The sequence below is a fragment of the Nonomuraea sp. C10 genome (assembly GCF_008017515.1).
GTDB classification, from domain to species: domain Bacteria; phylum Actinomycetota; class Actinomycetes; order Streptosporangiales; family Streptosporangiaceae; genus Nonomuraea; species Nonomuraea ferruginea.
In genome coordinates this window covers 110,823-222,921 of record NZ_VPFF01000001.1, presented here as the reverse complement: position 1 = coordinate 222,921, position 112,099 = coordinate 110,823, and the positions used below count along the sequence as shown (strand labels likewise).

General features: G+C 71.5%; 109 protein-coding genes and 2 tRNA genes (2 of these 111 only partly in view). 44 read left to right on the top strand and 67 right to left on the bottom strand.

Features of this window, described 5'->3' with window-relative positions; translation table 11 throughout:
* Positions 1-1,055 carry the 3' portion of a hypothetical protein gene (locus tag FR742_RS01070; protein ID WP_187280935.1) on the top strand. 97 nt of this gene lie to the left of the window's left edge, so 1,055 of the gene's 1,152 nt are visible here — the last part of the coding sequence; the start codon falls outside the window, past its left edge; the stop codon is at positions 1,053-1,055.
* Here FR742_RS01070 and FR742_RS01065 read toward each other — a convergent pair.
* Genes FR742_RS01065 through mca form a run of 3 tightly spaced genes read right to left on the bottom strand, consistent with a single transcriptional unit; the run spans position 1,041 to position 2,444 of the window.
* A complete protein-coding gene (locus tag FR742_RS01065; RefSeq protein ID WP_148029164.1) occupies positions 1,041-1,334 on the bottom strand; it encodes a GNAT family N-acetyltransferase in 294 nt (97 codons plus the stop codon). The genes FR742_RS01070 and FR742_RS01065 overlap by 15 nt on opposite strands.
* Positions 1,335-1,517: a hypothetical protein gene (locus FR742_RS01060; RefSeq protein ID WP_261808297.1), complete on the bottom strand. Its 183-nt coding sequence runs from the start codon at positions 1,515-1,517 to the stop codon at positions 1,335-1,337.
* Between the two features lie 42 nt (positions 1,518-1,559).
* The gene (mca, locus tag FR742_RS01055) at positions 1,560-2,444 is read right to left on the bottom strand and encodes a mycothiol conjugate amidase Mca (protein ID WP_148029163.1); all 885 of its coding nucleotides are present in this window, start codon (positions 2,442-2,444) and stop codon (positions 1,560-1,562) included.
* A 138-nt stretch (positions 2,445-2,582) separates the two neighbouring features.
* On the opposite strand from mca, the gene FR742_RS01050 reads away from it, so the two are divergent.
* From FR742_RS01050 to FR742_RS01035, 4 genes are all read left to right on the top strand, one after another.
* Positions 2,583-3,002, top strand: a complete 420-nt coding sequence (locus FR742_RS01050; RefSeq protein ID WP_148029162.1) for a DUF4307 domain-containing protein — start codon at positions 2,583-2,585, stop codon at positions 3,000-3,002.
* A 108-nt stretch (positions 3,003-3,110) separates the two neighbouring features.
* On the top strand, positions 3,111-3,611 hold the full coding sequence (gene greA, locus FR742_RS01045) for a transcription elongation factor GreA (RefSeq protein ID WP_148029161.1): 501 nt from the start codon (positions 3,111-3,113) through the stop codon (positions 3,609-3,611).
* Complete coding sequence (locus FR742_RS01040; protein WP_148029160.1) at positions 3,611-4,870, top strand: C40 family peptidase; 1,260 nt, start codon at positions 3,611-3,613, stop codon at positions 4,868-4,870. Before greA ends, FR742_RS01040 begins: the two co-directional genes overlap by 1 nt.
* Positions 4,871-4,905: 35 nt before the next feature.
* On the top strand, positions 4,906-6,858 hold the full coding sequence (locus FR742_RS01035; RefSeq protein WP_148029159.1) for a thioredoxin domain-containing protein: 1,953 nt from the start codon (positions 4,906-4,908) through the stop codon (positions 6,856-6,858).
* Between the two features lie 12 nt (positions 6,859-6,870).
* Here the strand turns inward: FR742_RS01035 and FR742_RS01030 are convergent, their stop codons facing one another.
* On the bottom strand, positions 6,871-8,988 hold the full coding sequence (locus tag FR742_RS01030; RefSeq protein WP_148029158.1) for a transglycosylase domain-containing protein: 2,118 nt from the start codon (positions 8,986-8,988) through the stop codon (positions 6,871-6,873).
* A gap of 101 nt (positions 8,989-9,089) precedes the next feature.
* Complete coding sequence (locus tag FR742_RS01025; protein WP_148029157.1) at positions 9,090-9,575, bottom strand: Lrp/AsnC family transcriptional regulator; 486 nt, start codon at positions 9,573-9,575, stop codon at positions 9,090-9,092.
* Between the two features lie 103 nt (positions 9,576-9,678).
* Between FR742_RS01025 and hppD the strand changes: the two genes are divergently transcribed.
* Together hppD and FR742_RS01015 are read left to right on the top strand one after the other, a co-directional pair.
* Positions 9,679-10,788: a 4-hydroxyphenylpyruvate dioxygenase gene (gene hppD / locus FR742_RS01020; RefSeq protein ID WP_148029156.1), complete on the top strand. Its 1,110-nt coding sequence runs from the start codon at positions 9,679-9,681 to the stop codon at positions 10,786-10,788.
* 93 nt (positions 10,789-10,881) lie between these two features.
* A complete protein-coding gene (locus FR742_RS01015; RefSeq protein ID WP_261808296.1) occupies positions 10,882-12,312 on the top strand; it encodes a M1 family metallopeptidase in 1,431 nt (476 codons plus the stop codon).
* A gap of 160 nt (positions 12,313-12,472) precedes the next feature.
* Here FR742_RS01015 and FR742_RS01010 read toward each other — a convergent pair whose 3' ends face one another.
* The 3 genes from FR742_RS01010 to FR742_RS01000 form a co-directional block, all read right to left on the bottom strand.
* Positions 12,473-12,991 (bottom strand): adenylyl-sulfate kinase, encoded by a 519-nt coding sequence (locus FR742_RS01010; RefSeq protein ID WP_187280934.1) that lies wholly within the window; start codon positions 12,989-12,991, stop codon positions 12,473-12,475.
* Positions 12,992-13,080: 89 nt separating this feature from the next.
* Positions 13,081-14,019: an ROK family protein gene (locus tag FR742_RS01005; protein ID WP_148029154.1), complete on the bottom strand. Its 939-nt coding sequence runs from the start codon at positions 14,017-14,019 to the stop codon at positions 13,081-13,083.
* Positions 14,016-15,188, bottom strand: a complete 1,173-nt coding sequence (locus FR742_RS01000) for an FIST N-terminal domain-containing protein (RefSeq protein WP_148034262.1) — start codon at positions 15,186-15,188, stop codon at positions 14,016-14,018. Before FR742_RS01000 ends, FR742_RS01005 begins: the two co-directional genes overlap by 4 nt.
* Before the next feature lie 172 nt (positions 15,189-15,360).
* Here FR742_RS01000 and FR742_RS00995 point away from each other — a divergent pair, with 172 nt between their 5' ends.
* Entirely contained in the window at positions 15,361-16,752 is a 1,392-nt protein-coding gene (locus FR742_RS00995) for a sigma 54-interacting transcriptional regulator (RefSeq protein ID WP_219544060.1), read from the top strand.
* A 34-nt stretch (positions 16,753-16,786) separates the two neighbouring features.
* On the top strand, positions 16,787-18,754 hold the full coding sequence (locus tag FR742_RS00990; protein WP_148034260.1) for a VWA domain-containing protein: 1,968 nt from the start codon (positions 16,787-16,789) through the stop codon (positions 18,752-18,754).
* On the opposite strand, the gene FR742_RS00985 is transcribed toward FR742_RS00990, so the two are convergent.
* The gene (locus tag FR742_RS00985; protein WP_261808295.1) at positions 18,714-19,160 is read right to left on the bottom strand and encodes a DUF6292 family protein; all 447 of its coding nucleotides are present in this window, start codon (positions 19,158-19,160) and stop codon (positions 18,714-18,716) included. The two genes, FR742_RS00990 and FR742_RS00985, sit on opposite strands and share 41 nt — an antisense overlap.
* Before the next feature lie 140 nt (positions 19,161-19,300).
* Here FR742_RS00985 and FR742_RS45530 point away from each other — a divergent pair, with 140 nt between their 5' ends.
* A complete protein-coding gene (locus FR742_RS45530; RefSeq protein ID WP_261808294.1) occupies positions 19,301-19,426 on the top strand; it encodes a hypothetical protein in 126 nt (41 codons plus the stop codon).
* Between the two features lie 10 nt (positions 19,427-19,436).
* Complete coding sequence (locus FR742_RS00980; protein WP_148029152.1) at positions 19,437-19,868, top strand: hypothetical protein; 432 nt, start codon at positions 19,437-19,439, stop codon at positions 19,866-19,868.
* Here the strand turns inward: FR742_RS00980 and FR742_RS00975 are convergent, their stop codons facing one another.
* Both FR742_RS00975 and FR742_RS00970 read right to left on the bottom strand, forming a co-directional pair.
* Positions 19,869-21,008: a cystathionine gamma-synthase gene (locus FR742_RS00975; RefSeq protein ID WP_148029151.1), complete on the bottom strand. Its 1,140-nt coding sequence runs from the start codon at positions 21,006-21,008 to the stop codon at positions 19,869-19,871.
* Positions 21,009-21,131: 123 nt separating this feature from the next.
* Positions 21,132-21,329, bottom strand: a complete 198-nt coding sequence (locus FR742_RS00970; protein ID WP_148029150.1) for a hypothetical protein — start codon at positions 21,327-21,329, stop codon at positions 21,132-21,134.
* Between the two features lie 139 nt (positions 21,330-21,468).
* Between FR742_RS00970 and FR742_RS00965 the strand changes: the two genes are divergently transcribed.
* Complete coding sequence (locus tag FR742_RS00965) at positions 21,469-22,626, top strand: sensor histidine kinase (protein ID WP_148029149.1); 1,158 nt, start codon at positions 21,469-21,471, stop codon at positions 22,624-22,626.
* Here the strand turns inward: FR742_RS00965 and FR742_RS00960 are convergent.
* Positions 22,615-25,644 carry a BTAD domain-containing putative transcriptional regulator gene (locus tag FR742_RS00960; protein WP_148029148.1) on the bottom strand — a complete coding sequence of 1,010 codons (3,030 nt, stop codon included), beginning with the start codon at positions 25,642-25,644 and terminating at the stop codon, positions 22,615-22,617. The genes FR742_RS00965 and FR742_RS00960 overlap by 12 nt on opposite strands.
* Before the next feature lie 65 nt (positions 25,645-25,709).
* On the opposite strand from FR742_RS00960, the gene FR742_RS00955 reads away from it, so the two are divergent.
* A complete protein-coding gene (locus FR742_RS00955) occupies positions 25,710-26,570 on the top strand; it encodes an NAD(P)-dependent oxidoreductase (protein ID WP_148029147.1) in 861 nt (286 codons plus the stop codon).
* Between the two features lie 39 nt (positions 26,571-26,609).
* Here the strand turns inward: FR742_RS00955 and FR742_RS00950 are convergent, their stop codons facing one another.
* Positions 26,610-27,980 (bottom strand): cystathionine beta-synthase, encoded by a 1,371-nt coding sequence (locus FR742_RS00950; protein ID WP_148029146.1) that lies wholly within the window; start codon positions 27,978-27,980, stop codon positions 26,610-26,612.
* Positions 27,981-28,108: 128 nt separating this feature from the next.
* Between FR742_RS00950 and FR742_RS00945 the strand changes: the two genes are divergently transcribed.
* The 3 genes from FR742_RS00945 to FR742_RS00935 all read left to right on the top strand — a co-directional run bounded on the left by FR742_RS00945 (position 28,109) and on the right by FR742_RS00935 (position 31,803).
* Entirely contained in the window at positions 28,109-29,095 is a 987-nt protein-coding gene (locus FR742_RS00945; protein WP_148029145.1) for an SGNH/GDSL hydrolase family protein, read from the top strand.
* A gap of 58 nt (positions 29,096-29,153) precedes the next feature.
* Positions 29,154-30,488 (top strand): PQQ-like beta-propeller repeat protein, encoded by a 1,335-nt coding sequence (locus tag FR742_RS00940; protein WP_261808293.1) that lies wholly within the window; start codon positions 29,154-29,156, stop codon positions 30,486-30,488.
* A gap of 97 nt (positions 30,489-30,585) precedes the next feature.
* Positions 30,586-31,803 carry an acetyl-CoA C-acetyltransferase gene (locus FR742_RS00935; protein ID WP_148029143.1) on the top strand — a complete coding sequence of 406 codons (1,218 nt, stop codon included), beginning with the start codon at positions 30,586-30,588 and terminating at the stop codon, positions 31,801-31,803.
* Between the two features lie 22 nt (positions 31,804-31,825).
* Here FR742_RS00935 and FR742_RS00930 read toward each other — a convergent pair whose 3' ends face one another.
* The 19 genes from FR742_RS00930 to FR742_RS00845 form a co-directional block, all read right to left on the bottom strand.
* Positions 31,826-32,236: a PPOX class F420-dependent oxidoreductase gene (locus tag FR742_RS00930; RefSeq protein WP_148029142.1), complete on the bottom strand. Its 411-nt coding sequence runs from the start codon at positions 32,234-32,236 to the stop codon at positions 31,826-31,828.
* A gap of 126 nt (positions 32,237-32,362) precedes the next feature.
* The gene (locus FR742_RS00925) at positions 32,363-32,596 is read right to left on the bottom strand and encodes a DUF4287 domain-containing protein (RefSeq protein WP_148029141.1); all 234 of its coding nucleotides are present in this window, start codon (positions 32,594-32,596) and stop codon (positions 32,363-32,365) included.
* A gap of 158 nt (positions 32,597-32,754) precedes the next feature.
* Positions 32,755-33,543, bottom strand: coding sequence for a Bax inhibitor-1/YccA family protein (locus tag FR742_RS00920; RefSeq protein ID WP_148029140.1), 789 nt, complete (start codon positions 33,541-33,543; stop codon positions 32,755-32,757).
* A gap of 167 nt (positions 33,544-33,710) precedes the next feature.
* Positions 33,711-33,783, bottom strand: a tRNA-Leu gene (locus FR742_RS00915).
* A gap of 49 nt (positions 33,784-33,832) precedes the next feature.
* Positions 33,833-34,345, bottom strand: a complete 513-nt coding sequence (locus tag FR742_RS00910) for a peptide deformylase (protein WP_148029139.1) — start codon at positions 34,343-34,345, stop codon at positions 33,833-33,835.
* 35 nt (positions 34,346-34,380) lie between these two features.
* Entirely contained in the window at positions 34,381-34,893 is a 513-nt protein-coding gene (locus FR742_RS00905) for a glycine cleavage system protein R (RefSeq protein WP_148029138.1), read from the bottom strand.
* A 75-nt stretch (positions 34,894-34,968) separates the two neighbouring features.
* On the bottom strand, positions 34,969-36,285 hold the full coding sequence (locus tag FR742_RS00900) for an NAD(P)/FAD-dependent oxidoreductase (protein WP_148029137.1): 1,317 nt from the start codon (positions 36,283-36,285) through the stop codon (positions 34,969-34,971).
* Between the two features lie 94 nt (positions 36,286-36,379).
* Complete coding sequence (locus FR742_RS00895) at positions 36,380-37,174, bottom strand: uracil-DNA glycosylase (RefSeq protein ID WP_148029136.1); 795 nt, start codon at positions 37,172-37,174, stop codon at positions 36,380-36,382.
* 100 nt (positions 37,175-37,274) lie between these two features.
* Positions 37,275-38,708: a hypothetical protein gene (locus FR742_RS00890; RefSeq protein WP_148029135.1), complete on the bottom strand. Its 1,434-nt coding sequence runs from the start codon at positions 38,706-38,708 to the stop codon at positions 37,275-37,277.
* Positions 38,709-38,882: 174 nt separating this feature from the next.
* The gene (locus FR742_RS00885; protein ID WP_148029134.1) at positions 38,883-39,830 is read right to left on the bottom strand and encodes a Ppx/GppA phosphatase family protein; all 948 of its coding nucleotides are present in this window, start codon (positions 39,828-39,830) and stop codon (positions 38,883-38,885) included.
* Entirely contained in the window at positions 39,821-40,309 is a 489-nt protein-coding gene (locus tag FR742_RS00880) for a DUF501 domain-containing protein (protein ID WP_148029133.1), read from the bottom strand. The genes FR742_RS00885 and FR742_RS00880 overlap by 10 nt, the downstream gene beginning before the upstream one ends.
* Complete coding sequence (locus FR742_RS00875; RefSeq protein ID WP_148029132.1) at positions 40,299-40,811, bottom strand: PT domain-containing protein; 513 nt, start codon at positions 40,809-40,811, stop codon at positions 40,299-40,301. Before FR742_RS00875 ends, FR742_RS00880 begins: the two co-directional genes overlap by 11 nt.
* A gap of 69 nt (positions 40,812-40,880) precedes the next feature.
* Positions 40,881-42,158 (bottom strand): phosphopyruvate hydratase, encoded by a 1,278-nt coding sequence (gene eno, locus FR742_RS00870; RefSeq protein WP_148029131.1) that lies wholly within the window; start codon positions 42,156-42,158, stop codon positions 40,881-40,883.
* Between the two features lie 57 nt (positions 42,159-42,215).
* Positions 42,216-43,151, bottom strand: a complete 936-nt coding sequence (locus tag FR742_RS00865) for a MazG family protein (protein WP_148029130.1) — start codon at positions 43,149-43,151, stop codon at positions 42,216-42,218.
* A gap of 1 nt (position 43,152) precedes the next feature.
* Positions 43,153-43,749, bottom strand: coding sequence for a SurA N-terminal domain-containing protein (locus tag FR742_RS00860; protein ID WP_148029129.1), 597 nt, complete (start codon positions 43,747-43,749; stop codon positions 43,153-43,155).
* Between the two features lie 28 nt (positions 43,750-43,777).
* Positions 43,778-47,266, bottom strand: coding sequence for a transcription-repair coupling factor (gene mfd / locus FR742_RS00855; RefSeq protein WP_148029128.1), 3,489 nt, complete (start codon positions 47,264-47,266; stop codon positions 43,778-43,780).
* A 228-nt stretch (positions 47,267-47,494) separates the two neighbouring features.
* Entirely contained in the window at positions 47,495-47,890 is a 396-nt protein-coding gene (locus FR742_RS00850) for a signal peptidase I (RefSeq protein WP_261808292.1), read from the bottom strand.
* Between the two features lie 37 nt (positions 47,891-47,927).
* Complete coding sequence (locus FR742_RS45525) at positions 47,928-48,053, bottom strand: hypothetical protein (RefSeq protein WP_261808291.1); 126 nt, start codon at positions 48,051-48,053, stop codon at positions 47,928-47,930.
* A 313-nt stretch (positions 48,054-48,366) separates the two neighbouring features.
* Positions 48,367-49,194: a helix-turn-helix domain-containing protein gene (locus FR742_RS00845; RefSeq protein WP_222708810.1), complete on the bottom strand. Its 828-nt coding sequence runs from the start codon at positions 49,192-49,194 to the stop codon at positions 48,367-48,369.
* Here FR742_RS00845 and FR742_RS00840 point away from each other — a divergent pair.
* On the top strand, positions 49,193-49,735 hold the full coding sequence (locus tag FR742_RS00840; protein WP_219544081.1) for a TIGR03086 family metal-binding protein: 543 nt from the start codon (positions 49,193-49,195) through the stop codon (positions 49,733-49,735). The two genes, FR742_RS00845 and FR742_RS00840, sit on opposite strands and share 2 nt — an antisense overlap.
* An 88-nt stretch (positions 49,736-49,823) precedes the next feature.
* Here the strand turns inward: FR742_RS00840 and FR742_RS00835 are convergent, their stop codons facing one another.
* Complete coding sequence (locus FR742_RS00835) at positions 49,824-50,966, bottom strand: RNA-guided endonuclease TnpB family protein (RefSeq protein WP_148029127.1); 1,143 nt, start codon at positions 50,964-50,966, stop codon at positions 49,824-49,826.
* Between the two features lie 24 nt (positions 50,967-50,990).
* Between FR742_RS00835 and tnpA the strand changes: the two genes are divergently transcribed.
* The 4 genes from tnpA (at position 50,991) to FR742_RS00815 (ending at position 54,442) form a co-directional block, all read left to right on the top strand.
* The gene (gene tnpA / locus FR742_RS00830; protein ID WP_148029126.1) at positions 50,991-51,419 is read left to right on the top strand and encodes an IS200/IS605 family transposase; all 429 of its coding nucleotides are present in this window, start codon (positions 50,991-50,993) and stop codon (positions 51,417-51,419) included.
* Between the two features lie 153 nt (positions 51,420-51,572).
* Entirely contained in the window at positions 51,573-52,289 is a 717-nt protein-coding gene (locus FR742_RS00825; protein WP_148029125.1) for a bifunctional 2-polyprenyl-6-hydroxyphenol methylase/3-demethylubiquinol 3-O-methyltransferase UbiG, read from the top strand.
* A 66-nt stretch (positions 52,290-52,355) separates the two neighbouring features.
* Positions 52,356-53,564 carry an adenylyl-sulfate kinase gene (gene cysC, locus FR742_RS00820; RefSeq protein ID WP_148029124.1) on the top strand — a complete coding sequence of 403 codons (1,209 nt, stop codon included), beginning with the start codon at positions 52,356-52,358 and terminating at the stop codon, positions 53,562-53,564.
* Positions 53,561-54,442 carry a sulfite exporter TauE/SafE family protein gene (locus FR742_RS00815; RefSeq protein ID WP_148029123.1) on the top strand — a complete coding sequence of 294 codons (882 nt, stop codon included), beginning with the start codon at positions 53,561-53,563 and terminating at the stop codon, positions 54,440-54,442. Before cysC ends, FR742_RS00815 begins: the two co-directional genes overlap by 4 nt.
* Here FR742_RS00815 and FR742_RS00810 read toward each other — a convergent pair.
* Positions 54,387-55,421 (bottom strand): glycoside hydrolase family 26 protein, encoded by a 1,035-nt coding sequence (locus FR742_RS00810; RefSeq protein WP_261808290.1) that lies wholly within the window; start codon positions 55,419-55,421, stop codon positions 54,387-54,389. The genes FR742_RS00815 and FR742_RS00810 overlap by 56 nt on opposite strands.
* A 343-nt stretch (positions 55,422-55,764) precedes the next feature.
* Between FR742_RS00810 and FR742_RS00805 the strand changes: the two genes are divergently transcribed.
* Genes FR742_RS00805 through FR742_RS00780 form a run of 6 tightly spaced genes read left to right on the top strand, consistent with a single transcriptional unit; the run spans position 55,765 to position 62,251 of the window.
* Entirely contained in the window at positions 55,765-57,078 is a 1,314-nt protein-coding gene (locus FR742_RS00805) for a Wzz/FepE/Etk N-terminal domain-containing protein (RefSeq protein ID WP_148029121.1), read from the top strand.
* Positions 57,075-58,343, top strand: a complete 1,269-nt coding sequence (locus FR742_RS00800) for a hypothetical protein (RefSeq protein ID WP_148029120.1) — start codon at positions 57,075-57,077, stop codon at positions 58,341-58,343. Before FR742_RS00805 ends, FR742_RS00800 begins: the two co-directional genes overlap by 4 nt.
* Positions 58,340-59,239, top strand: coding sequence for a hypothetical protein (locus FR742_RS00795; RefSeq protein ID WP_148029119.1), 900 nt, complete (start codon positions 58,340-58,342; stop codon positions 59,237-59,239). Before FR742_RS00800 ends, FR742_RS00795 begins: the two co-directional genes overlap by 4 nt.
* The gene (locus tag FR742_RS00790; protein WP_261808289.1) at positions 59,236-60,090 is read left to right on the top strand and encodes a sulfotransferase; all 855 of its coding nucleotides are present in this window, start codon (positions 59,236-59,238) and stop codon (positions 60,088-60,090) included. Before FR742_RS00795 ends, FR742_RS00790 begins: the two co-directional genes overlap by 4 nt.
* Positions 60,078-61,337 carry a lipopolysaccharide biosynthesis protein gene (locus FR742_RS00785; protein ID WP_148029118.1) on the top strand — a complete coding sequence of 420 codons (1,260 nt, stop codon included), beginning with the start codon at positions 60,078-60,080 and terminating at the stop codon, positions 61,335-61,337. The genes FR742_RS00790 and FR742_RS00785 overlap by 13 nt, the downstream gene beginning before the upstream one ends.
* Positions 61,334-62,251, top strand: coding sequence for a sulfotransferase (locus FR742_RS00780; protein ID WP_148029117.1), 918 nt, complete (start codon positions 61,334-61,336; stop codon positions 62,249-62,251). Before FR742_RS00785 ends, FR742_RS00780 begins: the two co-directional genes overlap by 4 nt.
* A gap of 13 nt (positions 62,252-62,264) precedes the next feature.
* Here FR742_RS00780 and FR742_RS00775 read toward each other — a convergent pair whose 3' ends face one another.
* The 12 genes from FR742_RS00775 to FR742_RS00720 form a co-directional block, all read right to left on the bottom strand.
* On the bottom strand, positions 62,265-63,110 hold the full coding sequence (locus FR742_RS00775) for a WecB/TagA/CpsF family glycosyltransferase (protein ID WP_148029116.1): 846 nt from the start codon (positions 63,108-63,110) through the stop codon (positions 62,265-62,267).
* Positions 63,107-64,030, bottom strand: a complete 924-nt coding sequence (locus FR742_RS00770) for a glycosyltransferase (protein ID WP_148029115.1) — start codon at positions 64,028-64,030, stop codon at positions 63,107-63,109. The genes FR742_RS00775 and FR742_RS00770 overlap by 4 nt, the downstream gene beginning before the upstream one ends.
* Positions 64,027-64,917 (bottom strand): sulfotransferase, encoded by an 891-nt coding sequence (locus FR742_RS00765; RefSeq protein ID WP_148029114.1) that lies wholly within the window; start codon positions 64,915-64,917, stop codon positions 64,027-64,029. The genes FR742_RS00770 and FR742_RS00765 overlap by 4 nt, the downstream gene beginning before the upstream one ends.
* A gap of 154 nt (positions 64,918-65,071) precedes the next feature.
* On the bottom strand, positions 65,072-66,334 hold the full coding sequence (gene cysN, locus FR742_RS00760) for a sulfate adenylyltransferase subunit CysN (RefSeq protein ID WP_148029113.1): 1,263 nt from the start codon (positions 66,332-66,334) through the stop codon (positions 65,072-65,074).
* Positions 66,334-67,248, bottom strand: a complete 915-nt coding sequence (gene cysD / locus FR742_RS00755; protein WP_148029112.1) for a sulfate adenylyltransferase subunit CysD — start codon at positions 67,246-67,248, stop codon at positions 66,334-66,336. The genes cysN and cysD overlap by 1 nt, the downstream gene beginning before the upstream one ends.
* A gap of 20 nt (positions 67,249-67,268) precedes the next feature.
* Positions 67,269-68,033, bottom strand: coding sequence for a 3'(2'),5'-bisphosphate nucleotidase CysQ (locus FR742_RS00750; RefSeq protein WP_187280932.1), 765 nt, complete (start codon positions 68,031-68,033; stop codon positions 67,269-67,271).
* Positions 68,033-69,385, bottom strand: a complete 1,353-nt coding sequence (locus FR742_RS00745; RefSeq protein ID WP_148034255.1) for a sugar transferase — start codon at positions 69,383-69,385, stop codon at positions 68,033-68,035. The genes FR742_RS00750 and FR742_RS00745 overlap by 1 nt, the downstream gene beginning before the upstream one ends.
* A gap of 204 nt (positions 69,386-69,589) precedes the next feature.
* Positions 69,590-70,174, bottom strand: a complete 585-nt coding sequence (gene pth / locus FR742_RS00740; protein WP_148029110.1) for an aminoacyl-tRNA hydrolase — start codon at positions 70,172-70,174, stop codon at positions 69,590-69,592.
* Between the two features lie 61 nt (positions 70,175-70,235).
* A complete protein-coding gene (locus tag FR742_RS00735; protein WP_148029109.1) occupies positions 70,236-70,844 on the bottom strand; it encodes a 50S ribosomal protein L25/general stress protein Ctc in 609 nt (202 codons plus the stop codon).
* Positions 70,845-70,988: 144 nt separating this feature from the next.
* Entirely contained in the window at positions 70,989-71,966 is a 978-nt protein-coding gene (locus tag FR742_RS00730; RefSeq protein WP_148029108.1) for a ribose-phosphate diphosphokinase, read from the bottom strand.
* Positions 71,963-73,414, bottom strand: a complete 1,452-nt coding sequence (gene glmU / locus FR742_RS00725; protein WP_148029107.1) for a bifunctional UDP-N-acetylglucosamine diphosphorylase/glucosamine-1-phosphate N-acetyltransferase GlmU — start codon at positions 73,412-73,414, stop codon at positions 71,963-71,965. The genes FR742_RS00730 and glmU overlap by 4 nt, the downstream gene beginning before the upstream one ends.
* Before the next feature lie 125 nt (positions 73,415-73,539).
* Positions 73,540-73,611, bottom strand: a tRNA-Gln gene (locus FR742_RS00720).
* Between the two features lie 183 nt (positions 73,612-73,794).
* Between FR742_RS00720 and FR742_RS00715 the strand changes: the two genes are divergently transcribed.
* From FR742_RS00715 to FR742_RS00700, 4 genes are read left to right on the top strand one after another with little or no spacing between them, the layout of a single operon-like run.
* Complete coding sequence (locus FR742_RS00715; protein ID WP_148029106.1) at positions 73,795-74,733, top strand: fatty acid desaturase; 939 nt, start codon at positions 73,795-73,797, stop codon at positions 74,731-74,733.
* A gap of 43 nt (positions 74,734-74,776) precedes the next feature.
* Positions 74,777-75,709 carry a TetR/AcrR family transcriptional regulator gene (locus FR742_RS00710; RefSeq protein WP_148029105.1) on the top strand — a complete coding sequence of 311 codons (933 nt, stop codon included), beginning with the start codon at positions 74,777-74,779 and terminating at the stop codon, positions 75,707-75,709.
* 53 nt (positions 75,710-75,762) lie between these two features.
* Positions 75,763-77,823, top strand: a complete 2,061-nt coding sequence (locus FR742_RS00705) for an RNA degradosome polyphosphate kinase (protein WP_148029104.1) — start codon at positions 75,763-75,765, stop codon at positions 77,821-77,823.
* Positions 77,813-78,646, top strand: coding sequence for an NUDIX hydrolase (locus FR742_RS00700; RefSeq protein ID WP_148029103.1), 834 nt, complete (start codon positions 77,813-77,815; stop codon positions 78,644-78,646). Before FR742_RS00705 ends, FR742_RS00700 begins: the two co-directional genes overlap by 11 nt.
* Here the strand turns inward: FR742_RS00700 and FR742_RS00695 are convergent.
* From FR742_RS00695 to FR742_RS00685, 3 genes are read right to left on the bottom strand one after another with little or no spacing between them, the layout of a single operon-like run.
* The gene (locus tag FR742_RS00695; protein ID WP_148029102.1) at positions 78,641-80,119 is read right to left on the bottom strand and encodes a CYTH and CHAD domain-containing protein; all 1,479 of its coding nucleotides are present in this window, start codon (positions 80,117-80,119) and stop codon (positions 78,641-78,643) included. The genes FR742_RS00700 and FR742_RS00695 overlap by 6 nt on opposite strands.
* A 55-nt stretch (positions 80,120-80,174) precedes the next feature.
* The gene (locus tag FR742_RS00690; protein ID WP_148029101.1) at positions 80,175-80,522 is read right to left on the bottom strand and encodes a glyoxalase; all 348 of its coding nucleotides are present in this window, start codon (positions 80,520-80,522) and stop codon (positions 80,175-80,177) included.
* Entirely contained in the window at positions 80,519-81,277 is a 759-nt protein-coding gene (locus FR742_RS00685) for a trans-aconitate 2-methyltransferase (RefSeq protein WP_148029100.1), read from the bottom strand. Before FR742_RS00685 ends, FR742_RS00690 begins: the two co-directional genes overlap by 4 nt.
* Before the next feature lie 68 nt (positions 81,278-81,345).
* Here FR742_RS00685 and FR742_RS00680 point away from each other — a divergent pair, with 68 nt between their 5' ends.
* A complete protein-coding gene (locus FR742_RS00680; protein ID WP_148029099.1) occupies positions 81,346-81,843 on the top strand; it encodes a MarR family winged helix-turn-helix transcriptional regulator in 498 nt (165 codons plus the stop codon).
* 8 nt (positions 81,844-81,851) lie between these two features.
* Here the strand turns inward: FR742_RS00680 and atpB are convergent, their stop codons facing one another.
* A complete protein-coding gene (gene atpB / locus FR742_RS00675; protein WP_148029098.1) occupies positions 81,852-82,625 on the bottom strand; it encodes a F0F1 ATP synthase subunit A in 774 nt (257 codons plus the stop codon).
* A 67-nt stretch (positions 82,626-82,692) separates the two neighbouring features.
* Between atpB and FR742_RS00670 the strand changes: the two genes are divergently transcribed.
* A complete protein-coding gene (locus tag FR742_RS00670; protein ID WP_148029097.1) occupies positions 82,693-83,400 on the top strand; it encodes a TetR/AcrR family transcriptional regulator in 708 nt (235 codons plus the stop codon).
* Here the strand turns inward: FR742_RS00670 and FR742_RS00665 are convergent.
* From FR742_RS00665 to FR742_RS00645, 5 genes are all read right to left on the bottom strand, one after another.
* Positions 83,397-85,193: an ABC-F family ATP-binding cassette domain-containing protein gene (locus FR742_RS00665; RefSeq protein ID WP_148029096.1), complete on the bottom strand. Its 1,797-nt coding sequence runs from the start codon at positions 85,191-85,193 to the stop codon at positions 83,397-83,399. The two genes, FR742_RS00670 and FR742_RS00665, sit on opposite strands and share 4 nt — an antisense overlap.
* Before the next feature lie 78 nt (positions 85,194-85,271).
* On the bottom strand, positions 85,272-86,168 hold the full coding sequence (locus tag FR742_RS00660) for a 4-(cytidine 5'-diphospho)-2-C-methyl-D-erythritol kinase (RefSeq protein ID WP_148029095.1): 897 nt from the start codon (positions 86,166-86,168) through the stop codon (positions 85,272-85,274).
* A gap of 107 nt (positions 86,169-86,275) precedes the next feature.
* Entirely contained in the window at positions 86,276-86,671 is a 396-nt protein-coding gene (locus tag FR742_RS00655) for a RidA family protein (RefSeq protein ID WP_148029094.1), read from the bottom strand.
* Positions 86,668-87,855: an MFS transporter gene (locus FR742_RS00650; protein WP_148029093.1), complete on the bottom strand. Its 1,188-nt coding sequence runs from the start codon at positions 87,853-87,855 to the stop codon at positions 86,668-86,670. Before FR742_RS00650 ends, FR742_RS00655 begins: the two co-directional genes overlap by 4 nt.
* 66 nt (positions 87,856-87,921) lie before the next feature.
* The gene (locus FR742_RS00645) at positions 87,922-88,407 is read right to left on the bottom strand and encodes an Rrf2 family transcriptional regulator (protein WP_148029092.1); all 486 of its coding nucleotides are present in this window, start codon (positions 88,405-88,407) and stop codon (positions 87,922-87,924) included.
* A gap of 139 nt (positions 88,408-88,546) precedes the next feature.
* Here FR742_RS00645 and FR742_RS00640 point away from each other — a divergent pair, with 139 nt between their 5' ends.
* Entirely contained in the window at positions 88,547-89,542 is a 996-nt protein-coding gene (locus FR742_RS00640; RefSeq protein WP_148029091.1) for an arginase family protein, read from the top strand.
* Here FR742_RS00640 and FR742_RS00635 read toward each other — a convergent pair.
* Together FR742_RS00635 and FR742_RS45015 are read right to left on the bottom strand one after the other, a co-directional pair.
* Positions 89,515-90,165: an NlpC/P60 family protein gene (locus tag FR742_RS00635; protein WP_148029090.1), complete on the bottom strand. Its 651-nt coding sequence runs from the start codon at positions 90,163-90,165 to the stop codon at positions 89,515-89,517. The two genes, FR742_RS00640 and FR742_RS00635, sit on opposite strands and share 28 nt — an antisense overlap.
* A gap of 89 nt (positions 90,166-90,254) precedes the next feature.
* Positions 90,255-90,560 carry an ATP-binding protein gene (locus tag FR742_RS45015; RefSeq protein ID WP_148029089.1) on the bottom strand — a complete coding sequence of 102 codons (306 nt, stop codon included), beginning with the start codon at positions 90,558-90,560 and terminating at the stop codon, positions 90,255-90,257.
* A 333-nt stretch (positions 90,561-90,893) separates the two neighbouring features.
* Here FR742_RS45015 and FR742_RS00625 point away from each other — a divergent pair, with 333 nt between their 5' ends.
* Both FR742_RS00625 and FR742_RS00620 read left to right on the top strand, forming a co-directional pair.
* A complete protein-coding gene (locus FR742_RS00625; RefSeq protein WP_148029088.1) occupies positions 90,894-91,703 on the top strand; it encodes a helix-turn-helix transcriptional regulator in 810 nt (269 codons plus the stop codon).
* On the top strand, positions 91,696-91,914 hold the full coding sequence (locus FR742_RS00620) for a DUF397 domain-containing protein (RefSeq protein WP_148029087.1): 219 nt from the start codon (positions 91,696-91,698) through the stop codon (positions 91,912-91,914). The genes FR742_RS00625 and FR742_RS00620 overlap by 8 nt, the downstream gene beginning before the upstream one ends.
* A 5-nt stretch (positions 91,915-91,919) precedes the next feature.
* On the opposite strand, the gene rsmA is transcribed toward FR742_RS00620, so the two are convergent.
* Positions 91,920-92,759 carry a 16S rRNA (adenine(1518)-N(6)/adenine(1519)-N(6))-dimethyltransferase RsmA gene (gene rsmA / locus FR742_RS00615; protein ID WP_148034254.1) on the bottom strand — a complete coding sequence of 280 codons (840 nt, stop codon included), beginning with the start codon at positions 92,757-92,759 and terminating at the stop codon, positions 91,920-91,922.
* A gap of 34 nt (positions 92,760-92,793) precedes the next feature.
* Here rsmA and FR742_RS00610 point away from each other — a divergent pair, with 34 nt between their 5' ends.
* Positions 92,794-94,809 carry a protein kinase domain-containing protein gene (locus tag FR742_RS00610; RefSeq protein WP_396990145.1) on the top strand — a complete coding sequence of 672 codons (2,016 nt, stop codon included), beginning with the start codon at positions 92,794-92,796 and terminating at the stop codon, positions 94,807-94,809.
* Positions 94,806-95,996 carry an FG-GAP repeat protein gene (locus FR742_RS00605; RefSeq protein ID WP_187280930.1) on the top strand — a complete coding sequence of 397 codons (1,191 nt, stop codon included), beginning with the start codon at positions 94,806-94,808 and terminating at the stop codon, positions 95,994-95,996. Before FR742_RS00610 ends, FR742_RS00605 begins: the two co-directional genes overlap by 4 nt.
* On the opposite strand, the gene FR742_RS00600 is transcribed toward FR742_RS00605, so the two are convergent.
* From FR742_RS00600 to FR742_RS00585, 4 genes are all read right to left on the bottom strand, one after another.
* A complete protein-coding gene (locus FR742_RS00600) occupies positions 95,993-96,901 on the bottom strand; it encodes a resuscitation-promoting factor (protein WP_148029084.1) in 909 nt (302 codons plus the stop codon). The genes FR742_RS00605 and FR742_RS00600 overlap by 4 nt on opposite strands.
* Before the next feature lie 82 nt (positions 96,902-96,983).
* Positions 96,984-97,838: a TatD family hydrolase gene (locus FR742_RS00595; RefSeq protein WP_148029083.1), complete on the bottom strand. Its 855-nt coding sequence runs from the start codon at positions 97,836-97,838 to the stop codon at positions 96,984-96,986.
* A 4-nt stretch (positions 97,839-97,842) separates the two neighbouring features.
* Positions 97,843-99,624: a methionine--tRNA ligase gene (gene metG, locus FR742_RS00590; RefSeq protein ID WP_148029082.1), complete on the bottom strand. Its 1,782-nt coding sequence runs from the start codon at positions 99,622-99,624 to the stop codon at positions 97,843-97,845.
* A 44-nt stretch (positions 99,625-99,668) separates the two neighbouring features.
* Positions 99,669-100,904, bottom strand: a complete 1,236-nt coding sequence (locus FR742_RS00585) for a glycosyltransferase family 2 protein (protein WP_222708809.1) — start codon at positions 100,902-100,904, stop codon at positions 99,669-99,671.
* A 187-nt stretch (positions 100,905-101,091) separates the two neighbouring features.
* Here FR742_RS00585 and FR742_RS00580 point away from each other — a divergent pair, with 187 nt between their 5' ends.
* A complete protein-coding gene (locus FR742_RS00580; protein WP_261808288.1) occupies positions 101,092-102,588 on the top strand; it encodes a hypothetical protein in 1,497 nt (498 codons plus the stop codon).
* Here the strand turns inward: FR742_RS00580 and FR742_RS00575 are convergent.
* Positions 102,482-104,026, bottom strand: a complete 1,545-nt coding sequence (locus tag FR742_RS00575) for a dolichyl-phosphate-mannose--protein mannosyltransferase (RefSeq protein ID WP_148029081.1) — start codon at positions 104,024-104,026, stop codon at positions 102,482-102,484. The genes FR742_RS00580 and FR742_RS00575 overlap by 107 nt on opposite strands.
* Before the next feature lie 52 nt (positions 104,027-104,078).
* Positions 104,079-104,927, bottom strand: coding sequence for a 16S rRNA (cytidine(1402)-2'-O)-methyltransferase (gene rsmI, locus FR742_RS00570; protein ID WP_148029080.1), 849 nt, complete (start codon positions 104,925-104,927; stop codon positions 104,079-104,081).
* A gap of 85 nt (positions 104,928-105,012) precedes the next feature.
* Here rsmI and FR742_RS00565 point away from each other — a divergent pair, with 85 nt between their 5' ends.
* From FR742_RS00565 to FR742_RS00555, 3 genes are all read left to right on the top strand, one after another.
* Complete coding sequence (locus tag FR742_RS00565; RefSeq protein WP_148029079.1) at positions 105,013-106,647, top strand: dolichyl-phosphate-mannose--protein mannosyltransferase; 1,635 nt, start codon at positions 105,013-105,015, stop codon at positions 106,645-106,647.
* A gap of 113 nt (positions 106,648-106,760) precedes the next feature.
* A complete protein-coding gene (locus FR742_RS00560; RefSeq protein ID WP_187280929.1) occupies positions 106,761-107,942 on the top strand; it encodes a hypothetical protein in 1,182 nt (393 codons plus the stop codon).
* 241 nt (positions 107,943-108,183) lie between these two features.
* Positions 108,184-108,990, top strand: coding sequence for an NAD(P)H-binding protein (locus tag FR742_RS00555; RefSeq protein ID WP_148029078.1), 807 nt, complete (start codon positions 108,184-108,186; stop codon positions 108,988-108,990).
* A gap of 28 nt (positions 108,991-109,018) precedes the next feature.
* Here FR742_RS00555 and FR742_RS00550 read toward each other — a convergent pair whose 3' ends face one another.
* Positions 109,019-109,468: a MerR family transcriptional regulator gene (locus tag FR742_RS00550; RefSeq protein ID WP_148029077.1), complete on the bottom strand. Its 450-nt coding sequence runs from the start codon at positions 109,466-109,468 to the stop codon at positions 109,019-109,021.
* 46 nt (positions 109,469-109,514) lie between these two features.
* Here FR742_RS00550 and FR742_RS00545 point away from each other — a divergent pair, with 46 nt between their 5' ends.
* The gene (locus FR742_RS00545) at positions 109,515-110,117 is read left to right on the top strand and encodes a class I SAM-dependent methyltransferase (RefSeq protein WP_148029076.1); all 603 of its coding nucleotides are present in this window, start codon (positions 109,515-109,517) and stop codon (positions 110,115-110,117) included.
* Positions 110,118-110,274: 157 nt separating this feature from the next.
* Here the strand turns inward: FR742_RS00545 and FR742_RS00540 are convergent, their stop codons facing one another.
* Entirely contained in the window at positions 110,275-111,288 is a 1,014-nt protein-coding gene (locus FR742_RS00540) for a hypothetical protein (RefSeq protein WP_148029075.1), read from the bottom strand.
* Positions 111,289-111,335: 47 nt separating this feature from the next.
* Entirely contained in the window at positions 111,336-111,815 is a 480-nt protein-coding gene (locus FR742_RS00535) for a hypothetical protein (RefSeq protein ID WP_148029074.1), read from the bottom strand.
* A gap of 79 nt (positions 111,816-111,894) precedes the next feature.
* Between FR742_RS00535 and FR742_RS00530 the strand changes: the two genes are divergently transcribed.
* A protein-coding gene (locus FR742_RS00530; protein WP_222708808.1) for an NUDIX domain-containing protein crosses the window boundary here: on the top strand, positions 111,895-112,099 show its 5' portion. 245 nt of this gene lie beyond the right edge of the window; only the first 205 of its 450 coding nucleotides appear in the window; it begins with the start codon at positions 111,895-111,897; its stop codon lies beyond the right edge, outside the window.

Sequence of the window (112,099 nt, the reverse complement as noted above, 5' to 3'; positions counted from 1 at the left end):
TGGCGCTGGTGGCGCTGCCCGACCTGCGCAGGGCCATGATGGCCGCGGGCAACCCGCTGTCCCGCCCGTTCTGGGAGTCGGCCAGGACCACGCTCGCCGCCATCGAGTCCGGCGCGGCCACGGTGGGTGACGTGCAGCGCTGGGTCGAGTCGACGGGCACCGAACCCATCCTGATGACGCCGAGCTACTTCGTCTGGCCGGAGGAGAACGAACGCGGGCCGGTGGCCCACGAGATGCACGACCGGCTCGTGGCCCACCTGGAGGAGCGGGTGCGCGCGGGCGAGATCGACCCGGACGCGCTCGCGTCCGGCGATCTTCAAGCCCGCAGGGCGTACGAGGAGCTGCAGGAGAGCTGGCTGGCCACGCCGCTGCCCGACGGGCGGGTGCCGGGGTTCTCCGTGAGCGACGAGCAGGACGAGGAGCTGTTCGCGGCCTGGGACGAGGAGGAGGAGTTCGCGCTGTCGGAGCTGCGGCGCATCCTGGGCGAGCTGGTCAAGCAGCCCGAGCTGCCGATCGCCGAGCTCGACCGCGCCGTCACCCGCCTGCGCGAGCTGCTCGCGGTCGCGGGCTATCCGGGCAACGTGCTGCGGGCCTGCGCGGGCTTCGAGGGCGAGCCGATGCCTGACGACGACGTGGAGCTGTGGCTGACCGTGGCCGCCGGCGTCGCCGGGCCGGTCTCGGACCTGCCGGAGGAGGGCGACCTGCTGGAGGAGTTCGCCGACCTGAACGGCGAGGTCAGCCTGGAGGACGAGATGATGGCCCACATCTGCGCCATCCAGCACGCCGACTGGCTCGCCGCCGTGACGGCGCTGGCCCGGATGGGGCCCGGCGCGCTCGCCTCGCCGGAACGCATCGCCCGCCTGATCGCCGAGTCGGAGGACATCGACGCCGACGAGCAGGACTCCGACGACCTGGCCTCGACCGAGAGCCTCTTCAGGCCGGTGGTCGCGCTCTGGGCCCAGCTGGGCATCGTCGACGAGGACGACGTGCTCACGCCGCTCGGCTGGTGGGGCCTGCCCAAGGCGCTGGAGCGCGCCTGGTCAGCCGGTGACTGAGGGATCGAGCAGGTCCTTGTAGGCGGGGTTGCGCTCGATGTAGCCGGCGACGTACTCGCACCGGGGCACGACCTTCAGGCCGGTGTCGCGGGTGAGGTCGAGCGCGTGCGCGACCAGCCGGCCCGCGAGCCCCTGCCCGCCGTACTCGGGCAGCACCTCGGTGTGGGTGAAGACGACCTTGGTGGGCAGCAGCAGGTAGTCGGCGAACCCGGCGACCTTCCCGTCCACGCGGATCTCGAAGCGGCTCTTCCCCGGGTTGTCGACGACCTCTTCAGACATCTACTCGGCCTTCTTCTCGAGCTCGCGCTCCTCGTCCTCGAGGTCGCGCTCGTGGGGCACCTCGATCTTGCCCATCTGCTTGTTCATGGACTTGACCAGGAAGTAGAGAGCGAACCCGAGAAGGGCCACCACGACGAAGCCGAGCAGGCCCGGGCTGACTTCACCTGCTGCTAGAACCATCACCCTTCCAGTCTGCCACCCGGGGGTCGTGCCCGGACCTCCGGATCAGTGGCAGGCCGGAGAGGTCTCCTCGGCGTGGATGCCGGAGAACAGGTCGTCCTCGGGCAGACCGGTGTCGACGAGCGAGCGGGCCAGGTGGTAGTCCTCCGTCGGCCAGATCTCCTGCTGCAGCTCGCGCGGGCAGACGAACCACCAGCCGTCGGGGTCGACCTGGGTGGCGTGCGCCATGAGCGCCTCGTCGCGGATCTGGAAGTAGTCGCCGCAGGGCACCCGGGTCGTGACCTCCCACTTGGCGGGGCGGTCCTCCCAGCGGGCGATCCAGTCGCCGTACGGGGAGCCCATGTCGCGCTCCTGCATGGCCTCGTGCAGCGCCTCGAACCGGGCCCGGTGGAAGCCCATGTGGTAGTAGAGCTTGAGCGGCTGCCACGGGTCGCCGGTGCCGGGGTAGCGGTCGGGGTCGCCGGCCGCCTCGAACGCCTCCACCGACACCCTGTTGGTCATGATGTGGTCGGGGTGCGGGTAGCCGCCGTCGTCGTCGTAGGTGAGGATCACGTGCGGCCTGAACTCCCGCACGGCCGCCACCAGCGGGGCCGCCGCGACTTCGAGCTTCTGCAGCCCGAAGCAGCCCTCGGGCAGCTCCTCCTCCTCGCTCTCCGGCAGCCCCGAGTCCACGAAGCCCATGAACCGCTGCCGCACGCCGAGGATCTCGCGCGCCCGGTCCATCTCGGCCTTGCGCACCCGGGCGATGTCGGCCACGATCTCGGGCCGGTCCATCTTGGGGTTGAGCACGGAGCCGCGTTCACCACCCGTGAGGGTGCAAACCAAGACGTCAACGCCTTCGCGGACATAGCGCGCCATCGTCGCGGCGCCCTTGCTCGACTCGTCGTCGGGGTGGGCATGGACGGCCATCAACCTCAGCGGTGCACTCACGGGCTCGACGTCTCCTCAGACACATGGACCGATCAGTCGCCCACAGAGGCTAGTTTCTGCTGGGCGGTCGCGAGGGCATGACCCCCGCGGGCGACAATTGTCTCGGATAACGCCGAGGGAGTGCAGGGAGATTCCACCATGGCCACCAGAGATGCCGGGAACGGCCCAGTTCTCGGCACACCCGACGACTTCCCGGACCGTCCCGAGCGAGGCGGCCGGATCGTCGTGCACGTCGTCATCGGCGTGCTCGTGGCCATCATCGCCGGAGGCTGGGGCTACGTCATGTGGTCGATGAACGGCAGCGCCAACGGGGCGATCGCCCAGGTAGTCTCATTCCACGTGCGGGGGCCGTCAGAGGCCGAGATCGCGTTCACGGTGAGCAAGCCCGACGACCGCGAGGCGGTGTGCCGCATCCGTGCGATGGACGTCCACCACGTGGAAGTGGGCAGCAAAGAAGTAAGAATCCGGCCTGGTGAGGGTACGAAGCAGGTCAAGGAACGCCTGGGCACCAGCGCCGAGGCGACTTCCGTCCACATCCAGTACTGCAATCTCGTATAGTGAGACATTTGGGGAAGCGTTCGTGCGACTGACTTGTTAGCCTTTCGCAATTCAACCGTACGTAACCTTCAGTGATCTCAGGGCCCCCTAGGCAAGCAAGGAGAACCCGTGGCCGACTCTCGCGATGAGAACGTCACATGGCTGACGCAGGAGGCGTACGACCGCCTGAAGGCCGAGTACGAATATCTCTCGGGGCCCGGGCGCGTCGATATCGCCAAGAAGATCGAGGCCGCCCGGGAAGAGGGCGACCTGCGCGAGAACGGCGGCTACCACGCCGCCAAGGACGAGCAGGGCAAGATGGAGGCGCGGATCTTCCATCTGCGCCAGATCCTCGACAACGCGCGCGCCGGCAAGCCGCCCGCGGCCGACGGCATAGTCGAGCCGGGCATGACCGTGACCATCCGGTTCGTCGGCGACGACGACGAGGTCACCTTCCTGCTCGCCTCGCGTGAGGAGAGCGGCGCGCCGATCGACGTCTACTCCCCCAAGTCACCGCTCGGCGCCGCGATCAACGGCAAGAGGATCGGTGACAAGGCGACCTACAGCCTGCCCAACGGCCGCCAGAACACCGTCGAGATCCTCGAGGCCGTGCCCTACATCGGCAACTGATGCACCCCGAACGGCACCGCCGGGCCCACCCAGGCCCGGCGGATCTCACGCGCGGTGGCTCCGGCATCCGTCAGGACCTCGGCTTCCTGCTGAGGTCCCGCGGACGCCGTGACCACCGCCGTCTGATCCCGTTCATCGTGGTGACGCTGGTCGCGGTGCTCACGGCCGACGTGCTGCTGCTCACGGAGAACCGTGAGGCCGCCGACGAACCGGCCGCCGCCGAGCCCGTACGTGCCCGCCAGACGCCCCAGCAGAGCCTGATGGCCGACGCCCACACCGTGCGGCCGGTGGCGCCGGTCGGCAAGCTCCACAAGCCGCACGTGTTCGTGGTCACGCGCAAGCCGTTCAGCCAGAAGCAGTTACAGAAGATCGCCCGCCTGTCCGGGATCCGCGCGATGGAGCTGGCCGACGCGGCCAGCGTCATGCTCGACGGGAAGCGGGTGCAGACGCTGGCCGTCGAGCCGTCCACCTTCCGCGCCTACACGCCGAAGGTGACGGCCACCTCCGACCCGTTGTGGAACAACGTGGCCGCGGGTGACGTCGCGGTCTCGTTCGTGCTCGGCAACGACGGCGGCCTCAGCCTGCACCGCAAGATCAACGGCCCGTCCGGGCCGCTGCGCATCGGCGCCTACGCCACCACCGGCTTCGGCGCGGTGGACGCGGTCGTGTCCAAGGACACCGGCCGCGAGCTCGGGCTGCCCCGCGACAACGCGCTGATCATCAGCGCGCCCAAGGCCGACTCGGCGAGGCTCCGCGACCGGGTGCTCAAGCTGCTGCCCAAGGGCACCCAGGCGGCCCTGGTCAACCCCGTGCGGCCGCAGCCGCAGGTCAAGGCCCGCGACTGGCCCACCGGGGCGTTCATGACCGGAGACCAGCTCACCGTGGCGCTGCGGGCCGCCGCCTCCAAGCTGGGCAGACCGTACGTGTGGGGCGCCGAAGGGCCTGACAGCTTCGACTGCTCCGGGCTCGTGCAGTGGGCCTTCGCCCAGGCCGGCATCAGGATGCCGCGGGTGACGCACCAGCAGTGGGTCACCGGCCCACAGGTGCCGCTCTCGCAGGCGCACCCGGGCGACCTGCTGTTCTGGCGGCACGACCCGACCAATCCCGGCTACATCTCCCACGTGGCGATCTACTGGGGCGACGGCAAGATGCTGCACGCCCCGCGCACCGGCGACGTGGTGAAGATCGTCCCGGTCAGCACCCGCAACCTGGCCGGGGTCGTCCGCGTCAGCCCGCAGGCCGCGGCGAAGGTCCGCTGACCCGCGCCCGGAGGACCGTGTGAGAGCCTGAACTCATGAACAGGCTCGGTAGTGAGACGTCTCCCTACCTCCTTCAGCACGCGGGGAATCCGGTCCACTGGTGGCCCTGGGGCGAGGAGGCGATGCGGGAGGCCAAGCGGCGTGACGTGCCCCTGCTGGTCAGCGTTGGCTACTCGTCCTGCCACTGGTGTCACGTCATGGCTCACGAGAGCTTCGAGGACCCCGCGACCGCCCGGCTGATGAACGAGCACTTCGTCAACGTCAAGGTCGACCGCGAGGAGCGGCCCGACGTCGACGCCGTCTACATGAGCGCCACCCAGGCGATGACCCAGCAGGGCGGCTGGCCGATGACGGTGTTCGCCACCCCGGAAGGCCACCCGTTCTACTGCGGCACCTACTTCCCCCGCCCGCAGTTCCAGCGGCTGCTGACGGGGCTGCACAACGCCTGGACCACCGACCGCGACAACGTGCTGAAGCAGGGCGCCAAGGTGGTGGAGGTGCTCAACTCCGGCACCGCCCTGCCCAACGGCCCGCTGCCCACGGCCGAGACGCTGGAGCAGGCCCTCGCCAACCTGCGCGAGTCGTTCGACCCGGTGCGCGGCGGGTTCGGCGGGGCGCCGAAGTTCCCGCCGTCGATGGTGCTGGAGTTCCTGCTGCGCTCGGGCGAGCGCGAGATGTCCGGCAGGACCCTGGAGGCGATGGCCCGCGGCGGCATCTACGACCAGCTCGCGGGCGGGTTCGCCCGCTACAGCGTGGACGCCGGCTGGGTGGTGCCGCACTTCGAGAAGATGCTCTACGACAACGCGCTGCTGCTGCGGGTCTACACCCACTGGTGGACCGCGACGGGCGAGCCGCTGGCCCGCCGGGTCGCGCTGGAGACCGCCGGCTGGCTGCTGCGCGAGCTGCGCACCCCCGAGGGCGGCTTCGCCTCCGCGCTGGACGCCGACAGCGAGGGCGAGGAGGGCAGGTTCTACGTCTGGACTCCCGAGCAGCTGCGCGAGGTGCTGGGGCCCGACGACGGCGACTGGGCGGTGCGGGTCTTCCAGGTGACCGGCACGTTCGAGCACGGCACGTCGGTGCTGCAGCTCCCGGAGGAGCCCGACGACCCCGAACGGCTGGCGCGGGTGCGCGAGCGGCTGCTCGCCGCGCGGGAGCTGCGGGTACGTCCGGAACGCGACGACAAAGTGGTGGCGAGCTGGACCGGGCTGACCATCGCGGCCCTGGCCGAGACCGGCGTGGTGTTCGACCGGCCCGATCTGGTGGAGGCGGCCACGGCCGCGGCGGTGCTGCTGGACGAGGTGCACGTCGACGGCGGCAGGCTGCTGCGCACCTCGCGTGACGGGCGGGCGGGGCGCAACGCCGGCGTGCTGGAGGACTACGCCAACCTGGCCGAAGGGCTCATCGCGCTCTACGGGGTGACCGGGGAGACGCGCTGGTTCCGGCTGGCGGGCACGCTCCTCGACACCGTGCTCGACCGGTTCGCCGACGGCACCGGCGGGTTCTACGACACCGCCGACGACGCCGAGCGGCTGTTCCAGCGCCCGCAGGACCCCACGGACAACGCCACGCCCTCCGGCCAGTACGCGGCCGCTGGGGCGCTGCTGTCGTACGCGGCGCTGACCGGGTCCGCCCGCCACCGGGAGGCGGCGCACGCCGCGCTCGGCACGGTGTCGGTGCTGGCCGGGAAGCACGCCAGGTTCGCCGGGTGGGGGCTGGCGGTGGCCAGGGCGGCGCTCGACGGGCCCGTCGAGGTGGCGGTCGTGGGCCCGCCCGGCGATCCGCGCACCCGTGCCCTGCACCGGGAGGCCTACCTGTCCGGCTCCCCCGGCCTCGTGGTCGCTCCCGGGCCCGGCCCGGACGACGCCGTGCCGCTGCTGCTGGGGCGCGACCTCATCGGCGGGGCGCCGGCGGCGTACGTGTGCCGGGGGTTCACCTGCGAGCTGCCGGTGACGACCGCGGAGGAGCTGCGCGCCCAGCTGAGCCGGTGAGGGCGCCGGAACTCAGTCGAAACGCGGGCCGCCGTCGCCGTCGGTGGCGGCCGTCGGCTCGGGGACGGACTCCTCGACGGAAGGCGGCCCGAAGTCCTGGTCGAACGTTTCTGACCGGCGGGCGTCGTCCTCAGGTTCCAGGTCGGCGGGCGGCTCCTCGTCCGTGAACGGCGGCTGGGTCGGCTCGGCCGTGGGCCCCTCGTCCCACTGCTCCGGCTCGCGGGACGGCGTGTCGTCGCGCCAGCCGCGATCCTGGTCGCGCGGCTGGTCGTAGCCGGGCGCGTGGCCCACGCCCTGCGGCTCGGGGAACTGCTCGACCGGCTCGCCGTCCATGGCCTCGGCCATGAACGCCCGCCACACCTGCGCGGGCAGCTGGCCGCCGAACTGCACCCCGTAGCCGGGGATGTTCACGGTCTCGTTGTCGTCGCGGAACATGTTGACGGCGGTCGCGAGCTGTGGCGTGAACCCGTTGAACCACACGGCCTTGGAGTCGTCGGTGGTGCCCGTCTTGCCCGCCACGGGACGGTCGTAGAGGCGGGCGGCGGTGCCGGTGCCGTACTCGACGACCTGCCGCATGGCGTAGACGGCGTCGGCGGCGGCCCCCTTGCCGATCGCCTGGGAGGCGGCGGGCTTGACGACGTCCTTCACCCCGTCGGCGTCGGTGACCGACTTGATCACGTGGGTCTCCATGTGGACGCCGGCGTTGGCGAGGGTGCCGAAGCCGGCGGCGTTCTGCACGGCGCTGACCGAGGCCACGCCGAGCGGGAACGAGGCGGCGTCCACGTGCTGTTCGAGCTGCTCGGCCGGGATGCCCATGGCCTCGGCGGTGGCGGCCACCTTGCGCGGCCCGACCTTCTGGGCCAGGTCCACGAACGCGGTGTTGACCGAGTTGCGGATGGCGCTCACCAGGTCGATCTGGCCGTAGGAGCGGCCGCCGTCGTTGGGGATGGGATGGTCGGGGTCGGCCGCCACGCGCATCGGCGAGTTGCCGTCGACCCTGGTCGACAGGCTCAGCCCGTTGTCCAGCGCCGCCGCCAGCGTGTAGGGCTTGAAGGTGGACCCGGCCATGACCTTGGCCGAGAACGCGTTGTCGTACTGGGACTTGTCGGGGTTGCCGCCGTAGAAGGCGACCACCTCGCCCGTGTCGGGGGCGACGGCCGCCAGCCCGGTGCGCACCTTCTTCGGCGTGGCCTGCGGCAGCGTGCCCTTCACGGCCCGCTCGGCCGCCTCCATGAGCTTCTTGTCGAACGTGGTGACGATCTTCAGCCCGCCGCCGTTGATGTCCTCGTCGCTGTAGCCGCGCCGGTTGAGCTCGTCGGTGACCTGCTGGAGCATGTACTGAGCCTGGCCCTTGAGCTGGAACGGCTTCTTCGGCTCCTTGAGCTCGGGGAAGCGCTGCGCGGCCGCCTCGTCGGCGCCGAGCGCGCCCGTCTCGGCCATGGCCCTGATCACCGACTGCCAGCGGGCCTTCGCCGCGTCGAGGTCGGCGCCCTCCGGGTCGGCGAACCGGGACGGCTGCTGGATCACCGAGGCCAGGTAGGCGCCCTGGGCCACGTCGAGATCGTCGACGCCCTTGCCGAAGTAGGCCTGGGCGGCTGCCTGCACGCCGTTGGCGCCCCGGCCGAAGTAGATCGTGTTGAGGTACTGCTCCAGCACCCAGTCCTTGGACTGGGACTGGTCGACCTTGATCGAGATCATGATCTCTTTGGCCTTGCGGACCACCGAGCGTTCCTGGCTCAGGCCGCTGTAGTAGTTGCGCACGAGCTGCTGGGTGATGGTGGAGCCGCCCTGGAGCTGCTGCCCGGTGACGGTGGACCACAGGGCGCGCGCGGTGCCCTTGACCGAGACGCCGCTGTCTTCGTAGAAGGAGCGGTTCTCGGCGGCGATGACGGCGTCGCGCACGTGCCGGGGCACCTTGGCCAGCTCGACGTTCCTGCGGTCGATGCCCTGCCGGGCGATGACGGTCTTGCCGTCGCGGTAGTAGATGACCGAACCCTGGGCCGTCGCGTCCTCCTGCGTGCTGTCGGGGATGGGCGTCAGCGCCCACGCGACGCCGAACAGCGCCGCCAGCACCAGGACCCCCGCCGCGACCACGATCAGCAGCCAACGGAGCACTCGCCGTTTTCGCATCGCCGTCTTCACCACCCGGTCACGCCTCCCCGACCCCCCGTCATCTGGGCGAACGTCAAGGGTAAGCGCTCGATAACGGTGCCTCGTCCCTTCGGGTGATGCTACGGCTCGCGCATCGCCCGGCGTGGGACATCGGCGACCAACGGCAGCACCCGGTAGGGAACGGGAGTGTCCAGGGCGACGATCGAGGAGGTCCTGAGCACGCCCCGGACCTCGACGATCTCGTCGATGACGCGCTGGAGATCGGCGTTCGTCCGCGCCACCACCCGGCACATGAGGTCGCTCCCGCCGGTGACCGTGTGGACCTCCAGCACCTCGGGGATGTGCGCCAGCCGGTGCGCCACCGGGTCGTGGCCGGACACCTGCCGGATCTCCAGCAGCACGAACGCGGTCACGTCGTAGCCGAGCGCCACGGCCGAGACGTCCGGCCCGAAGCCCGTGATGACGCCCCTGGACATGAGCCGGTCCAGCCGCGCCTGGACGGTCCCCCTGGCCACGCCGAGCCGGCGCGAGCACTCCAGGACGCCGAGCCTCGGCTCCGCGCTCAGCAGCGCGATGAGCCGGGCGTCCAGTTCGTCGATCGTCATGATGTACAGATTCTCCGCGGTACGGGCCCAGCAACTGAGCAGATTGTCCACTCATTCAAGCAACTCTTGCGCAACTCGTCCAGGTATATCGAAAGTTGTCGGTATGAGTGATGTCTTTCCGGTGAACGGTATGCACGCCGTGGTCTTCGCTGTCGGCAACGCCAAGCAGTCCGCCCACTACTACTCGACCGCGTTCGGCATGAGGCTGGTGGCCTACCGCGGGCCGGAGAACGGCAGCCGCGACGAGGCCGCCTACGTGCTCAGCTCCGGCGGCGCCACCTTCGAGTTCCGTGCCTCCCTCCGGCCGGGTACGGACCTGGCCGGACACGTGGCCGAGCACGGCGACGGGGTGATCGACCTCGCGCTCGACGTGCCCGACGTGGAGGCCGCCTACCGGCACGCCGTCGCCCACGGCGCCCACGGGCTGGCCGAGCCGCACGTGCTGGAGGACGAGCACGGCAAGGTGGTGGTCGCCGCCGTCGCCACGTACGGCCAGACCCGCCACACGCTGGTCGACCGGTCCAACTACACCGGCCCCTACCTGCCTGGTTACGCGCCCGCGCGACCCCTCGTGGCCCCGCCCGCCACCAGGTCGGGGCGGCTGTTCCAGGCCGTCGACCACTGCGTCGGCAACGTGGAGCTCGGCAAGATGGACGAGTGGGTGGCGTTCTACCGCGAGGTGATGGGCTTCACGAACATGGCCGAGTTCGTCGGCGACGACATCGCCACCGAGTACTCGGCGCTGATGTCGAAGGTCGTGGCCGACGGCTCGCGCAAGGTCAAGTTCCCGCTCAACGAGCCGGCCGTCAGCCGCAAGAAGTCGCAGATCGACGAGTATCTGGAGTTCTACGGCGGGCCGGGCGTCCAGCACGTCGCGCTGGCGACCAACGACATCCTCACCACGGTCGACCACATGCGGGCGGCCGGGGTCGAGTTCCTCGACACTCCTGACTCGTACTACGACGACCCCGAGCTGCGCGCCCGCATCGGCACCGTGCGCGCGCCCATCGAGGAGCTGAAGAAGCGCAAGATCCTGGTCGACCGGGACGAGGACGGCTATCTGCTGCAGATCTTCACCAAGCCGGTGCAGGACCGGCCCACGGTGTTCTTCGAGCTCATCGAGCGCCACGGCTCGCTGGGTTTCGGCAAGGGCAACTTCAAGGCCCTGTTCGAGGCGATCGAGCGTGAGCAGGAGCGCAGGGGCAACCTCTGAACCGGGTTCCCGTGAGCGGGTGGCGATCAGAGGTTGACCGAGCGTACTCTTCTGATCACTGATCGGAAGGGGGCGCTCCCGCTCATGGGGTCGATGACACAGCGGGCCGCCGCGCTGCTGGCCACGCTGAGCCTGCTGGCGTGCGGCGCGACGGACCGGCCGTCCGAAGGGGCGACCGGTGCCGACTCGGGCTCCCCCCGGACCGCCGCGCCGGCCGGGGCGACGCGGGGCGCGCCCGGCATCGGCGACCCCGACTTCCCGCTCGACGGCAACGGCGGCTACGACGTCGCCCACTACGCGCTGAAGATCGGCTACGTGCCGGAGAGCAAGCACCTCGACGGCGAGGCGACGATCCGGGCGACGGCCACCCAGTCGCTGTCGCGCTTCAACCTCGACCTGCGCGGGTTCGAGGTGAGCGGGGTGTCCGTCGACGGCGCCGCCGCCGCGTTCTCCCGCGAGGGCGACGAGCTGTCCGTCACTCCCGCCCGGCCGCTGGCGCGCGGGGCCGCCTTCGCGGTGAAGGTGACCTACTCCGGGGTGCCGCGGCCGGTGCGCGGCTCGTCCAATCTCGGCTCCTACGGGTTCATCCCGACCGGGGACGGCGCGTTCGTCGCGTGCGAGCCCAACGGCGCCAGGACCTGGTTCCCGGCCAACGACCACCCGGCCGACAAGGCCACCTTCGACTTCGAGATCACGGTGCCCGCCGGGGTGACCGTGCTGGCCAACGGCGAGCTGGTGAGCCGCGAGCCGGCCGCCGGCGGCGGCACCACGTTCACCTGGCGCGAGTCCCACCCGATGGTCACCTACCTGGCCACGGCCACCATGGGCGAGTTCCAGCTCCGCGAGGGCAGAACCCCGGGCGGCATCCGCAACCTGGCGGCGGTCGACCCGCGCTTCGCCGGCGAGCTCGGCGACCTCTACACGAGGTCGGGCCAGATCACCGACCACTGGGTGACGGTCTTCGGCCCCTACCCGTTCTCGTCCACCGGCGGCGTGGTCGACGACTTCTCGGCGGGCTACGCGCTGGAGAACCAGACCAAGCCCATGTACGGCGGTTTCAGGCCCGACCAGTCGATCATCGCGCACGAGCTGGCCCACCAGTGGTTCGGCAACAGCCTCAGCATCGAGCGCTGGGAGGACCTCTGGCTCAACGAGGGGTTCGCCACCTACGCCGAGTGGCTGTGGACCGAGCACACCGGCGGCGACACGGCCGACGAGCGCTTCCGGGCCGGCCACGACCGGCCGGCGGGCGACCCGATCTGGTCCTACCCGCCCGGCGACGCCCGGCCCGACGACCTGTTCAACGAGTCCGTCTACCTCCGTGGCGCGATGACGCTGCACGCCCTGCGCGAGAAGATCGGCGACGACACGTTCTTCCGGCTGCTCAAGACCTGGACGGCGGAGCACGAGCACGGCAGCGTGACGACGGAGGAGTTCACGGCGCTGGCCGAGCGGCTGTCCGGCAAGCAGCTCGACTCCCTTTTCGACGCCTGGCTCTTCCAGCCCCGCCGCCCGGCGGCCTGACCACTCGCCGGGCTTGCCCGCGTCCCGCAGCTCGTGGATCGGTGCCGGCGGTGTTCTCGCTCACCGCGTAGCCCGGCCTATGCGGTGTTCTCGCTCACCGCGCAGGCCGCGCTCGCGGTGCCGATCAGCGTCGGCACGGCGACCGCCGCCGCCGCCGCGCTCAGCACCAGCCGACGGCCTTCATGACGGCCGCGGCCGCGCTGGTCACCGAGCGCTCTCCCGCGTCCACCACCACGTCCTCGACCCGGGCCGCCACGAGGATGTCATCGAGCGCGCCGGAGCGGTCGAGATGCCAGCGCAACCCCGCCTCGTCACCCTCGTGGCGTCGCGCGAGGCGCTGGTGGACGACGGGGATCGGGACCCGCAACCGGCACACCGTGAGGTTTACGCCGACGGCCTCCTGGTGGCGCCGGCGCTCGTCCCGCGACTCGACGACGCCGGCCAGCACGAGCCGTCGCGCCCCGGCCTCCAGGTGGTTGCGCGCGACGTCGCGCAGGTTGCGCAGGGTGAGTTCGAGGTGGAACTGGTCGTCCGCCGGGGCGGGCCAGGACCGGCGGAGCCAGTCGAGGTCGATGACCGCGTGCGGGATCCCGGCGGCGGCGAGGAGATCACCGGCCGCGTCCGCGACCGACGTCTTGCCGGCCCCCACGGTCCCGGTGATCAGCAGAGCGGCGGGCATCCGACCAGGGTGGCAGCGCGAGCGCTGACCGGGCAAACCGTCAGTACATGTCACTGAAGGCGGCAGCGCGAGCGGTGACCGGCGAACCGTCAGTACGTGTCGCTCGCGAGGATCAGGGCGGCGGCGCCGATGAGGCCCGCGTCCTGGCCGAGCGACGCGGGCACCACCCGCAGGCGGCGGGCGAACTCCATCCGGGCGTGCTCCCGCAGCGCCTCCTCCAGCGGGCCGAACAGCGGCTCCCCGGCCTGTGACAGGCCGCCGCCGATGGTGACCAGGTCCAGGTCGCACAGGTGGGTGGCGGAGGCGATGGCGATCCCGAGCGCCCGGCCCGCCCTGCGCATGGCGGCCACGGCCACCTCGTCGCCCGCCCGCGCGTCCGCCGCCAGCGTCCGCGCGGTGACGGCCCGCTCCTCCCGGTAGTCCCCCTGAGCCGCGGGATCGCCCGGGGTCCAGCCGCGGCCGAGCGCCCAGGCGGTCAGGGCGGGGCCGCGCGCGACCGCTTCCAGGCAGCCGTGGCCGCCGCAGCCGCACGGCGGCCCGCCGTCCGGCTCCACCACCACGTGCCCGATGTGCCCAGCGTTGCCGGTGCCGCCGTCGACCAGCCGCCCGCCCAGGACGAGGCCGCCGCCGACGCCGGTCGAGACCACCATGCCCAGCATGTCCGCCACGCCCCGCCCGGCGCCGCGCCAGTGTTCGGCCACCGCCAGGCAGATGGCGTCGTTGTGGACCCGTACCGGAACCCCGGGGAACAGCCCGGAGAGCCGGGCACGCAGCGGGAAGCCCCGCCAGCCGGGGATGTTGAGAGGTGAGACCACGCCGGACGGCCACTCCATCGGCCCGCCGCAGCCGACGCCCACGCCCGCGACCCCGTCGGAGAGCGGGCCGATCACCTCGCGCAGGGCCCGCCAGAGTGTCTCGGCGTCCGCGTCCTGCGGGGTCGCCGCACGCCTGGTCTCCACGATCGCACCCTCGGGGGACACCCGGGCAGCCGCCAGCTTGGTCCCGCCGACGTCGACCGCCAGGATCACTCTCCGCCCGCCGAGGAGAACACCAGGACCGACGCCGTGAACCCGTGCACGTGGTTGTGCCCGCCCACCGGCCCCACCTCGCCGGCCGCGAAGAAGCCCGCCACGCCGATCGGCCCCAGCGTGTCGCGCAGCGCCAGCGGGTCGTGGTCGGCGGTGCCGAACATCGCCGACCCGCGCCCGTTGCACGAGAACAGCAGCGCCCCGTCGACCCTGCCCAGCTCCTGCCGGTGCGCGTCGAGCATGTCGTACAGGTCCTCGTCGGCGGTGGCCGCGTCGCGCACCTGGAAGCGCACCGTACGGCCGATCTCCACGATGTCGCCGATGGCCACCGCCTCGCGCTCCGGGTCGATGCCGATCACGCCGCGGATCAGGAAGTCGCCGCGCTCGTGGCGCTCGGCGTACTCGTCCATGGCGAGCCCGATCTGCAGCCCGGCGGCGACCAGCTCGCGGTCGTCCTCGTCCAGGTCGGTGACGATGTCCTCCAGCCGGGACAGCGCGGGCTGCCCGGCCAGCTCCAGCAGCAGGTTCTCCTCGGCGCGGGTGACGACCATGTTGGGCCCGATCGGGCGGCAGCCCTGGCTGACCACGGTGGTCACGTTGACAGACCCGCTGATCAGGACGCCGATGGCGCCCTCGGTGTACATCTCGCCGTCGGCGAACAGCCGCACGGAGCCGCGCCCCTGCACCCCGTTGGCCAGCCCGCCGACCAGCGGCAGGTCGCCGAGCACGTCCATGGAGCGCTCGACGAAGGCGTCGGCCGGGAACGAGTACGGGTCGGCCAGCAGGATCGCCACATGGTCGTCGGGGCTGCGCTCGGGCAGCCCGACCACCACGAACCGGTCCTCGGCCGTGAGCGTCTCCAGCGCGAACGTGGTCAGCTCGGCCCCCTCCAGGGTGGCCGCCCAGGCGCTCACGGAGGGCGTCAGCTCCACCCCGGTGTCGCCGCCGATCACACCGGTGGCGCTGCAGCCGATCACGTGCGCGTCGGGCGCCATCCGCATCGCGCGCTCGCCCGCTCTGGCCACGTCGTCGGGGTCGTCGCCGCACACGAAGAAGCAGACCAGGTCAGCCTGGCCGCTGAGTCGCGACAGGGCCTGGTTCACGGCCCTCTCCGCGGCTCCCACCAGGTCGGAGTCCACGGCGAGGCCGTCGGCGAAGCGGCTTGTCATCACTGCCACGCGTCTCGCCTCCCTCTGCTGGTCCAAGTACCCTAGGCCCGATTCTCCCCACTAACGGACCGAGCACGCATACGAACCGTGACGGAATAGCCGAGATCCTGATATCTCCACCAGATGCGAAACTCCCTGCCGCATCGCGTCCGGGGGACGTAGTCTCGATCCCGTGCATCAGCCTCGTATTCTGCGCGAGTTGCGAGAGAGCGGCCACGTTCATCGCACCGTAAAAGCCGAGGTCCGCGAAAACCTGCTGGCCAAGCTCCGGGCGGGCGAGCCCCGCTTTCCCGGCATCGTGGGCTTCGACGACACTGTCCTGCCTCATCTCGAACGGGCGCTGCTCGCCGGTCACGATCTGGTCCTGCTCGGTGAGCGCGGCCAGGGCAAGACCCGGCTCATCCGCACCGTCGCCGGCCTCCTCGACGAGTGGACGCCCGTCGTCGAAGGCTGCGAGATCAACGACCATCCGTACGCGCCGGTCTGCGGACGCTGCCAGGCCCTGGCCGCCGAGCTGGGCGACGAGCTGCCCGTGGCGTGGAAGCACCGCGACGAGCGCTACGGCGAGAAGCTCGCCACGCCCGACACCTCGGTCGGCGACCTGATCGGCGACATCGACCCCATCAAGATCGCGGAGGGCCGGCGGCTCGGCGACCCGGAGACCGTCCACTACGGCCTGGTGCCGCGCACCAACCGCGGCGTGTTCTCCGTCAACGAGCTGCCCGACCTGGCCGAGCGCATCCAGGTGTCGCTGCTCAACGTGCTGGAGGAGCGCGACATCCAGGTCCGCGGCTACAACCTGCGGCTGCCGCTCGACATCCTGCTCATCGCCAGCGCCAACCCCGAGGACTACACCAACAGGGGCCGGATCATCACCCCGCTGAAGGACCGCTTCGGCGCCGAGATCCGCACCCACTACCCGACGTCGGTCGAGGACGAGCTGACGCTCATCCGCCAGGAGTCCGTGCCCGACATCGGGGCGGACGTGCCCGAGCACCTCGTCGAGGCCATCGCCCGCTTCACCCGCCTGGTACGCGAGTCCACCGCCGTCGACGCCCGGTCGGGCGTGTCGGCCCGGTTCTCGATCGCGGCCGCCGAGACCGCCGCCGCCTCGGCCGTGCGCCGGGCCGCGCTGGCCGGCGAGGAGCAGCCGGTGGCGCGGGTGTGCGACCTCGGGCCCGGCGTCCACAGCCTGCGCGGCAAGGTGGAGTTCGAGGTCAGCGAGGAGGGCAGGGAGACCGAGATCCTCGCCCACCTGCTGCGCCGGGCCGTCGCCGAGACGTTCAGGAGCCGGCTGGGGGGCATGGACCTGTCGCCGCTGACCGACAAGTTCGCCGAGGGCAACCAGGTGGAGTCGGGCGAGCTGGTGCCGGCCGGAGAGCTGCTCCGCCGCATCGGCCCGGTCCAGGGGCTGGCCAAGATCATGTCCAGGCTGGGCATGGGCGCCGGCGACGAGTCGCCCGGTCACGCGGCCGCCGCCCTGGAGTTCACGCTGGAGGGTCTCTACCTGATGCGCCGGCTGTCGAAGGACGACCTCGACGGGGTCACGGTCTACCGGACATGACGGGCATCCCGGCTCGGGTTAGCGTGGGTTCGTGATGGCCTACCGCTACGGCGAGTACCACGACGGCCCGGATCCCCTCGCTCCGCCCTACGACGTGCGGGCGGCGCTGGACGAGATGGGCGACGCCATCCTGTCCGGCTCGACCCCGGTGCACGCGCTGCGCGACCTGCTCAAGCGCGGCCTGCCCGGGGCCCGCGACCGCCGCGGCCTGGACGACATGCTGCGCGAGGTGCGGCGGCGGCGGCGCGAGCTGCGCGAGGGCGGCCGGCTCGACGGCACGCTCGAACGGGCCAGGGCGCTGCTAGACAAGGCCGTCGGCCAGGAGCGGGCCGAGCTGTTCCCCGACCCGGCCGACGACGCCAGGATGCGCGAGGCCGAGCTCGACTCGCTGCCGGAAGACACGGCCAGCGCCATCCAGCAGCTGAGCTCGTACGAATGGCGCTCGGAGGCGGCCCGGCGGACCTTCGAGGAGCTGCGCGACCTGCTGCGGCGTGAGGTGCTCGACAGCCAGTTCAGGGGGATGCGCGACGCGCTGGCCAACCCGGACCCGGAGGCGATGGAGCGGGTCCGGCAGATGATGACGGACCTGAACGACATGCTGGACAAGGACGCCAGGGGCGAGCACACCCAGGCGGACTTCGACGCCTTCATGGCCAAATACGGCGACATGTTCCCGGAGAAGCCGCGCAACCTCGGCGAGCTGGTCGACGTCCTGGCCCGCCGCGCCGCGGCCACCCAGCGCATGCTCGCCTCCATGACCCCGCGCCAGCGCGAGGAGCTCGGCAACCTGATCAACCAGACCCTCGACCAGGCCGGCCTGTCCGAGCAGATGCGCCGCCTCGGCGAGGCGCTGCACGCCCGCCGCCCCGACCTGGCGTGGGACTCCACCGAGCGGATGACCGGCGACGAGCCGCTGGGCATGGGCGACGCCGTCACCGCCCTGGAGGAGCTGGCCGACCTGAGCCGGCTGGAGTCGGCGCTGCGCCAGGACTATCCCGGCGCGCGGCTGGACGACATCGACGAGACCGCGGTCCGCCGCGCCCTGGGCCGCTCCGCGGTGGACGACCTGGAGGCGCTCAAGCGCATCGAACGCGAGCTGGAGGAGCAGGGCTATCTCCTGCGCCGCCGAGGCAAGCTGGAGCTGACGCCCAAGGCGGTGCGGCGGCTCGGCGAGACCGCGCTGCGCCGGGTGTTCTCCTCGCTCGACGCCGGCCGGCGCGGCGACCACGACCAGCACGACGCCGGCTCGGCCGGCGAGCTGACCGGCTCGTCACGGCCCTGGCGGTTCGGCGACGAGCAGCCGCTCGACGTGGTGCGGACCCTGGTCAACGGCGTGCGCGCGGGCGGCCTGCGCACCACCGGCGACGGCCCGTCCGTCAGGCTGTCGGTGGACGACTTCGAGGTGGCCGAGACCGAGCGGCGCACCGCCGCGGCCGTCTGCCTGCTGGTCGACCTGTCGTACTCGATGGCGCTGCGCGGCACCTGGGCCGCGGCCAAGCAGACCGCGCTGGCCCTGCAGGCGCTGGTGTCGTCCAAGTTCCCGCAGGACGCCGTGCAGATCATCGGCTTCTCCAACTACGCGAGGGTGCTGCAGCCGGACGAGCTGGCGGGCCTCGACTGGGACATGGTCCAGGGCACGAACCTGCACCACGCGCTGCTGATCGCCGGCCGCCACCTGGACCGCCACCCCGACTTCGAGCCGGTGGTGCTCGTGGTCACCGACGGCGAGCCGACCGCCCACCTGCTGCGCAACGGCCACTCCGCCTTCGAGTGGCCGCCGTCGCCGGAGACGCTGGAGCTGACTCTGGCCGAGGTCGACAAGATGACCCGCCGCCGGGCCACGATCAACGTGTTCATGCTGGCGGGCGACGACCGGCTCAAGGACTTCGTCGACGAGGTGGCCCGCCGCAACGGCGGACGCGTCTTCTCCCCCAGCGCCGACCGGCTGGGCGAGTATGTGGTCAGCGACTTCCTGAGAGTGCGCCGGGCGCGCTGGCGCTAGCGGTGTAGTAGTCGAGCGCCACGTCGAAGCCGTCGCGGCAGTTGCGGTGGGAGCGGTAGCAGGGGCGCCAGGCGGTGCTGGAGCCGAGGCCGGCGCGGGCGTCGCGGAGCGCCTCCGGCACCCGCTCCGGCCGGGGCACCAGCCCGTTGCCGAGATAGCGGACGCCGGTCAGCTCGGTGCGGCCGCCGGCCTCGCCCGCGACGAGGCGGCCCAGCCGCCACCCGCTCTCCTCGTCCCACACCAGCGCGGCGCCGTCGGCGAGACGGATCGTCGCCTCGCGCGGCTCGCACGGGCCTTCCCACCATCCGCCGGCCTCGGCCCCGAGCTCCTCGACGACCCGGCTCACGTAGCGGCTCGGCTGGTGAAGCCACTCGTCCGAGTACGGCTCGACATGCCTGATGGCCACGGACGGCACCCCCTTGTGCCCTAAGAGTAAGGAAAAAGCAGCGGTCAATAACCCTACCCGCGATGAACGGATGCCGTCGCCCGCGCATCTAGTCATTACGGGCGATATTCGCTTCGTTTACGGGGAAGGAGGGAGCACCTATGTTCGCCATGATTGTTTTGATCGTGCTGATGGTCGTCGCCGTCACAGCCATGGAGTTGATCATGCGCAGCTCCCCCGAGGGCAAAGAGAGTGTCGAGTCTCCCTTCGAGATCGTCGGGGACTAGTCTCTCCCGCATGTCGACCCTGTTTCTTCTGCTGCACGTCGGGTTCGCGATCTTCACCCTCGGCCCGCTGACCGCGGCCCTGATGGCCGCGCCGCGTGCCATCAGGGGCAAGAACGTGCCCGTGCTGCGCAACATCGAGCGCACGACCCGGATCTACGGTTTCGCGTCGCTGGGCGTGTTCGTGTTCGGCCTGGTCCTCGGCATCGTCATGGGCGGCGGTGTGCTCGGCCGGTGGTACATGAGCGCCTCGATGACGCTGTTCATCGTCGGGATCGTGCTGCTGTTCCTCATCGACCGCGACCTGCGCGCCGCCACGAAGGCCCTCGCCAGCGAGGACACCGGTGACGACGCGCAGGTCCAGAACGGCCGGATCGCCGCGATCGGCGGCCTGCTGGCGCTGATCTGGCTGGTGATCCTGGTCCTGATGATCGTGCCTGAGTGATCAGCCGAGGGCCCGGGTGAGGTCGGCGAGCAGGTCGTCGACGGTCTCGATGCCCACCGACAGGCGCACCAGGTCGTCCGGCACCTCCAGCGGGGAGCCGGCCGCCGAGGCGTGCGTCATCCTGCCCGGGTGCTCGATGAGCGACTCGACGCCGCCGAGCGACTCGCCCAGCGTGAACAGCTCGGTGCGGCCGCACACGTCGACGGCCTCCTGCGCGCCGCCGGCCACCCTGAACGACACCATGCCGCCGAAGCGCCGCATCTGCTTGGCCGCGGTCTCGTGGCCGGGGTGCTCGGCGAGCCCCGGGTAGAGCACCTCGGTCACCTTCGGGTGCGCCAGCAGCAGGTCGACGACCCGCTCGGCGTTGTCGCAGTGGCGGTCCATGCGCACGCCGAGCGTCTTGAGCCCGCGCAGCGTCAGCCACGCGTCGAACGGCCCGGCCACCGCGCCCATCGCGTTCTGGTGGTAGGCCAGCTCCTCGCCCAGCTCCCGGTCGGCGGCCACCAGCGCGCCGCCGATCACGTCGGAGTGGCCGCCGATGTACTTCGTCGTGGAGTGCACGACCACGTCGGCGCCGAGCGCGAGCGGCTGCTGGAGGTACGGCGAGGCGAAGGTGTTGTCGACGACCAGCAGCGCGCCGTTGTCGTGGGCGAGCTGGGCCAGCGCCGCGATGTCGTTGACGCCGAGCAGCGGGTTGGTCGGCGTCTCCACCCAGACGACCTTCGTCTTCTGGGTCATCGCCGCCGCCACCGCGTCGAGGTCGCCGAGCGGCACCGGGTCGAAGTGCAGGTCCCAGCGCTCGTAGACCTTCGAGAACAGCCGGTAGGTGCCGCCATACGCGTCGTTCGGGATGATCACGTGGTCCTGCGGCCGGCACACCGCGCGGAGCAGCGCGTCCTCGGCGGCCAGGCCGGAGGCGAACGCCAGCCCGCGCGTCCCGCCCTCCACCGCGGCCAGCGCCTCCTCCAGCGCGGTCCTGGTGGGGTTGGCCGAGCGGCTGTATTCGTAGCCGTTGCGCAGGCCGCCCACGCCGTCCTGCTTGTAGGTGGACGTGGCGTATATGGGCGGCACCACCGCGCCGGTCACGGGGTCCGGGTCCTGACCTGCGTGGATCGCCAAAGTTTCGAAACCATTGGTCATACCGCCACGGTAACGGACCCGGCCCGCGATCCGGTCCCCTGCGGATCGCGGGCCGGGCCCCGGCGCCGTTCCCCGACGGCGCCATGGACGCTCGCGGCCCCTGCGAAGGCGCGAGCCCGTCTCTCAGGCCGCCGTGTGCTCCTCCGCCAGGCGGGTCTCGCGGCGCGGCAGCGGCACCACGCGGTCCTGGTCGATGTAACGGCCGCTCGCCCCCTGGGCGGGCTCGCCGTTGATGCGGGAGAGCAGCACGGGGTCGGTCAGCGCCAGCAGCACCCCGACGAGGAGCCCGGCACCCAGCAGGACGAATCCGATCGTCACCATTTCTTGCCCCCTTCTCGGACATATCCAGAATCGGGCAACGGAGGGCTGCGGCGCCTCGGCTGAAGTGCCGGTCCGCACGGTGGGGGGTCAGCCGAATGACTGATACGACTTATCCGACTTGCGACTTACTCTCAAGGGCGTGGGGGACTCCAAACGCGTCGTGTACTGGGTCCGCCGGCTGAGCGAGATCGCCATGCTCGGCTGGCTGGGCCTGATGCTCCTGGCCGACCTCGCGGTCGCCGCCGGCGGCCTCGGCGGCGGCCTGCAGTGGCTGGTGTTCGGCGCCGGCAACGCGGGCATCGCCGCCGTGATCCTCCGCCGCCGCCACCGCGTCGAGACGTACGGGATCATGCTGTGCCTGTCGTTCGCCGTGTCGGTGCTCATGGGCGTGACCGAGACCTCCGGCGTGCCGGGGGCGGCGGAGACGGGCGCGCTGCTCATCCTGATGCTGGGCGTGCTCCGCCACGTCGAGCCGGTCAGGGACGCGGCGATGCTCGCCGTCGCCGGGCTGATCGTGCTCATGGCCGAGTCCATCGGCCGGGCGTCCACCATGGAATCGCTCGCCTACTCGTTCATGCTGTTCGCCGGCTGGTCGACGATCGCGGGCGTCGGCGGTTACCTCCGCTTCCAGCAGGAGCGCCGCAAGGAGGCCGTGCACTCCGTACGGCGCGCCGAACGGCTGGAGCTGGCCAGGGAACTGCACGACCTGGTGGCCCACCACATCACCGGCATCGTCGTCCAGGCCCAGGCGGCGCGCACCGTCGCCACGACCAGGCCGGAGGCGGTCCTGCCCGCGCTGGACGCCATCGCCGCGGCGGGCGGCGACGCGCTGACCTCCATGCGCCGGATGGTGACCGTGCTCCGCGCCGAGGAGGCGGCCCGCACGCCCGGCAGCTCACTGGCGGACCTGCGGCTGCTCACCGAGCGGTTCTCGGCGGAGGGGCCCAAGGTGGCGTTCGAGATCGGCTCCGGGATCGACGACCGGACCCTGCCGCCCGAGGTCCTCACCACCCTGCACCGGGTGCTCCAGGAGGCGCTCACCAACATCCGCAAGCACGCCCAGCAGACCGCGTGGGTCGAGGCCGACCTGCGGCGCCACGACACGGCGGTGGTGCTGCGCGTACGCAACCACGGCTCGGCCGCCAACCCCCGCCTGGCCCGCCTGGGCGGCGGCTTCGGCCTGGTGGGCATGGCCGAACGCGTCGAAGCCCTCGGCGGCCGCCTGCACGCCGGCCCCACCCCCGAAGGCGCCTGGCAGGTCACCGCCGAGTTCCCGCTCTCCTGGTCAGGAGCCTGACCCGTACGCCTGGCGGAACCGCTCCTCGCCCAGGGCCGCGAGGGTTCTGGCCGTGATCCGGTCGACGTCGTGGCGCTCGCCGTGGGCGAGCGGGGTGCCCACGGCCTCACGGAGCGCCGCCGCACGGCCCAGGAGCGTCGCGGCGCGGCCGGGGTCGCCCGCCAGCGAGTACGCTCCAGCCAGCCCTTCCAGAGCGAGCGCCTCGGCCCTGGGCTCGCCGAGGGCGGCGTCGTAGCCCTCCCGGTGCAGGGCCAGGGCCGTCTCCGCGTCGCCCCGCTGCTCGGCGGCGAAGCCGAGCTCCGCCAGGAAGAACGCCAGGCCCGGCGTGCCCCCCACCTCGCGCAGCCAGCCCAGCCATCGCACCAGCAGTTCCTCGGCACGCTCGTACCGTCCCTGCCGCCGGGCGCTCATGGCCAGGCCCAGCTCGGCGTGCTCCTCCGCCGACTTGTACGACTGCTCGACGGCCAGGCGGCGGGCCCGCTCGTGGTAGTCGTCGGCGCGGGCGTGGTCCCCGGCCAGCAGCGCGATCCGCCCGACGGCCGACAGCCTGAACGAGACCTCGGAGCCCAGCTCCTCGGCCAGCTTCAGCTCCTCGTGCCGCAGCCGCTCGGCCTCGGCGTAGTCGCCGCGCTTCTCGGCCAGCCGGTCGAGGCTGTCCATCGCCTCGATATGCCCCCACCCGTCACCGAGTTCGCGGAAGATCGCCAGGCTGCGCTCGGCGTCGCGGCGCATCCCCGGCAGGTCACCGCGCCGCTCGGCCAGCTTGGACCTGAGTGCCAGCACCGCGGCCACGCCCCACCGGTCGCCGAGCTCCTCGTACGCCCGCAGCGCCCGCCCCGCCGCCTCCTCGTGCGCGGCGAGGTCCCCGTACGCCCACCGCACGTGGCTGAGGAACCAACCGGCCAGCGCCCGGCCTCCCAGGTCCAGATCCTCGTACGGGACGGGCGTCGCGGTCTCCCCGGTCGCCATCGTCACCCCGGCCAGCCACACGGCCGCCCGCGCCCGCTCCTGTCTGCCCACGCCCGCCGCCGGGCCGGTGGAGGCGAGGGCCGCCGCCAGGGAGCGGCGGGCTTCGCCCAGCCTGCCCCGCAGGAACCAGTACCAGGCGAGGGCGTTCACCAGGCGCAGCGGGTCCGGCCCGGCGAGGGCGCGCCGGAAGTTGGCGCTCTCCTGGTCCAACCGGGTCAGCCACTCGCGTTGCCGCCGCCCGCGCAGCTCGGCCCGCTCGGCGAGCCGGGTGTAGTGGCGCGCGTGCCGCTCCCTGATCAGGTCGTCCTCGCCCGCCTCCCGCAACCGCTCCACGCAGTACGCCGACACCGACTCCAGCAGCCGGTAACGCGGTCCCGGGGTGACCAGGGACCGCTGGACCAGCCGTACCAGCACGTCCACCACGTCCACGCCGGGCTCCGCGCAGACCTCCTCGGCCGCCTCCAGCGTGCACCCGTCGGCGTGCGCGGCCAGCCGCCGCAGCACGATCCGCTCGGGCCCGGACAGCAGCTCCCAGCTCCAGTCGATCATCGCCCGGAGCGTCCGCTGCCGGGCGGGCGCGTCCCGCATGCCGGAGTTCAGCAGCCGGAACCGGTCGTCGAGCCGGGCGGCCAGTGCCTCGACGCCGAGCGCCCGTACCCGGGTGGCCGCCAGCTCCAGCGCCAGCGGGATGCCGTCGAGCCGCTCGCAGATGGCGGCCACGGCCGGACCGGGCTCGATCCCCGCGCGATCGGTGAACAGGCGCACCGCCGCGTCCCCGGAAAGGGGCGGCACCACCCTGACGTGCTCGCCCGTGACGCCGAGCGGCTCCTGCCCGGTGACCAGCACGTCCAGTCCGGGCGCGGCCTTGAGCAGCGCGGAGACCACCTCGGCCGCCTGCTCGACCAGGTGCTCGCAGTTGTCGACGACCAGCAGCGTGCGCCGGGCCGCCAGCACGCGCGCCAGCCGGGGCAGCAGCGGCCCTGACGCGTCGTCCCGCACCCCGAGCGCTCCCGCGATCGCCTCGGCCACGTCCCCCGCGCCGATCAGCTCGACCAGCCACACGCCGCCGGGGTACACCTCCGGCGAGGTCAGCCCGCCCGCCGCCGCCACGGCCAGCCGGGTCTTGCCCACCCCGCCGGGCCCGGCGAGCGTCACCAGCCGTCTCTCACCGAGCAGGGCGCGCACCTCGGCCACGTCACCGTCCCGGCCGATCAGATCAGTGACGGGTGCGGGCAGATTGGTGCGCGCACCCGGAGAACCGTCCACCGTACGAGAAGCGCCGGGTTGGAACAGGGCGACATGAGACGGGGTGGGGCGGCGGGTCGGGAGGGACGGGTCCTGGCGGAGGATGGCCTGGTGCAGGTCCCTCACCTCGGGGGCGGGGTCGACGCCCAGTTCCTCGGCGAGCCGGGCGCGCAAGGCGGCGAAGGCCGCCAGGGCCTCGCTCTGGCGGCCGTCCCGGTACAGGGCCCGCATGTGGAGGGCGGTGAGGCGCTCGCGCAGCGGCTGCTCCGCCACCAGGGCGCCCAGGTCGACGGGCTCGCCGAGGGTCAGCCGGATCTCCGACAGCTCCTCCAGCGCCGTCAACCGCTGCTCGCCGAGGCGGGCGATCTCCGCGGTGGCGAAGCCCTCGTCGGCGAAGTCGGCGTACGCGGGCCCGCGCCACAGCGCGAGGGCCTCCTCGACGACCGCGGCGCGCCCCGGCGCTCCTCCCCCAGAAGAGGCGGGGACGCGAGAGCTGAGCAAAGTACGGAAGAGGGCCGCGTCCACCGTCACCCCGTCGAGGCGGTACCCGGAAGGGCCGTGGCGCACCAGCGACGGCGAGCCCAGGGCGCGGCGGAGCTGGGAGACGCGGGCCTGGAGGGTGCCCGCGGGGTCGCGCGGCGGCCGGTCGCCCCACAGGTCGTCGATCAGGCGATCCGCCGGAACCGGGCCGCCACCGCGCGCCACCAGGGCCGCCAGCAGCACGCGTACCTTGCGGTCGGGCACCCGCAGCGGCGCGCCGGCGTCCGACCACGCCTCCAGCGGCCCCAGCACTCCGATGCGCACCACGTCATGGTCAACCCGTGGCAGGCCGTAAGGATTTCCGAAGGGGCCCGCAACAGTCTGGACCCATGAGTGAAGTGACAGTGATCGGCCTGGGGCCGATGGGATCGGCCATGGCCGAGACGTTCCTGGCGGCGGGTCACGAGGTGACCGTGTGGAACCGTACCGCGAACAAGGCGGACCCGCTGGTGGCCAAGGGCGCCACGCGGGCGGCCGGACCCGCGACGGGCGAGTTGCTGGTGATCAGCCAGACCGCCTACCAGGCGATGTACGAGAGTCTCGGCGAGGCGAGGCTGGACGGGAAGACGCTGGTCAACCTGAGCTCCGGCACCCCCGACGAGCTACGGGAGGCGGCCGGGTGGGTGGCGGAGCGGGGCGGCACGCTGGTCACGGCGGGCATCATGGTGCCGCCGCCCGGGATCGGCCAACCTGGCGCGTACACGTTCTACAGCGGGCCGAAGGAGGCGCTCGACCGGTACGCGGGCACCCTGGAGGCGCTGTCCGAGGTGACGTACGTGGGCGAGGACCCAGGGCTGGCGATGATGTACTACCAGGCCCAGCTGCTGATGTTCTGGTCGTCGCTGACGAGCTTCATGTACGCGGCCGCGCTGCTGGGGACGGCGGGGGTGCGGCCGACGGCGTTCGCGCCCCTCGCCCAGGGGCTCCACGGCGAGCTGGCCGCCGACGGCCCCATGGGCTACATCAAGATCCTGAGCGAGGAGCTGGAGTCGGGCGTCTATCCGGGCGACGAGAACAGCCTGCACATGCAGGCCGTCGGCATGGGCCACGTGGTGGAGACGCTGCGCGCCGCCGGGCTGGAGACCACGGTGCCGGAGGCCCTGCACAGGCTGTTCGCCCGCGCCGACGCCGAGGGACACGGCCACGAGGGCATCACCGCCGTGGTCGAGTCGATCAGGAAGCCGGGGTGAAGGGAACCCGCTCAGCTCCGTGAGCGGGTTCCCCGGTGACTAGTGGCTGGCCAGGAAGGCGAGCAGGTCCTGCCGGGTGAGGAGCCCGGCGGGCTTGCCGTCCTCCAGCACCACCGCGGCGTCTGCCTTCTCCAGCGCCTCGACCGCCCGTGACACCGGCTCGCCACTGCCGATCATGGGCAGCGGCGACGACATGTGGTCGGCGATCGGGTCGTCGGAGGAGAGCTTGCCGCGGTAGAGCGCCTCCAGCAGGTCGCGCTCCACGATGGAGCCGACCACCTCGGCCGCCATGACCGGCGGCTCCTCCTTCATGACCGGGAGCTGGGAGACCGAGTATTCGCGCATGATGGAGATCGCGGTGCCGACCGACTCGTGCGGGTGGGCGTGCACGAACTTGGGCAGCCCCTCGCCCTTGCGGGCCAGCACGTCGCCCACCAGCTCCTCCTCCGAGGAGGTGGTGAGGAAGCCGTAGTCGGCCATCCAGTCGTCGTTGAAGATCTTGGACAGGTAGCCGCGGCCGCCGTCGGGCAGCAGCACCACGATCACGTCGTCCGGCGCGGCCTTGGCCGCCACCCGGAGCGCCGCCACCACGGCCATCCCGCACGAGCCGCCGACGAGCAGCCCTTCCTCGCGGGCGAGCCTGCGGGTCATGTTGAACGAGTCCTTGTCGGACACCGCGATGATCTCGTCGCAGATGCCGGTGTCGTAGGTGTCGGGCCAGATGTCCTCGCCCACGCCCTCCACCAGGTAGGGCCTGCCGGAGCCGCCCGAGTAGACCGAACCCTCGGGGTCGGCGCCGATGATCTTGACCCGGCCGCCGGAGACCTCCTTGAGGTAGCGGCCGGTGCCGCTGATCGTGCCGCCGGTGCCGATGCCGGCCACGAAGTGGGTGATCCGGCCCTCGGTCTGCTCCCAGATCTCGGGGCCGGTGGAGTGGTAGTGGGACTCCGGGTTGTCGACGTTGGAGTACTGGTCGGGCTTCCAGGCGTTCGGGATCTCCGCGGCCAGCCGGTCGGACACCGAGTAGTAGGACTCGGGGTGGTCGGGCGCGACCGCGGTCGGGCAGACCACCACCTCGGCCCCGTACGCGCGCAGTACCGCGATCTTGTCGTGGGCCACCTTGTCGGGCACCACGAACAGGCACCGGTAGCCCTTCTGCTGGGCCACGATGGCCAGGCCCACGCCGGTGTTGCCGGACGTCGGCTCGACGATGACGCCTCCGGGCCGGAGTGCGCCGGAGGCCTCGGCGGCCTCGATCATGCGGACCGCGATGCGGTCCTTCACCGAGCCGCCCGGGTTGAAGTACTCGACCTTGGCGAGCACCTGAGCGGGCAGCCCCGACGAGACCTTGTGCAGGCGGACGAGCGGCGTGTTGCCTATGAGCTCGACCAGGGAATCATGTACGCGCACTGAGGTGTTCACCTTCTTTGCCGAAGCTTGGTCAGCCGATTCGTGGCCGGGAACCCGTGAGGGTGGCGGGCACTCAGCTAGTTTCAACCAAACGCTACCGCCGAGCTGGGGTGGAGGGGAAAACGCACGTGGTGTGGGCAGCGGGCGCGGCGCGGGCCGCGCGCAGGATCGCGGCCGCGGCGGCGCTCGGGGGCGGCGGGCTCACGGCTCTCGGCGCGACCGCGTACGCGTTGCTGATCGCCGAGGGCCTGCTGGCCCGCCGCACGATCGGCACCCCGCACGGCCTGTACGGCCCGTCGTCCGACGGCGTCTACGGCGACTATCCGGGCCCGCCGCTCAAGATGGCCATGCTCGGCGACTCCACCTCCGTCGGGCTGGGCATGACCGATCCGGGCAAGACGCCCGGCGTCCTGATCGCCTGCGGGCTCGCGGCCGTCGCCGAGCGGCCGGTGGAGCTGCGGGTCGTCGGCAAGTCCGGGGCTCCCTCCGCCGAGCTGGGCGAGCAGGTGGACGCGGTGCTGCCGATGCGGCCCGACGTCGCCGTGATCTTCGTGGGCGCGAACGACGTCATCACCAAGACGCCGCCGGCCACCGCCGTCCGCCACCTGATCAAGGCGGTGCGGCGGTTGCGCGAGTCGGGCGCCGAGGTGATCGTCGGCACCTGTCCCGACCTGGGCACGGTCCGGCCGATCGCGCAGCCGCTGCGCTGGGTGGCGCGCCGCTGGAGCCGCCAGATCGCCGCCGCGCAGACGGTCGCGGTGGTCGAGGCGGGCGGGCGTACGGTGGCGTTCGCCGGTCTCCTGGGCAAGGAATTCCACGCAAATCCGGGCGAGATGTTCGGACCGGATCGTTTCCATCCATCTGACCGAGGTTATGCACAGGCTGCTTACGCGGTGCTACCTTCTGTATGCGCCGCGCTGGGGTTGTGGCCCGAGCCGCGACCCGAGCCCGGCGAAGGACTGCAACCGATCTACATCGCGGCGGCGACGGCCGCGGAGGAGCCCGGCACCGAGGTTTCGGCAACCCAGGTCGACGGGCGGACGACCGGCACCCACGGCAGGTGGGCGACGTTGTTCCGCCGCCGTCGGCTCGGGGGGCAGCTCAACGACGCCTAGATCCGGTCACTCTCCGAGCCGGAGCCGTCACTCGGTGTCCCTTTGGAGGGATTTGCCCGTGCTCCGGCCTTCCGCTCTCGCCCTCGCCGGCACCCTGGCCCTGGCCGGCTGCTCCGGCAGCGACGCCGCCACCGCCGACTTCCCGACCTGGCACAACCCCGCCGTCAACGCGGTCAGCCGGATGGCCACGGCCGGCGGGGTGGTGACCACCACCTCCATGAAGTCCGACGGCACGCTGGAGACCGTCGCCCTCGGCCTGTCCGACGGCAAGAAGCTCTGGGCCCACCCCGCGACCATGGCGGGCCGCCTCCCCGGCATGGGCGTCTCCGCCCCCGCCATCGTCGAGACGACGGGCGGCCAGGCGATCGTCGCGGCCCTCGACCCGGCGAAGAAGGGCCGCTGGAAGGCGACGCTCATCGTCCGCGACGCCCGCACCGGCGAGCAGAAGTGGACCCGCCCGGTCCACTCCACGTTCGGCCCGCAGCGCTGCGGCCCCTACCTGTGCATGTCCGAGCACACCGCGCTGTCCTCGGCCCGCGTGGTGGTCCTCGACCCGGCCACCGGCAAGCAACTGTGGAAGCTGCCCGGCATCGCCGAGGTCGAGTGGTCCGACTCCCAGCAGGTCGTGATGCTCCGGCTGGCCGCCAACCCGACGCTCGAGTCGTACGAGCTCAAGACCGGCAAGCTGCGGTGGCAGCAGCCGATCGAGCAGGCGCTCGGGCCGGGCATCGACCTGTCGGGCGGCTGGGCGTTCGGCGCCAGCGGCGACGACCTGATCGGCTACGTCGCCCCCTACACCAACCCGCAGACGAAGAAGACCTCGGCGTTCGGGCTGTTCTCGGTGAAGATCAGCGACGGCACGATCAACTGGATGCGGCCCTCGGTGGTGCGCGTCTACCCCAGCGGCAGCCCCGGCTACGCCCCCGTGGTGCGGCCGGTCGACCAGCGCGGCGCCTACGGCGGGTTCGCCAGGCTCGACGCCGGCAACGGGCGCGTCATCGGCCAGATCACGGCCGCCGACGTGCCGGGCTCGGGCTGGTGGCTGGCGTTCCCCAACCACATGGACAAGCTCGGCTTCCTCAAGCACGGCCACAAGGGCACCGCGTTCGACCTGGTCAGCGGGAAGCCGGTGGCTGTCGAGGACCAGCGCGGGTGGTCCTTCTGCGTGACCGACCCCAAGCCGCTGCCCCTGCGCGGGCAGGCGCCCGGCTTCTACTCCATCGCCGCCGTGTGCGAGTTCGACCTGGCGTCGGGCAAGCGGATCGCCGACGCGTCCGCCCCGCCGTCCTGGTTCACCGGCAGCCAGCAGGGCTGGCGGCTGTGGCGCGACGAGAAGGGCGCCATGCACGCCGTCCACGACGGCACCGCGCCCACTCCGGGGATGTACGGCTGACCCGCAGGGCTCGATCGCGAGAAGAGGGCGGGGCCCCTGATGTCGGGGAAATGGTATTGGAATATAGTTCTAATACTGTGCCGACAAAGGAGGGGCCATGCCCGAGGCCGTCATCGTAGCCACCGCCCGCTCGCCCATCGGGCGGGCCTTCAAGGGGTCGCTGAAGGATATGCGCCCCGACGACATGACCGTTCAGATGATCCAGGCGGCCCTGGCCAAGGTGCCCCAGCTCGACCCGCACTCCATCGACGACATCATGCTGGGCTGCGGCCTGCCCGGCGGGGAGCAGGGCTACAACATGGGCCGCGTGGTCGCGGTGATGCTGGGCCTGGACGACGTGCCCGGCACCACCGTCACCCGCTACTGCTCGTCGTCGCTCCAGACGACCCGGATGGCGTTCCACGCGATCAAGGCCGGTGAGGGCGACGTGTTCGTCTCCGCCGGCGTGGAGGCGGTCTCCCGGTTCGCCAAGGGCAACTCCGACTCCCTGCCCGACACCATGAACCCGATCTTCGGCGAGGCCGGTGAGCGGACCAAGTCGTACGCCGCCGGCGGCAAGACCTGGCGTGACCCGCGCGAGGACGACCAGGTGCCCGACGTCTACATCGCGATGGGCCAGACGGCCGAGAACGTCGCCCAGCTCAAGTCCGTCAGCCGCCAGGAGCAGGACGAGTTCGGCGTGCGGTCGCAGAACCTCGCGGAGAAGGCGCTGGCCGACGGGTTCTGGCAGAAGGACATCACGCCGCTGACGCTGCCCGACGGCACCGTGGTCAGCAAGGACGACGGCCCGCGCGCCGGCACCACCTACGAGAAGGTCTCGACCCTGCAGCCGGTCTTCCGTCCGGACGGCACGATCACGGCGGGCAACTGCTGCGCGCTCAACGACGGCGCGGCCGCGGTGGTCGTGATGAGCGACACGAAGGCCGCGGAGCTCGGCATCACCCCGCTGGCCAGGATCGTCTCGACGGGGGTCTCCGGCCTGTCGCCGGAGATCATGGGCCTGGGCCCGGTGGAGGCCAGCAAGCAGGCCCTCGCCAGGGCCGGCATGGCGATCGAGGACGTCGACCTGGTGGAGATCAACGAGGCGTTCGCCGCCCAGGTCATCCCGTCCTACCGCGAGCTCGGCATCGACGTCGACCGCCTCAACGTGAACGGCGGCGCGATCGCGGTCGGGCACCCGTTCGGCATGACGGGCGCCCGCATCACCTCGACGCTGATCAACAGCCTCCAGCACCACGACAAGACGATCGGCCTGGAGACCATGTGCGTGGGCGGCGGCCAGGGCATGGCGCTGCTCCTTGAGCGCCTGAGCTGACGACCGCGAGCGGAAGCCGGGCTCAGCCGTGGAAGTCGGGCCCGGCCCGCTCCGGCGTGATGCGCAGGACCACCCGCCGTTCGCGGACCATGGCCGCGCGGTAGTCGTCCCAGTCGGGGTGCTCGCCGGAGATGTCGCGGTAGTAGGACACCAGGTGGTCCATGGCCTCGGGCAGGGAGATGATCTCCGCGGTGCCCTCGACCTGGATCCACTGGCCGTAGAAGGCGTCGGTGAAGGCGCAGATGGCCACGTGGGGGTCCCTGCGCGCGTTGCGGGTCTTGACCGCCGTCTCCCTGGAGCTGACGACGATGCGGCCCTCGGCGTCGACGCCGACGACGACCGGTGACATCTGCGGCCGTCCGTCGGCGTGCCGGGTCAGCAGGACGGCCCTGTGGTTGCGGGCGAGGAACTCTCGCGCTGTCTGCAGATCCATGGGGATCATCGTACGGAGCGGCGTCGTGGAGGAGGTCGCCGTGCCGTCGTGATCCCGTCGTGATGTCCCGAGGGGGCATGCCTGCGCCCGTGCCGCGGCACGGGCGCAGGGTAGGCGGTGGGGGCTCTAGATGAAGCCCATGCGGTTACGGCGGAACCGCTCGTGCTCGTGAACGATCGCGGCGGCGTAGCCGTGGGTCAGCCCGTGCTCGTCGGCGAGCCAGTTGGCCCGCTCGGCGCACCTCAGGAAGGACGGGCCGTTGTCGATGGCTTGGAACCACTCTGGGAGTTCGCGTCCCGTGATGGCAGGGACTCTGGCGATCAGCTTCGTCTGCGTCTCCGGTGAGTGGTTCAAGGACATGGGCACCTCCACGGATTAAGGTCCTTTGCTTGACACTGCAACACCACTTGCGGAAAGGCAAGACCCCAGTTCGCGATCCTTTTGTTACGGCAGGTGGATTTCCGGTCGCACAAAGAGAGGGCCCCGCCGAACGGCGAGGCCCTCTGGTGCTGACGGTGTCAGTCGCTACTGGTGAAGTAGCTGATGAGGCGGAGCATCTCGATGTAGATCCACACCAGGCTCAGCGTGAGGCCGAAGGCGCACTGCCAGGCGAACTTCTCCGGGGCGCCCTGCTTGACGCCCTGCTCGACCGAGTCGAAGTCGAGGAGCAGGAAGAAGCAGCCGAGCAGGATCATCGCGACGCTGAAGACGATGGCCAGCGGGCCGCCGTCACGCAGGCCCAGGCCGCCCTCGACGAAGAAGCCGGCGATCAGGTTGACCAGGATCAGGCCGAGCGCCGCGACCGCCGCCGCGACGACGTACTTGACCAGCTTGGGGGTGACGCGGATGATGCGCAGCGTGTAGACGGCGAGTGTGCCGGCGAACGCCATGGCGGTGGCGAGCACCGCCTGGACCACGATGCCGTTGATCTGCGAGTCGAACACACTGCTCACGGCGCCGAGGAAGACGCCCTGGAAGGCGGCGTAGCCCAGGATGAGCGCCGGGTTGGTGCTCATCGTGAACGAGGCGATCAGGCCGAGGACCAGGGCCACGATGGCGGAGCCGATGGCCACGGCCAGGGGGACGTCGAGATACCACGAGGCGGCCGCCGCCACGACGAGCGTGCCCAGCGTCATGAAGCCGCGGACCACCACGTCGTCGATGGTCATCGTGCGGTAGGCGGGCTGCGCCGGGGGGGCGTACGACGGAGAGTCGTACATGTTCTGCAACTGCTGTGGGGTCGGGGTCGCCTGGCTGCCCCAGCCTGCCGACTGTGACCTACTGAATACGGGGTTCTTGCTCTGCATCGCTGCCTCCTGCGCCGAGCCTATGGGACCGGGCGGCACCTAGGTCAACTAGCGCTCAGATCTATGTAGCTTCGAGACTTCAGCAGGGAGGTCAACGTACGTGACGCTCCGGAAGTTCCCGACGAGGTAAAGCCGAATTCCCTGCATTTCCCGTGGTAGAGAGCCGGTGCCCCCGGCGGGATTCGAACCCGCACCGCAACCCTTTTAAGGGGTTTGCCTCTGCCATTGGGCTACGGGGGCGCCGCAATCATACGAAACGGACCATGCTTCCGGTGGGCACAACTTCGCATCACCCGCCACATCTGTGAAGTCTGCGGTGAAGTGATAGGGCTCCGGACACTCTGTCCAGGAAGAGTATGCCGTCCAGATGGTCCAGTTGGTGCTGAATACACCTGGCTTCGAATGCGTCAGCTTCGATGGTGACGGGCTCTCCGCTTCCTGGCAAACGCCCACGTACGGTGATATGTGTGGCCCGCCGGACATCGGCGGTGAGGTCCGCGACGGAGGCGCAGCCCTCGCGCCCCGAGTCCCAGCGGGCGGCCTCCGCGAGGCGAGGATTGACCACCACGAGCTCTCCCGCCCAGGACCGGGTCCGCGGGTGGCTGCGGGCGTCGAAGGCGATCAGGCGCCAGCTCAGGCCGATCTGGGGCGCCGACAGCCCGGTGGCGGGCTCGCGGCGGAGGGTGGCGAGGAGATCGGCCGCGGCGGACACGACCGCCGGCGCGGTGGGGTCGACCTCCTCGGCCGGCGACGACAGGACGGGGTGGGGGGCGGGCAGCACCGGCCGCGCCGTCCCCGTCACGGCGGAAGTCTGCGCCCCGGGCGCCCCGGAGCCCGTCACAGCAGATCGGGTTCGACGGGGCGGAAGGTGATCTCGGAGTCGAGCCCGGCTCCGACGGCGGCCAGCCGCCGCATCAGGTCGGCCACGTCCACCTTCTCCGGCAGCTCGACGTCGGCGATGAGCACGTACAGGCGGCCGGTGAGCCGGGTGCTCATCCCGGTGATGTTGCCGCCGTCGGCGGCGAGCACGGTGCTGATCCCGGAGATGATGCCCGGCCGGTCGGGACCGTGCACGGTGAGCACGTAGCCGAGGCCGTTCTCCCGGCGGCGGAAGTCGCGGCGGGCCGCGACGGCGGCGGCGGTCACCACCAGGTCGGGCGCCGTGAGGTGCTTGGTCAGCTCGTCGGCGCTCAGCTCGCCGTTGACCAGCAGCATCATGGCGACGTGCCCGCCCAGCAACGTCATCGTGGAGTCCTGGATGTTGGCCCCGCACCCGGCCAGCGCCCCGGTGACCGCGGCGATCACTCCCGGCCGGTCCACGCCCAGCACGGTCACCGCTGACAGCCCCACCCGCGATCCCCCTCCGATCGGCCGGTGGGCGCCGGCACGCCCCGGCGCTCACCGGGGCGCGTCGCCGATCCGGGCTCAGCGGCGCATCGTCGCGACCGCGGCCCTGAAGCCCTCGCGCGGGTGTTCCATCTCACCCAGGGAGATGGTCTCCCGCTTGAAGAACAGGGCCAGGGTCCAGTCGACGACGACGCGGACCTTGCGGTTCAGCGTCGGCACCCGCGACAGATGGTAAGTGCGGTGCATGAACCATGCAGGGAATCCGCGAAGCTTGATGCCATAGACGTTGGCCACGCCCTGATGCAGGCCCAGACCGGCGACCGATCCGACGTACTTGTGGCTGTATTCGGCCAGTTCCTGCCCGCGGAGGTAGCGGACGATGTTGTCGCCGAGCACCTTGGCCTGGCGGACCGCATGCTGGGCGTTGGGCGCGCAGAACTCGCCCGGGTTCGTCAGGTCGGGCACCGCCGCCAGGTCGCCCGCCGCGAAGGCGCCGGGGGTGTCCTCGACGGCGAGGGTGGCCAGGGTCCTGATCCGGCCGCGCTCGTCGAGCGGCAGGTCGCTGGAGCTGACGACCGGGCTGGGCTTGACGCCGGCCGTCCACACGAGCGTCTCGGCGTCGAACTCGGTGCCGTCCGACAGCACCACGTGGCCGCCCGCGCAGGACTCCAGCCGGGTCTCCAGCCTGACGTCGATGCCGCGCTCGCGCAGCTGCTCCAGCGTCCACTTGCCCATTTCGGGGCCGACCTCGGGCAGCACCCGGTTCGTCGCCTCGACGAGCACCCAGCGGACGTCCGACGGCTTGATGTTGCGGTAGTAGCGGGTGGAGTCCTTGGCCATGTCCTCCAGCTCGGCCAGCGCCTCCACGCCGGCGAAGCCCGCGCCCACGACCACGAAGGTCAGCGCCCTGCGGCGCACCTCGGGGTCGTCGGTCGACTCGGCCACGTCGAGCAGGTGGAGCACCCTGTTGCGGAGCGCGATGGCCTCGCCGACGGTCTTGAATCCGATGCCGATGTCGGTGAGCCCGGGGATCGGCAGCGTACGGGAGATCGAGCCCGCCGCCATGACGACCACGTCGTAGGCGAGGTCGCGCGCGTCGCCCTCGGGCGGCTGGAAGGTGACGGTCCTGGCCGCGTGGTTGACCTTGGTCACCCGTCCGTTGAGTATCCGCACCTTGGGCAGCACCCGCCGGAGCGGGGCCACCATGTGCCGGGGCGAGAGGTTGCCCGCCGCGGCCTCCGGCAGGAACGGCTGGTAAGTCATGTAGGACTGGGGATCGATGATCGTGATGCTGACGGAGCCGTCGCGCAGCTCCCGGCGCAGGCCGCGCTGCAGGCGCAGTGCCGTGTAGAGGCCGACGTACCCACCGCCGACGATCAAGATGTGCTTGTTCATCCTGAAGCCCCATCCCTCGTGGAGTGCTTGTGAAAGCATTCACAAGCCTACGTCCGCCTCTCCCCGGACGCCAATCTCCGCGTGATGGGATGCGTCACACCGACAGCTCGCCCGCCCGTATGAAGACCGCGTCGAGCATCTCGGCGGTGACCCTGCCGGTGAACGTGTTCTGCTGGCTCGGGTGGTAGCAGCCGAGCAGCGTGACGGGCGCGTCCCCGTACGAGACCGCCAGCTCGACGCCGTGGCCGAACGGCGGGCGGCTGCGCGGCAGGGCGTAGCCGGCCTCCTTGAGCGCGGGCCACATGGCCTGCCAGGCGTAGCCGCCGAGCGCGACCACGACCCGGACGTCCGGCGCCACCAGCGCGAGCTCACGGGCCAGCCACGGGAAGCAGGCGGCCTTCTCCTCGGGCAGCGGCTTGTTGGCGGGGGGCGCGCAGCGGACCGAGGCCGCCACCCTGGCGCCGATCAGCTCCTGCCCGTCGCCGGCGTGCGTGCTGGTCGGCTTCGCGGCCAGGCCGGTGCGGTGGAGCGAGGCGAACAGCCAGTCGCCGCTGCGGTCGCCGGTGAAGATCCGGCCGGTCCTGTTGCCGCCGTGCGCGGCGGGGGCCAGCCCGACGATGAGCACGCGCGGACGTTCGTCGCCCCACCCGGGGACGGGGCGCCCCCAGTAGGTCTCGTCCGCGAAGGCCCGCCGCTTGACCTCGGCGACCTCCTCGCGCCAGGCGACCAGGCGCGGGCAGGCCCGGCAGACCGACTGCCTGGCGGTGAGCTCCGCCAGCGTGGCGCTGCTCTCCGCGAGGCGGCGCACGCCGCCGGGGTCTCGGGCGACCGGGGTGTCGGCGGTGGCCGGGTCGTCCGGCCACCCGGTGCCGGGAGGTACGAAGCTCATGACATCGATGGTGCCGGATGTCCGGGACCGCCACGAACCAGGCCGGACAACGAAGAACCGGGCGGCGTCACGTGGACACCGCCCGGTTCAGCTCGACTGATCAGGCAGGCTTCTCAGTCTGCGGGGCCTCCTTGGGCGGGCAGGTCGCGCTGAACTGCGACGTGCCGGAGGAGGTCGCGTTGGGGCTGACGACGACGAGCTCGACAGAGCCCGCGGTCACCGAGGCGCCACGCGTGCCGCCGACGCCCCACGTCACGTCGAGGCTGCCGTTGACCTGGCGCTCGAGCGTGTTGTGGTCACGCTTGCCGTCGACCACCCAGTAGTACTGGACGGTCGCCGGGCCGGTGCTGGTCAGGGTCGCCTTGAAGTCGACCCCGGGGCCCCGGTTGTCGGCGCACATCTCGTTGCGCTGACCGGCCACCGAGACGCTGGAGACGGAGACCGAGGGCTTCGGAGCCTGGCAGGCGGCGTACGACTGCGCAATGCTGTCGCGGTCGTTGGAGCCGAACACCGACAGGCGGACGGTGCCGCCGTTCTTCGCCGCACCCGAGAGCGCGGTGTCGGACAGGGTGACGGTCTTCGCGCCGCCCCGGTGGAAGGTGGTGGAGCCCGAGTCGACGGTGCTGCCGTTCACCGACCACACCCAGCGGACGCGGTCGGAGCCGCTGGCGCTGACCCTGGCGTGCGCGCTCACCTTGCACCCGTCGTGGTTGGTCGCCGTCACCAGGTTGGAGGCGTCGACCTTCACCCGCGGAGCGGGCGCCGGGGTGTAGTCCTTGCAGTGGACCTTGTAGTAGGCACGGTTGGAGACCGCACGGTCCGGGCTGAGGACCTCGAGCACCGCCGAGCCGCTGTGGCTGTGGCGCGGCGAGAAGCCGACGCCGACCTTACGCGAGTCCCGGACCTTGACCTTGCCGTAGTCGACGGTCTTGCCGTTGACCACCCAGCGGTAGCGGACCCAGGACGGGCGCTCCACGCTGATCCGGCCGACGAAGTCGATCTTCGAGCCGGGGTTGCAGTAGCCCACGTACGTGGACGGGCTCGCCCATGCCTTCGCCGACACCCGCTTGTCGAGGTGGGTGCGCGTGACGTCCTTGGCCTGCACGCAGTCGACCGAGAAGTAGCCCTTCTTGGAGACGACCTTGCGCGGGCTCAGGACCTCGAGGCGCTGCCAGCCCTTGACGTCGCCCTTGAAGGTGGCCTTCTCCGAGAGCTTGATCGACTTGGTGCCCTTGGCCGAGACCTTGACGGTCTTGACCTTGCTCTTGGAGCCGTCGCCGTGGAGCCAGCGGTAGGCGACCGTGGTCTTGCCGTTGAGCTTGACCTTGACCGTGGCCGAGAACGTGATGTTCGCCGGGCACGACCCCTGGTAGTCGCGATCGGAGGCCTTCGGCGTCGAGACCGACACCTTCGGCTTGACCCGCGGCTTGGCGGCAGCCTGCGCGGGGGAAGCAGCCAGACCGGCGACCAGACCGGCCAGCACGGCGGTGGACGCGATCGCGGCCACCTTCCGTACTAAGGCAGAGGACTTCATAGGAGAGTGACTCCATTCCGTGAGAGTAAGAACGCACACGGAGACGGTTGCCACGCCGACATTCATCTCTGCCCGGCCATATGGCAAAGCCCCCGTTACTGCAACGATCACTAAAGCACAAGGGCATTGCGCATTCAATACGAACACGCCGGTTATATGTGTAGATTTGGCGACTTAACGGACGAGAGACCAGGCAATTCCGTCAAGGATGTCGTGTTCGCTCACGACGACCTGCTCGAATCCGAACCTCCGGACGATCCGGTCGAGGATGAGCGCCCCCGCCACGATGACGTCCACCCGGCCCGGGTGCATCACCGGCAGCGCCGCCCGCTCGTCATGGGTCATCGCCAGCAGCCGCCGGGTCACGTCGTGCACCTGCTCGCTGGAGAGACGCGCGTGGTGGATCCGCTCCGGCAGGTAGGCGGGCAGGTCGAGCGCGACGCCCGCCACCGTCGTCACCGAACCGGCCAGCCCCACGAGCGTGCGCGCGTCGCGTACCGGAACCTCGTCCTCGACGCGGGCGAGCGCGGCCTCGACGTCGGCCACCACCGCCTCCAGCGCTGCCGCGGACGGCGGGTCACCGGCGTCGCGCAGGTGACGCTCGGTCAGCCGCACGCAGCCGATGTCGACCGAGATCGCCGACTCGGCGTGCTCCGAACCCACCACGAACTCCGTCGAGCCGCCCCCGATGTCGACCACCAGGTAAGGCGGCAGCGGCCCCTGCGGCACCTCGGTCTCCGGCGACAGCCGCACCAGCCCTCTGGTGGCGCCGGTGAACGACAGCTCGGCCTCCTCGGACCCGGAGATCACCTCCGGCTCCACGCCGAAGATCTCGCGCACCCCGTCGGTGAACTCCTGACGGTTCGCCGCGTCGCGGGTCGCGCTGGTCGCGACCACGCGGGTGGCGCTCGCGCCGTGCTGGTCGATCAGCTTGCGGTAGGCGCGCATCGCACCGAACGTGCGCTCCAGCGCCTCCGGGGCCAGCCGCCCGGTCCGGTCGACGCCCTGGCCCAGTCGTACGATCTCCATCCGCCGCTCGACGTCGGCCAGCGCGGCCTCGCCGGCGTCGGCCACGAGCAGGCGCACCGAGTTGGTGCCGCAGTCGATGGCGGCTACACGCATGGTCCGTCACTCCACCACTCGGGGAGGGCCTCCAGCGCCTCCCTGCCGAACGGGTTGCTCCCCGGCGCCGCGAGCTCGTGCGCGACGAGCGCGTGCAGGCACTTGACCCGCAGCGGCATGCCGCCGGCGCTCTGCATTCCGGGCGCCAGGGGCTCCAGCCCCTCCTCCGCGGCGACCTCGTCGCGCCTGGCCAGGTAGGCGTCGTGCGCGGCCTGATAGGCGGACGCCAGCTCCGGGTCGCCGGCCAGCCTGTCCTGCATCTCGCGCATCAGCCCCGAGCCCTCCAGCGTGCCGATGGCCGAGGCCGCCTTCGGGCAGGTCAGGTAGTAGAGCGTGGGGAACGGGCTGCCGTCGGCCAGCCTGGGCGCGGTCTCCACCACGTCGGGGTTGCCGCACGGGCAGCGGTGCGCCACCCGGCGCAGCGACCGGGGCGGCCGCCCGAGCTGCTTCTCGACGGCCTCGGCGTCCTTACTGTCCAACGCTCTCCTTCTGCTTCTCCGGCTGCTTCTCCGGCTGCTTCTCCGGCTGCTCGGTGGGCTGCTCTGCCGGCTGTCCGGTCGGTTGCCCTGCCGATTGGCCGGGCGACTGCTCGGTCGCGCGCCGGCCCGTGCCGTCGTCGGCCGCCTGGACCGACTCCCACAGCGTCTGGTACCACGGCGGCTGCTGCGCCGGCCGCTGGGCCGCCGCCTGCCCCTTGCCCGGGTCGGGGTCCATCACCACGAAGCACCTCTCGCCCTGGCCGCAGTAGTGGAGGCGCTCCTTGGCCGTGCGCCTGACCCAGTTGGGGTCGCCGACCTGGCGGCTCTCGGCCAGCAGCCGCTGCCGCTCGGCCTCCACCTTGGCCTTCTCCTCGCGGAGCTCGGCGATGTCGCGCCGCTGGGCGATGTAGGTGCGGACGGGGTACGCCAGGCTCATGGCGATCGCGCAGACCACCACCGCGAGGATCGCGGCCCGCCCCGTCAACTGCGGTTTCTTCGCCACCTCCGGCACCCACCTCCCCGTACGAACCGCCCGCGGCGCCATCGGACCGCCGCGGGCAGCTACCCGAAATTACTGCTGGAAACGCGGAAAGGCCGCGCGACCCGCGTAACGGGCGGCGTCGTCGAGGATCTCCTCGATGCGCAGCAGCTGGTTGTACTTGGCCACCCGGTCGGAGCGGGCCGGGGCGCCGGTCTTGATCTGGCCGCAGTTCGTCGCCACCGCCAGGTCGGCGATCGTGGTGTCCTCGGTCTCGCCGGAGCGGTGGCTCATCATGCACCGGTAGCCGCTGCGGTGGGCCAGGTCGACCGCGTCGAACGTCTCGGTCAGTGTGCCGATCTGGTTGACCTTGACCAGCAGGGCGTTGGCGGTGCCCGACCCGATGCCGCGCGCCAGCCGCTCGGGGTTGGTCACGAACAGGTCGTCGCCGACGAGCTGGACCCGGTCGCCGAGTGCCTCGGTGATGGCCTTCCAGCCCTCCCAGTCCTCCTCGTCGAGGGGGTCCTCGATGGACACCAGCGGGTAGTTGTCGACCAGGTCGGCGTAGAAGGCGATCAGCTCCTGGGCGGACAGGCCCTTGCCGTCGATGGTGTAGACGCCGTCCTTGTGGAACTCGGTGGCGGCCACGTCGAGCGCCAGCGCCACGTCGGCGCCGGGGGTGAAGCCGGCCCGCTCGATGGCCACCAGGATCAGGTCGAGCGCGTCGCGGTTGGACGGCAGGTTGGGCGCGAACCCGCCCTCGTCGCCGAGACCGGTGGCGTAGCCCTTCTCCTGCAGCACCTTCTTGAGCGCGTGGTAGACCTCCGTGCCCATGCGCACGGCCTCGCCGAACGACTCGGCGCCGATCGGCGCGATCATGAACTCCTGGATGTCGACGTTGGTGTCGGCGTGCGCGCCGCCGTTGAGGATGTTCATCATCGGCACCGGCAGCACGTGGGCGTTGGGGCCGCCGAGGTAGCGGAAGAGCGGCAGCTCGGCGCTGTCGGCGGCGGCCTTGGCCACGGCCAGCGAGACGCCCAGGATCGCGTTGGCGCCCAGCTTGGCCTTGTTGGGCGTACGGTCCAGATCGATCATGATCTGGTCGACGATGCGCTGGTCCTCGGCCTCGATGCCGTGGATCTCGTCGAAGATCTCGTCGGTCACGGCCAGCACGGCCTTGCGTACGCCCTTGCCGCCGTAGCGGTCGTCGCCGTCACGCAGCTCGACGGCCTCGAACTGGCCGGTGGACGCGCCGCTGGGCACCGCCGCCCGGCCGGTGCTGCCGTCGTCGAGGACCACGTCGACCTCGACCGTCGGGTTGCCCCTGGAGTCGAGGATCTCGCGAGCGTAAACGACCTCGATGGTAGCCACGGGATGCGCTCCTGAATCGATAGGCAATATGCGTTCAGAGCCTATCGGTAGAGGGCATCACGACCGGCGCGACTCCCACGCGCGCACCCGGTCGCGATACGTCCGCGCCGCGGCCCGCAGCTCCGCCTCCGGGTCGACGCCCGCCGAGCGCGCCCGCTTCACCAGGTCGAACAGCTCGCGGGCGACCCCCTGGCCGACCGCCGCGGACAGGCCGTCAGGCACGCCCGACCGCTCGGCGCGGCGCAGCAGCTGGGCCGCCAGCGACAGCGCCGGCTGGCCCATCGGCACCCCGTCGAGCAGCGACTCGTCGCCCCGGGAAGCCCGCTCGGCGGCCTTGATCGCCTCCCAGTTGTCGTTCACCTCGTCGGCGCTCTCCGCCTTGACCGAGCCGAACACGTGGGGGTGGCGCCGCACCAGCTTGCCGACGATGCCGTCGGCCACGTCGTCGACGTCGAAGCCCTCCGCCACGCGGGCGTGGAAGACCACCTGGAGCAGCAGGTCGCCGAGCTCCTCGCGGAGCGCGTCGTGGTCGCCCTCCTCGATCGTCTCCAGCACCTCGTAAGCCTCTTCGAGCAGGTAGGGCACCAGCGACTCGTGCGTCTGCTTGCGGTCCCACGGGCACTCGGTGCGCAGCCGGTCCATCACCCGTACGAGATCGAGCACGCGCGCGCCCGGCAGGTCGTACGAGCCGGGCACCACCTCGATCAGCGGCGGGTCGTCGAGCGCGATCGCGGCGTGGCCGAGAGCGCGCATGAAGTCCTCGTCGCCGTCGGCGGCGAGCCACACCACCGTCTCCCCCGCCGCCCGCGCGACCAGCCCTGCCGGGTCGGGAGTGACGACCGCGACCTCCACCCCCGCCTCGGCGAGGTACGGCAGCTGCGGATGGTCCGGCGAGCCCGTCAGCACCGGGCCGGACCGGAACGCCTGCCACGCCTGGTGGCTGAGCAGCCCAGGCGCGACGCGCGGCGAGGTGGTGACGACGACGAGCGGCATGTCAGCCCTGCGGCTGCTGCGCGGTCTGGGCCGGCTTGCCGAAGCGGCCCGGGTCGACGAAGCCCTGACCCTGCTGGAGGGTGCCGTAACGGGGGCTGAAGACCGTCTTGATCGAGTTGAACTCCTGCTGCACCTTGGCGGCGGCCTGCTGGTTGCCCGCGCCGCCGAACTTGTCCATGACCTTGCGGATGCCCACCTCGGCCTTGACGTAGTCGCGCGCGTCAGCCGGCGAGACGCCCTTGGACAGCAGGTTCATCTGCGGATCCTGGAACTCGCCCGGGTCCTTGAGCGCGGTGTCGATCTCCGTCTCGCTGACCGTGACGCCGTGCTTGTCGGCCAGCTGCTGGTAGCGGAGCTGGTTGGTCATGCTGAAGAGGACGAACTGCGCGACGGGCGCCGTGAGCTGGTCGGGCCCGATGTTCGCCCTCTCCAGCGCGGCCTGGTAGCTCTTCACGTTCGCGTTCAGGTCGCTGGAGGAGATGCGCTGATCACCGACGATCGCCGCCGCTCCGGCCTCGACAGGGGTAGAGCAGGCGGCCAGGCCGAGGAAGCTCACCCCGGCTGCCGCGGCGGCCACAGCCACTCGTATCGACTTCACGTGTGTCCCTTTCCGACAAAAACCCCAGTCAGCTTACCGGCGCGAGTTCGAGGAACATCGCCTCGACCAGGTCGCCGCACCATTTGAGCAGATCCATGTCGCGCAACGGCTGCCCACCCAGCGGCTTCGTCTTGGGCACCGGCACCAGCAGCGTCTCCGCGGCCTGCTTGTAGACCGACTTCTTGTACAGACGGTCGAGCCGGATCTGCTGCGACTCCCGCAGCCGCGCCGGGCCGAACTTGATGTACTGCCCCTGCAGCGTGACGTCCGTCAGCCCGGCCTTGCGCGCCCTGAGCCGGAACGCGGCGACCTCCAGGAGGTTCTCCACCTCGACCGGCGGCTTGCCGTAGCGGTCGGTCAGCTCGTCGCGCACCTCGTCGATGTGCGCCGGCTCGGCGATGGCCGCGATCCGCTTGTAGGCCTCCAGCCGCAGCCGCTCCGAGGTGACGTAGTCGTGCGGGATGTGCGCGTTGATCGGCAGCTCGACCTTGACGTCGTGCTGCTCGGGGGCCGCCGCCACGCCTTCGAGCTTGGCCTTCTGCTCCTGCACCGCCTCGGCCATCAGCCGGACGTACAGGTCGAAGCCCACGCCCGCGATGAAGCCCGACTGCTCGGCGCCCAGCACGTTGCCGGCGCCGCGGATCTCCAGGTCCTTCATCGCCACGTACATGCCCGCGCCCATCTCGGTGTGCTGGGCGATCGTGGCCAGCCGCTCGTGGGCGGTCTCGGTCAGCGGCTTCTCCGGCGGGTAGAGGAAGTAGGCGTAACCGCGCTCCCTGCCCCGCCCGACCCGCCCGCGCAGCTGGTGGAGCTGCGACAGGCCGTAGTTGTCCGCCCGGTCCACGATGAGCGTGTTGGCGTTGGGCACGTCCAGCCCGGACTCCACGATCGTGGTCGAGACCAGCAGGTCGTACTCGCGCTCCCAGAACCCGACCATGATCTTCTCAAGCTGGTGCTCGTTCATCTGCCCGTGCGCCACCGCGATCCGCGCCTCCGGCACCAGCTCGCGCAGCCGCGCGGCCACCCGGTTGATCGACGCCACCCGGTTGTGCACGAAGAACACCTGGCCGTCGCGCATCAGCTCGCGCCGGATCGCCGCCCCGATCTGCTTCTCCTCGTACGGGCCCACGAACGTGAGGATCGGGTGGCGCTCCTCCGGCGGGGTGAGGATGGTCGACATCTCGCGGATGCCGGTCAGGCCCATCTCCAGCGTGCGCGGGATCGGCGTCGCCGACATGGCCAGCACGTCCACCTGCGTGCGCAGGTGCTTCATGGCCTCCTTGTGCTCGACGCCGAACCGCTGCTCCTCGTCGATGATGATCAGCCCGAGGTCCTTGAACCTCACCTCCGGGCTGAGGAGCCGGTGGGTGCCGATCACCACGTCGACCGCGCCGGAGCGCAGCCCGTCGAGCGTGCCCTTGACCTCGGCGTCGTTCTGGAAGCGGGAGATCGGCTTGATGGTGACGGGGAAGCTGGAGAACCGCTCGGTGAACGTCGACATGTGCTGCTGCACCAGCAGCGTCGTCGGCACCAGCACCGCCACCTGCTTGCCGTCCTGCACGGCCTTGAACACCGCGCGCACCGCGATCTCGGTCTTGCCGTAGCCGACGTCGCCACAGATCAGCCGGTCCATCGGGACGCCGCGCTCCATGTCGCGCTTGACCTCGTCGATGGCCTCCAGCTGGTCCGCGGTCTCCGCGTACGGGAACGCGTCCTCCATCTCGCGCTGCCACGGCGAGTCCTGCGCGAACGGGTGGCCGGGCGAGGCCATGCGGGCCGAGTAGAGCCGGATCAGCTCACCGGCGATCTCCTTGACCGCCTTCTTCGCCCGCGACTTGGCCTTGGCCCAGTCGGCGCCGCCCATCCGGTTGAGCGTCGGCGACTCGCCGCCGACGTAGCGGGTGACCTCGTCGAGCTGGTCGGTCGGCACGTACAGCCGGTCGCCCTTGGCGTACTCGATCACCAAGTACTCGCGCGTGGCGCCCTGGACCGTGCGGCGCACCATCTCGATGTAGCGGCCCACGCCGTGCTGCTCGTGCACCACGTGGTCGCCCACCTTAAGCTGCAGCGGGTCCACCATGTTGCGGCGGCGCGACGGCAGGCGGCGCATGTCCTTCGTGGACGCCTTCTGGCCCACCAGGTCGAGATGGGTGAGCACGGCCAGACCCGGCGTGACGAACCCGTGCTCCAGCAGCCCGGTGGTGACGTGCACCACCTTCGGCTCCGGCGCCTTGTCGACGAACCGCTGCAGGCGGGCCGGCACGTCGACGCCCTTGAGCAGCTCCACCATGCGCTCGGCGGACCCGTGGCCCTCGCTGATGAGCACGACCGCCTTGTCCTCGGCCAGCCAGCCCTTGATGTCGTCGAGCGCCTTGCGGGTGTCGCCGCGGTAGGCCTCCGAGTCGTGCGCGGCCAGCTCCACGCCGCCGCCGAACGGCGCCATCGTCCACCACGGCTGCCCCAGCGCCTCGGCGTGGCCGCGGATCTCGTCGAGCGTGCGGAACGCCGCCGCGTCCAGGTCGATCGGCGCCTCCCCGCCCGCCGCCGCGTTGATCCAGGACGCCTCCAGGAACTCCTGCGACGTGCGCACGAGTTCCTCGGCCCGGCTCCTGATCCGCTCCGGATCGCAGACGAACACCGCCGACCTCACCGGCAGATGGTCGACCAGCAGGTCCATCTCACCGGCGAGCGCGGGCGCGAACGCCTCCATGCCCTCCACCGGCGTGCCCTCCGCGAGCTGGTCGAGCACCTCGGCCAGCGCCGGATAGCGCTCCGCCAGCTCCCGCGCCCGCTCCCGCACCTCCGCCGTCAGCAGCAGCTCCCGGCACGGCGGCGCGAACAGCCCCTCCTCCGCCGCCTCCAGCGAGCGCTGGTCGGCCACCTTGAACCAGCGGATCTCCTCGACCGTGTCGCCCCAGAACTCCAGCCGCAGCGGGTGCTCCTCCGTCGGCGGGAACACGTCCAGCAGCCCGCCGCGCACCGCGACCTCGCCGCGCCGCTCCACCATGTCGACCCGGTGGTAGCCGTTCTCCACCAGGCGCGTCACCACCTCGTCCAGGTCGGCGTCGTCGCCCGCCCTCAGCCGGATCGGCTCCAGCTCGCCCAGCCCTTTGACGATCGGCTGCAGCAGCGCCCTGATGGGCGCCACGACCACATTCAGCGGGCCCGCCGCGCTGTCGCCCTTCACCGGGTGCGCCAGCCGCCGCAGCACCGCCAGCCGCTGCCCCACCGTGTCGGACCGCGGCGACAGCCGCTCGTGCGGGAGCGTCTCCCACGCCGGGAACACCGCCACGGACCCGGGGTCGATGAGGCTGCTCAGCGCCGCCGCCAGATCCTCCGCCTCCCGCCCCGTCGCGGTGACGGCCAGCACGGTGCGCTGATCGTGCCCGGCCAGCGCGGCCACGCCGAACGGCCGCAGCGCGGCGGGCGCCACCAGCGCGACGTCACCGCCCCTGTCGAGGGCGGCGGTCAGCTCGGGGTCGGCGACGACAAGGTCAAGTAGTCCGGAAAGACTCATCAGTTAGCCCCACGATGGCAACACGACTACCCCCGGCCAAGCGGAGCGCGGGGGTGATGACATCCAGCCTACTTCCCACCCGCCCCCTGCTCGCGCCCCCGCCCCGTCCAACCCCACGGGCCTGTGTCCGGTGGGGAGCCGGGCTCCTCTTGCGTGGTGCCTCTGTATGTGAGACGGGGTTTCGCAGGTGAAGACGCGAGGCACACCCGCCCACCAGGCTGGGCTCGGCTACCCCTGAGGCACCTTGTGGCCGGGCACGCTGGGCCATCTGACGGTGAGGACCACCGACTCCTCCTCCGCCAGCCACGAGTGGTCGACGCCCTCGCCCCACACCACGTAGTCGCCCCGCTCGGCCAGCAGCACGCTGCGCCCCGGGAGCTCGACGCGGAACCGGCCGCTGATCAGGATGAGCAGGGCGGTGCGGTTCTCGCCGGTGACCCATCGGGCGCGCTCGTCGCCGGGCTTGTGCAGGCCCCACTTGATCTCGACGGCCTCGCTGTGCCGCACGTCGCCCGGGGGCTTGAAATGACCGAGCAGCCACCCGCCGTCCAGCGGCCCGTCCACGCCGGCGTTGCCGACGTACACCCGGTCGTCCTCCGCTGGGGACCCATCCCTTTCCACCACGCCCGGGGACGCTAGCACCCGCGGGCGACGCCCGGGATCACACCGGTTCCTCGACGATGCGTGCGCAGCGGACCGGGTCCTCGGTGAGACCGGCGCCCAGCCCCCACAACCAGTATTCCACCGAGCGCAGCACGGCCCAGGCGTAAGCTGCCCGCCGGTCCATCCCTCCCGCCTCGACCAGCGCGACAAGGCACCGGCTATCTCGTCGTAGCGGGTCCAGAGCAATGTGGACAGCGCGACATGTGATGCCCCTGCCCGGGTGCCTTACCGCCCCGACATGCTCACATCTTGATCCATCTCACGCACGGGGGTCCAGGGGGCCGGGAGGCCCCCGGCGAGGGGGGCGGGGAGCTCGGCTCCCCGCTGAGCACAGTCCGAGACGATCGGCGCGGAGCGCCTGGGTTGCGAGGGCCATGCCGTTGGGTGAGCGTCCGGCGCCTGCAGAGCGTTCGGAAAGCCTTCGAGCGAGAACCGCGTCAGCGCGCCGGGCCGAGTCGGGCGTAGGCGGCTGGAGGCATGCCCACCACGGCGGTGAAGTCGCGGGTCAGGTGGGCCTGGTCGGTGTAGCCGAGTTCGGCGGCCAGGGTGGCGAGGTCGAGGCCCTGGTAGACGCGCTCCGCGGCTTCGTGCAGCCGGAAGCGGCGGATCACCCATTTGGGGCCGATGCCGACGTAGTCCCTGAACAGCCGCTGCAGCGAGCGCACCGATCGCCCCGACCGGGCGGCCAACTGGTCGACCCTGGTCACGGTGACGTCGTTCTCCGCCACCACGACCAGCGCCGCCACCTCTTCGGCGAGCGGGTCCCGCTCCGGCCGCAGGCCCAGCAGGAACGTCTCGACGATCGCGATGGCGGCCGGAATACGAGGTTCGGCCAGGACGCGCTCCACCATCGACGAGCCCGCGGCGCCGTACATCTCGCCGATCTCGTGGAAGCGGCCGGTCAGCCGGTGCACGGGACCGCCGAGGAACGGCCGGAAGCCGCCGGGGGCGAAGCGGATGCCGAGGACGCGGCCGCTGCCCCGCATGGTGTACGAGAACCCGCCCCTGATCACCCCGGCGATCCGGTGGAAGTCATGAGTGATCGTCATGTTCACCGTCGGGTGGGAGACGATGCGCTGCTCGTACGGTTCGGCGAGATCGGTCCAGGTGACGACCCAGAAGTGGTCGACGTAGGGAGCGAGCGCGGGGGACGGCGCGTGCCGGGCGAAGTCGAAGGCGGCGAGCCCGGCGTACGGGTCGACCCAGCCTCGCAGTCGTGTTTTTACAAGCCCCGCGGCGGGCCGGTCCGGCATCATCGCTGCCATGGAAGACATGATGCCGCTGATGACGCGTGCCACCGAACAGACCGCGAGCCTGGTCCGGGCGGTGCGGCAGGAGCAGCTCGGGCTCCCGACCCCGTGCGAGAAGTACGACGTGAAGGATCTGGTCAACCACCTCGAATGGGTGGCGGAGATGTTCGCGTCGCTGGCTCGCCATGAGGCGCCCGCCGAGCAGGGGCCGTACGCGGGCGACTTCCCCGAGCGGGCGGAGCGCACGCTCGCCGCCTGGTCGCGGCCGGAGGCGTGGGAGGGCGTCAGCCAGGGCATGGGCATGCCGATGACCACGCTGGCCCACATGTATCTCGTCGACATGGTGGCGCACGGCTGGGACCTGGCCAGGGCCACCGGCCAGGAGTACGCCCCCGACCCCGAGACGGTCGCGCGGGCGCTGAGCTTCACCGAGCAGATGGCGGAGAAGGGCAGGCAGGGCGGCGTCTTCGGGCCTGCGGTGGCGGTGCCGGACGACGCCTCGCCGCTCGACCGCCTGCTCGGCGTCACCGGCAGGGATCCGGCCTGGACCCCCTAGATCCCGCCTCTGACTCGTCAGCTTCCCGGCCGTGAACGACCGAGCTTGCAGTTCCTCGCCGTCGATGGCTTCGACGGTCCGGTCCGCGTCAGGCAGCGTGACTCACTGCCCAGCCCGTCTCACCGCGTGAGGCGATGTTCCGGGCTGCGTTGACGTCGGCATGCTCAGCGAAGCCGCACGACGTACATGAGAAGGTTTCCTGGTCGCGCCGGTTGTTCTTGTCCACGTGCCCGCAGGCCGAGCACTGCTGGCTGGTGTAGGACGGGTCGACGTGGATGACGGCGACCCCGGCCCGGGCCGCCTTGTAGGAGATGAAGCTCCCGAGTTGGTGGAAGCTCCACGCATGCAGCGTGACCCGCTGGGGCTTGCGAAGCCGTACCCGGTCGCGGATGCCCTGGAGGTCTTCCAGGGCGATCCCTTGTCCGGTGCGTTCTGCCTCGGCCACGATCTGCTTGGCGATGACATGATTGGTGTTGGCGGCGAGCCGCGCCTCGGCCCGGCGCCGCTTTTTCAGCAGCCGCTTGGCCGATTTGGTGCCCTTGGCCTGCAACCGGCGTCGCAGCTCGCGCCGCCGGTGGCGGACCGCGTTCAGTCTCTTGCCGCAATGCCGGGTGCCGGTGCTGGTGGTGGCGATGTTGGCGATGCCCAGGTCCACGCCCAGAAAGCCGTCCGGCAGACTCACCGGCCGGTCGGGAAGGTCGCAGGTCGCGATCAGGAACCACACGCCGTCCCTGCAGACCAGGTCGGACTCGCCCTTCCGGTAGGCCGACAGGGTCTTGAGTTGCTCGGCGGAGGCAGTGAACGTCAGGTCTTTCAGCCTCCCGGCAACCGTCCAGATCGACACCGTCCGCGCGTCGATCTGCCAGGACAAACATCGGTCATCGAAGGGCTGAGCGGCGTCGGGCCGGAAGGCGATCGGCTTGGATTCGGCTTTGAGGCGTCGCGCTGAGCCCGGCTTGCCCAGGTTCCCGGCCCGCAGGTTGGCGTGCAGGACGGCGTAGGCGTCGGCGACCTTTTTGATGACGTGCTGAGCGGCCTGGGCGGCCAGCCCGTAGTGGTCTTTGATGCTCGTGTAGGCGTGCTTGCGCAGGTCGTAGTTGCGGAAGACCCGCTGATCGTAGGCCAGCGTAGAGACCTGGCAGGCGGCTGCGTTGACCGCGCGCAGGGTCGCCTCCAGCGCCGCCGCCTGCTCGGGCGTCGGCAGGAGTCGCACCTGCACCACCAGCTTCATATCGAACACACTAACATTTGGTCTATGTCACCGCGATGGGAACCCAATCCCGATATCCGGCGTGGGCGCACAGTCGTCTACGCCCTGCATGCCCATTTGGTCTTTACACCCAAATATCGGCGTGGAGTGTTCACCGACGAACTTCTGCGCCGCTGTGAAGAAATCATGATCGAGGTATGCGACAGCTTCGGCGCCGAACTGGTCGAGTTCAACGGCGAGCATGACCATGTCCACTTGCTGGTTCACTACCCGCCCAAGGTCGCGCTCTCCACCTTGGTCAACTCTCTCAAAGGCGTCTCGGCCCGGCTGCTGCGGAAGGAGTACAGCGCTCATGTCCGCCGCTATCTCTGGGGCGGCCACTTCTGGTCGCCCAGCTACTTCGCCGCCTCCTGCGGAGGCGCACCCCTGTCGATCATCAAGGAGTACATCGAGAATCAGAAGCGACCGGGCTGAGCCGCTCACGCGAAGCCAGCCGTCACGGCACCGCTCGGGCCTGAGGGCCCTCCCGCGCTGTCGTTTCCTCCCAGGCGTAAACGCCCGGGGTTCCACGCCAGATCCTGCCGAAGATGCGCCACTATTGGCGTTCCTGTGATTACTGTGGGTCACATGTCTGAGGTACGGGCGGTGGCCCGGGGTGGGGGTCTGTTCAGTCAGCGGATCCGCGAGCAGTGGGCGGGGCAGCTCGGCCGGCGGCTGGACGTGCTGGTCGCCGGGTGCGCACACGACGAGCCGCTGGTGCTGGACCGGATCGAGACCCGGGTGTCCGGGGTCGACGAGGACCTGCCGGAGATCCGGCGGGTGGTGGAGGAGCGGGCCGACCTGGTGACGTGGTCGCTGGGCGATCTGCGGTCGGCGCCGTTGCCGCCGCGCTCGTACGACGTGGTCCAGTTGTCGTTCCTCCTGGAGCGGATCCAGCACGCGGAGCTGGTGTTCGACCGGCTGCTGCACGCGTTGCGGCCGGGCGGGCTGGTGCTGCTGCGGATGCGTGACCGCGAGTCGGCCTACGGGCTGCTCGACCGGCTGACCCCGTCGTGGGTGCGGCGGCTGCTGTGGCGGCGGCTGGTCGCGGAGGGCACCCCGGGGCCGCTGCCGGCCAGGTACGGGACGCTGGCTTCGGCCGACGGGATGCACGCGTACTGCCTCGCCCGGGGCCTGATGGTCACCGACGAGGAGCGGGCGACGAGCGGGCCGGCGATGGGCCGGGTGGGGTCGGCGGCGGTGGCGGTGACGGCGCAGCTCACGCGGGGCCGCTATCCCGCCAGTCACGACGAGATCACCATGGTGATCAGGAAGCCGCACTACCACTTCGCCCGTCTCATCTAGTATCTCCCCGGCGCCAGCGGGTAGGGTTGCCTACCATTGCAGTCGGGATAGTTGGGATCAATCACCGTGGAGTGGACTCCGGAGCCGCGCGAGCTGGCCGATCTCGAACTGCTGCTGTCGGGGGCGTTCCAGCCGCTGACCGGGTTCCTGGGCCATGACGACGTGCACGCGGTGCACGAGCGCGGCACCCTCGCCGACGGCACCCCCTGGCCCGCGCCGGTGACGCTCCACCTGCCCGAGGACGCGGGCGGCGAGGTGACGCTGCTCGACCCCGAGGGCGTCCCGCTGGCCACGCTCACCGTGACCGAGCACGGGCCCGACGGGCTGGCCGCCGGGCCGGTCAAGGGGCTGGGCGCGCCCGAGCACGGCCCGTTCGCCCGCCTGCACCGCACCCCTGCCCAGGTACGCGACGAGCTGGGCGGGCGCCCCGCGCTGGCCGTCACGATGCGCGGCCCGCTGGACGACCTGGACGAGGTGGCGGCCACCGCCAAGGAGCTCGGCGCGGTGATCGTGCTGCTGCCTCTCTCGTACGGGGAGGACGGCCCCGGCGTGGTCAGGGCGGCGCTGCGGGCCAGGGACCGGCTGCCGGCGGGCACGCTCGTCGTCCCGGTGCCGCTGGCGCCACGCGGGGAGCCCGAGATCGACCTGGAGCTGCGCGAGCACGTCGCGTCCGCCTACGGCGCGGCCGAGCACCTGGCGGGGCCCGAGCCGGTGCGCATCCCCGGCCCGCCGCACCGGCGCGGGCTGGTGGTGTTCTTCACCGGCCTGTCCGGGTCGGGCAAGTCGACGATCGCCCGCGGGCTCCGCGACGCCCTGCTGGAGCTGGGCACCCGGACCGTCACCTACCTCGACGGCGACGTGGTGCGGCGGCTGCTGTCGAAGGGGCTGTCGTTCTCCAAGGAGGACCGCGACCTCAACATCCGCCGCATCGGGTTCGTGGCCGCCGAGGCCGCCCGCCACGGCGGCCTGGCCATCTGCGCCCCGATCGCCCCGTACGCGGCGACCCGGGCCGAGGTGCGGGAGATGGTGGAGTCGGTCGGCGCCGACTTCCTGCTCGTGCACGTGGCCACGCCGCTGGAGGAGTGCGAGCGGCGCGACCGCAAGGGCCTGTACGCCAAGGCGCGGGCCGGGCTGATCCCCGAGTTCACCGGCATCTCCGATCCCTACGAGGAACCCGACGACGCCGAGCTGGTGGTCGACACCACGCACGTCTCGGTCGAGGCCGCGGTCGAGCGGGTGCTGGGCACGCTGCGCGCCGGAGGGTGGGTGCGATGATCGACTTTCCGCTGATCGTCGGGTCCTTCCTGGTGGCGATCGTGGTGGGGCTCACCGGCATGGGCGGCGGCGCGCTCATGACGCCGATGATGATGCTGTTCTTCAACGTGCCGCCGCTGGCCGCGGTCTCCAGCGACCTGGTGGCCTCGGCCGTGATGAAGCCGGTGGGCAGCTTCGTCCACCTCCGTCACGGCACCGTCAACCTGCGGCTGGTCTGGTGGCTGTGCGCGGGGTCGGTGCCGACGGCGTTCTGCGGGGTGTTCCTGGCGCGGGCGTGGGCGGTGGGCGACGGGGTCAAGTACGCGCTCGGGGTGGCGCTGCTGCTGGCCGTCGCGGGGCTGGCCGCCAAGACGCTGATGGGCGACAGGGGAGGCACGGCGGGCGCGAACGAGATCCGCGTGCGCCCCATCCCGACCGTACTGGTCGGTATGGTAGGCGGATTAATCGTGGGAGTGTCCTCCGTGGGCTCCGGTTCGCTGATCATCGTGGCGCTCATGGCCCTCTACCCGGCGCTCAAGGCCAACCAGCTCGTCGGCACCGACCTCGTCCAGGCCGTGCCGCTGGTCGTCTCGGCCGCGCTCGGCCACCTGCTCTTCGGTGACTTCCAGTTCGACCTGACCGTCTCGCTGCTGATCGGCTCGATCCCGGGCGTCTATCTCGGCGCGCGGATCTCGTCCCGCGCGCCGGGCGGCCTGATCAGGGCGATGCTGGCGATCGTGCTGCTGGCCTCGGCGCTCAAGCTGCTGAACGTGGACAACATGATCACGCTGGCCGCCCTGGCGGTCGCCACCGTGGTGATCGTGGTCGGCTGGCGCCTGCGGGTCAGGGCCGCGGCACGCGCGTCGCGCGGAAGTGCGGATCTCTCGCGAGCTCGGTGAACGCCTTGCCGGCCGTCTCGGCGGTGTCGAACCTGGTGTCGCCCCGCGGCGCGTGCGGCGAGTCGAAGTAGACCATGGCCTTGATCTGCGGGTAGCGGCGGATCTGGTGGCGCACCGACTCGAAGAACGCCCGCTTGAAGGCCGGGTCGTCGGGCCGCTCGAACACCCCCCACTCGGCGATCATGACCGGTTTGCCGGGGAAGCGCCACTGCATCCACCGGTAGAAGCCGGGCCACTCGTCGAAGTCGGCGCGCGTCTTGTTCACCAGGGAGCCGAAGTCCTGCACCCGGTGGTCGGCGTAGGGGTCCATGGCCACCCAGTCGACCACGTCGTCGCCCGGGTAGAGCTCCTCGAACCAGGGTTTGACCGCCCAGTTGGGGGCGCCCATGTAGGTCATGACGGTGACCGCGTTCTTGACGCCCTTGTGGCGCAGCCGGAGCACCACGTGGCGGAACATCGCCGCGTAGTCCTTGGCCCGCATGCCGGAGCCCGCCGCCGAGCCGACGTCGTTCTCCGGCTCGTGGTGGATGGTGAGGAAGAACCGCTCGGGGAACGTCCGCCTGAGATGGTCGGCCAGCCGGTCGATCCGGTCGTCGACGGCGCCGCCGGCGACCTCGGCCCAGGTGTGGGTGAGCGACGGCTTCCAGTTGATCAGCAGCAGCCGCGGGTGCTCGGGATCGCGGGCGAGCCGGATCTCCTTCTCGTTCGGGAACAGCTCCTTGCCCCGGTGGTAGACGTGCACGATGTCGGCGGGCGCGGCCATCCGCCGCTCGGCGCTCGCCACCGCCTCCACCACGTCGAGCCCGGTGAAGATCTCCGGGGCGATGCCCCACCAGGCGCCGCATGACGGGATCAGCCGGCCGGTGACCGCGCAGTCGGGCGAGTCGGCGACGAGCGGGGGGTTGCCGGCGCGGGCGGGTTTCTGAACGGCGCCGCCCGGCCCCGTCGAGCAGGCGGCGAGCACGGCGGCCAGCCCCACCGCCAATCCGGAGAAAGCTGCTCTATACGGAAATACCCGTCGAGCCACAATCGTCGCCCCCTTTTTCCCAGGACCCCCGCCCTATCAAACCTGAACCTTGCCACGCCATTCCCGGAACTTCAGCCAGAGCCGAACTCCTCCCAGCTCAACCCACCCGCCGACCGCCCCGACAAACGCCGAAAAATCGCTTTATAAAGGTACGATTCCGCGCCCGTACGAGAGAAAATCTTGCGGATCTCGCGTGACCGATAACCCGCGCCCCTATAGTGGGCGCACACCACGGCGCGTGACGCAGAGTCGTCAGTAAGCGACTATCCGCACACACTTCAGGGAGACTCGCCTCATGAGCCTGCCGCCGGACCGTCCGGTTCACCGTTCCGGCGCCGAACTGGGAGACCATCTCGCCCTGCTCCGCCGGCGCTGGCTGCTGTTCCTGGGATGCTTCCTCGCGGGCGGCACCGTGGGGCTGGCGATCATGCGCGTCACCCCGCCCGCCTACACGGCCACCACCTACGTGCTGGTCACCTCGGTGGGCGTCCCGGAGCCCGGCAACCAGGTGACCAGCCGGCAGCGCGAGCAGCTCAACCTCGACACCGAGGCGCAGATCGCCCAGTCGGCGGTGGTCGCCACCAGGGCCGCCGCGCAGGCGGGCACCGCCGACCTCGAACCCGTCGAGGTGTCCGTCCCGCCCAACTCGTCGGTGCTGACGATCTCGGTCACCGCCGCCGAGCCCGGCGACGCCGCGCTGCAGTCACGGGCGTACGCGCAGGCCTACCTGGAACACCGCGCCGACAGCGCGCGCGCGGAGATCGCGGCGCAGCAGCAGCTCGTGGCCGTCAAGCTGCGGCAGGCGAACGCCGCCCTGTCCACGGTCATAGGCGAGCTGCCCGCGCTGCCCAGAGGAGGCCCCGAGCACACCCGCGCGGCGCTCCGGCAGACCGTGCTCTCCCGGCAGGTCGCCGTGCTGACCCAGAAGTACGACGCGCTCAAGACGGTCACGGTGACGCCCGGAGAGGTCATCAGCGCCGCCACCCCTCCCCAGGACCCCAGCTCGCCCAGCCTGCCGCTGCACCTCGGGTCGGGCCTCATGGCCGGGCTGCTGATCGGGGCGGCGGCCGCGCAGGCGCGCGACCGGCTCGACACCCGGCTGCGCACGGCGGCCGACGTCGAACGGCTGACCGGGCTGCCCGTGCTGGCCGACGTGACCCGCCCGCTCGACCACGGCGCGCTGCACGAGCTGTCTTCGGCCGTGCTCGCCTCGTGCCCCGGCAAGCGGCTGCTGGTCAAGGCGGTCCCCCCGGCGCTCGGCGGCACGCCGGTGGCCGTGCCCCTGGCCGCGAACGTGCCGCTGGCCGTGCTCGACGGCACCGACGTGGGCGACCTGGCCAGAGCGGACGCGGCGCTCCTGCTGATCGGCCTCGACGGGGCCGACGCCTCCGACGTGGCCTCCGTCGTACGGCTGCTCAGCAGGCAGAGCGTGCCCATCATCGGCGCGGTCACCACGACCGACCTGACGCCCGAGCCTGTCCGGGCGCCGCGCGGCCAGCACACCTCGCTCGGCAAGCTCGTCGCCAGCGGCGAGATCGAGACGGGCATCGGCGCCAGGACCACCGCGCCCATGCACCCGATGCGGCGGCCCCCCGGCTCGGCGACGTGAGAGGACCCGCATGGCCCGTCGCGGCGCTGCTGCTCGGCTACCCGCTCTGGTGGGCGCTGGGGTTCGGCGGGCTGTCGGTGGTCGTGCTGGCCGTGCCCATGGCGGTCATCCTGTGGCGGCGCAGGCCGGTCAGGGTGCCGCCCGGCTTCGGGCTGTGGGTGCTGCTGATCGCCGGCTACCTGCTGAGCGGCCTGATGCTGGACGAGATGCCGCCCGGCACCTACGGCGAGCTCGGCGCGGGCCGGCTGATCGGCTACGGGATGCGCCTGGCGCTGTACGTGGCGGCCCTGATCCTGGTGGTCTACCTGGGCAACCTCACCGAGCGGGAGCTGCCGCAGCTGCGGCTGGTGCGGATGCTCGGCGTGCTGTTCCTCACGGCGGTGGCGGGCGGGCTGCTCGGCGTGTTCGTGCCCGGCCTCTCCTTCACCTCCCCGCTGGAGCTGGTGCTGCCCGACTGGATCTCCGAGCACCCGTTCGTGCAGAACCTCGTCCATCCGACCGCCGGGCAGACGCAGAAGGTGCTCGGCCACGCGCTTCCCAGGCCGGAGGCGCCCTTCGAGTGGGCGAACGCCTGGGGCGGCAACCTGTCGGTGCTGCTCATCTGGTTCGTGGTCGGCTGGTGGGTGTACGGCTCGCGCCGCCGCCGGATGCTGGCCGTGGCGCTGGTGGCGGTGGCGGCCGTGCCGATCGTGTACTCGCTCAACCGGGGGCTGTGGATCGCGCTCGGGCTGGCCGTGCTCTATCTCGCCCTCCGGGTGGGCGGCCGGACCCGGATGGCGCTCTGCGCGGTGACGGCCGCCGCGGCGCTGGCGTTCGTGCTCAGCCCGCTCGCTCCTTTGGTGGCGAAGCGGCTGGACAGCCCGCACTCCAACGACATCCGGGCCTTCACCGTCTCGGCCACCGTCGCGGCGACGGGCCACTCCCCCGTCATCGGCTACGGCAACACCCGGCGCGCCATGGGCAGCCATCGTTCGATCACCACCGGCAAGACCTCGTGGTGCCCCGGCTGCGGCCACCCGCCGCTGGGCAGCGACGGTCAGCTCTGGCTGCTGCTGATCTCGCAGGGGCTCACCGGGGCGGTGCTCTACGTGGCGTTCTTCGCCGGGGCGATCCGCCGCCACTGGGCCGACCGCTCGCCGATCGGGCTGGCCGGGGTGCTGGTGATGTGCCTGGTCCTCTTCTACATGCTCGTCTACGACGGCCTGGTCACGCCGCTGAGCCTCTACGCGATCTCGTTCGCGCTGCTGTGGAGGAACACCTCATGAACGACGCCCGGATTCGGCTGATCTACCTGGCCGGCACGATCGACCTGCTCTACCCCGGCCCCGGCGGGCAGCGCGCCTACACCCTGCTGCCGCACGCCCGGCTGCCGCGCCGGCTGGCGCCGCGCCGCTGGTGGCATCCGGGCCGGCCGCTCGCGCTGCCCACGCACGGGTCGATCGCCGAGCATCTGGGCGAGGTGTTCGGCGCCCCGGTGGAGACCGTGGTGCACGTACGGCCCGCGCGCCGGGCCAACCGTAAGCCGGTGCTGGAGGCGTACCGCGGGGGCGAGCGGATCGCGTACGTGAAGATCGGCGACACCGCGCGGAGCCGCGCCCTGGTCGCCAACGAGGCCGCCGCGCTGGACCGGCTCGCCGGCCGGGCGCTGAAGACCGTCGTCGTGCCCTCGGTGCTCCACCACGGGAGCTGGCACGGTCTCACCGTGCTGGCGCTGTCGCCGCTGCCGGTGCGCCGGGGGCGGGTGCCCGCCTCGCTGCTGACCCGCGCGGTCGAGGAGATCGCGGCCACCGGCGACGCCGGCGGGCACGCCTGGCACGGCGACCTCTCACCGTGGAACCTCGCGCCCTCCGGTGACGGGCGGCTGCTCGTGTGGGACTGGGAACGGTACGAGACCGGCGTCCCGTACGGGTTCGACGCCCTGCACCACCTCTTCCAGCGGGCGCTGCGGCGCATGGACCCGGCCACGGCGGCGCGTGCCTGCCTGGCCCGGTCGGGGCGGACGCTGGCCCCGCTCGGTCTGTCGGCGGCGCAGGCCAGGCAGACGGCGCTGCGCTACCTGATCGCGCTGGCCGACCGGCACGCCGCCGACGGCCACGAGCCGCTCGGCCCGCCGGGCGACTGGCTGAACCCCCTCGTCGACTATCAGGAGGCCCTGCTGTGAAGACCGCGAAGCAGACGGCGCTGTCCGTGTCCAGGACCACCGGGCGGATGACCTCCGCCGCGCGGATCCTGCCGTCGTTCCTCATCATGGGCGCCCAGCGGTGCGGCACGACCTCGATGTACCGGGCGCTCGCGCAGCATCCGCTGCTCTACAAGCCGGTGCTGCGTAAGGGCGTGCACTACTTCGACACCGACTACTGGCGCGGGCTGCAGTGGTACCGGGCGCACTTCCCGCTGAAGGTCGGCACGGCGCTGCTCACCCGCCGGTTCGGCGGGCTTCCGCAGGCGTTCGAGTCGTCGCCCTACTACCTGTTCCACCCGCTGGCGGCCGAGCGCATCGCCGCCGATCTGCCGGGGGTGAAGCTGATCGTGCTGGTGCGCGACCCGGTCGAGCGGGCCTGCTCGGCGCACGCGCACGAACTGGCCCGCGGGTTCGAGACCGAGGAGAGCTTCGAGCGGGCGCTGGAGCTGGAGGAGGAGCGGGTGGCCGGGGCCGAGGAGCTGCTGCGGACCGGCCCGCACGCCGTGCACCACGCCCACCGCCACCTCGCCTACCTGGCCCGCGGCCGCTACGCCGACCAGCTCGAACGGTTGGAGCCGCTGTTCGGGCGGGAGCGGATCATGGTGATCGACAGTCACCGGTTCTTCGCCGAGCCCGAGCCCGTCTACGACCGGCTGCTGCGTTTCCTCGGCGTGGCGCGGTTCGGTTACCCGGGCTTCTCCCGGCACAACTGGCGGCCGCGGCCCAAGCAGCTGCCCGACTCGCTGCGGCGGGAGCTCATGGACGGGTTCGAGGAGCACGACCGGAGGTTGGTCCGCTGGCTGGGCGGTGAGCCGTCGTGGCGGTGCTGAGACGGGTCGCCCGGGGCGGGCTGGCCGGGGTCACCGGGGCGGCGGTGGGGGCGCTGGCGCAGTTCCTCCTGGTCGTGGTGGTGACCAGGGCCTATCCGGTGGAGGTCGCCGGGGCGTTCTTCACCTCGATCGCGCTGGCGCTGATGGTGGCCGGGGTGGCGAAGCTGGACGCGGGGAACGGGCTGGTGTTCTTCATCGCCCGCGCCGAGACCTACGGATATCACGGCGTTTCGGGATATGTCAGGGCGGCGTTGGTGCCGGTGGCGGTCGTCGCGACCGCCACCGGCCTCCTGCTGTGGCCGGTGCTCGGCGTGCTCGCGCTCGTGCCGCCCGCCATCGCCGTGGCCGACGTGCTGCTCGCCGCCTGCCGGGGCTTCGGCTCGATGCGCCCGACGGTGCTGCTGGACGGGGTGCTGCTGCCGCTCTCCCAGCTCGCCCTGGTCGCGGCCGCGGCCCTGGCCGGGCTCTCCGGCGCCTCGCTCCCCCTCGCCTGGGCGCTCCCGTACCTGCCCGTCGTGGCGCTGGCGGCGCTCGCCCTGCGCGGCCGGGCGCCGCGCACCCCCTACCTGCCGGGAACGGCACGCGACCTGTGGCGGCACACCGCGCCCCGGTCGGCGGCGGGCGCGATCCAGGCGGTGTTCCAGCGGCTCGACATCGTGATCGTGGCCGCGCTCGGCGGCCCGGTCCAGGCCGCCGTCTACACCGCCGCCACCCGGTTCAAGGTCGTCGGCCAGCTCGCCGGCCAGGGCCTCGCCCAGGCCGCCCAGCCCCGCCTGGTGAAGGCGCTGGCCGACGGCGACCTGTCCAGGGTCAGGGAGCTCTACCAGGTGACGACCATGTGGCTGGTGCTGGCGACCTGGCCGATCTGGCTCGGGTACGCCGTGCTGGCGCCGTGGCTGCTGCGCGTCTTCGGTCCCGGCTACGCCTCGGCGGTGCCGGTGGCGCTGGTGCTGGCGGCCACGATGATGGCGGCGACGGGGTGCGGCATGGTCGACGTGGTGCTCACCGCGGCCGGCCACACCACCGCCAGCCTGCTCAACCTCACCGCCGCCGTCACCTGCACACTCGCGCTGGACCTGGCGCTGATCCCCTCTCACGGCGCGCTGGGGGCGGCGATCGGCTGGGCGGGCGGCGTGCTGGTCAAGAACGCGCTGCCGCTCTGGCAGCTCCACCACCGCTACGGCCTGCGCCCGTTCGGCCGCCACAGCCTGGCCGCGCTCCGCCCGCGCACCTGGGCGGCGGCGTGAGCGGCCCGCCCGTGCTGGTCACCGGGCTGCCCAGGAGCGGGACGAGCTGGACGGGCAAGATGCTGGCGGCCGGCGGTGAGCTGGTCTACGTGAACGAGCCGCTCAACCCGCAGCACCCGCCCGGCCGCTGCCCCGGAGTCCTGCGCGCCCGGGTCTCGCACCGCTTCCAGTACATCTGCGACGACAACTCCGCCGCCTGGCTGCCCGCCTTCCGCGCCACCGTGGCCCTGCGCTACGGCTGGGCCGCCGAACTCCGGGTCAACCGCACGCCGTACGATCTGGCGCGCATGGTCCGGTACGGTGCCGCGTTCACCCTCGGGCAGCTGACGGGGCGGCGGGCGCTGCTGGACGACCCGTTCGCGGTGCTGTCGTCGGCCTGGTTCGCCGAGCGGCTGGGGTGCCGGGTGATCGCCCTGGTCCGCGACCCGGTGGCGTTCGTGGCGAGCTGGCAGCGGCTCGGCTGGACGATCTACTTCCACGAGCTGCTCGAACAACCGCTGCTCGTCCGCGACCACCCCGAGGTGCTGCGCCTGCGCGCCCTGGTCGGCTCTCAGGACCGGGTGGCCAAGGCGGCGGCGCTGTGGCGGGTGACGCGCACGATCCTGTCGCGCGTCCCCGGCATCCTGGTGACCTCCTACGACGACCTGGCCGCCGACCCGGTGCCGGGCTTCCGCGACCTGTACGGGTACGCCGGCCTGCGCTGGAGCCCCGCCGCCGAACGCCGGATCGTCCAGGCGTGCACCGGCGGCGGCCCGCCCGCCGGCGGCTTCGCCTGGTCGGGTCTCTCGCGCACGGCGTACCGTCCCATGGACTCCCGCCTCGCCGCCCGCTCCGGCTCCCGCGGCCTCACCGAGGCGGAGATCGCCCGCGTCCGGGAGCTGACCGGCCCGGAGACGACCACCGTCCGAGCTTGAGCCGCCCCGGCCGCTACGCGCGCCGTCCGCGCGGCAGGCAGCGGCGCAGCGCGCTCGTGGCGAGCAGGCGCGCGGCGAAGGGCAGGTCGTCCACCAGGTAGCGCCTGGCCAGCCGCCGGGGCTCGGTCATGAGCCGGTGCAGCCACTCCAGCCCTCGGCGGCGCATCCAGGCGGGCGCGCGCGACACCGTCCCGGCCGCGAACCCGATGGCCGCCCCGCACCCCAGGAACCACGCCTCGGGCAGGTCGCGCCGCAGCTCGGCGATGAGGAGGTCCTGCCGGGGGAACCCGAAGCCGGCGAACACGATCGCCGGCCGCGCCGCCACGACCTTCCGCCGCACCCGCTCCCGTCCCTCCGCCGTCCGGTCGAACCCGTACGGCGGCGCGTCCACCCCGCGCACCTCCAGGCCGGGACAGCGCCGCGCCAGCTCCCGGGCCGCCGCCTCGGCCACTCTCGGCGGCCCGCCCAGCAGGTAGACCGGCCAGCCGGCGCGCGCCGCCATCGCGCTCAACGACCAGATCAGATCCGCTCCCGTCACCCGCCCCGGCAGCGGCGTCCCGCGCAGCCGCGCCGCCCACACCAGCGGCATCCCGTCGGCCACCACCACGTCGGCCCCCGCCACGAGCTCGGCGAGCCCCGGATCCCGTCGCACGGCCCGGCAGATGTCCACGTTGGGCGTCACGATCCGCCCTCCGCGCCCCGCCGCCAGCTCGCCGGCCACCCACGCCACGACCTCGTCCTCGCCGACGGGGTCGATCCCCACCCCGCCCACGACCACCCTCGGCGCACGAGGCGGCGCCGCTCCGTGGACGCGGGTCTTCGGGGTCTCCGGCGTACGGGACCGGGTCTGGGCGGTCAAATGCCACGTCCTCGCTGGTGAAGGAGGGAGAGGACCGCGGAGGCCGGCAGGAGACCGGCGGCGACGGCCAGGGCCAGCAGGGCGCGGGGTTCGGCGGGGCGGGCGGCCCAGGTGCGGGCGGCCCAGCGGGCGGCGGCGCGGCGGCGGCGCAGGGCGGCGTGGGCGAAGGCCAACTGGCCGTAGATCCGGGCGGCGCCTCGGGAGTCGCCGGTCAGCTCGGGATGGCGGGCCAGCATCCACTCCAGCCCGGCGATCCGGTCGGACCAGCGGGAGGCGTAGTGGGAGCCGCCCCAGCGGACGCGGACCAGCGGCCGGTCGGCGCAGGCGATCGGGCGGCTCTTGGCGGCACGCAGGGCGAGGTCCCAGTCCTCGTTCTGGCCGCCGGGCGCGCTCTCGTCCACCCAGATCACCCCGCGCCTGAAGAGGAACGTCGAGGAGTGCACCATCACCATCCGCGACCTCACCAGGTCGGCCGCCGTCACCGTCTCGGTCCCGGCCTGCCTGGGCACCACCCGGCCGCCGTACTCGACCTCGATCCCGCAGCTCGCGAACCACGCCCCGGCGTCCATCGCCGCCACCTGGGCGGTCAGCTTGCCCGGCAGCCACACGTCGTCGTCGTCGCAGAAGGCGACCAGGTCGCTGCCGCACGCGGCGATCCCGGTGTTGCGCGCCCCGGGCAGCCCGGGGCTGAGCCGGTTGGGCAGGACGCGCACCGGCAGCCCCGCCACCTGGTCCTCCACCACGCGGACGTCGACCCCGTCCGCGACCACCACCACCTCGCACGCCCCCGCGTAGTCCTGCGCCAGCACCCCCTGGACGGCCTCCCGCAACCACTCACTCCGGTCGCCCCGGGTGCAGATCACGACACCGACCGACGGGGCGGAGCCACCCCTCCAAGGGCCTCCCGGTGAAGCTGTCATGTCGCGCTCCCGTACCCGTAGCGGGCTCTGAGCGGCCAGGTGAGGGCGGCGACCAGGCTCTGGCGGCGGCGCGGCAGCCCGTGGCGCCAGGTGTCGTCGCGGGAGAGCTCGATCGGCCCCGCCCCGAACCGCATCGGGTTGCCGGACGCCGTGTGGGCGGTGGTCAGGTGGGCGGTGGTGCCGTGCAGGAAGGGCAGCCGGGACGGCGGCAGCCCCAGCTCGCCGGCCAGCGCCCCGAGCGTGTCGCCGGGCGCCGCCACCAGGTCCTCGTAGCGGACCCGGGTGACGCGGGCGCCACGGCGGGCGAGCAGCTCCAGGGCGAGGTTCTGGGCCGTCCAGTGGACGGCGGTGCGCACGGGACCCCAGCGGGTCATCGGCCTGCCGTTCTCCGGGCGCTCGACAGTCCTGCCCCAGGAGTGGGCGACGGCGCGCGGCTCGCGCACGACCTGGACGATGTGCGGGTCCAGCCCGCCTTCGAGCAGGCAGTACGCGAGCGAGGCATGCTTGCTGGAGTCGACCACCAGCCCGGCTCCCGCGACGCCTGCCGCGGCCTCGTAGAGCAGGCGGTAGGCCCGGACGTACTCGGGGAGGTCGGCGTGGGCGCGGCCGAGCCGGCGCGTGCGGTCGACCCGGCGGCGCAGCGCCATCACCCGCCCGGCCAGCCCGGGAGTCCACCCCCCGAAGGCCCTCTCCCCCACCTGCCGCCAGAACGGGCAGGCCGGGAACGCCCGCCCGCACCCGCACGGCTCACCGGCCAGCACACCCCGCTCCCACAGGTGCACCACCTCACCGAGCGGCGCCACCCCCGGCAGCTCGCCGAGCAGGCGTTCGAGCAGGGTGGTGCCACTGCGGCCGAGGCCGCCCAGGAAGATCACACGTGGGGTCACGGACGGAGCTCCACCTCGCGGACACGGAACGTGGAGACTCTAGCGCGGAGAGTAATCGTACGATCGCGAAACGTAAAAAGGATCTACCCACCGCGACAGAAAGCCCGGGCCTTCGGCGGAAGGCCCGGGCCGCTCTGTCGGCGCGACGTGAAGGTCAGCGGGAGTCGATGATCATGCCGGCGCCGACCGTGCCGTTGGTGGACTCGTCGATCAGGATGAAGCCGCCGGTGAGGCGGTTGCGCCCGTAGTCGTCGACGAACAGCGGCTGGGTGACCCGCAGCGTGACGCGGCCGATCTCGTTGAGGCCCAGCGAGGTGGCCTCCTCGTCACGGTGGAGCGTGTTGACGTCGAGGCGGTACTGCAGGTCGCGCACCAGCGCGCGGGCCGTGCGGGTGGTGTGCTTGATGGCGAACTTGGAGCGCGGCGCCAGCTTCGCCCCGTCGCCCATCCAGCAGATCATCGCCTCCAGGTCCTGGGCGACCTGCGGCTGGTTGTTGGGCCGGGCGATCATGTCGCCGCGCGAGATGTCGAGGTCGTCCTCGAAGCGCAGCGTCACCGACATGGGCGGGAACGCCTCCTCCACCGGCCCGTCGAAGGTGTCGATGGCGGCGATCCGGGTGGTGAGCCCGGACGGCAGGTGGACGACCTCGTCGCCGGGCTTGAGCACGCCGCCGGCCACCTGGCCGGCGTAGCCGCGGTAGTCGTGGAAGGCGTGGTCGGTGGCCTTCTGCGGCCGGATCACGTACTGCACCGGGAAGCGCACGTCGACCAGGTTGCGGTCGGAGGCGATGTGCACGTTCTCCAGGTGGTGGAGCAGCGAGGAGCCCTGGTACCAGGGCATGTTCTCGGAGCGGGACACCACGTTGTCGCCGTGCAGCGCCGAGATGGGGATGAACGTCAGGTCGCCCACGTTGAGCTTCGAGGCGAAGGCGGTGAACTCCTCGCGGATCTCCTCGAAGCGGTCCTCGGAGTAGCCGACGAGGTCCATCTTGTTGACCGCGAGGACCAGGTGGGGCACCCGCAGCAGCGAGGCCAGGAAGGCGTGGCGGCGCGACTGCTCCAGCAGGCCCTTGCGGGCGTCGATCAGGATGATCGCCAGGTCGGCGGTGGAGGCGCCGGTCACCATGTTGCGGGTGTACTGGATGTGACCCGGGGTGTCGGCGATGATGAACTTGCGGCGCGGCGTCGCGAAGTAACGGTAGGCCACGTCGATGGTGATGCCCTGCTCCCGCTCGGCGCGCAGGCCGTCGGTGAGCAGCGACAGGTCGGTGTATTCGGTGCCGCGGTCGCGGGAGGTGCGCTCGACGGCTTCGAGCTGGTCCTCGAAGATCGCCTTGGAGTCGAACAGGAGCCGCCCGATCAGGGTGGACTTGCCGTCGTCGACGCTCCCCGCAGTGGCAAAGCGAAGAATGTCCATTAGAAGTAGCCCTCCCGCTTGCGGTCCTCCATGGCGGCCTCCGAGGCGCGGTCGTCGGCCCTGGTGGCCCCGCGCTCGGTGATCCGGGTGACCGCGATCTCCTCGATGATCTCCTCGACCGTGGCGGCCTTCGACTGCACGGCGCCCGTGCAGGTCATGTCGCCTACGGTGCGGTAGCGTACGACGGCCTCGAAGAGCGGCTCGTCGTCGCCGCGCTGGACCACGTCGCTGTCGGGCAGCAGCATGCCGTCGCGCTCGAAGACCTTGCGCGTGTGGGCGAAGTAGATGGAGGGGATCTCGATGCCCTCACGCCGGATGTAGTCCCAGACGTCGAGCTCGGTCCAGTTGGACAGCGGGAAGACCCGGATGTGCTCGCCCCTGCGGATGCGGGCGTTGTAGAGGTTCCACAGCTCGGGGCGCTGGCTCTTCGGGTCCCACTGGCCGAAGTCGTCGCGGAAGGAGAACACCCGCTCCTTCGCCCTGGCCTTCTCCTCGTCGCGCCGGGCGCCGCCGAAGACGGCGTCGAACTCGTGCTCCTCGATGGCGTCGAGCAGGGGGACGGTCTGGATCCGGTTGCGGGAGGCCCGCCTGCCGGTGTCCTCGGTGACCCGCCCGCTGTCGATGGCGTCCTGGACGCTCGCCACGACGAGGCGGGCGCCGAGCTCGGCGGCCCGCCGGTCGCGGAACTCGATCACTTCCTCGAAGTTGTGGCCCGTGTCGACGTGCATCAGCGGGAACGGGATGGGCGCGGGCCAGAACGCCTTCTCGGCGATGCGTAGCATGACGATCGAGTCTTTACCGCCGGAGAAGAGCAGACAGGGTCGCTCGAATTCGGCCGCCACCTCGCGCATGATGTGCATGGCCTCGGCTTCGAGTACGTCGAGCTGCGACGTCGTGTAGTCGCGCTGGAGCATGAGGGTCTTCCTCCGGCGGTTCAGCGGTGCAGGTCCCGGATCCCGGCGAGCAGTGATCGCGCCAAGTCGGGTAGGGAAACCAGGATATCGGGTAGTGAGGGGTCGGCTTGGTTATAGACCGGGGGCGTGCCGTCGATGCGGCTGGCGTGCGCCCCGGCGGCGAGCGCGACGGCCACCGGGGCGGCGGAGTCCCACTCGTACTGGCCGCCGGCGTGCACGTAGGCCTCGACCTCTCCGGTCAGCACGGCGGAGATCTTCGCGCCCGCCGATCCGATGGGCACCAGGTCTGCGCCGACGTGGTCGGCCAGCCGCCGCACGAACTCCGGCGGGCGGGTGCGGCTCACCGCGATGCGGAAGCGGCCCTCGGGGGCGGCGGGCAGCTTGGGCGGCTCGGCCGTGGTGAGCGTGCGGCCCTGGGCGGGCAGGGCGACGGCGCCGGCCGCCAGCCGGCCCCGCTCCCACAGCGCGACGTGCACGGCCCAGTCGGCGCGGCCCTCCTCGGAGAACTCGCGGGTGCCGTCGAGCGGGTCGACGATCCACACCCGGTCGGCGCTCAGCCTGCGCGGGTCGAGCCGCTCCTCACGGGTGGCCTCCTCCGACAGGACGCTGTCGTCGGGCCTGAGCCGGGCCAGCGCCTCCATCAGGAACTCGTGGGCGGCCCTGTCGCCCTTCGCGCGCAGCGCGCCGGGGTCGCCGAACCCCTCGCGCTCGCGGACCGCCAGCAGGAGAGCTCCCGCCTCGGTCGCCAGATCGGCTGCGACGGTGTGGTCGTCGCGATTCGTCATCAATATGCTCCTTGCCCACGTGCGACGGCCGACCAAGTCTTCCACAGGATCTGGAGATCGAGCGTGAGCGACCAGTTCTCCACGTAACGCAGGTCCAGTCGGACGGATTCCTCCCAGGACAGGTCGGACCGGCCCTTCACCTGCCAGAGCCCGGTCAGCCCCGGGCGGACGAGCAGCCTCCTGCGCACGTCGTCACCGTAGCGCGCCACCTCCTCGGGCAGCGGCGGACGCGGCCCGACCAGCGACATGTGGCCGAGCAGCACGTTGATGAGCTGGGGCAGCTCGTCGAGCGAGTAGCGGCGCAGGTAGACGCCGAGCGGGGTCACCCGGGGGTCGTGGCGGACCTTGAACAGCGGGCCGTCGCCGTCGCTGACCAGTGTGAGCTTCTGCCGCTCCGACCCGCGCCGCATGGTGCGGAACTTCAGGATGGTGAAGAGCCGGCCGTCGCGCCCCACCCGCGTCTGGCGGAACAGGGCCCGCCCCGGGCTGGTCGCGCGCACCGCGATCGCCAGCCCGGCCAGCAGCGGGGAAAGCAGCACCAGCAGCGAGGCGGCCACCAGGCGGTCGAACACGTTCTTGACGAGCTGGCGGGCGCCGGCCAGTTGCGGGTGCTCGACGTGCAGCAGCGGCAGCCCGGCCGCGGGCCTGATCGTGGTGCGCGGCCCGGCGACGTCCATCAGCGCCGGGGCCACCACCAGCTCCGTGTGGGTCGCCTCCAGCCGCCAGGCCAGCCGGCGCAGCGCCACACCGTCCATCTCGGGGCAGGCGAGCACGGCCACGGTGTCGGCCTGCACCTGGTCGACGACGAGCGGCACGTCGCTGAAGTGGCCGGCCACGGGCACCTGGGTCACGCCGCCGGGCGACGCGCCGTCGGGCAGGCAGGCCGCCACCACGTCGAGCCCGTGGTGGCGTTCCAGCCGGAACAGCCGCACCAGCTCGTCGATCGACGGCCCGTGGCCCACGGCCAGGACCCTGCGCATGCAGGCGCCTCCGGCCCTGCGCCGGTGCAGACTCCGGCGCAGCGCGTACCGGAACCCGAGCGTCAGCAGGGTGACCAGCGGCAGCGCGAGCACCACGTAGCCGCGGGCGACGTCGGCCTTGGTGAGGTACGAGCCGACGGCGAGGGCCGCGGTGAGCCCGACGCCGCACCGCACGATTCTCTGGAACTCCTCGGAGCCGATGCCGATCATGCGCGGCTCGTACGCCCTGTTGAGCGCGACCGCGCACACCCACACCGCCGGCAGCACCGCGCTGAGCAGGAGGTACGGCAGCGCGTAGGCGGTGACGTCGCCGAACCTGCAGCAGAAGGCGGCGGTGGCGGCGAGGCAGGCGGCGAGCAGGTCGGCGGCCATGGCGCGGATCTGGTAGCCGCGCACCCAGGTGGGCCGCCTGGGCCCCGCAGGCCAGGCGAGGGAAGGGCCGGCTTCGACGACGGCCAGCCCTTCGCCACGAGATCCCTCACGCACGCGCCCTCCCCGTGACCGATAGTTGACACACAGTCACCAGATCGTAGCGGTGGGTGAGGGGCGCCGCCCGCGAACGTCTCTATGCGGGGATCAGCGAGGAGGGCCGGAAATCTTGAGATCTGACCGGTGGAAGTCGTTCTGGGTGGCTTCGAGCCCGCGTTCCATCAGCGACTCGGCCACGTCGGCCGCCCGGTCGACGAGGAAGGGCAGGTCCTTGCGCTCGGCGGTGGCGAAGTCCTTCAGCACGAAGGCGGCGGGGTCCATGCGGCCGGGCGGGCGCCCGATGCCGAACCGGACCCGCAGGTAGTCGCGGGTGCCGAGGCTCTTGGTGATGGACTTGAGCCCGTTGTGGCCGTTGTCACCGCCGCCCAGCTTGGCGCGGAGCGCGCCGTACGGCACGTCGAGCTCGTCGTGCACCACGATGAGCCGGTCGGGCCCGATCTTGTAGAAGTCGGCGAGCGCCTTGACCGGCCCGCCGGAAAGGTTCATGTACGTCAGCGGCTTGGCCAGGACGGCGGCCCGCGTCTCCAGCGCCTCGGCCCGGCTCTTGTGCGCCTTGAACCGCCCGCCCGCACGGGCGGCCAGCTCGTCGAGCACCATGAAGCCCGCGTTGTGCCTGTTGCCCGCGTAGCCGGGACCGGGGTTGCCGAGCCCGACGATCAGCCAGCGGTCCATGTGTTCCTCTCAGAACGGGACGGGGCAGCGGGCGCACGGCCCGCTGCCCCGTCACCGGACGTCACTCGGCGGCGGCCTCGGCGGTCGCCGCTTCCTCGACCACGGGGCCCTCTTCCTCGGCCGGGGCCTCGGTCGGCTTGGCGATCACCTGGACGATCACGGTCTCCGGGTCGGCCTCCTTGAGCGAGGCGCCCTCCGGGAGCTGGATCTGGGCGGCGGTGATGGAGGCGCCGACCTCCATGCCCTCGACGTCGACCTCGACGCCGGTCGGGATGTTGGTGGCCTCGGCCTCGACCGACAGCGTGGTGAACTGCAGGTCGAGCAGGCCCTCGGGGTTGACGACGCCGACCGTGTTGACCGGGATCTCGACGGTGACCTTCTCGCCGCGCTTGACCAGGAGCAGGTCGACGTGCTCGACGAAGCCCTTGATCGGGTCGCGCTGGACGCCCTTGGGCAGCGCCAGCTCGTTGACGCCGTCGCCCTCCAGGCGGATCAGCACGTTGGCGGTGCGCAGCGCGAGGAGGACCTCGTGGCCGGGCAGCGTGAGGTGCTTGGGCTCGATGCCGTGCCCGTAGAGGACGGCGGGCACCTTGTTGTCACGGCGGATCTTGCGGGCGGCGCCCTTGCCGAACACGGTGCGCGGCTCGGCGGCGATACGGACTTCAGACACGACATCTCCTAGGGATGCAGAGATCGGATTACTGCGCTCCCCCTCACCCGCCCTAGCGGAAGGCGTTACGAGCGCAACCTGGTCAGTCTATAGCGTCGCGCGGCGGGCTCCGTCAGCGTCGGCTGCCGGGCCCGCCGCCGGTGGCTAGGAGTCGCCCTCGAACAGGCTGGTCACCGAGCCGTCGGTGAAGATCTCGGTGATGGCGCGGGCGATGAGCGGCGCGATCGACAGGACGGTCAGCTTGTCGAACTGCTTCTCCTGCGGCAGGGGCAGCGTGTTGGTGACGATGACCTCGGAGATGCGGGAGTTCTTCAGCCGGTCGACCGCGGGGTCGGAGAAGACCGCGTGGGTCGCGGCGACGATCACGTTGGTGGCGCCCTGCTCGTAGAGGGCGTCGGAGGCCTTGCAGATGGTGCCGGCGGTGTCGATCATGTCGTCGATCAGCACGCAGGTGCGGCCGCGCACCTTGCCGACGACCTCGTTGACCTTCACCGAGTTGGCCACGTCGAGGTCGCGGCGCTTGTGGATGAAGGCCAGCGGGGTGCCGAGCGTGTCGGCCCAGCGCTCCGAAAGCCGCACCCGGCCGGTGTCGGGCGAGACCACGGTGGTGTTGGCCAGGTCGAGCCGGTTCTTCAGGTGGCTCTCCAGCACCGGCATGGCGAACAGGTGGTCGACCGGGCCGTCGAAGAAGCCCTGTATCTGCGAGGTGTGCAGGTCGATCGACATGAGCCGGTCGGCGCCGGCGGTCTTGAACAGGTCGGCCATCAGCCGGGCGGTGATGGGCTCGCGGCCGCGGCCCTTCTTGTCCTGCCTGGCGTAGCCGAAGAACGGCATGACCACGGTGATGCGCTTGGCGGAGGCCCGCTTGAGCGCGTCGACCATGATGAGCTGCTCCATGATCCACTGGTTGATCGGCTCGGTGTGAGCCTGGATCACGAAGGCGTCGCAGCCTCGTACGGATTCGAGGTAGCGGGCGTAGATCTCGCCGTTGGCGAAGTCGGTCAGTTTGGTGGGGGTGAGGGAGACGCCGACGTGTTCGGCGATCTCCTCGGCCAGCGCCGGGTGCGCTCGCCCGGAGAAGAGCATGAGGTTCTTCTCTCCGGGCTGCTTGATGCTGGTCATGAGCCATTCTCCCGCTGTTGCTGCTCGGCCAGCGCCCGCTCGGCGGCCGCTGCCGACTTCGTGCCCGCGCGCCTGCGCAAGACCCATTTCTCGATGTTGCGCTGACGCGCTCTCGCCACCCCGATCGCCCCGGGTGGCACGTCGCCGTCGATGACCGAGCCGGCCGCCGTGTAGGCGCCGTCGCCGATCGTCACCGGGGCGACGAGCATGGTGTCGCATCCCACGAAGGCGCCGTCGCCGACCGTGGTGCGGTGTTTCTCGACGCCGTCGTAGTTGACGAAGACCACGGCCGCGCCGATGTTGGCGCCGTCGCCGATGTCGGCGTCGCCGGCGTAGGTCAGGTGTGGCACCTTGGACCCCTCGCCGACCTTGGAGTTCTTCATCTCGACGAAGGTGCCGGCCTTGGACCTGCGGCCGAGGACCGTGCCGGGGCGCAGGTAGCAGTAGGGGCCGACGCTGGCCTCCGGGCCGATCTCGGCCTGGTCGGCGACGGCGTTGCGCACGACGGCCCCGGCGCCGACGCGGGTGGCGGTCAGCGTGGTCGCGGGGCCGACCTCGGCGCCGGCCTCGACGAGGGTGCGGCCGTGGAGCTGGGTGCCCGGGTGGATGACGGCATCGGGCTCGATCACGACGTCCACGTCGACCCAGGTGGTGTCGGGGTCGACGACGGTGACGCCGGCGCGCATGTGGCGCTCCAGCAGCCGCCGGTTGAGCACCTTGCGGGCGAAGGCGAGCTGGACGCGGTCGTTGACGCCCTCGACCTCGGTGTGGTCGGCGACGGTGCAGGCGCCCACGCGGTGGCCGTCGCCGCGCAGGATCGCCAGCACGTCGGTGAGGTACTCCTCGCCCTGGGCGTTGTCGGTGGAGACCCGTTTGACGGCGTCGGCCAGCAGCTCGCCGTCGAAGGCGTAGATGCCGGAGTTCATCTCCCTGATCGCGCGCTGCTCCGCGCTCGCGTCCTTCTCCTCGACGATCTCCATGACGGCGCCGTCCGCGTCGCGCACGATGCGGCCGTAGCCGGTGGGGTCGGGGACCTCGGCGGTGAGCACGGTGACCGCGTTGCCGTCGGACTCGTGCCGCTCCAGCAGCTCGGCCATGGTCTCGGCGCGGAGCAGCGGGACGTCCCCGTACGTGACCAGGACCGTGCCGGAGATCGTGCCGACCTCCTCCAGGACGGTGCGGACGGCGTGGCCGGTGCCACGCTGCTCGCGCTGGACGACGGCGCGGGCGTCGGGGCTGGTGCGGGCGAGATGGCCGCCGACGCGTTCGAGCGCGTGGCCGATGACGACGACGAGCCGCTCGGGGCCGAGGTCACGGGCGGCGGCGAGCATGTGGTCGACCAGGGCTCGGCCGCACAGCTCGTGCAGGACCTTCGGGGTCTGGCTCTTCATCCGGGTGCCCTCGCCCGCGGCGAGGACGATGACTGCTGCCGGGCGCGGCACACTCACGGACTGAGGCTCCCTGTGGATTGATTGATCAGGGCAAAGGCGCGGCTACCGCACCGCCACCCTCCCGACACCGTGAGAATACCTGCCCGCCATGTGGCGCCCCTATGGGGGGAGCGGCGGTAAAGCTCCCGGAAGAGGATTCGAACCCCTACAAAGTGGACCAAAACCACTTGTCCTGCCGATTAGACGATCCGGGACCGGTCAGACGTCAGGCGCCCGACACATTCCTACGATACCGACCCCGCGCCCGGGTCCGCGCCCCGAATACCGGCTACACGCCGGGGCAGTCCGGCACATTGAGGTCTTCCTAACTTACGTTTGCGTAGGTTACGGTGACGTAGGAAGGACATTAGTCCCGGAAAGATCCAGAGAGGTTGCCCATGACCGTTCTTGCCGAGCGCTCGACACCCGGCCCGAAGCCCGACTTCGAACCAGAGCCACGCACCAGAGCCGAACTCGTGACCTTCGCGCTCGTCGTCGGGCTCCCCCTGGTCGCGATCGCGGCGGCGGTCCCCTTCGCCTGGGGATGGGGTCTCGGCTGGACCGACATCGCCATCGCCGGCGTCTTCTACGTGGTCTCCGGGCTCGGCGTGACCGTCGGGCTGCACCGCTACTTCACGCACGGCTCCTTCAAGGCCAAGCGGCCGCTCAAGATCGCTCTGGGCGTCGCCGGCAGCCTCTCGCTGGAGATGTCCGTGCTCGACTGGGTGGCGACGCACCGCAAGCACCACAAGTTCTCCGACAAGGAGGGCGACCCGCACTCCCCCTGGCGCTTCGGGCCCGGCTTCAGGTCGATGTCCAAGGGCCTGCTCTACGCCCACATGGGCTGGCTGTTCGACGCCGAGCGCACCAACCGCGAGAAGTACGCCCCCGACCTGGTCAAGGACCCGGACGTGATGAGGCTGCACCGGTGGTTCGGCGCGCTGGCCCTCACCTCGATCGTGCTGCCCGCCGTCATCGGCGGCCTGGTCACCTGGTCCTGGCAGGGCGCGCTGACCGCCTTCTTCTGGGGCACGCTGGTCCGCATCGGCCTGCTGCACCACGTCACCTGGTCGATCAACTCGATCTGCCACGTGTTCGGCGAGGAGGAGTTCCAGGTCCGCGACAAGTCGCGCAACGTCTGGTGGCTGGCCATCCCGTCCTTCGGCGAGTCCTGGCACAACCTGCACCACTCCGACCCGACCTGCGCCAGGCACGGCGCGCTGAAGGGCCAGATCGACATCAGCGCGGCCATCATCCGGCTCTTCGAGAAGCTCGGCTGGGCCCACGACGTCCGCTGGCCGTCGCCGGAGAGGCTGGCGGCGAAGCGGATTGTCTGATATTTCGACGGCGGTGGCCGGTGATCCGCCTGTCACCGCCATTATGGGAACCGTGACCGAATCCCGTTCGCGCAGGCGCATGACCGGTAGAGAGCGCAGAGAGCAACTGATCCTGATCAGTCGCACGCTGTTCGCCGAGAAGGGGTTCGACGGGACCTCGATAGAGGAGATCGCCGCGACGGCGCAGGTTTCCAAGCCGGTGGTCTACGAGCACTTCGGCGGCAAGGAAGGCGTCTACGCCGTGGTCGTCGACCGGGAGATGCAGAAGCTCCTGAGCATGATCACCGAGGCGCTCTCCGCCAGCCACGCCCTCGTCAAGCTGGAGCGCGCCGCCCTGGCGCTGCTGCGCTACATCGAGGAGAGCAGCGAGGGCTTCCGCATCCTGGTCCGCGACTCCCACGCGGCCTCCGGCACCGGCACGTTCGCCAGCCTCATCAGCGAGATCGCCAGCCAGGTGGAGGACGTGCTGGCCGACGAGTTCGCGGAGCGCGGCTACGAGCCGAAGCTGGCGCCGATGTACGCGCAGATGCTCGTCGGCATGGTGGCGCTGACCGGCCAGTGGTGGCTCGACGCGCGCAAGCCGGCCCGCGAGGAGGTCGCGGCCCACCTGGTCAACCTGGCCTGGAACGGTCTGACCGGGCTGAACCCGCAGCCGGCGCTCTCCGCGACCACCCGCCAGCAGGTGCCGGCCAAGCCGCGCGCCGGCGACAAGGAGCTGCGCGAGCTGGAGAAGGCGCGCGAGAAGGAGCTGAAGGAGGCCGAGAAGGCCCGCCAGCGCGAGCTGCGCGAGGCGGAGAAGGCCAGGCTCCGCGAGCTCAAGGAGCGCGAGCGCCAGCTCAAGGAGGCCGAGAAGGAGCGCGAGAAGGTCCTCAAGGAGGCCGAGAAGGCCCGCGAGCGCGAGGAGCGGCTGCGCCAGCGCGAGGCCCGGCTGGCCGAGCGCGCCGCCCGGCTGGGGCAGGGCGAACCACCCGAATAAGTCGTTGCGGGAGAGTTAACGTCCCGTTCAACCTAAGTGGGCATATTTCAGATATGTCCGTTGAGCCACTCCCGCCCGACCACGACCTGCCCCTTCCGCAAGAGCGGTTCCTCAACCGCGAGGAGAGCTGGCTGCAGTTCAACGAACGGGTCCTGGAGCTGGCCGAGGACCCGTCGCTGCCGCTGCTGGAGCGGGTCCGCTTCCTGTCCATCTTCGCCAGCAACCTGGACGAGTTCTTCCGCGTACGGGTCGCGGGCCTGAAGCGCCGCATGGCCACCGGCCTGCTGCTGCGCACCAAGAGCGGGCTCAAGCCGAGCGAGGAGCTGGCCAGGATCGCCACCGTGGCCGACGCGCTCGCCAAACGGCACGCCGCGGCCTTCCACGAGCAGATCCGCCCGCGGCTCGCCGCCGAGGGCATCGAGATCGTCCGCTGGGACGAGCTGGGCCGCGAGGAGCGCACGGAGCTGCGCAAGCTCTTCAGGGAGCGGATCAGGCCGGTACTGACGCCGCTGGCCGTCGATCCCGCGCATCCGTTCCCGTACATCTCGGGTCTGAGCCTCAACCTGGCCGTCGTGGTGCGGAACCCGTCCAACGACCACACCGTGTTCGCCAGGGTCAAGGTGCCCTCGCAGCTGCCGCGGCTGGTCCAGCCGTCACCGAACCGGTTCGTGCCGCTGGAGGACGTGATCGCGGCCCACCTGGGGCAGCTGTTCAAGGGCATGGAGATCGTCCAGCACCACGTCTTCCGGGTGACCAGGAACGAGGACCTGGAGGTCGACGAGGACGTCACCGAGAACCTCATGCAGGCGCTGGAGAAGGAGCTGCGCCGCCGCAGGTTCGGGCCGCCGGTGCGGCTGGAGGTCGAGGACACGATCTCCCAGGAGGTGCTCGACCTGCTGGTGGAGGAGCTGGAGCTCGATCCGCACGAGATCTACCGGATCCCCGGGCCGCTGGACATGACCGGCCTGAACGTGATCGCGGACCTGGACCGCGGTGAGCTCGCCTACCGCCCTTTCGTGCCGGCCGAGGCGATCGGCGCCGCCGATGACGTCTTCGCGGTGCTGCGCGAGCGCGACGTGCTGCTGCACCACCCGTACGACTCGTTCGCCACCAGCGTGCAGCGCTTCATCGAGGCGGCCTCCGCCGACCCGCGCGTGCTGGCGATCAAGCAGACCCTCTACCGGACCAGCGGCGAGTCCCCGATCGTGGACGCGCTCATCGACGCGGCCGAGGCCGGCAAGCAGGTCGTGGTGGTCGTGGAGATCAAGGCCAGGTTCGACGAGCACGCGAACATCTCCTGGGCGCGCAAGCTGGAGCGGGCCGGCTGCCACGTGGTCTACGGCGTGGTGGGGCTCAAGACCCACTGCAAGCTGGCGCTGGTGGTGCGGCAGGAGCCGTCGGGCGAGCTGCGCCGCTACTGCCACATCGGCACCGGCAACTACAACCCCAAGACGGCCAGGCAGTACGAGGACTTCGGCCTGCTCACCGCGGACCCGCTGGTCGGCGAGGACGTCACGGACCTGTTCATCCACCTGACCGGCTACTCCCACCACTCGGCCTACCGGCGGCTGCTGGTCGCCCCGCACTCGCTGCGCGGCGGGCTGCTGGCCAGGATCGAGCGGGAGATCGCCCACCAGCGGGCGGGCCGCCCCGCGCGGATCAGGATCAAGACGAACTCGCTGGTGGACGAGCCGATCATCGACGCGCTCTACCGCGCCTCGCGCGCCGGCGTGCCGATCGACCTGTGGGTGCGCGGCGTGTGCACGCTGCGCCCAGGCATCCCGGGCCTGTCGGAGACCATCCGGGTGCGGTCGGTGCTGGGCCGGTTCCTGGAGCACTCCCGGGTGTACGAGTTCGGCCTGGGCAGGCGGCCGGAGGTGTGGATCGGCAGCGCCGACCTGATGCGCCGCAACCTGGACCGCCGGGTGGAGGCCCTGGTCAAGGTGACCGCGCAGCAGCACAAGGCGTACCTCGTGGACCTGATGGACCGGGTGATGGCCGACACGACGAACACCTGGTGGCTGAACGGCGACGGGAACTGGGTCCGCCACCCGGGCGAGGACCTGCAGAGCCGCATGATCGGGATGCGCCGCTGGAGGAGTGTTGACGACTGACCCGCTCCGCGCCGCCGGAGCCGTGATCTGGCGCGGCGAGGAGAGCCGCCCCGAGGTCGCCCTCGTCCACCGCCCCCGCTACGACGACTGGACCTTCCCCAAGGGGAAGCTGAAGTCCGGCGAGCACGTGATCGCCGCCGCGCTGCGCGAGGTGCGCGAGGAGACCGGGCTGACCGTGGCGCTCGACCGCGCCCTGCCGCCCGTGCACTACCTGCACGGGACCCGGCTCAAGCGGGTGGACTACTGGGCGGGCCGGGTGGCGGAGGAGGGCCCGTTCGTCGCCGGCGACGAGGTCGACGAGCTGCGCTGGCTCCCCGTGGACCGGGCCCGCGAGCTGCTGACCTACGAGTGGGACGCGGGCCTGCTGCGCGCGCTGTCGGCCGCGCCGCTCGCCACCGTCCCCCTGGTGCTGGTACGGCACGCCTCCGCCGGGTCGCGCCAGACCTGGCAGGGCGCGGACTCGCTGCGCCCGCTCGACGCCGAGGGGCTGGCCCAGGCGGCGGCGCTGGCCACCGTGCTGCCCGCGTACCGGCCCGCCGTCCTGCTCAGCTCGCCCAGTCTCAGGTGCGTCCAGACGCTCGCGCCGTACAGCTCGCACCTGCGGCTGGAGCCGCTGCTCAGCGAGGAGGGGCAGGACCCGCGCAAGACCACCGCCCTGGTCGGCGAGCTGACGGAGCGCGCGGCCGTGTGCAGCCACGGCAAGGTGCTGCCCCCTCTCATCGCCGCGCTCAGCGGCAGGGACGTGCGCCTGCGCAAGGGCGCGTTCGCGGTGCTGCACCGGGTGGGCGAGCGGGTGGTCTGCGCGGAGCGGTACGGGCTATAGCACCTTCTCGACGCCGGCCATGGTCTCCGACCAGACGCGGGGGAAGTCCTCGTGCGCCCGCTCGGCGGCGGCGCGCTCCAGCCCGGCCAGGACGCCGTAGGTGAAGGTGTCCTCGCCCGCCCGGCGCGCGGCCCCCGCCTCCTCGGCCAGCGTCTCCTGGGCGACGACCCCGTCCTGGTGGGCGCCGAGCACCTCCTGCACGTCCTCGGCCAGCTTGGCCAGCGTGCCCATGCGCTTGCCGAGCGTGTCGCGCAGCGCCTCGGCGGTGTAGCGGGCGCGCTTGGCCGCCTTGCGCACGTCGTGCATGGCGATCTCGCGCTGCTCGGGGTCGTCGATGGCCTGGGCGGTCTCGTACGCCTTCGTCACCCGGTTCCAGTTGGCTGCGGCGACGTCGGCGAGCCGCGTCTCGGCCGGGTCGGCCGCGGCCTTGCCCAGCTCGGGCTCGGACACCAGCGCGTCGAGGGCGTCGAGCAGGGCGTAGTAGCGCTCGCCGCCGAGCGTCTCCCTGATCGTGTCGTAGCCTCCCCGCTCGCGCCTGAGCAGGTCGTCGCCGAGCCGGGCCCGGACGGGGCCGACGACCAGCTCGGGCGGGAGCCCGGCCAGCTCGCGGGCGAACCTGGCCCTGATCACCTCCAGGTCGCGGACCTCGCCCAGCACGCCGCCGAGCCAGCGCAGCTCGTCCTGGATCTCGCTGGTGTTCCTGACGACGGGTTTGAACGCCTTGAGCGCGCTGCGGAGCCTGCGGGCGGCGACGCGCATCTGGTGCACCGCGTCCTCCTCCTCGCGGCGCACCCGGGGGTCCTGGGAGAGGAGGGCCGTCACCTGACCGGACAGGTAGGCCATGACGGTGTGGCCCGCGGTTCCCGGTTCGAGTCCGGCGTGGGGGGCGGGCGGCGGGTCGAGGAGCTTGGCCAGCTTGCTGGTGGCCGGCGACGGCGTGGCGCCCGCCTTCCTGAGCCGCTTGCCGGTCTTGGCCAGCAGCTTCTCGTCGCCCTCCAGCAGCTCCGCCTCGACCTCGCGCCAGCGCATCACCGCCGGCGGGTCCGTGCCGTACACCGTGCCCTTGACCCGGTCGTCGGCGATCTCCACCAGCTTGCGGTCGCCGTCCTTGAGCAGGGTGACGCTTCTGCGGGTGTCGAGCTCGGCCACCACGCCCAGCTCGGCGCCCCGGGTGTAGGCGCGCACCAGCTCGGCCAGCTCGGCCGGGACGACCTTGGTGCTGCGGGTCAGCGGGATCGCGATCTCCTGCCGCACCCCTTTGGCCTTGGGCAGCTTCAGGTGCCAGCCGGGGTCGGCGCCGCCGCGCCTGCGTCTGAGAGTGACGCCGCGCCTGGCCAGCCGCAGGTCGGGGGTGTCGTAGTAGAGGGCGACGAGTTGGAAGCTCTTCGGGCCGACGACCTCGGCCAGGCCGCTCAGGTCAGGCAGCTGGTAATCGGCGGTGACGTCGAACTTGTCCTCGATCTCGATGCCCACGACACCTCACAAAAAGGTCGGATTTCGGACAATAATGCCACTCTACGCAGGCTCGTCACATGGCCTGAAGCAGCTCGATCCTGTTCCCTACCGGATCTTCGACGTACACCCTCCGGAAGCCCGGGAACAGGTCGTCGGGCACCGCGCCGGGGAGCTGGGCCACGAGCGCGTCCAGATCGTCCACCAGGAACGCCGGGTGCGCCTTGCGCGGCGGGCGGAAGTCCTCCTCCATCCCGAGATGGACCTCCAGGCCGGGGCCGCGGAACCAGACGCCGCCCCGCTTGGCCAGCTCCGGCGGCTTCGGCACCTCACGCAGGCCGAGGATCCCGGCGTAGAACGCCCTCAGCTCGGGTTCGCTGCCGGGCGGCGCGGCGAGCAGGACGTGGTGCAGGCCAGTGATCATTTCTGCGCCACCACGAAGATCCGGCGGAACGGGAACGGCGTCCCGTACGACCCTGCCGGGTAGGCCCGCGCCAGCCGTTCGGCCAGCTCGGCCGTGAACCGCGCGCGCTCGCGGTCGTCCAGCCGGTCGAGCACGGGCCGCAGCGCGGTGCCGGAGACCCAGCCGAGCACCGGGTCCTCCCCCTCCAGCACGTGCACGTACGTGGTCTCCCAGGCGTCCACCCGGCAGCCGAAGCCGCTCAGCAGGTCCAGATATTCGACCGCGTCGCCGACGGGCCTGCCCCGATCGAGGTCGCCGAGCCGGTCCACCCAGCCGGGGGACGCGCACAGCTCGCGGATGGCGGCGTGGCTCGGGGCGTCGTAGTTGCCCGGCACCTGGAAGGCCAGCCAGCCTCCGGGGCTCAGCGCGTCCACCCACCGCTCGACGACGACGCGGTGCTCGGGCACCCACTGGAGGGCGGCGTTGGAGACGATCACGTCGACCGGCCTGTCAGGGTGCCAGGTGGCCACGTCGGCGACGGCGAAGGAGACCCCGCCGCCCAGCTCCCGCGCCTTGGCGATCATGGCAGGCGAGGAGTCGAAGCCCAGCACCTCCGCCCCGGGCCAGCGCCGGCCCAGCTCGGTGGTCAGCTCGCCGCTGCCGCATCCGGCGTCCACCACATATGCCGGGCTCTCGGCCCGTACTCTGGCCACGAGATCGAAGAACGGGCGCGACCGTTCGTCGCCGTAGCGGGCGTACGTGTCAGGGTCCCACATATCTCTTGACATAGAGATAATTGATATCGAGCTATTTATCTCGATGTCAAGACAGTACACTCGGGGCCATGACGGAAGCGCAGGACGAGGTCGACCGGCTCGTCGCGGCGTGGCGGGCGGAGCGGCCCGACCTCGACGTCGAGCCGCTGCAGGTGCTCTCGCGGATCTCCCGCCTGGCCAAGCACCTCGACCGGGCCAGGCGCGCGGCGTTCGCCGAGCACGGGCTGGAGCCCTGGGAGTTCGACGTGCTCACCGCGCTGCGGCGGGCCGGACAGCCCTACGAGCTGAGCCCCGGCGCGCTGCTGCGCGCCACCCTGGTCACCTCCGGCACCATGACCAACCGCATAGACCGCCTCGCCCAGGCGGGTCTCGTACGGCGCCGCCCCGACCCCGAGGACCGCCGCGGCGTCCTGGTCTCCCTGACCGACGCCGGGCTCGCCCGCGTCGACGCCGCCTTCACCGACCTGATCAGGCGCGAGCACACGCTGCTCAGCAGTCTGGAAGCGGACCAGCAACACGCCCTGGCCGGGCTGCTGCGCACGATGCTGGCGCCCTTCGACACCTGATCGCGGGGTCAGTGCTCGGGCCGCAGCGACGAGCCGACGTACATGGCGGCGAGCATGGTGAACAGGTAGGCCTGCAGGAACTGGATGAAGATCTCGAACGCCGTCAGCACGATCGTCATGGCCACCCCGAGCACGCCCACGGCGAAACCCGGCAGGGTCGGCCGCTCGATCAGGAACCAGAACCCGACGGCGCTGAAGAACGCCAGCAGCGTGTGCCCGGCGAACATGTTCGCGAGCAGCCGCACGGCATGCGTGAACGGCGCGGTCACGAAGAAGTAGACCAGCTCCAGCGGCGCGTACAGGACGATCGCCAGGGCCCTGGGCAGCCCCGGCGGGAACATCATGCCCTTGAGGTAACGGAACACCCCGTGCCGGGTGAAGGCCACATACAGCTTGACCAGGTAGACGGCGATCGCCAGCACCCACGGGAACGACGCCCGCGCGGTCACGGGGAACTGGAGCAGCGGGACGACCGCCAGCAGGTTCCAGACCAGGATCAGCAGGAAGAGGCTGAGCAGCAGCGGCATCCAGCGGTCGGCGTCCCGGCCCAAAAACGGCCTGGCTATCTGGTCGCGCACGAACAGGTAGACGTACTCGCCCACGTTCTGCACCCCGCGCGGCACCAGCTTGGGCCGGGAGTAGGCCGCCCAGGCGAACGCGCACACCGCCAGCGCGCCGAGTACGGCGAGCAGCACCGGCTTGGTCACCCACCCCTGCCACAGCGCGGGGAACTCGAACAGGTCGTCCGGGGACGGCGCACGAAAGTCGGGGGCGGCGGCCATGCATGCTCCTTCGAGGACAACCGGGTACGGTGTACCTAGTTTTCCAGCCCGGTACGGTGTACGCAATATGGAAAACGTGTGGATGCGGCCCGAGCGGCCCGCTCGGGGGCCTCGACCCGGCTTCAGCAGGGCCCAGCTCACCGAGGCCGCGCTGCGGGTCGCCGACGCCGAAGGGCTCGACGCGATCTCGATGCGCCGCCTCGCCGCCGAGATCGGCTCCGGCACGATGTCGCTCTACCGGTACGTCTCCGGCAAGGACGATGTGATCGACCTGATGGTCGACGCCGTCTCGGCGGAGTTCCTCCCGCCTGACGTCCCCAGCGGCGACTGGCGGGCCGACCTGCGCGCCCTGGCCATCCAGGGCCGCCAGGCGATGCACCGGCACCCGTGGATGGCCCGGGTGACCGCCACCCGGCAGTCCAGCGGCCCCAACGGCGTGCGGACCTTCGAGCGCGCCCTGTCCGTGGTCGACGGGCTGGGCCTGAGCATCGACGTCATGCTCGCCCTGGTGGGGTCGGTGTTCGCCTACGTCAACGGGTACGTGGCCGCGGAGATGGGCGAGCTGGAGGCCCGGCGGCGCACCGGCCTGGACGTGCAGCAGTGGATGGCGCGCCAGGCCCCCTATCTGGAGACGCTGCTCAAGAGCGGCGACCACCCGTTGTTCGCCCGGGTGGTCGCCGAGAGCGGGCGTGAGCTCGCCGACCCGGACGAGCGCTTCGCGTACGGCCTGGACCGCCTGCTCGACGGCATCGCCGCGGCGCTCCCTGGCGGCTAGTCACCGAGGCGGTCGGCGGTCTCCAGCCATTCGGCCTCGACGGTCTCCTTCTGGGCCAGCAGGTCGCGGAGTCGCGCGTCGAGGTCGCCGAGCTTCTCGTAGTCGCCGGCCGCGCCGGCCATCTCGGCGTGCAGCTTGGCCTCCTGGCCGGCCAGCTTGTCGAGCTGCCGCTCCAGGCGGTTGAGCTCCTTGCGCAGCTCCCGCTCCTCCTTGGCCGACAGCCCCTGGGGCGCCGCGGGGGCGGACGGCTCGGGCCGGGCCTCCGGCTGGGCCGCCACCCGGGCCGTCTGCGCGGTGCCGGCGGCGCGCCGCTCCAGGTACTCGTCCACACCGCCGGGCAGGAGCGACAGCCTGCCGTCGCCGAGCAGGGCCACGCTGCGGTCGGTCACCCGCTCCAGGAAGTAGCGGTCGTGGGAGACCAGGATCAGCGTGCCGGGCCAGCCGTCGAGCAGGTCTTCGAGCTCGTTGAGCGTCTCGATGTCGAGGTCGTTGGTGGGCTCGTCGAGCAGCAGCACGTTGGGGTCGTCCATGAGCAGCCTGAGCAGCTGCAGGCGGCGCCGCTCGCCGCCCGACAGGTCGCCGACCACCTTCCACTGCGCCTCGCCCTTGAAGCCGAGGCGCTCCAGCAACTGGGAGGCGGTCCACTCCTTCTTGCCGACCTGGACGTACTTGCGGATCTCCTCGACCGTCTCCAGCACCCGCCGGGTGGGGTCGAGCTCCGCCAGCTCCTGCGACAGGTGGGCGAGGCGGACCGTCCGGCCCTCGACGACGCGGCCGGAGTCGGGGGCGACGGTGCCGGCGAGCAGGCGCAGCACCGACGACTTGCCGGAGCCGTTGACGCCGATCAGCCCGACCCGGTCGCCCGGGCCGAACTGCCACGTGCAGCGGTCGAGCACCTTCGGGCCGGCGCCGGGGCCGCCCGCGTGGAGGGTGACGTCTTCGAGGTCGTAGACGGTCTTGCCGAGCCGGGCGCTGGCGAACTTCAGCAGCTCGACGGTCTCGCGCGGCGGCGGCTCGTTCGCGATCAGCGCCTGGGCCGCGTCCACCCGGAACTTGGGCTTGGACGTGCGGGCGGGCGGGCCGCGGCGCAGCCAGGCGATCTCCTTGCGCATGAGGTTCTGGCGGCGCTCCTCGGCGGCCTGGGCGACGCGCGCCCGCTCGGCCTTGGCCAGCACGTAGGCGGCGTAACCGCCCTCGTAGCGCTCGACGCGGCCGTCGACGACCTCCCAGGTGCGGGTGGAGACGGCGTCGAGGAACCAGCGGTCGTGCGTCACCACGACCAGCGCGCTCCTGCGGCCGGACAGGTGGCCGGCCAGCCAGGCGATGGCCTCGATGTCGAGGTGGTTGGTGGGCTCGTCGAGCATGATCAGGTCGTGCTCGACGATGAGCAGCCGGGCCAGCGCGGTGCGCCTGCGCTCGCCGCCGGACAGGTCGCCCGCCTTGGAGTCGAGGTCGAGGTCGCCGATCAGGTTTCCGAGGATCTCGCGGACGCGCTGGTCGCCGGCCCATTCGTGCTCGGCCATGTCGCCCAGGACGAGGTCGCGCACGGTCATGCCGGGGTCGAGCGGGTCCTGCTGGGAGAGGAAGCCGACGCGCAGGCCGCGGGTGTGGGTGACGCGGCCGCTGTCGGGGCTCACGCCGCCCTCGATCACGCGGAGCAGGGTCGTCTTGCCGCCGCCGTTGCGGCCCACCACGCCGATGCGCTCGCCGTCCTCGATGCCGAGGGAGACGTCGGAGAGCAGCGGCTTGGGCCCGTAGGCGTGGGAGACCGACTCGAGATTGACCAGATTCATCGCATCCCCAGGGTATCGGCTCGCGACGAGCACACCACCCGGCGCGGGACGGACGTCGGGTGAGTTCGCGGGCGCGGGTCAGACGAGGGTGGCGCCCGGGGCGGGGCCTTCGGCGACGACGGCGGCGCGGGTGCCGGGGGTGGTGGCGAGCGCGCGGGCCAGCTCCGCGGCGTGCGCGGCGTCACCGGCGAGGAAGGCGCAGGTCGCGCCGGAGCCGGAGACGATCGCGCCCAGGGCTCCCGCGTCGCGACCGGCGCGCAGGGTGTCGGCCAGCGGCGGGTGGAGCGCGAGCGCGGCCGGCTCCAGGTCGTTGGCGAGGCGGCGGCCCAGCTCGGCGGCGTCGCCGTCGCGCAGCGCCGCCAGGAGCGCCGGGTCGGGCCGGGGCTCGGGGACGGGCGAGCCCTCCCTGAGGCGGTCGCACTCCTTGTAGACGTGGGCAGTGCTGAGCCCGGTGTCGGCGACCGCGAACACCCAGTGGAAGGGGCCGCCGACGGGCAGCGGGGCCAGGCGCTCGCCGCGCCCCGTGCCGAGCGCGGTGCCGCCCATCAGCGAGAACGGCACGTCGCTGCCCAGCTCGGCGCCGATCTCCATCAGCTCCTCGCGGGGCAGGCCGAGCCCCCACAGCTCGTCGCAGGCGACCAGCGCGGCGGCCGCGTCGGCGCTGCCGCCCGCCATACCGCCCGCCACCGGGATCGTCTTGTGGATGACGAGCTCGGCACCCCGATCGAGGCCCGCCCGCGCGGCCAGCGCACGGGCCGCGCGGACCGCCAGGTTGCCGTCGTGCAGCGGCACCTCGGCCGCCCAGCCGCCGGTCACCGAGACCGTGATCGAGCGGGCCTCCCTGGCCACCACCTCGTCGAAGATCGACACGGCGTGGAAGACGTTGACCAGGTCGTGGAAGCCGTCCTCCCGCAGCGGGCCGACGGAGAGCTGCACGTTCACCTTCGCGGGCACCCGTACGGTCACCGAGCTCATCAGATCTTCTGCCACTTCCGTCGCTGCGAGGGTCGAGGACACTCGATCGTATCCGCGCCCGCACACTCCGCGTACCGGACGCGATGCGCGCACCGACGGGACGGCGCTCAGCCGGCGACCGCCACGGCGTCCACCTCGAACAGCATGTCGGGCAGGGCGAGCGCGGCCACTCCGATCAGCGACTGCGTGGGCGGCAGCTCACCCCAGATCTCCCGTACGGTCTCCAAGAGGATGTCGAGCTTGCCCGCGTCGTGGCCGACGATGTACGTCCGGATCTGGACGACGTGGCCGTAGTCCGAGCCGGCCGCGGCGAGCGCGGTGCCGAGGTTCGCGAACGACTGCCTGACCTGCTCGGCGAAGTCGCCGGAGGTGACGTGGCCGTCGGGCCCGGAGGCGTACTGGCCGGCGATGAGGACGAGGTCCCCGGAGGCTCGTGCGATGTGGCTGTAACCGAAACCGGTGGGGTCGTGCAGCGTGCCGGGGTTGATGATGGTGGGTTTCATGATCGTGTTCCTTTCTGGATGTGCCGCGTCCGATTGACGCCGACGATGAGCGCGGCGGCCAGGGCCAGCCCTGAGGCCACCCACAGGACACCGGCGACGGCGACCCCGTCAGCGGTGAACCCGCCGAGCACGGCGCCGAAGGCGATGGACAGGTTGAAGGCCGCCACGAACAGCGACGACGCCGATTCGGTCATCTCGGGCGCGGCCTTGAGCATCCAGGTCTGCAGTGTCACCGACACCCCGCCGTAGGCCAGTCCCCAGACGACGAGCAGGACGGTGCCCGCGAACGGGCCCCCGGTCAGCGCGAACAGAGCAGTGGCCGCGGACAGGACGGCGGCGATCAGGACGAGCGTGCCGCGCAGGTGCGCGCGCACCCGGTGGCCGGCGAGGAAGTTGCCGACGACGCCCGCCAGCCCGTACGCCATCAGCAACGCGCCGATCCACCCGTCGTCGATCCCGGCGAGGTCGTGCAGCAGGGGGCGGGCGAAGGTGTAGGCGGCGAAGTGCCCGGTGATCAGCAGGGCGGTGACGATCACGCCGATCCGCACACCCGTGTTCGCGCGCAGCAGGGCGGGCAGGTCGGGCAGGCCGATCGTGCGCTGCGCCGGCAGGCGAGGCACCAGAAGCAGCAGAGCGGCCAGCGCCGCCAGCCCCAGGATCGCGACGCCGGCGAAGCCGCCGCGCCAGCCGGTCAGCTCACCGATCAGCGTCCCGGCCGGGACGCCGAGCACGGACGCGGTGGAGACGCCACCGAAGATCACGGCGGTCGCGGCGGCGACCTGTCCGGGCGGCACCAAGCGGACCGCGAGCCCGCCCGCGATGGCCCAGAAGCCTCCGACGCTCACCCCGACAGCGAGCCGTGCCACCAGCACGACGGCGAAGTGCGGGGCGAGTGCGCAGACCAGGTTCGCCACCGCCATGAGCCCGATCAGCCCGGCCAGCATGACCTTCCGGTCCACCGTTCCGGCCCGCGCCGTGAGCAGCAGGGCGGCCAGTCCGGCGACGAGCCCGGGGACGGTGACCATCAGCCCTGCCGTGCCCGGCGAGACGTCCAGTGCCTCGCCGATCGGTGTGAGCAGGCCCACGGGAAGCAGCTCCGAGGTCATCAACACGAAGATCCCCAGCGTCACCGCCGAAACCGCTGACCACCCTTGCACCTTTTCCTTTATCTGGATAGGAAACATCTAGGATTTTCTCCAAAGAAAGCCGCTTCCGGGAGAGGAGCCCTCCGCCCTTTCACGAGCGCGGATTCAAGCTCGCCGGCTTCGCAGCCCCTGGCGGGTCTCGTTCGGCACGCCGGGGAACCGCGACTCGACCGTGGCCTTCACATCGGCGAGAGTCCGCGCGGCCAGCTCCGCCCGCCAGAGCAGCTCCGCCTTCCGCATGACCTGGGAGATCACACAGGTTTCCCGGTAGTCGATCCCCGGCTCGCCGTCCGGGGCGTCGCGCAGGATCTGGGCACACTGGAACGCGTCCTCCGGCCCCTCGATCGCCACCACCACGTCCAGCACAGTGATCTTCCGAGGGTCACGGGCGAGCTGGAACCCGCCACGCGGGCCCGAGACCGACGACACGATCCCCGCCCTCGCCAGCGCCTGCAACTGCTTGTTGAGGTACGCCGGAGGCAGCTTGAAGTAGTCGGCCAGGACAGCGGCCGGGACGGGGCGGCCGTCCTCGATCCACGTCAGGTTGAGGCACGTGTGCAGCGCCCACTCCACGCCCTCGCCCATCTTCATAATCCTGGATATTATGTGTCCAGGATCGCTGCCGCAACTTGAAACCAGATAGCCGCGACGACCGCCCGCCGTGAATCCTGGGGTGGAGGCCGGTCGCCGCCCGATCTGATCGACGGCGACTTCATGGAAGGAATGCGTCGTGGGTGGAGTGACGGTCATCGAGGTGCCGCAGTGGCGTGGGTCCGGGGCGGCGACGGCGGAGCGCCTGGTGGAAGGGGCCCGACTGCTGGGCGAGATGGTGCCGGCGGACAGGCGGGTGCGGGTCGAGGCGGACGACGACCTCGTGGTGACCGCGTCGCGCGTGCGGAAAGCGCTGTCGGCGGTAGGCGACGGTCTCGTGGTGACCGCGTCGCGGGCGCGGGAGGCGCCGGCGGGGAGCGGCGGCGGTTTCGTGGTGACCGTGGGCGGCGACTGCGGGGTGGAGCTGGAGCCGGTGGCGGCGGCGCGGCGCGCGTACGGAGATCGGCTGGTCGTGGTCTGGTTCGACGCGCACGGGGATCTGAACACTCCTGAGTCCTCGCCTTCGGGGGCGTTCCACGGGATGGTGCTGCGGGCGCTGGTGGACGAGGGGCCGCGAGGGCTGACCGCCGATCCCGGCGTCGATCCCCGGCGGGTGGTGCTGGCCGGGGTGCGGGAGCTCGACCCCGGCGAGGCCGCGTTCGTGGCCGAGGCCGGGGTCGGGCACGTGAGGACCGCCGACCCGGACGCGCTCGTGCAGGCGGTGACGGCCGCGGGTCCGCCAGGCGTCGGCTCCCCTGGCCGGTTCCCCTCGTCCGGTCCGCGGGACGAGGGGAACGTGCACGCGCACGGAACGACCGGCCCGCTCCCGGCAGGCTCCCGCGCGCACGACATGAATGCGGAGAAGGACCGCGACCCGGTGGTTTACGTGCACGTGGACCTCGATGTGCTGGAGCCGGAGGTGTTCGGGAGCGTGGGAAGCCCGGTGCCGGGCGGGTTCCTGCCGGAGGAACTCGTGCGCATGGTGACGGCTCTGGGCGAGCGGTTCGAGGTGGCCGGGCTCGGGATCACCGAGTATGAGCCCGGCCGGCCCGAGGATCGGGAGGTGCTGGCGCCCGTGGTGAAGGCGCTGGTCGAGGCGTGTGCCGGTCAGCCCGGACGCACCGCTCCACGGTAGACCGACCCGAAGTAGGGCGAGCGGAGGAAGCGGACGACCTTGACCACGTCGCCGGTCTTGGGGGCGTGGACCATGAGACCCGCCCGGAGGTAGAGACCGACGTGGGAGGGGTCACCCGTCCCGCCGCCGAAGAAGACCAGGTCGCCCGAGCGGAGCCGGGACAGGGGGACGCGACGCCCCTGCCGGAACTGGGTGCCGGTGTAGTGACCGAGCCGGACCCCGGCCCTTCCCCACGCGTACATGGTCAGGCCGCTGCAGTCGAAGCCGACGGTGGCGGCTCCCCTGCCGATGCCCCTGGTGGGGCCGGAGCGGGACCCGCCGCCCCAGGAGAACGGGGTGCCGACCCGCGCCAGGGCGGCGGCCGCCGCGACCTCGCCCTTGAGGCGCCTGGTGACTGTGTCCGGCTTGGAGCCGGTGTCCGGTCTGGTGGCCCTGTCCGGCTTCGTGGCGCGCCCCGCCTCGCCCAAGCCGCTCACCTCGGGCAGAGAGAGATGGCACAGGGACGGGTGGTCGAAGAAGCCGCTGCCCGGCGCGGGACACAGAGCGGTGGCGTGGGCGGGGACGGGCACGGAGACGAGCCCACCGGCGAGAGCGAGCCCCATCAGGCGGGTACGTGACTTCATGGTCGGCCTCCTCGTGATCAGGGGAGGCCAGGATCATCCGCACGGCATGCCCGCCAACGGGCCGAACGGGGTTCTGGGGAAAAGGAGGGTTATCCACAGCCGGGAGGGATGACAGCCCACACGACCCGCTCCCCCGCGTTGGTCAGCTCCGTCCCCCAACATCCGTGAGTGATGGAGTCCACCACCCACAGGCCCCTGCCGCACTGCTCCGAAAGCTCTGGCGTGCGCGGCATGGGGATGGTGGGAGCGCCGCCCGGATCCGTGACGGCCAGACGCCAGTAGCGTCGTACGCCCTTCAGGGTGAGCTCCAGACCCATCCGCACCCATGGGGCGGCGGGGACATGGAGGACGGCGTTGGTCACCAGCTCGGAGGCGATCAGAGCCAGATCGTCCAAAGCAGGATGACCCGGTCCCATCCACTCCTGGAGTTCCTTCCGGGCCAGCCCGGGGAGTCGGTGCGGCGCGGGGAAATCTCTCCGCGTCCAGATTTTGACGCCCGAGTACGGCAGCTCTTTCACGGTCACGCGCATGGTCACCTCGGAATCACGGGCGTACATCTCTCGCTCGAAGCTGTACGCACCCGGCTGCGGGTCCACGTCCTTGGGACGAGGTGGATCCCTCACAGCATGGATTCCATACCGGTGGCGCGCCGCTCTAATCAGCCGTACCGTTCCTTACAGTAAGTAGGCCACTCCACTAAGTGACCATTCCTCGCGAAAGGACGCGATATGGCGCAAGACAGAGAGGCGTGGCAGGAGTTCGCCAGGTTGCAGCGCCAATACCGGATGGAACAAGGGCTGAGCCAGGAGCGTCTCGCGGAGAAGGTGGCCTACAGCGAGAGCGCGGTGGGGCACGTCGAACGTCTCATGCGCAAGCCGACCGAGCACTACACCCGCGAGATAGAGAAGGCCCTGGGGCTTGACGGGCAGCTCATGCGACTGGTGCCGCCGATCCACGGCAACATGATGGGGCCGAGATGGTTCCGGGAATGGCCCAAAGTCGAAGCGCTCGCGCACACCATCCGGATTTGGGAGCCAATGCTCGTCCCTGGCCTACTCCAGACGGAGAGCTACGCCAGACAGGTGTTTCTCGGGGAACCAGGGGCCATCGAGGAGGAAGCCCAGAAGGCCATCCGCTTCCGCTTGCACAGGCAGGCTGTATTCGCACAGTCCCGTCCTCCTCTGTACTCAGCCTTGATCGACGAGAGCGTCCTTCATCGCCCCGTAGGCGGGAGGGAGGTGATGCGAGAGCAGTTGGGCAAGATTCTCGAGGTGCTTAATCCTCCGTACATCACGGTAAGGATCGTGCCTCTCGCAGCGGGGCTCACGATTGGCTGCCTCGGCGCCTTCGAAGTAGCCACCCTCCAGGAAGGAGGACCGGATCACGCCTACCTGGAGAGCGCGGAGGAGGGGCGAGTAACGAATCGCGCGACAACAGCACAAACGCTTATGGTGCGGTGGGAAGCCCTCTCCAGCATGGCGAACCCCGTGGACAAAAGTCGGGAAACGATTCGGGAGGTGATGTTGAGTTATGGCTGACGCAGGTGGTCTGGCAGTGGGTGTGTGGACCAAAGCCAAGGCATCCGGGGGAAACGGCGGGAGCTGTGTCGAGGTGATGCGGCGACCCGATGACAGCGTCCTGCTCCGGGACACCAAGGACCAGGGCAAGGGACCCGTGCTGGCCTTCGGGCCGGACGAGTGGCGGGCTTTCCTGGACGGGGTGTCCAAGGGGGAGTTCGACCTCCCCTGAGCCGATCAGGGCTTGTGTTCCGCGATGCGGGCGAAGGCGTGGATGTCCAGTTGCTCGCCCCGTACCGAGGGGTCCACCCCCGCCGCCCGCAGCGCCTGCTCGGCCGCCGCCGGGCTGCCCGCCCAGCCCGCGAGAGCGGCGCGGAGGGTCTTGCGGCGCTGGGCGAAGGCGGCGTCGATCACCGCGAACACCTCCTCGCGCGTGGCCGTCGTCGGCGGCGGGTCGCGGCGCACCAGCGAGACGAGGCCGGAGTCGACGTTCGGCACCGGCCAGAAGACCGTGCGGCCGACGGGACCGGCTCTGCGTACGTCGGCGTACCAGGCGGCCTTGACCGACGGGATCCCGTACACCTTGGAGCCGGGCGCGGCGGCGAGCCGGTCGGCGACCTCGGCCTGGACCATGACGAGGCCCCTCCGCAGCGAGGGCAGCACCTCCAGCAGGTGGAGCACCACCGGCACCGCCACGTTGTAGGGCAGGTTGGCCACCAGCGCCGTGGGGGTGTGGCCGGACAGGTCGTCAGGCGTGACCTTCATGGCGTCGGCCTGGATCACCGTGAGCTTGTCGGCGAGGCCCCGCTCGGCGACCGTCTTCGGCAACTGCGCCGCCAGCACCGGGTCGATCTCGACGGCCACCACGTGACGGGTCTCCGGCAGCAACGCCAGCGTGAGGGAACCGAGGCCGGGACCCACCTCGATGACCACATCGTCCGAGGTCACCCCCGCCACGCGGACGATGCGCCGGACGGTGCCGGCGTCGATCACGAAGTTCTGGCCTAGCTTTTTGGTGGGTCGCAGATCTAGCTTGTTCGCCAAAATACGTATTTCTGCTGGGCCCAGGAGCCTCATCATCCAATAAGTGTCGCGCATCGAAGAACCTGCGATGGCGCACGGGGGCCGGGTGAGGGGAGGATGGGTGGAACAGGAAGGGACATCCCTCATGGAGCCAACGGGCGCCGCCCCGCTTCGCCCGACGGACTTACGGGAGATCGGGCCGTACCGCATGCTCGGGCGGCTGGGTGAAGGCGGCATGGGGACTGTCTTCCTCGCCCGCGCGCCGACGGGGCGGTTCGTCGCGGTCAAGGTGGTGAAGGCCGAGTTCGCCAACCAGGAGGGGTTCGCGGCCCGCTTCCACGCCGAGGTGGAGAACGCCCGGCGGGTGGCGTCGTTCTGCACGGCGCAGGTGCTCGACAACGGCAACACCGGCGACGGCCGGCCCTACATGGTCACCGAGTACATCGCCGGCACGCCCATGTCCGACCAGATCTCCACCTACGGGGCCCTGGATCCCGGGCCGCTGCACGGCGTGGCGCTGGGCGTGGCGGCGGCGCTGGCGGCGATCCACGTGGCCGGGCTGGTCCACCGCGACCTCAAGCCGGCCAACGTGATCCTCTCGCTGTCGGGGCCGCGGGTGATCGACTTCGGCATCGCCAGGGCGCTCGACAGGGAGACGGGGTTCACCATGTCCGGGGAGCTGCTGGGCAGCCCCGGGTGGTGGGCTCCCGAGCAGGTACGGGGACACACCGTCACTCCGGCGGCCGACATCTTCGCCTGGGGCTGCCTGGTGGCCTACGCGGGCAACGGGCGGCACCCGTTCGGCCGGGGCGACCCCATCACGCTCGCCACCCGCGTGCTGCACAGCCAGCCTGACCTGGGTGCGCTGCCCGCGCCGCTCAACGAGCTGGTGCGGCGGGCCACGGCGATGGAGCCGGAGCAGCGGCCCACGGCTCAGGAGCTGCTCATCGCGCTGGTCGGCGGGAGCGCGCCCGCACCGGCGGCGACGGCGAACCCGCCGACCCTGGTGGCGACCGACCTGATGGCGGAGTGGGAGCCGCCCAGGAACGTGGTCGACGAACCGGACATCACCGCGACCTTCACGACGCCCCCGCCCAGTGACACCATGGTGGATCGGGACCCTTCGGGGAAGCGGCCCGCGGGACTCATCCCGTCCCGCGGCCAGGAGGGTCCCCCTTCACAGGACTCCTCACCGCCGGTGGCCCTCCCGAGCGGCTCCTTACCCGGCGGCGCGGCCGTACCGGGTGGAGGGCTGTTACCCACCGGTGCGGGCGAGCGCCCTCCGACGCCGGCAGAGCACCACGCTCCCCCACGCGACGAGGTGCATGCGCCCGCCCGCGAGCAGACCACGCAGCGCAGCCCCGCGCCGTCTCAAGGGGCAGGCGCCCCAGGCGATCCGTACGCGACCACGACGGACGCCCCTCCCGAACAGCAGGACCATGCGGGCGAGCCGGTTTCCGTGACCGAGCTGGGCAGGCGGGAGGAGCTGGCCGCGCGGGAGGAGCTGGCCCGCTGGCAGTCTGCCGCGCTTCCCCAGACGATCCCGCCGCCCGGCGGCGAACCGACCGACCCCGGCTACCAGCGTCCCCGCAGCACCCGATGGCTGATCGCCGCCGCCGCCGCGCTGCTGGCGATCACCGTCACCGGAGCCGTGCTCATCGTCACGTCGGGCCGCGACACCCCGGCCGGCACCACCGCGACCGGCTCCCCCGCCGCCGCCACCGCACAGCCCAACGACGTCGGGCGGCGGTTCCCGCTCGGCCCGGCGTTCGACGACCCGATGGTGATCGTGCCGGAGGCGCCGCGGTGCGGGCTGCGGGAGTACGAGGGCAGGACGCAGACCCAGGGCCAGCTGTGCGTGGTGCGCTGGGTGATGCTGAACCCGGGCGGCCGGCTGTGGGAGATCGGCGATCCCGTGGTGACCCTGCGCGACGACCGGGGCGGCCGCCACGACCCGATCGACGACGGTGCGGCGCCGGCGGCCATCGCGCCGGGCGACCGGATCGACGGGGTGCTCGTGTTCGACCTGCCGCCGTACCGCAAGCCGGTGGAGCTGTCGGCGACGATGCTGAAGGACGGCGAGCAGATCGAGGTCAAACTGTGAAGATCCGCGCGATTCTGCTGGCGGTGCTGCTGGGTGTGTCAGGGCAGGGGGTCACACACGTGACAGGCACGGCCTGCGCCGGGGTGAGCGACTTCGACGGCGACGGGGTGGACGACGTCGCCGTGGGCGACCCCTTCGCCGAGGGCCAGAAGGGCGCGGTGCACGTGCTCTCCGGCGATACCTCCATCCCGGTGACCGTGCAGGGGCTGGCGGAGGGTGACGCGTTCGGCTGGTCGGTGCGGCTGGCGAAGGTGAACGCCGACGAGTGCGCCGACCTGGTCGTGGGCGCCCCGTACACGGATGTGGACGGCAACGCCGACGCGGGCACCGCGTACGTGATCTACGGCGGCGGCGCGCTCGAGCCGCGGCGGCTGGTGGCGGCGGAGCCGCAGCGCGGCGCCCGGCTGGGCTGGTCGCTGGCGGCGCGTGGCGACCTCGTGGTGATCGGGGCGCCGTACGAGGACGACGGCGACCTGGCGGACGCCGGGGCGATCTACGCGCTCAAGGGCGGCGGCGCGTTGCGGCGGGTCACGCAGGCGACGGTCGAGGTGCGGGGCAACAGCGAGGTGGGTGACCAGTTCGGCTACTCGCTGGCCATGGGGCCCGGCAACGGCGTGGTGGTCGGCGTGCCGTACGAGAACGACGACGGTCAGGGCCAGCAGGTGGATTCCGGCAAGGTGGACTCGGGTTCCGTGGTGGTCATCCAGGACGTGCTGGCGGAGAAGATCGTCAGCACCAAGCTGGACTCGCCCACGGACAAGGCGGGCGACAAGTACGGGTACGCGGTGGCCTGGGTCGACGGCGCGGGGCCGGCCGTGGGCGCCCCGGGTGCCGGGTACGTGCAGCTCTACGACGAGAAGCTGGCCCCGAAGGCCCGGGTGCGGCAGGAGGGGAAGGAGGCGTTCGGGTTCTCGCTGGCCGCCTCGGCCGACGGCAGGCTGGCCATCGGCGCCCCGTACGGCGGCGGCGTCCGGGTGGTCACGGCCGCGGACGGCAAGGACGACAGGCGGCTGCCGCCCGCGGACGGGCTGTTCGGCTGGTCGCTGGCGTTCAGCGGCAACAAGCTGTTCGTCGGGCAGCCGGACGCGGCCCCGTACGGGAAGGTCACCGTCGCGGCGCGCAACTCCGACGAGCTGCGGGCCGTGCAGCCGCCGAAGGGCGCCGACTTCGGGGTCTCGCTCGGCTAGCCGAACAGGTGGGCTCCGCAGTTCGGCCACTGCTCCTGCCACCGGCCGGCGACCCGCTGGTAGAGGAGCTGCGCCCGGTACGTCTGCTCCTCGGGCGGCCAGGCGTGCGGCATGCCGGTGCCGCCGACGAGCTGCCACATCGGCAGGCTGAACTGGTAGAGCCCGTAGTAGGGGCCGCTGGGGTTGTAGGCGGTGGGGTCGCCGCCGGACTCGCACATGGCCAGCGCGTCCCAGTCGAGCCGCATGACCTCGTCCCCGACGGGCTCGGTGCGGGGCGGCAGCACGGTGATGACCGAGCCTTCGCCGGGGAAGGCGCGCAGCGGCGGCCGGATCAGCGAGCCGGGCTCGTAGGAGATCCCGGCGCGTTTGAGCACCTGCCTGACGGTCCTGCCGGTGGTGGTCACGTCGCGGCGGGTGCCGTTGGCGACGATGTGCACGGTCCGCCGGGTGTAGATGATCAGCGCCATGCCCGACAGCGGCACCGGCTCGTACCTGGGCGCCGACATCCTCCCCCGCAGCGCGGCCATGTCCAGCTCGGCCAGCGCGTCGCGCACGGTGGTTGCGGTGACCAGGCGGCGGCTGGTGCGGCCGTCGACGGTCAGCGTGATGGGCCTGGCGTGGCGGACCTCGACGCGCACCCCGTCGGCCAGCGGCGCCCGCGCGCCGGGCCGTACCAGGTCGCCGTCGCCGAAGGGCACGTCATGGTCGGCGAGCAGCTCGTGGACGGAGTCGGCGAAGCTGCGCACCTCTTGCCGCCGACCGTCGACGATCAGCACCACGTCCTTGGCCATGCCGCCGAGGACCGCGATGGCGCCGGTGGCGAGCAGGCCCGCCAGGCACGCCAGGGGCGTCCACGGCGAGCGCCACGGGATCCGGGGGCGCGGGGCACGTCTCTTTCCTCGCACGGGGGACCTCCGGTACGTCTCCTGAGGCGCCCGACAGTAGTGGCGGCCGCCACGCCGCCATCACCGCTTCACCGGAACATGGTCACCACTCGCCGAAAACGGTGACTCCGTTGTCGCTGATGGCCTCGCACAACCGGTCAGGATGGACGTTCTTGACCTCGGCGAGGCAGCGCAGCGTGATCGGGACGAGGTAGGGGGCGTTGGGCTTGCCGCGGTGCGGCACCGGCGGCAGGTAGGGCGCGTCGGTCTCGACCAGCATCAGCTCGGCGGGCGCGACCCGGGCGGCCTCCCGCAGCGCGTCGTTCTTCTTGTACGTGACAGGCCCGGAAAATGACATGAAATATCCGGCGTCGGTGCATTTCTTGGCCATCTCGGCGTCGCCGGAGAAGCTGTGGAACACCACCACCGGCGGCGCCCCCTCGGCCGCCAGCACCTTCAGCACGTCGTCGTGCGCCTCCCGGTCATGGATGACCAGCGCCTTTTCCGTACGCTTGGCGATCTCGATGTGCGCGCGGAAACTGGCGTGCTGGTCGTCCCTGGACGCCCAGTCGCGGAAGTAGTCGAGCCCGGTCTCGCCGACGGCGCGCACCTCCGGCCGCCCCGCCAGCTCCTCGATCTCGGCCAGGACCTCGGGGGTGGCCGCGTGCGACTCGTTGGGATGGACCGCCACGCCGGCGTGGACGTCGGCGTGGGCGGCCGCCACCTCCGCGTTCCACCGCGAGGACGGCAGGTCGTAGCCGATCGTCACCAGCCGGGTGACGCCCACCGCGCGGGCGTCGTCGAGGATGCCGCGCACGGTGGCCGAGGCCGCCTGCGCGGCCTGGGCCACCGGGTCGCCCGAGGACGCCTGCCGGTCGCCCACCATGATGTCGAGATGGCAGTGGCTGTCGAAGACCGGCGCGGACAGCGGCTCCGGCGGGGCGGGCGGCTTGGTCACGGGATCAGCCTTCCAGCCTGGCCAGCTCTTCGTCGACGACCTTCGGGTCGAGCTTCTTGAACAGCGGCACGGGCGGCGCCAGCGGGATGCCCGGCTTGATCGGCCGGTGCTCCCAGCGGGCCGCGCCGTCGTACTCGCCCGTGATCACGGGGTAGGCGGCGCCGCCGTCTTCGTCGACCTCGCGGATCTCCGGCATGCCGGACCAGACGCCCTCGCCGCCGAGCATCGCGTGGACCTTGTTGGACGAGCCGGGCAGGAACGGCGTCAGCATCGTCTTGGCGTCGTCGACCACCTGGAGGGCGACGTGCAGGATGGACTTCTGCCGCTCCGGGTCGCCCTTGAGCTTCCACGGCTCCTGCTCGGCGAGATAGCGGTTGGCGTCGCGGACCACGTCGAGCGCCTCGGTGATGGCGTTCTTGAACCGGGAGCGGGCCAGCTCGGCGCCGACCGGGCCGAAGGTGTTGCGCGAGCGCTCCAGCAGCGCCCGGTCGGCGTCGGTCAGGTCGCCGGCCTCCGGGATCACGCCGAAGTTCTTGGCCGCCATGGAGATCGACCGGTTGACGAGGTTGCCCCACGCGGCGACCAGCTCGCCGTTGTTGCGGTTGACGAACTCCTGCCAGGTGAAGTCGGTGTCCTGGTTCTCAGGACCGGCGACGGCGATGTAGTAGCGCAGCGCGTCGGCGTCGTAGCGGGCCAGGAAGTCGCGGACGTAGATGACGACCTGCCGGGAGGAGGAGAACTTCTTGCCCTCCATGGTCAGGAACTCGCTGGAGACCACCTCGGAGGGCACGTCGAGCGCGCCGAGCGAGCCCGGCGTGCCGCCCCTGTCGCCCTGCCCGCTGTAGCCGAACAGCATCGCCGGCCAGATCTCGGCGTGGAAGACGATGTTGTCCTTGCCCATGAAGTAGTAGCCCCGGGCGTCGGGATTCTGCCACCACTGGCGCCAGGCCTCGGGGTCGCCGGAGCGCCTGGCCCACTCGATGGACGCCGACAGGTAGCCGATCACCGCGTCGAACCACACGTACAGCCGCTTGTTGGGCTGGTCGCGCCAGCCGTCGAGCGGGATCGGCACGCCCCAGTCGAGGTCGCGGCTGATCGCCCGGGGCTGCAGGTCGCCGAGCAGGTTGAGGGCGAACTTGAGCACGTTGGGCCGCCACTCGCCCTGCTTGGAGCGCAGGTAGGTGCCGAGCACCTCGGCGAAGGCGGGCAGGTCGAGCATGAAGTGCTCGGTCTCGGTGAAGACCGGCGTCTCGCCGTTGATGCGGCTCACCGGGTTGATCAGCTGGATCGGGTCGAGCTGGTTGCCGCAGTTGTCGCACTGGTCGCCGCGCGCGCCGTCGTAGCCGCAGAGGGGGCAGGTGCCCTCGATGTAGCGGTCGGGGAGCGTGCGCCCGGTCGACGGGGAGATGGCGCCCATCGTGGTCTTGGGGAAGATGTAGCCGTTGGCGTGGAGACCCTTGAAGATCTCCTGCGTGACGGCGTAGTGGTTGCGCGTGGTCGTGCGCGTGAACAGGTCGTAGGACAGCCCCAGCCCGGTGAGGTCCTCGGCGATCACCCGGTTGTAACGGTCGGCCAGCTCCCTGGCCGTGACGCCTTCCTTGTCGGCCTGCACCTGGATAGGAGTGCCGTGCTCGTCGGTGCCGGAGACCATCAGCACCTTGTTGCCCGCCATCCGCTGGTAGCGGCTGAAGATGTCGGAAGGCACGCCGAACCCGGAGACGTGCCCGATGTGGCGGGGGCCGTTAGCGTACGGCCACGCGACGGCGGTCAGAATGTGCTGGGACATGGTCCAAGCCTACGGGCCGCCGCCGCGCGTCTCGAACCGAACCGCTACACCTGGGGCGTGGCCGCGGCGCTCTCCTCGCGCGAGAGGGCCTCGGCCGCCTCCTCGGCGGCGCGGGCCGCCACGTCGACGGAGGACTCGCGGGTGCGGCGGATGCCGAGGATGCTGACGAACAGCGACGCGAAGATCGTCTGGAAGCTCATGATGAGGGCGGTGGCCGCCGGGACCACGATGCGCAGCGACTCGCGCGGGTCGAGCGCGCCCCAGCTGCGCACCTGCCAGTGGACCAGCGACATGACCAGTCCGACGAGGCCGGCCAGCGCGAGCAGGCCGCCCAGGACCAGGCCGCGCTCCAGCGTCACCATGCTGATCAGCTTGCGCACCCGCCGCGACTCGGGCAGGAATCCCTCCTCGGCCGCGTACACCTTGGTGAACAGCGCGAACAGCGCCGACTGGAAGCCGATCACCATCGCGGCCGACGCGCCGACGAGCGTGTCGACGTCGAACGCCAGCTGGCCGATCTTGACCGGCCCGAACGTCAGCGCGGTGCCGGCCACCAGGCCGATCATCATCAGCGCGATGCCGGGATAGAAGAACAGCCACTTGGGGCTGTAGAGGAGCAGGAAGCGCAGGTGGCGCCAGCCGTCGCGCCAGGAGCGCAGGTGGGGCGGGCGGGAGCGGCCGTCGGGCGAGAGCGTGGTGGGCACCTCGCGCACGTCGTAGCCGGCCAGGGTGGAGCGCACGACCATCTCGCTGGCGAACTCCATGCCACCGGTCTGGAGGCCCAGGTTGAGGATGGAGTCGCGGCGGAAGCCGCGCAGCCCGCAGTGGAAGTCGGCGATCTTCGACGGGAAGAACAGCCGCCCGACGAACGACAGCACCGGGTTGCCGAGGTAACGGTGGAGCGGGGGCATGGCGCCCGGCGCGATGCCGCCCTTGAACCGGTTGCCCATCACCAGGTCGGCGCCGTCGCGCAACTGCTCCACGAACGGCATCAGGGCGCCGAAGTCGTAGGAGTCGTCGGCGTCGCCCATGATCACGTACTTGCCGCGCGCGGCCCGGATGCCGCCCATGAGCGCGTTGCCGTAGCCCTTCGCGTCAACGTGGACCACACGCGCGCCGGCGTCGCGAGCGAGCTGCTGCGAGCCGTCGGTGCTGCCGTTGTCGGCGATCAGCACCTCGCCCTCGATGCCGTGCTCTTCCATGCACGCAAGAGCCTTGCGCACGCAGACTTCCACGGTCTCGGCCTCGTTGAGGCAGGGCATGACCACCGTCAGTTCCACGTCTCAACCCTTCAGTTACGGCTCTTCACAGCCCACCATCATGCCGTGTGCCCGGCAATGGTCGCGGCATGTCATCCAAACGACTGGCATTCTTTACAGCATGGTGAGCGTCGCGGAGGGCACTTCTGTGGACCACTCCGCCCCTGGCCGGATGGCGCGCGTGCTCTCGTTTCCGCGCCGTCATCGGGTGTTCGCAGCAGCTTTCGCCGCGGGTGCGCTGCTGCGGGTCTTCACCATGCTCGGCTACGGGCCCGCCATGTGGTTCAACGATTCGTACGAGTATGTGTCGGTAGCTCTGCACCCGAGGCCGCACCCGATCCGGCCCGACGGCTACGGGTTCTGGCTGATCCTGCTCAAGCCTTTTCACAGCTTCGCCCTGGTGACCTTTACCCAGCACCTGATGGGGCTGGCCACGGCGGTGCTGATCTACGCGCTGCTGCGCCGGAAGTTCGCGCTGCCCAAGTGGGGGGCGACGCTGGCCGCCGCGCCGGTGCTGTTCGACGCCTACCAGATCCAGCTCGAGCAGCTGATCATGTCGGACACGCAGTTCACGCTGCTGGTGGTGGCGGTGATCACGCTGGTGCTGTGGCACCGGCGGATGTCGTGGCGGATGGGCGCCGTGGTCGGCCTGCTGCTGGCGCTGACCTGGCTGACCCGCTCGATCGGCCTGCCGATCCTCGTGCTCGTGCTGGCCTACCTGCTCGTCAAGCGCACCGGGTGGAAGCCGATCGTGGCGGTCCTGACCACCTGCGCCATCCCGGTGGCGGCCTACATGGGCTGGTTCGCGTCCGCGTACGGCAAGTTCGCGATGACCAACAGCGACGGGCTCATCCTCTACATGCGCACGGCGATCTTCGCCGACTGCGAGAAGATGAGCATCGACCCCTACAAGGAGGTCGAGCTGGTCCTGCTGTGCATCAACGACCCCGTCAGCGAGCGCAAGGACTACGCGCAGTGGTATTTGTGGGGTCAGGGCAGCGGCGACGGCGAGGGCACCGGCGAGGTGCTCCACCGCTGGGGCAGCGTCAAGTTCACCGACATCACCAACGAGGCGGCCAGCGCGTTCGCGATGCGCGCGATCACCTCCCAGCCGGGCGACTACCTGCAGGTGGTGCTCCGCGACTTCCTGCGCAGCTTCCACTGGACCCGGCCGCGCTTCCCCGACGCGGCGACCTACAACATGTACGAGTTCAAGCCGTACTACGAGCTCGACAGCACCGGAAACCCGAAGCGCCTGCCCAACTGGCCGTCCTACCAGGGCCGCACCGACACCGACGCGTTCGCCTACGAGCAGGGGCCGCCGGAGACGCGGATCGTCTCGCCCTGGGCGGAGATCATGAGCGGCTACCAGAAGGTGTTCTACCTGCGGGGCATCGTGCTGGGCGGCATCATGCTGATCGGCCTCTACGGCATCGCGGTGCGCTGGCGCAAGCTGGGCGGGCCGGTGGTCCTGCCCTGGCTGGGCGCGTTCGGGCTGCTGCTCGCGCCGGCCGCGACGGCCGAGTTCGACTACCGGTACGTGCTGCCCGCCGTGCCGCTGGCGTGCATCGCGGCGGCCATCACGCTGCGCCACGGCGTCACTTGGGTGCGGGGGTCACCCAGGAGGTCATCAGCATCCGGTCCCACCACTCCGCCCGGGTCAGGGTCTCAGCCGACAACACCGGGTGAAGCCACCAGAAGTTGATCAGCACGATCAGCGCGAAGGCCCCCACGACCGCCGCCCCGGCGGCCCTCCTCGGCGGCGGCGCGTCGGTCTTCCCGAGCAGGAGCCCGGCCATGAGCGTGACGGCCAGCACCATGAACGGCACCAGGGGGATCATGTAGAACAGGTACATGGTCCGGTTCTGCGCGATCGCGTAGGAGAACCAGGGCAGCCAGCCCGCCGCGTAGGTCAGCAGCACCGCCCCGGCCCGCCAGTCGCGCCCGGTGACATACCAGGCGACGCAGCCCAGCAGGGCGAGCACGGCCCCGTACCAGAGGGCGGGGGTGCCGACCCCGATCACGGCCTGCGAGCAGGCGTCGCCCCCGCACGCGGAGGGCGGCAGGCCGGTCGGGTAGTGGAACGACACGGGCCTGAAGAGCACCGGCCAGGTCCACGGCTCCGACATGTAGGGATGGTGGAGGTCCAGCCCGCTGTGGTAGCCGAGCACCTGGAAGTGATACTTCAGCCACGACCGGGCCGAGTCGACGACGAAGAAGAGCGGCCCGGACGAGGTGGCCTGGTCCCAGCCGCGCCCCCAGCCGGCGTCGGTGACGAACCAGCCGGTCCACGACAGCGCGTACGCGAACGCGGGCACGACGGCGAACGCGGCCGCCGCCGGCGGCAGGTCGTGCGAGAACGCCCCCCGGTACGGTTCGCGCAGCCCGATGGCACGCCTGGCCCCCATGTCCCACACGAAGGCGAGGACCGCGAACGCGATCAGGAAGAAGACCCCCGACCACTTGACCGCGCACGCCGCGCCCAGGCAGAGGCCGGCGGCGACCCGCCACGGCCGGAGCCCGAGCCGCGGCCCGGTGGTGGAGACCGCGGCGCTCTCCCACCAGTCGACCAGCCGCTCGCGGGCCTTGTCCCGGTCGACGACCAGGCAGGCGAAGGCGGCCAGGACCCAGAACATGAGGAAGATGTCGAGCAGCGCCGTCCGCGACAGCACGAAGTGCAGCCCGTCCAGCGCCAGCAGTAACCCCGCGAAGCAGCCCAGCAGCGTCGAGCGGGTCATCCGCCGCGCCACCCGGGCGAGCATGAGGATCGACAGCGTGCCGACCAGGGCGGCGGCGAACCGCCAGCCGAACGGGTTCATCCCGAACAGCCACTCGCCCGCGCCGATCATCCACTTGCCGAGCGGCGGGTGCGCCACGTACGAGGCGCACTGGTCGTAGTCGGCGCACCGGCGGAAGATGTCGAGATCGCCGGCGATGAGGCGCTTGTCCGCGATGGGGTTGTCGGAGTCGCCGAGCATGGCCCGCTCCGCCCCGTACCGGAGCAGGGCGTACGCGTCCTTGGCGTAGTACGTCTCGTCGAACACCACCGCGTGCGGCCGGCCGAGCCCGGTGAAGCGCAGGACGCCGCCGAAGATCGCGACGAGGACGGGCCCCACCCACCCCCAGAGCGCGCTTCCCCTCATCGGCGGGACAAGGCGGTGCCGCGAAACCCCCCAGTTCCTCACCATGGGCACACTATGGGGTGGCGGAACGCCTGTGAACCGCGTCATAGAGCTCGCGCTTGGGCACGCCCGCCGCCTTGGCCACGTCGGCGACGGCCGTCTTGCGCTGCTCCCCCGCCGCCACCCGCCGGTCTACCTCGGCCACCAGCGCGGGCAGGTCGGCCTCCTCGTCCGCGGCGGTGTGGCCGGCGACCACGACCGTGATCTCGCCCTTGACGCCCGCCTCCGCCCACGCGGCCAGCTCGCCCAGCCCGCCGCGGCGCACCTCCTCGTACGTCTTGGTCAGCTCGCGGCAGACGGCCGCGGGGCGGTCGGCGCCGAACGCGCCGGCCATCGCCTCCAGCGAGGCGGCCAGCCGGTGCGGAGCCTCGAAGAACACCATCGTGCGCTCCTCGCGCGCCAGCGCCTCCAGGCGCCGGGCCCGGTCGCCGGGCTTGCGCGGCGGGAAGCCCTCGAAGCAGAACCGGTCGCTGGGCAGCCCCGAGACGGCCAGCGCGGTGGTGACGGCGCTCGGGCCCGGCAGCGCGGTGACCGTGACGCCCGCCTCGACGGCCAGGCGGGTCAGCCGGTAGCCGGGGTCGGAGACGCCCGGCATGCCCGCGTCGGTGATGACCACGACCGTGCGGCCCTCCAGGAGCGCCTCCAGCAGCTCTTCGGCGCGGGCCGCCTCGTTGGCGTCGTAGTAGGACACCACCCGGCCGGCGATCTCCACGCCCAGCTCGACGGTCAGCCTGCGCAACCTCCTGGTGTCCTCGGCCGCCACCACGTCGGCGCCCGCCAGCGCCTCGCGCAGCCGCGGCGACACGTCGCCCGCCTGCCCTATCGGCGCCCCCGCCAGCACGAGCCTGCCCTCACCAGTCATCCGGCCATTGTGGCAGCCTCGGGGGCGGCCCGAATTGAGCCGTGTTTCTTGGGAAGCACCGGCTTGAGACCCGTACGATGTCCGAATGGCGGTGACCGATTTCCCGTACCAGACCTCCGGCGGCCCGGAGTCTGACGAGAGCAGTCCCCGCGCGCTTTCCGTGCGTGACCGGGTGATTCCGGCGATGCGCGGCAGCGTGCTGTGGGGCTGGATCGGCCCGCTGCTCGTCATGATCTTCGGAGGCATCCTCCGCTTCATCGGCCTGGGGCATCCGCACGAGGTGGTCTTCGACGAGACCTACTACGCCAAGGACGGCTTCTCGCTGATCAACTGGGGCGTCGAGCGCACCACGGTCAAGGACGCCGACAAGGCGATCCTGGCGGGCGACACCGACATCTTCCAGAAGTGCGCCGACGGCAGCCTCGACCCGTGCGCCTCCTACGTCGTCCACCCGCCGCTCGGCAAGTGGATGATCGGCGCGGGCGAGTGGCTGTTCGGGATGAACCCGTTCGGCTGGCGCTTCGCCGCCGCCGTGATCGGCACGCTGTCGATCCTCGTCCTCGCCAGGGTGGCCCGGCGGATGACCCGCTCGACGCTGCTCGGCTGCTTCGCCGGCCTGCTGCTGGCGCTCGACGGCCTGCACTTCGTGCTGTCGCGCACGGCGCTGCTCGACATCTTCCTCATGTTCTGGGTCCTGGCCGCCTTCGCCTGCCTGGTCGTCGACCGCGACAGGACACGCGAGCGGCTGGTCGACTGGTACGAGACCTCGCCGCTGTCGCCGCAGGGCCCCTGGCTGGGGGCGCGGCCGTGGCGGATGGCGGCCGGCGTGTGCCTGGGCCTGGCGATGTCGGTCAAGTGGTCCGGGCTGTTCTTCGCGGTCGCCTTCGCCGCCATGTCGGTGATGTGGGACTTCGGCGCGCGCCGCGCCGTCGGGCTGCGCAACCCGTACGGCGGCGCGCTGTCCAAGGACGTGCCCAACGCGCTGGTGGGCTTCGCCGCCGTGCCGTTCGTGTCCTACATGGTGACCTGGGCCGGCTGGTTCTCGACCGCGACCGGCTACGGGCGCAACTGGGACCAGGCCACCTCGTCGGGCAACCCGTTCTTCTTCATCCTCGACTCTGCCCGCTCCTGGGTCCAGTACCAGTGGCAGGTCTTCACCTTCCACGAGGGCCTGGAGACGTCCCACCCCTACATGTCCGAGCCGTGGACGTGGCCGCTGCTGCTACGCCCGGTGGCCTTCCACTACGAGGGCGAGAAGACGGGCTGCGGGGCCTCCTCCTGTTCGGAAGCGGTGCTGGGGGTCGGCACGCCGGTGATCTGGTTCGGCGCGCTGGCCGCGCTGGTGGCGCTGATCGCGTGGTACGTCGCCACCCGCGACTGGCGGGCCGGGGCGGTGCTGCTCGCCTACGCGATGGGCTGGCTGCCGTGGTTCTACTTCGCGTTCTCCAGCAACCGGACGATGTTCCTGTTCTACGCGATCCCCATGGTGCCGTTCATGATCCTGGCGATCACGCTCTGTGCCGGCTGGCTGATAGGCCCGGCCACGAGACTGGCCGACGGCAGCATCCCGGCCAGGCGGACGTACGGGGCGGCGGCGGTCGGCGGGTTCGCCTTGCTCGCATTGATCAACTTCTGGTGGTTGCATCCTGTACTGTCGGCCGAGCTGATCCCCTACGCGGAGTGGAAGGTCAGGATGCTCTTCGACAAACGATGGATCTAGTTCAGTCACCGTCCATTACATAGTGATTTCATAGGGTTGTCGCTGTGCTAGACCCAATACGCACGGGATTCGGTCATCGTCAGGGCTGGGGTCCATACGGCAAACTTCGAGGCATGAGTGCACCGGACGTCGCCGCGCTGCTGGCGGAGTTGGAGCGGTCCCACCCGGACCTCGCCGACGAGGCCAGGACCGCGGTCGAGTGGCTGACCGGCGGCGAGCCGCTGGAGACGGTGACGCAGCTCGATGTCTGCGAGTTCCTCTGGTACACCCTGCCCCTCAAGGTGGGGGGTGACCACGAGCGGCTGGCGCGTTCGCTCGGGCGGCTGCTGCAGCTCGGCGGCCTCGAACGGTACGCGGCGCTGTGCACCTCGCAGACCACGACGCGGATCCTGCGCGCGTACGCCCGCGACGGCGAGGACGCCGGCACCCGCGCCTACCACGAGGCGCTGGAGGAGACGGGCGTGCTCCCGCCGGACGTGCCGGAGCTGCAGTGGAGCATGATCATGGGGCCAGAGGAGCTGGGCGCCCACGTGGCCTGCTCGGCGGCCCTGGAGCTCTCCATCCTGGCCGGCGATAGTGTCGACCGGGTGGCGCTGACCCGCCGCTGGCTCACCGAGCCGCGCGCCGACCTGGGCGGCGACAGCTGGCTCCACCGGGTGCAGGGCGAGCGGCTCAACCGCTGGGTGCTGGGCCGCGGCCCGGCCAGGCGGAAGCTGGCCCAGCCCTTCGAGGTGCGGCTGCACGCGCCGGTGACCCCGCAGCCGCTCCCTGCGCTGCACCGGCTGCTGTCGCTGGCCGCGTCCGAGGGCACCCTCCCGCTCCGGCTGGCCCCGTCACCCGAGGCGCTGAGGCTGCGCGAGCTGGCCGAGCACGAGCTGGGCGCGCTGAGCCGCGAAGGCACCCGCCTGACCGTGACCGGCTTCGGACGGCAGCTGCTCTCCGCGCCGGAGCTGATGTGGGACGCGGTGACCAAGCTGCTGCTGGCCGGGGGCGACGAGTTCGAGCTGTCGGCCAGGGAGGCCGCGCTCATGCTGCTGGCCGACGGCGAGCTCCTGTCCCCCGCCCAGCTCCGCGAGCAGGTGGCGGAGGTGGTCGGCGGCGAGGGCTGGCACCCCGCGTCGGGACCGGACGACGTCGCGGCCGCGCTGGCCCGCCTCGTCGACCAACTCGCGGCGCTCGACCTCGCCTTCGCCGACCCCCTGGCGGTGCGGCTCACCCGCGGCGGCCAGTTCGCCGCCCTGGCAGCGCTACGCGCCCACGCGCTACGCCCCAGAAAGTACGTCAACGCCACCTGACCCAGCTTCACCCACGCCGTACCTGCCGGCGGCGCGCTCCACAAGCCGCGCCGCCGAAACCCACCGACGGCACCTGCTTGGAGGCCCGCTCCGCGAGTCGCGCCGCCGAAACCCACTGTCCGCGCCTGCCTGGAGGTCCGCTCCGCGGTATGTGTACCGACGGCGCGCTTCGCGGACTTCGGAAGGGTGTCTCCTGTCTTTGGCGGTCGCGTGGCGGCGGGTGGGCGTGTTGACTGGGGGCATGTCGACGATCCTGGTGCTGGGCGGCACCGGCAAGACCGGCCGGCGCGTCGCCGCTCGGCTCCGGGCGCGCGGTGCGGAGGTCCGTGCGGCCTCGCGTCGCGGTGAGACCCGCTTCGACTGGTACGACCACGACACGTGGGAACCGGCCCTGTCAGGCGTCTCGGCCGCCTACCTGGTCGACTCGCAGGGGCCTGACGCGGCGGGGCTGCTGGCCGCGTTCGCGGGGGCGGCGGTCGCGCGGGGGGTGCGGCGGCTGGTGCTGCTGTCGTCCCGTGACTGGCCCAAGCTCGGCGACGACCGCCTGCTGGCCTCCGAGCGGGCGGTCAAGGCGTCCGGCGGCGCGTGGACGATCCTGCGGCCGACCTGGTTCGCGCAGAACTTCAGCGAGGACCCGATGTTGCGCGACCCGGTGGACGCCGGGCTGGTCGAGCTGTCCGCCGGCCATGGGCTGGAGCCGTTCGTGCACGCCGACGACATCGCCGACGTGGCGGCCGAGGTGCTGCTGCGCGACGGCCACGCCGGGCGGACCTACGAGCTGTCAGGGCCCCGGCTGCTGTCCTTCGGCGACGCGATCGGCGAGATCGCCGCCGCGACCGGGCGGTCGATCACGTACGTGCCGGTCTCACCGGAGGAGCACGCGGCCCGGCTCGCCGCCCGCGGCTACGACGCCGACCACATCGCGCTGGTGAACCGGCTGTTCGCGTCGATCGACGCGGGCACCAACGCCCACCTCTCCGACGGCGTGCGGCAGGTCCTCGGCCGCGAGCCACGCGACTTCACCGAGTACGTCAAATCCACCTGGTGACCCGAGCATCACAGCGCCGTCCCCCCGCCTAAGCGGTGGGCCGCGCGTCCATGAGGGCGTGCTCCGCGGCGACCTGCTCCAGTGTGAGCCCTTCCAGCATCCGGTCCAGGATCCCCCGCAGGAAGTGACACTCCCGTACCGGATGCTCGGCGGGGCAGTCGATCGCGTGGCGCAGGAACTCCTGCGCCGTCCTGGCCCGCTCGATCAGCTCCTCCAGCGCCTCGATCCGCTCGCCGACGGTGGCCCGCCACTGCTCCCCCGGCGCCTCCAGCACCGCGCCGGCGGTGTCCAGCGGGATGCCCAGCCGCTGCGCGCTCTGCAGGAACACCAGCCGGCGCAGCTCGTCCCTGCCGTACACGCGCCGCCCCTGCCGGCGCCCCGCCGGCGGCACCAGCCCGCGTTCCTCGTAGTAGCGCAGCGCGGAGGCGTTCATGCCGAGCATCCGGGCCGCCTCACCGATCGGGATGAATTCGTTCATGTTCCCATTTGACTTCAAGTCAGCTTGAACCGCTTTGCTGTGGTGCATGGGAACCACGACATCCTGGGTCACCGGCCGCGAACACGACTCGTCCTTCGCCGCCCCCTCCGGCCTCATGGGCCGCCTGGCCGGCCGCGTCATGCTCTGGACCAACCGCCAGCGGGACCTGCTGCCGCTGCTCGACATCCGGCCGGGCGAGCACGTGCTGGAGGTCGGCTACGGCCCCGGCGCCCTGCTGCGGCTGCTGAGCCGTACGGGAGCCGGACGGGTGGCGGGCGTCGACCCGTCACCCGAGATGCGCGCGCTCGCCGTCCGCAAGGCGCCCGGGACCGAGCCGGGGCTGGGTACCGCCGACCGCACCCACCAGCCGGACGCCGCGTTCGACTGCGTCGTCTCGGTCAACAACGTGGCCATCTGGCCGGAGCTGGAGCCGGGGCTGCGCGAGCTGCACCGGGTGACGAAGCCGGGCGGCCGCCTGGTGATCGCCTGGCACGGCGGCGACGCCCCGTCGCGGCTCGCCCGGGGGTTGCGCCTGCCGGACAAGGTGCTGGCCACACTGGAGGCGGCCCTGCGCGAGCGCTTCGACGACGTCACACGGCACGAACTGCCCAGCCTGACGGCCTTCGTCGCCAGGCGGGCTCCCGCGTAACCCTCCAGCGGCGGGCCGCGCCGGCGGAAGGCCGTGACGCGGGTCGTGGGCGACCAGGACCGGCCTGGTCAACGGACGGTCCCCAGGCTGCCAGCCCACCGAGCCAGAACAGCGGGACCCACCCATAATCGCGATCTTCTCGGCATGCCCCCAGAACCTACCGGCGCGGGACCGTCCCCGCCGGGCTTCTCAGCCGCGCCAGGCGCAGGACCGCCCACAGCAGCACCGCCAGAACGCCCACCAGCAGGTACTCGATGGCGGGGATGCGGACCACCTCGGTCACCTCGCCGATGCCGCGCACCGCGTACACCGCCACCACCGCCCCGGCGTAGCAGGCGGCCAGGATCCAGCGGGTCGTGGCGCCGAGGCCGAGGCCGTGCATCTGGGTGAGGACGAACACGCCCAGGAAGCCGAAGAGGAACATCGGCCACGCCCCGTCGGGGCCGGTGTTCATGAAGGCCACCAGCGTGCCGTGCGCGGCGACCAGGAGCTCCAGGGTGAGGGTCCACCAGCGGTTGGTGTGCGCGCGGGTGAGGAAGAGGCTGCCCTGCAAGAGGATCAGGAACATGTAGAAGAACCCGATCAGGTGGCCGCTCGTCGTCTCCATCGGGTGATACCAGAACGTGTAGACGGCGGCCCAGCTGAACAGATAGCCGTGGTACCGGCGGGCGAAGGACGTGACCTCCGCCGAGATGGGCGCAGGACGGCCGGCGAACAGGCCGCGGCGGCGGTTCTCCATGAGCAGCACCACGATCAGCAGGAGCACCACCGAGGCCTGCGAGCTGAAGATGGACACGTCCTGCGCCAGCCCGTCGTAGAACACCTGGGTCTGCGCCTGGTGCAGCAGGATGAACCCGAAGTTGACCGCCAGGGCCACGACGTTCACCCGGTGCAGGCCGCCGGTGTAGCGGCGGACCCGGGTCTGCGCGTAGTAGATCAGGCCCCAGAACGCGACCTGGTGGGCGGCGTAGCCGAGCCAGGCCGACAGCCGTGTCCACACGGTGGGCTCGGGCAGCTTCCAGTAGTACCAGGACGCCCCCTGGTCGGGGAGTAACGCGATGCCGGCCAGCCGCTGCCCGGCCAGCCAGACGAGCCCGGTGAGCGCGGCGCTGGCGACGACGCCCCAGGCCAGCGCGGTGTTCGCACCCGTGGTCCGTGCTCCCGCGGTCACAGTCCCAACGCCTCCGGCTCGAATCGGGGAACGCCCCCTCGCGGGGCTCACACGCGCACATGATCTCCGGCACGCTCCACCGTACGCGTCCCGAGAGCGGCCCACAGCGCGACCGCGATGTACAGGGCCTGCTCGGGCACCCGCAGCCACAGCGGCGTGACGTCCTGCCCGGCCAGCGCCGCGTACACGTTGGCGGGCAGGAGCAGCACGAACATCACCGCCAGCCACAGCCCGGCGGCCCGCCGGGTGCGGCTCAGCACCAGTCCGGCCGCGCCGAGGATCTCCAGCACGCCGGTCGCGTACACCATGAAGGCGGGGAACGGCACGAACGGCGGCACCATCGCCACGAGGTCGGCGTGGGTCGTGGTGAAGCCGCTGCCCTCGGGGGCGAAGTGGGCGCTGCCCGTGATGACGAGGAACAGCGCGAGCCCGTGCGCCGCGCTGACCCGCCAGGTCGCGAACCGCCGCACCCCGAACGCGCCCAGCAGCCGGAACACCAAGGTGGCGATCACCAGAACGAGTGACATCTCGAATCCTTTCGATAGCAGCACTATCCAGTAATTAGATAGTGACACTATCCAGTATGGGCCGTCAAGATGCCGTCCCATGACCATGACCGCCAACGGCCGCCCGGCCTTCGTCGTCAACGTCGAGGTGTTCCTGCGCCGCGACGGCCGCTGGCTGCTCATCAGGCGCGGCGACGGCGAGTCGCACGCCCCCGGCACGCTCGCCGGCGTGGGCGGCAAGGCCGAGCCGGACGGCGCCGGTCAGCGGGTGCTGGAGGAGACCGCCCGCCGCGAGGTCGCCGAGG

Bases quoted from the DNA above. Each gene is read 5' to 3' on its own strand.
- FR742_RS01065 (WP_148029164.1), bottom strand. From the start codon at position 1,334: ATGTCTGAAGAGGTCGTCGACAACCCGGGGAAGAGCCGCTTCGAGATC.
- FR742_RS01050 (WP_148029162.1), top strand. From the start codon at position 2,583: ATGGCCACCAGAGATGCCGGGAACGGCCCAGTTCTCGGCACACCCGAC.
- FR742_RS01040 (WP_148029160.1), top strand. From the start codon at position 3,611: ATGCACCCCGAACGGCACCGCCGGGCCCACCCAGGCCCGGCGGATCTC.
- FR742_RS01035 (WP_148029159.1), top strand. From the start codon at position 4,906: ATGAACAGGCTCGGTAGTGAGACGTCTCCCTACCTCCTTCAGCACGCG.
- FR742_RS01030 (WP_148029158.1), bottom strand. From the start codon at position 8,988: ATGCGAAAACGGCGAGTGCTCCGTTGGCTGCTGATCGTGGTCGCGGCG.
- FR742_RS01025 (WP_148029157.1), bottom strand. From the start codon at position 9,575: ATGACGATCGACGAACTGGACGCCCGGCTCATCGCGCTGCTGAGCGCG.
- hppD (WP_148029156.1), top strand. From the start codon at position 9,679: ATGAGTGATGTCTTTCCGGTGAACGGTATGCACGCCGTGGTCTTCGCT.
- FR742_RS01015 (WP_261808296.1), top strand. From the start codon at position 10,882: ATGACACAGCGGGCCGCCGCGCTGCTGGCCACGCTGAGCCTGCTGGCG.
- FR742_RS01010 (WP_187280934.1), bottom strand. From the start codon at position 12,991: ATGCCCGCCGCTCTGCTGATCACCGGGACCGTGGGGGCCGGCAAGACG.
- FR742_RS01000 (WP_148034262.1), bottom strand. From the start codon at position 15,188: ATGACAAGCCGCTTCGCCGACGGCCTCGCCGTGGACTCCGACCTGGTG.
- FR742_RS00990 (WP_148034260.1), top strand. From the start codon at position 16,787: ATGGCCTACCGCTACGGCGAGTACCACGACGGCCCGGATCCCCTCGCT.
- FR742_RS45530 (WP_261808294.1), top strand. From the start codon at position 19,301: ATGTTCGCCATGATTGTTTTGATCGTGCTGATGGTCGTCGCCGTCACA.
- FR742_RS00980 (WP_148029152.1), top strand. From the start codon at position 19,437: ATGTCGACCCTGTTTCTTCTGCTGCACGTCGGGTTCGCGATCTTCACC.
- FR742_RS00975 (WP_148029151.1), bottom strand. From the start codon at position 21,008: ATGACCAATGGTTTCGAAACTTTGGCGATCCACGCAGGTCAGGACCCG.
- FR742_RS00970 (WP_148029150.1), bottom strand. From the start codon at position 21,329: ATGGTGACGATCGGATTCGTCCTGCTGGGTGCCGGGCTCCTCGTCGGG.
- FR742_RS00955 (WP_148029147.1), top strand. From the start codon at position 25,710: ATGAGTGAAGTGACAGTGATCGGCCTGGGGCCGATGGGATCGGCCATG.
- FR742_RS00935 (WP_148029143.1), top strand. From the start codon at position 30,586: ATGCCCGAGGCCGTCATCGTAGCCACCGCCCGCTCGCCCATCGGGCGG.
- FR742_RS00930 (WP_148029142.1), bottom strand. From the start codon at position 32,236: ATGGATCTGCAGACAGCGCGAGAGTTCCTCGCCCGCAACCACAGGGCC.
- FR742_RS00925 (WP_148029141.1), bottom strand. From the start codon at position 32,596: ATGTCCTTGAACCACTCACCGGAGACGCAGACGAAGCTGATCGCCAGA.
- FR742_RS00920 (WP_148029140.1), bottom strand. From the start codon at position 33,543: ATGCAGAGCAAGAACCCCGTATTCAGTAGGTCACAGTCGGCAGGCTGG.
- FR742_RS00900 (WP_148029137.1), bottom strand. From the start codon at position 36,285: ATGAACAAGCACATCTTGATCGTCGGCGGTGGGTACGTCGGCCTCTAC.
- FR742_RS00895 (WP_148029136.1), bottom strand. From the start codon at position 37,174: ATGAGCTTCGTACCTCCCGGCACCGGGTGGCCGGACGACCCGGCCACC.
- FR742_RS00890 (WP_148029135.1), bottom strand. From the start codon at position 38,708: ATGAAGTCCTCTGCCTTAGTACGGAAGGTGGCCGCGATCGCGTCCACC.
- FR742_RS00885 (WP_148029134.1), bottom strand. From the start codon at position 39,830: ATGCGTGTAGCCGCCATCGACTGCGGCACCAACTCGGTGCGCCTGCTC.
- FR742_RS00865 (WP_148029130.1), bottom strand. From the start codon at position 43,151: ATGCCGCTCGTCGTCGTCACCACCTCGCCGCGCGTCGCGCCTGGGCTG.
- mfd (WP_148029128.1), bottom strand. From the start codon at position 47,266: ATGAGTCTTTCCGGACTACTTGACCTTGTCGTCGCCGACCCCGAGCTG.
- FR742_RS45525 (WP_261808291.1), bottom strand. From the start codon at position 48,053: ATGGACCGGCGGGCAGCTTACGCCTGGGCCGTGCTGCGCTCGGTGGAA.
- FR742_RS00840 (WP_219544081.1), top strand. From the start codon at position 49,193: ATGGAAGACATGATGCCGCTGATGACGCGTGCCACCGAACAGACCGCG.
- FR742_RS00845 (WP_222708810.1), bottom strand. From the start codon at position 49,194: ATGGCAGCGATGATGCCGGACCGGCCCGCCGCGGGGCTTGTAAAAACA.
- FR742_RS00835 (WP_148029127.1), bottom strand. From the start codon at position 50,966: ATGAAGCTGGTGGTGCAGGTGCGACTCCTGCCGACGCCCGAGCAGGCG.
- tnpA (WP_148029126.1), top strand. From the start codon at position 50,991: ATGTCACCGCGATGGGAACCCAATCCCGATATCCGGCGTGGGCGCACA.
- FR742_RS00825 (WP_148029125.1), top strand. From the start codon at position 51,573: ATGTCTGAGGTACGGGCGGTGGCCCGGGGTGGGGGTCTGTTCAGTCAG.
- FR742_RS00815 (WP_148029123.1), top strand. From the start codon at position 53,561: ATGATCGACTTTCCGCTGATCGTCGGGTCCTTCCTGGTGGCGATCGTG.
- FR742_RS00805 (WP_148029121.1), top strand. From the start codon at position 55,765: ATGAGCCTGCCGCCGGACCGTCCGGTTCACCGTTCCGGCGCCGAACTG.
- FR742_RS00795 (WP_148029119.1), top strand. From the start codon at position 58,340: ATGAACGACGCCCGGATTCGGCTGATCTACCTGGCCGGCACGATCGAC.
- FR742_RS00770 (WP_148029115.1), bottom strand. From the start codon at position 64,030: ATGACAGCTTCACCGGGAGGCCCTTGGAGGGGTGGCTCCGCCCCGTCG.
- cysN (WP_148029113.1), bottom strand. From the start codon at position 66,334: ATGGACATTCTTCGCTTTGCCACTGCGGGGAGCGTCGACGACGGCAAG.
- cysD (WP_148029112.1), bottom strand. From the start codon at position 67,248: ATGCTCCAGCGCGACTACACGACGTCGCAGCTCGACGTACTCGAAGCC.
- FR742_RS00750 (WP_187280932.1), bottom strand. From the start codon at position 68,033: ATGACGAATCGCGACGACCACACCGTCGCAGCCGATCTGGCGACCGAG.
- FR742_RS00745 (WP_148034255.1), bottom strand. From the start codon at position 69,385: ATGGCCGCCGACCTGCTCGCCGCCTGCCTCGCCGCCACCGCCGCCTTC.
- pth (WP_148029110.1), bottom strand. From the start codon at position 70,174: ATGGACCGCTGGCTGATCGTCGGGCTCGGCAACCCCGGTCCCGGCTAC.
- FR742_RS00730 (WP_148029108.1), bottom strand. From the start codon at position 71,966: ATGACCAGCATCAAGCAGCCCGGAGAGAAGAACCTCATGCTCTTCTCC.
- FR742_RS00715 (WP_148029106.1), top strand. From the start codon at position 73,795: ATGACCGTTCTTGCCGAGCGCTCGACACCCGGCCCGAAGCCCGACTTC.
- FR742_RS00710 (WP_148029105.1), top strand. From the start codon at position 74,777: ATGGGAACCGTGACCGAATCCCGTTCGCGCAGGCGCATGACCGGTAGA.
- FR742_RS00705 (WP_148029104.1), top strand. From the start codon at position 75,763: ATGTCCGTTGAGCCACTCCCGCCCGACCACGACCTGCCCCTTCCGCAA.
- FR742_RS00690 (WP_148029101.1), bottom strand. From the start codon at position 80,522: ATGATCACTGGCCTGCACCACGTCCTGCTCGCCGCGCCGCCCGGCAGC.
- FR742_RS00685 (WP_148029100.1), bottom strand. From the start codon at position 81,277: ATGTGGGACCCTGACACGTACGCCCGCTACGGCGACGAACGGTCGCGC.
- FR742_RS00680 (WP_148029099.1), top strand. From the start codon at position 81,346: ATGACGGAAGCGCAGGACGAGGTCGACCGGCTCGTCGCGGCGTGGCGG.
- atpB (WP_148029098.1), bottom strand. From the start codon at position 82,625: ATGGCCGCCGCCCCCGACTTTCGTGCGCCGTCCCCGGACGACCTGTTC.
- FR742_RS00670 (WP_148029097.1), top strand. From the start codon at position 82,693: ATGGAAAACGTGTGGATGCGGCCCGAGCGGCCCGCTCGGGGGCCTCGA.
- FR742_RS00665 (WP_148029096.1), bottom strand. From the start codon at position 85,193: ATGAATCTGGTCAATCTCGAGTCGGTCTCCCACGCCTACGGGCCCAAG.
- FR742_RS00660 (WP_148029095.1), bottom strand. From the start codon at position 86,168: ATGAGCTCGGTGACCGTACGGGTGCCCGCGAAGGTGAACGTGCAGCTC.
- FR742_RS00655 (WP_148029094.1), bottom strand. From the start codon at position 86,671: ATGAAACCCACCATCATCAACCCCGGCACGCTGCACGACCCCACCGGT.
- FR742_RS00650 (WP_148029093.1), bottom strand. From the start codon at position 87,855: ATGTTTCCTATCCAGATAAAGGAAAAGGTGCAAGGGTGGTCAGCGGTT.
- FR742_RS00645 (WP_148029092.1), bottom strand. From the start codon at position 88,407: ATGAAGATGGGCGAGGGCGTGGAGTGGGCGCTGCACACGTGCCTCAAC.
- FR742_RS00635 (WP_148029090.1), bottom strand. From the start codon at position 90,165: ATGAAGTCACGTACCCGCCTGATGGGGCTCGCTCTCGCCGGTGGGCTC.
- FR742_RS00625 (WP_148029088.1), top strand. From the start codon at position 90,894: ATGGCGCAAGACAGAGAGGCGTGGCAGGAGTTCGCCAGGTTGCAGCGC.
- FR742_RS00620 (WP_148029087.1), top strand. From the start codon at position 91,696: ATGGCTGACGCAGGTGGTCTGGCAGTGGGTGTGTGGACCAAAGCCAAG.
- rsmA (WP_148034254.1), bottom strand. From the start codon at position 92,759: ATGAGGCTCCTGGGCCCAGCAGAAATACGTATTTTGGCGAACAAGCTA.
- FR742_RS00610 (WP_396990145.1), top strand. From the start codon at position 92,794: ATGGCGCACGGGGGCCGGGTGAGGGGAGGATGGGTGGAACAGGAAGGG.
- metG (WP_148029082.1), bottom strand. From the start codon at position 99,624: ATGTCCCAGCACATTCTGACCGCCGTCGCGTGGCCGTACGCTAACGGC.
- FR742_RS00575 (WP_148029081.1), bottom strand. From the start codon at position 104,026: ATGAGGGGAAGCGCGCTCTGGGGGTGGGTGGGGCCCGTCCTCGTCGCG.
- rsmI (WP_148029080.1), bottom strand. From the start codon at position 104,927: ATGACTGGTGAGGGCAGGCTCGTGCTGGCGGGGGCGCCGATAGGGCAG.
- FR742_RS00565 (WP_148029079.1), top strand. From the start codon at position 105,013: ATGGCGGTGACCGATTTCCCGTACCAGACCTCCGGCGGCCCGGAGTCT.
- FR742_RS00560 (WP_187280929.1), top strand. From the start codon at position 106,761: ATGAGTGCACCGGACGTCGCCGCGCTGCTGGCGGAGTTGGAGCGGTCC.
- FR742_RS00555 (WP_148029078.1), top strand. From the start codon at position 108,184: ATGTCGACGATCCTGGTGCTGGGCGGCACCGGCAAGACCGGCCGGCGC.
- FR742_RS00550 (WP_148029077.1), bottom strand. From the start codon at position 109,468: ATGAACGAATTCATCCCGATCGGTGAGGCGGCCCGGATGCTCGGCATG.
- FR742_RS00545 (WP_148029076.1), top strand. From the start codon at position 109,515: ATGGGAACCACGACATCCTGGGTCACCGGCCGCGAACACGACTCGTCC.
- FR742_RS00535 (WP_148029074.1), bottom strand. From the start codon at position 111,815: ATGTCACTCGTTCTGGTGATCGCCACCTTGGTGTTCCGGCTGCTGGGC.